Origin of the sequence: Streptomyces sp. NPDC020898 (genome assembly GCF_044333925.1) — a bacterium.
Lineage (GTDB): Bacteria > Actinomycetota > Actinomycetes > Streptomycetales > Streptomycetaceae > Streptomyces.
In genome coordinates this window covers 361804-475021 of sequence record NZ_JBIRRV010000004.1, presented here as the reverse complement: position 1 = coordinate 475021, position 113218 = coordinate 361804, and the positions used below count along the sequence as shown (strand labels likewise).

Here is a 113218-nt window from a genome sequence, read left to right as displayed (position 1 = left end):
GCGGGCCGTACGGCCGCCGCGGTGGAGGTAGTCCTTGGCACCGCCGGGCGGGTCCACGTTGACGACCAGGTCGAGGTCGTCGATGTGGATGCCACGGGCGGCGACGTCGGACGCGACCAGCACGGTGACCTCGCCGGTCTTGAACTGGGCGAGCGTACGCGTGCGTTGGGGCTGCGAACGGCCGCCGTGCAGGGCTCCCGCACGGACACCGCTCTTCAGCAGGTGCTTGGTGAGGCGGTCGACGCTGCGCCGGGTGTCCATGAACATGAGGACGCGTCCGTCACGGGCGGCGATCTCGGTGGCGACCGTCTTCTTGTCGACGTCGTCGACGTAGAGCACGTGGTGCTCCATCGTGGTGACGGCGCCGGCGTGCGGGTCGGTCTGGTGCACCACGGGCTCGTGCAGGTAGCGGCGGGCGAGCCGACCGACGTCCGCGTCGAGCGTGGCGGAGAACAGCATGCGCTGGCCCTTGCGGGGCACCAGGTCGAGCAGCCGCGTGACCTGCGGCAGGAAGCCCATGTCGACCATCTGGTCGGCCTCGTCGAGGACGGTGATGGCGACGCGGTCGAGGCGGCAGTCACCGCGGTCGACGAGGTCGCGGAGCCGGCCGGGCGTCGCGATGACGACCTCGGTGCCGGCGGCCAGCGCACGGGCCTGACGGGCGATGGGCAGCCCGCCGACGATCGTGGTCATCCGCAGTTCCAGCGCGCGGGCGTGCGGGGTGAGCGCGTCCACGACCTGCTGGGCGAGCTCACGGGTGGGTACGAGGACGAGTGCCAGCGGGCGTCCCGCCTCGGAGCGCTGTCCGGCGATCCGGGCCAGCAGTGCCAGGCCGAAGGCCAGGGTCTTGCCCGAGCCGGTCTGACCGCGGCCCATGACGTCAAGGCCTGCGAGGGAGTCCGGCAGCGTGGCCGACTGGATGGGGAAAGGGACGGTGATGCCCTCGACGGTGAGGGAGGCCAGCAGCGAGGGCGGCAGGCCCAGGTCGGCGAACGACCGGTTCATGCAGAACCTTCCTCAATGCGGCACGTCGACGGTTTCACGGCATCGCACAGCGCCCGCCGCGACAGCGGCAGTACGCAGGGCAAAAAAAGGGGGCCGTGGGGACGGGCCGAAAGGAAACGAGCGGTGAAGGGGGGTTACCCCAAGAACCAAGAACCAAAGATCCAGGGACGGGCTACCGGTGTCCGGTGCGGAATCGTCCCGAAAAAAACTGTGAGCCGGGGCCCACACCCCTAGGTGCGGGCCCCGGCCACAATCACGTGGTGTGCCGATCCACTAGTGGATCGCCAGGTTCACGCGGATCAGGCGGGGAGGATGTTCTCCGCCTGCGGGCCCTTCTGACCCTGCGTGACGTCGAACGTCACCTTCTGGCCCTCGTGGAGCTCACGGAAGCCCTGGGTGGCGATGTTCGAGTAGTGGGCGAAGACGTCAGCGCCGCCGCCGTCCTGCTCGATGAAGCCGAAGCCCTTTTCCGCGTTGAACCACTTCACGGTACCGGTGGCCATGTCAAATCTCCTTGGGGCATGCTCGGAGATCCGCACCGTGCGGATCTCGCGTCGCCGCAATGATTGCCCCGCCGGAACTAACACCGGAAATCTTTGGGAACCACAACTGCAACTGAAAACGACGGTAGCACAGAACGCGCCCCCGGGGAGCTGCGGCAATGTCACACGTCCGGCGGGAATAGCCGCTCCGGGCCGAAGATCGCGGGGAGCGCCCCGAGAGCGGCCGACGTCAGGCGTCAGACGTTCCGGTGCCGTACGTGCACATGGCCGTCGTGAGGGAAGGCGGGCGGTGCCGCCGGCAGAACGCGGTCGAGGTCGTACCGGCTCTTCTGGGCGACCCGGCACGAGGCCACGTTGTCCTCCTGGTGCAGGAGTTCGATGCGCTGGAGGCCGTCGGGACCGGGGGTGCCGAACGTGTCGAAGGCCCAGGTCGTGAGCGCTTCCAGGGTGCGCGGGGCCACTCCCCGGCCGCGGGCGTGCGCGGCGGTCCAGTAGCCCACCTCGGCCGACCGTCTGCCGGGGGCGACGCCCTTGAGGACCACGTGACCGACCAACATGCCTTCTTTCGCGCCGAGTTGATCCTCGACGGCCGCGAAGGCGAACCGGTCACCGGCCTCCCAGTGGCGCTGCTGGGCGCGGATCCAGCGCAGCCCGTCCTCGTCGTTCGCCACTGAGTGACCCGTCCAGCGGCTTAGTGCGGGATCCCGGCACGCCTCGACCAGCGCGGCGACGTCCTGGGGGCGCCAGGGGCGGAGGCGGAGGGCGGGAGCGGTGGGTGTCGCGGGCGCGTGCAGGACGACGGGGGCGCTCATCGGCCGGCGTCCCGGGCAGGCGGGCGCAGGGGCTCCGTCGTCACGAGCCGTCCGAGCCGCCCGAGTCGCCCTGCTGTCCCGACGACTGCTTCGAACGGGTCGACAAGCTGCGCAGCACCTCGCCCGCCGCCAGTACGACGTAGGCCACCCCGCGCGCCCAGCGCGGCCCGCCCCGGGACGCCCACACGACACAGACGCACCCTCCGACGACCAGCGCGAGGATGACGCTCAGTACGAGTATGTCCACGTTCTTCCCCCTCCTGCTTCTGCGGGCCCTTCGGCCCTGGTCCGCGACATCCTGGCAGCCCGTGGGGGCGGATCGCCTCAGCCGCAGGTCACAGTGCCCTTTCGTACGGACCTTCAGTACCGGCGGCACGGCAATGGCCACCGGCCCCATGACGCACCCTTTACGCAGGCCATACGGAGACCAGAGGTTCCGGCCGCCCCCGAAGCCGTACTCCCTCCCGACGGGCCGGAACCGGCCCTGCGACAGGAGGCACGGTGCGCTTCACCCGGAACCCGACCGGCACCCTCTTGGTGGGCGGCGCGTTGAGCCTGACCCTCGCCGCGCTCGTCTACCCCGCCATGCTCGGCATCCAGAACGTGTCCACCTCGCCCTCGCGGATCGTCGCGCAGACGTCGTCCGGGCCGCTCACGGAGGCGGACCGGGACTTCGTCGTCAAGGTGCGGGCGGCAGGGCTGTGGGAGTACCCGGTCGGGCAGATGGCGATACAGAAGGGGACCTCGAACGCGGTCGTCACCGCCGGGCAGCATCTCGTCGCCGGGCACGCGGCCCTCGACGCGACCGTACGGCGGATCGCTCCGCAGCTCGGGGTCACCATCCCCAACCTGCCCAGTCCGCAGCAGCAGGGGTTCGTCTCGACGTTGAGCGCGGACAGCGGGCAGCAGTTCGACAGCGACTTCGCGAACATCCTGCGCATCACGCACGGGCAGATCTTCACCACCGTCGCCAAGATCCGGTCCACGACCAGGAACACACTGGTGCGCGCCCTGGCCGACCAGGCCAACACCACCGTCCTGGACCACATCTCGGTCATGGAGAAGACGGGACTCGTCAATTTCGACCAGGTGCTCTTCCAGGAGACCGCGCCCCCGAAACTGCCCGCCACCGACGTGACCCCACCGGCCCCCGCGCCCAACGCCCCGCTCGTCGTCCTCACCCCACCGCCGTCCGCTCCGCAGGGTTGACGCGGTCGTCGGCTGCGGGTGCGTTGGGGCTGGTCGCGCAGTTCCCCGCGCCCCTGAGATGCGCGGCTTCGCCGCGCACTCAAGCGACGCAGGAAGCGCGCCCTGAAACGGCGCACGGAGTGCGCCGTCAAGGGGCGCGGGGAACTGCGCGACCAGCCACGACGCACCCGCGGGGTGAGTACGCCCTCTAACGTCCGAGCCAGACCGTCGTGTCCGGACCCAGGCGTCCGTCCGGCTCCAGGGGCGCGCTGCTCAACAGGACTTCCCTGGGCGGCAGTTGAACCGGCGCGTCCGACAGGTTCGTCACGCAGCGCCAGTCGTCCGTCCGGGCGAAGTCGAGGACGTCCGGGGCGGACGCCGCCGCCCACGTCAGGTCCTCGCCCTCGATCAGGCGGCGGCGCAGACCCAGGGCCGCGCGGTACAGCTCCAGGGTCGAGCCCTCCACCCCGTCCTGTGCCTCGACGGCGTACGCCTCGAAGCCCGCCGGCTGCGGCAGCCAGGCAGCGCCCGGGCCGAAGCCGTACGACGGTCCGGTCGTCGTCCACGGCAGCGGTACCCGGCAGCCGTCGCGGCCCTTGCTCGCGTGGGCCGTCTGTTCCCAGATCGGGTCCTGGAGGGCCTCGGCAGGCAGGTCAGCCACCTCGGGGAGGCCCAGTTCCTCGCCCTGGTAGACGTACGACGAACCCGGCAGCGCCAGCATCAGGAGGGTGGCCGCGCGGGCCCGGCGCAGGCCGGTCGCCTCGGTGACCAGCGGGTCCGTACCGTCCGACAGGAGCCAGGCGTTCAGGTCGGTGCCCGGGGGGAGGGCCAGGCGGGAGGCGTGGCGTACGACGTCGTGGTTGGAGAGGACCCAGGTCGCCGAGGCGCCCGCCGAACGGGCCGTGGCGAGGGAGTCCGTGATGACCTGCCTCAAGTCATCGGCGTCCCAATTCGCCTGCAAGTACTCGAAGTTGAAGGCCTGGCCGAGTTCGTCCGGGCGGGCGTACAGGGCGCGGCGGGCGCCCGGGACCCAGGCCTCGGCGACCGCCATACGGGGCGGGGTGTAGGCGTCGAGGATCTTGCGCCAGTCGCGGTAGATCTCGTGGACCTCGTCGCGGTCGAAGAAGGGGTGCGTGCCCGGCGGGAGCAGGGCGAGGGCCTGCTCGCCGCTGAGTTCCGGGGCGCCGAGGTCGCGCAGGGGCGGGGTCAGGTCCTTCGTGAGGGCGTGGGCGACGTCGATGCGGAAACCGTCGACGCCCCGGTCCGACCAGAAGCGGAGCGTGGTGCGGAAGTCGGCGCGGATCTCCTCGTTGTCCCAGTTGAGGTCGGGCTGTTCGGGCGTGAACAGGTGCAGGTACCACTGGCCCTCGGACGTCTGGCCCTCGTCCACCCGTTTCCACGCGCTGCCGCCGAACACCGACTGCCAGTCCGTGGGCGGGAGTTCACCGTACGTACCCCTGCCGTCACGGAAGACGTAGCGGTCGCGGGCCGGGGAGCCGGGGGCCGAGCGCAGGGCCTCCTCGAACCACACGTGCCGGCGTGAGGTGTGATTGGGGACGATGTCGACCATGACCTTGAGGGCGAGGCGGTGCGCCTCGGCGACCATGGCGTCGAAGTCGTCGAGGGTGCCGAGGCGGGGGTCGACGTCGCGGTAGTCGCCGACGTCGTAGCCGCCGTCGGCGAGTTCGGAAGGGTAGAAGGGGCTGAGCCAGAGGGCGTCCACGCCCAGCGCGGCCAGGTGCGTCAGGCGCTGGGTGATGCCCTTCAGGTCGCCCAGTCCGTCGCCGTCGGCGTCGGCGAAGCTGCGCGGATACACCTGGTAGAAGACGGCCTGACGCCACCAGTCGGGGTCTCGGGAGGAAAGGTCGAGCAGTTGCTTCTGCATCGGTTCGGACACTCGGTGGCTCCTTCACGTTCACATCGACGGGCGACAAGGCCAACTCTGTCCAATTCGCCGGGAACGTGAACGCACGCGCCCCCGGAACGCCTCGTTCCCTGTGTGGTGGAATCGTGATGATCCACTAACCTCCTTTGCGTTTCCCCAGGTTGACACTCCGGTCCGCAAGATCCACGATGTGCAAACGCTGTGGCGCATATGACCAATGGGCCCGGTGTTCCTGAAACCACACTCCACACCACTCCCCCGGTACGGCCCGGCCGCATCGCGCTGCCCTCCCGCCGTACCCGGGTTCTCGCTCACGCGAAGATGGGATCCGTATGTCCATAGGGAGACGTGTCACCGCGCTGCGCCTGCTGGGGACGGGCGCCGCCGCGCTCGCCCTCTGCGCGGCCTCCGCCTCGGGGGCCTGGGCCACCGGGACGCCCGGCGGTGACGGCTGGGGCGCCAAGACCGGCGGCTACAAGCCCGGCACCGGCGCGGGCACGAAGACCGAGACCGACCGCTGTCAGTTCTCCCTCGACGGGGCGAACTACTACGACTCGGTCCGCGTCGACGACCAGAACCTCAAGCCCGGCGAGGACGGCAAGGTCCACGTCAAGGTGCGCACCGCCGGTGACGCCACCACCTGCACCGCCTCCCTCGCGTCCTACCTCGCCCACGGCGCCACCTTCGCCACCTCGGGCGAGCAGGTCTTCGTCGACTTCGACACCGTCACGGTGAAGCAGGGCGAGACCGACTCCCTCGACATCGCGGTGCCCGACGCGGGCTGCTTCGCGCAGATCGACCTCTACCGCGGCAAGGTCAAGTTCGACGGCAAGCTCGACGCCAACGACGGCTTCGAGCACGGCGAGCTGCCCAAGGGCCCGGACCGTCCGGTCATCAAGGACAAGCTGATCGCGGCCTGGAACGGCGGTACGAAGGACTGCACCGTCACGCCGCCGCCCGTCTCCGAGACTCCGGGCACCCCGACCCCGACGCCGACACCGCCGGCCGAGGAGACCCCGGGCACCGGCACCCCGACTCCCTCCGAGCCCGTCTCCGAGACGACCCCGCCCGCCTCCGAGACGCCGTCGACGCCGACGCCGTCCGAGTCGGTCCCGGAGTCCACCCCGCCGGCCACGCCGACGACCCCGGAGGGCACCCAGCCGCCGCTGGCCGAGACCGGCGGCAGCAGCGCCACCGGCCCGATCGCGGGCGGCGCCGCCGCGCTGCTGATCGCCGGTGCGGCGATCGTGGTCGTGACGCAGCGACGCAAGTCCGCCCGCGCCGGTTCGTGAACACGGACACAGGCACGGTCAGCGCCATGGTCGTCGTCATGATCATGGTCATGAACAGGGCCTGACGCACGAACAGGGCCTGACGTACGTACGCCCCGGTTCCGCTCCTCGTGAGCGGTGCCGGGGCGTTCGCGTCGTTGACCTACCGGCGCTCGACCGTCCCCAGGTACAGCTTCACGTACCGCTCCACGTCGATGTCCAACGCCACGTCCGCCAGGGGCTGTTGGCGGAAACCGTGGTGGATCTCGGCCTCGCCGGGGCGCGGCCTGCGGTCGACGACCGTCTGGCCCCGGGCGGGGCCGGGGGCGAGGGAGACCTCGACGGGCAGCAGGCTGGTGGTCAGCCCCGCCGGGTCGGCCACCGAGCAGACGGCGCCCGCGTCGCCGAGACCGCCGGTGGGCGTGGGGTCCCCGGAGGCGGCCGGGTCACGGTGGGCGAGCAGGTCACCGGCGAGCCGGGCGCCGGGCTCGTCGCTCTCCCGCAGCCGCCGTACGTCGTCCGCCGGCACGACGACGCGCCGGAAGACGTCCAGGCCGTACATCGTGATCGGCACCCCGGCGGTGAGCAGGATCGCGGCGGCCTCCGGGTCGTGCCACACGTTGAACTCGGCGACGGGCGTGGCGTTCCCGACGTCCACCGCGCCGCCCATGAAGACGATCCGCTCGATGTTCCGGGTCACCTCGGGGTGCGTACGCAGCAGCAGCGCGATGTTGGTGAGCGGGGCCATCGGGATGAGCGTGACCGGGCGGGGCGAGGCGAGGATCTCGCGGCGCAGCAGGGTCACCGCGTCCACGTCGACGAGCGTCCGGGTGGTGGACGCGGGCAGGCCGAGGTCGCCCATACCGTCCCGCCCGTGCACGTGTTCGGCGGGCCGCGCGGGCTCGATCAACGGGCGCTCCGCCCCGCGCGCGACGGGCAGATCGGGGGCGCCGGCCCGGTCGAGGACGATCAGGGTGTTCCGTACGACCTGGTCGACGTCCGTGTTCCCGGCGACACAGGTGACCGCGCGGAGGTCGATGTCCGGGTGCCGTACGGCGAACAGGAGGGCCAGGGCGTCGTCGACACCGGTGTCGCAGTCGATGATGACGGGGACGGGGTGGGCGGTGGTAGCGGGCTCGGCTGAACTTCCGTACTGGGCAAGGGTGTTGAGGTGCTGGGCGGGGGTGTTGGGTTCGGCGGTCGTCACGGTGGGGGCTCCTTTCCCGGCTGCACAGGGTCCCAGTGTCCGGCGTCGCACGCGGAAGCTCCGGGGCACTGGGCGCTTCTGATGGATCTCCGTGGGAGAAGGAGCGGCGTTCGGTGCGTGCGCTCGGCGTGCCGTGTGAAGGGACAGGTGGCTCCGCCACCTGTCCCTTTGCGCCGTGCGGCGAGGGTGCGTGCCGGGCGTCGCGACGCCGCGGAGATCCATCAGAGGCGCCCTGGCCCCGGAGCTTCCGCCCGAAGTCGGCTGCGACGGTCAGCTCGCCGCCAGCTTCTTGAGCAGCTCGGCCGCCAGCGGGGCCGAGGACGCCGGGTTCTGGCCGGTGACGAGGTTGCGGTCGACGACCACGTGCGGGGCCCACGGCTCGCTCTCCTGGAAGTCGGCGCCCAGCTCCACGAGCCGGTCCTGGAGCAGCCACACCGCCTTGTCGGCGAGGCCGGCCTGGGTCTCCTCGGCGTTGGTGAAGCCGGTCAGCCGGTAGCCCGCGAAGGCGTTGGTGCCGTCCTCCTTCGTGGCGGCGAGCAGCGCGGCCGGGGCGTGGCAGACCACGCCGAGCGGCTTGCCGGACTCCAGGGCGCGGGTGAGGAGTCGGCCGGAGTCGGCGTCGACGGCGAGGTCCTCCATCGGGCCGTGGCCGCCCGGGTAGAAGACGGCCGCGTAGCCGGCGACGTCGATCTCCGCCAGCTTGAGCGGGTGCTGGAGCTCGTCGAAGGAGTCGAGGACGCCCGCGATCCGGTCGGCGTTCTCCTGGCCGCCGTTGACTTCGGGGGCGAGGCTGCCCCGGTCGAGGGGCGGCAGGGCCCCGCCGGGTGTGGCGACGACGATTTCGTACCCCGCCGCCTTGAACGCCTCGTACGGGGCGGCGGCCTCCTCGGCCCAGAAGCCGGTGGGGTGCAGGGTGCCGTCGGCGAGGGTCCAGTGGTCGGCGGCGGTCATCACGAAGAGGATCTTCGACATGGCGGGTGCTCCAAGGGGTCGGTCGGTCAGTCCGATGGCCGAAGACAGCGGCAGTGACAGCCAAAGAGGGGTTCCCACGGCCGCTGCGTCCGACAGCCAGTGAATCCAATGGCCAGTATCGGCATACCCCCGGGGTACCACCCGCCGGCCCGTTCCACTCACCCGTACGGCCCGGCCCGCTGGTGGGACGGCGCGGGCAATGGTGCCGTCGGAGGAGATATCTGACGTACCGGCACTTCTGGAGGACCCCTTGATGACCCGTCGGCCGTCTCCCCGTGCGGTACGTCTGCTCGCCTCGGCCGTGGGGATGGGCACCCTGCTGACGATGGCCGCGTGCCTGCACGAGGGGGACCGCACCGAGGGCGCTTCGGAACGCCGGCAGGCCAGACCCGCCGCATCGGCCCCCGCCGCGAAGGCCGCCGCCTCCCCCACCGCCCCGCCCGCCCTCACCGACGTCCAGGCCCACGACGCCCTGCTCACCGACGCCGACCTCGGGGCGCCGTGGGCCGGTACGGAGGGCGCCGCGCTCTGGCGGGACGCGCTGCTCAAGGTGACGACGGACAACGCCGACTGCGGACGCCTCCTCGACGCCGCCTACACGGAGGAGCTGCTGGGCGAACCGTCCGGCGCCCGCGCCGTGGCCGGTTTCGACGACTACGACGAGGGCGGCCAGCTCCGCTACCAGGTCACCGCCCACCACCGCGCCGACGTGGACGAGCGGCTCGCCTGGCTGAAGACGCTGCCGCAGAAGTGCGCCCGGTTCACGGCGACCGGCCCGGGCGGCGCCCGCCAGGAGGTACGGGTCACGGAGGTCGCGCTGCCGGACGCGGGGGACGCGAGGCAGGGCCTGCGCCTGGCGACGAGGGGCGAGCTGGACGGCGCCCCGGCGACGCTCACCCTGGATCTCGCCGCCGTACGGGTCGGCGACGACGCGATCGTCCTCACCAACGGCGGCCTGACCGAGCCCCGCACGGAGTACACAATCCGCGCCCTCCAGGTCGGCGCCGACCGCCTGAAGCAGGCCAGGAAGCAGCCCCCGGCCCAGCCGCAGACCCCGGTGCAGAGCCAGAGCCCGAGCCCGACGCAGGGCCCGGTCAGCTCCCCGGAGCGGGAAGAGGGCCAGGGAGAGGACTGGGAGCAGGCACAGGACCAGAACCAGGACCAGGAGCCCGCCCAGGACTCGGAGCAGGACTCGGACCAGGACGTCTCCTGACCCAGCCGCCCCGAGGCGGCCGTGGGCCTCCCCGGCCGCCTCGCCCTACTCCCCGTCGAACCGCTTCCGCTGCGCCAGTACCTCCCGTGCCGCCGTGAGTGCCGTGCGGCCCTGGGCGAAGGCGTACGCGCGCAGGCGGGCCAGGGCCTCGTCCGCGCCGACCCGCAGCTGGGCCATGATCATCCCGGTGGCCTGGTGGACCTCGTCGTAGTCCGCGAGGAGCCTGCCCAGCCAGGGTTTCGCGGTCAGTCCCGTCAGCGACAGGGTCACCATCCGCGCCACGCACTCGGCCGCCCGCAGCTCGCGTTCCGTCAGCTCGCCGGCGGTGTCGCGGTAGAGCTCCAGCGTGCCGACGCAGATCCGGTCACTGCCGAGGGGCAGCGCGTACACCGCCCGTACGCCCGCCGCCGTCGCCTCATGGGCGAAGAACGGCCAGCGACGCGCGTCCCGGACGGATGCCAGATCGGGCGCCAGCACGGGCGTGCCGGTGTTCCCGGCGCGGCGGCTGGGGCCGTCACCCAGGGTCGCCTGGATCTCGGCCAGCCGGGCGGCCCGCTCGTCGGTCGCGGTCAGCCGTACGGGCATTCCGCCGGCGCACAGCGACACGCTCGCGCCGGTCACCGGCAGCAGTTCGACGGCGACGGCACAGATCCGTGCGGGAATCTCGCCGGGCCGGGTGTCCCGTACCCCGTCGACGATCGCCTCGGCCACCCATCCGTCGCCCCGACCGTCCATGAACCGCACGGCCATCGCCTCCCTGAACCCTTCGCCCAGTCCCGGGTACCCCCAACGCCCCTTTTACGCCACGCACCCACCGTAGCGGGACAACTACTCCGCAGGCCGGGATCGTCGCGTCGGGGCGACGCTCCACCACCCCTGGGGTGTCACCGGCACCACCCCCGGATCGGCCACTCAGGCCCAGGGACGAAGAGGGCCGCGACCGGCACGATTCCCTGCATGGAGAAGACGAAGAACACCCAGAAGACCGGTAACTCGGACAACGCGACCGGAATGAAGGAGGCCTTCGTCCGCCGCCTCACCGGCGCCGCCGGCATCGCCGCCGCGGTCGCCCTGATCGTCGAGGTCCCCCTGTACTTCATCTACTCGGGCCCGCCCCCGGACGCGAACGTCCTGGCCCGCCTCCTGATCGGGATCTTCGCGCTCGCCTTCCTGATCGTCTTCGTCACCTTCTCGGCCGTGAACGGCCGAGTTCGTGCACTCGGTCGTTCACACCTTGTCGCGCTCCCGACTGCCCCCTACGACGGGACGGTCACGGGTCGCATCTCCCCACGGTCCGGCCTGTTCAGGCCGGTGCGGGGACGGGTGCGGTGACGAACACCCACGCCGAGCGCGCGCGGTTGCGCACGTTGACCCCGGCGACGTGGTCGGCGGGCCCAGCGAGGCCGCACCGACGACAACAGAAACGGTCCCGGGTGGGCCGGTTGGCCCGCTCGGTGTGCCCGCAGCGCGGGCAGCGCTGCGAGGTGTATGCCGGATCCACCTCCACAAACGGGACCCCGGCCCGGCGGGCCTTGTAGGCGAGGTGCTGCCCGAGCTGGTGGAACGGCCAGGAAGACAAGGTGCCCCGCTGGTCGCGGCGAAGCCGTACCCGGTCCCGGATCCCGTCGAGCTGCTCGACGGCGATCCCGCGACCGGTGCGTTGCGCGACGGACACGATCTCCTTCGAAATCCGGTGGTTCACCTGCGTGGCATGGCGCTGCTCCTTCTTCGCCCGGCGGGCCAGGCGGCGGGTGGCCGAACGGCTCTGCTTCGCCTGGAGTTCGGCGCGTTTGCGGGCCTGCCAGCGCCGGTAGCGGGTCAGGCGGCGGCCCTGGTAGTTGGTGCCGTCGCTGGTGGTGGCGAGGTTGACGATGCCGCGGTCCACACCGATCCAGTCCACCGGCTCGTACACCTGCGGATCGGGAAGGTCGCAGATGGCGATCAAAAACCATTTCCCGCCCCGCCGGACCAGGTCGGACTCGCCCCTGCGGTACTCGGCCAGCGTCTTGAGCTGATCCGGCGAGCCGGTGTAGCGGATGCCGCGCATCCGCCCCTCCACCGTCCAGATCGACACCGTGCGCGCGTCGGTCTGCCAGGACAGGCACCGGTCGTCGAACGGCTGCGCCGCCTCGGGCCGGAAGCCCACCGGCGAACCGACCGTCTTGCGGTACCGCTTGGACCCCGGACCGCCCAGCCGCCCTGCCTTCAGGCCGCCCGCGAGCGCGCTGTAGGCGTCCACGACCTTCTTCACCACCCGCACCGCGGGCTGCGCCGACAGCCCGAAGGTGGCCTTGATATCCGCATACACCAGCTTCTGCAGGCCGTTGCGGTCCTTCACGCCCGACTCGAAAGCGATCCGGGAGACGTGGTCGGCGGCCCGGTTGCAGGCGCGCAGGGTCGCCTCCAGCGCCGCCGCCTGCTCCGACGACGGCAACAGCTTCACCTGCACCACCAGCTTCATGACACCCGAACCTAGACAGTGCGTCGCACACCCGGGCGGATTTCGCACGCAGTCACCCACCCTCGCGACCGTCCAGCATGCGCGTGCGAATTCCCGCCCCGCCGGACAGTAATGCGGGCACTCCGTCCCCCGGCCGGGGGACGCGGTGACGCTTCGCGTCACAGGTTCGAGATGCGATTCCTCCCCGGCGTGAACGCCGGGGCATCCTCGCAAGAATCAGGTGAACCCGGCCTACGAGTGGGCGGCCTCGCTGGCCTACTCGACGGGCCTCGTCTACGCGACGATCACCCTGGTCTCCATGGGCCTGGAGGCCGGCGCGGTGATCGCCACCGACCACTCGATCGACCCGACGATCGAGGTGAACGGCACGTACATCCTCTACGGCTCGATCAGCCGCGTCCTGCTCGCCCTCTTCCTGACGGCCACGGGCTACACGATCGCCCGCACGAACCTCCTCCCCCGCTGGACGACCCGCTCCGCCTACGCCCTGGCAGCCATCAACCTGGCCTTCGTCCCGTCCCTGTTCTTCGGCAACACCCCGGCCGACTTCTACGCCGCGAACGGCTGGGGCACGACCGCCTCGCTGGGCGCGATCCTCAGCTACTGGCTCCTGGCCCTGGGCATCTCGACCTACCGCAGCGCCGCCGGCACGAGGCACTGAGCCCCCTCAACTCCCTTTCCCCGTACGACCATTGCGGCGCCCCCCATCCCGGCGGGCGCCGCAGGCGCGTGTCACCCCGGGTCACCCCGCAGGGACCGCCTCCCGCGTACGGGACGACGACGTACGGCGGTCCAGGTGGACGACGACGTGGGCGTGGAAGCGGTCGACGGATTCGTCGACGCTGCGGATGAAGCCGGATTCGGCGTTGCCCCGGGTGTTGCCCATGCCACGGAAGAGAGACAGCCGGAAACCGGTGATCGGCGTGCCGTCCTTGGGGAGCAGGTCGGCCGGTTCCGGGCGGAGGCGTTCCAGGGTGCCGCGCGGACCCGACACCTGGCCGGCGAGCAACGCCTCGACATGCAAGTCCGCCGGTGCGTCGGCGAGTTGGCGGACGAGGCGCTTGGTCCAGGTGAGCGGGTAGCCCTGTTCGGGCGCGGCGATCTCGATGGACGTACGCAGCTTGCCGGTGCGCAGGTCGGCGCAGAGGGCGAGGATGCCGGGCGTGCCCTCGATACGGAGTTCGGCCTCCAGTCGGCCGTCCGCGCACAGTTGGTCGGCCAGGGCGGCGCGGCGCGTGCGCGGGTCGCTGCCGCGTTTCGCGCGCTGCACAGGCAGTACCTTCTGCCCGAGTTCGCCGCCCAGCCGCAGGCACACCTGCCTGACCAGCCGCTCCCAGCTCTCGACCACGTCGACGGCGCGGGAGTCGCCCTGGCACAGCGTCTCGTCGTCGATGCCGTTGCGTACGGGCACCCAGGCGGGGCCCATGTTCTGGAAGCCGTGGCAGCCGGAGTTCTCGTGCTGGAGGTAGTGCAGCAGCTCCTGGAGCAGCCAGGCGTGCGCCGCGTTGCCGACACCCTCGTGGCGGATCAACATCTGGGCCTGGTGGGCGACTTCGGCCCAGGAGAGGTGCCAGAGGGCGACCTTGTGCTTGCGCCGGCCGTCCGTCTTGACCTCGACCAGCGGGCTGCCGTCGAGTTCGACGTCGTTGGACAGCGTGATGACGGCCTCGTAGCCGCGCCGGGTGGCGATGTCGGAGTACGCCTGCACCTGGTCCGACTTGAGGGAGTTGCCGTTCGTCTTCGTCTCGACGAGCGCCGTCCACAGCTTGCCGGCCCGCTCGACGCGGATCACTCCGTCGGGTCGGCGCGGGGAGTCGCCGTTGGGCAGCGTGACCTCCGTGAAGGTCTCCATCCGGCCAGACGGCGCTCCGAAGGCGGCCGTCAACCGCCGCCCGAACTCGGGGACTTGGGTCATCACCGACAGCAGTACGGAGGTCGCCCGGGTCTCGCGCTCGCGGTCGCTCTTGAGGGCGGAGGCGGGGAAGAGCCTCGCCACCCGCCAGGCGTCGTTCTCGGCGAGGGACTTCTTGGCCACCTTGGGCAGCGTGACCTTCTTCTTCGCGGTACGAGGCCGGGGCGCCGCCTTGGCCACCGGCGGTTCCGGCGATACGGGCGGGGCGGGCGGTACGGGTGCGACCGGCGATACCGGACGCTCACCCACCGGCTGTGCGGGGATGGCGGCCAACGGCTCGGCCTGCACGTCCGGCGCCGCAGCCTGCCCTTCCTGCCCTTGCTCCTCCGCCGCCTCGGTATCCGCCTCCGCCTCGTCGTCGATGTCGACGCCGAAGTCCGCTGCCAGGCCCGCGAGTCCGGACTCGTACCCCTGGCCGATCGCCCTGAACTTCCAGTCCCCGCCCCGCCGGTAGAACTCACCGAAGAGCAGCGCGCCGACTTCGCCGGGGCTCTCGATGGAGAAGCGCAGCAGGCTCTCGCCGGAGCCGTCGGCGAGGGTCAGGCACAGGTCGTGCAGATCGGAGAAGCGGGCACCCTCGTAGCGGCTCGCGGCGACAACGATCCGCTCGGCGTCGGCCGGGATCGCGGTCAGGTCGAAGGTGATGCGGTCCTCGTTGCCGTCGGCTGTCGGCGCCTTGCCCAGCAACTGCACGCTGCCGTCGGCCGCGACGGGGTTGTTGTAGAAGTAGAAGTCCCCGTCGCTGCGGACCTTGCCGTCGGCGGTCAGCAGCAGGACGGACACATCCGCGTCGCCCTCCCCCGTCGGACTGCTCCAACTCAGGCTCACGATGACGGAGTCGACGTCCTCGCTCAACGCGGCCAGACCGACGTTCGCACCCTTGACCATCTCGTGCACGAGGCCCCCCAAATGCACCGAAGTGATGTGTGACGCGCACCACACCCCGCGCGTACCAAAAGAACCCTAGCGCCGGACAGCGACCAATGGTCCCAAAAAGCGCACAGTGCGCCGACATCACGAGCAGCCACTCCGTCGGTCAACGAGCGGACGTGACGGCCGGGAGCCGCTCGTACACCGTGACCCTGCGGCCGTGGACCTGCTTGTCGGACACCGCGACAAAGTACTTCCTGAGCACGGAGGTCTTCATGCGGTCCCGGGCGGCTGTCGGGGGTCGCGCCAGTCGGGTGGCGTCCGTGACCAGCAGGATTCGTCGGTGGGTCAGCATCGCGGCGCGGATGCGGCTCGGGTGGGCCTCCACGCCCTTCAGGGTGCCGGACTTCTCCGGGGTCTCCTTCAGGGCGATGTCCCGCAGGCCGGTGAAGGCGTCGGGGGAGACGGACTTGGTGTCACGGCGCGCCGCCGGGACGAAGAGCACCGCGCTTCCGGGTGCCTTCATCCGTCGTACGTCCGACGCTGTCGCCAGGACGTCGTCCACGCGGCTCGCCGGGGATCGCTTGGCGAGGGAATGGGGGAGCAGGGCCGCCATCGCCACGGCGATCAACGTGCAGAGGATCCATCTCGATGCCCTGGGAAATCGGGGGCCGGCCGTCCGTACCGCCGAGCCGACCGTCGTGCCGATCAGGAGTGCCAGGCCCAGCTGGCTGAAGAGGACGTACCGCTCCAGGAACAGCGGCTGAATCAGGGTGAGGGCCATGAGGCCGAGCTGCGGCACCACGAGCAACGGCAACCCGACGGCGGCCACCGACAGTCGGCCCGCCCGGGGCCGGTCCAGCAGGACGCCGACGCCGCCGATCAGCAGCAGGACCGCCGGGCCGATCACCATGTGCCAGGTCAGCGGCGGTATCCAGGACAGCTGTACGGACTGGCCCCGGCTGAAGAGGGCCAGTGGCAGCACGCCCGCTGTGGCAGTCGTGGAGGCCGTTGTCCAGCGGATCCATACCCCGCGGCCCGCTCGCGTCCAGACCAGGGTCGCCAGGTGGGCCGGAAGGATCATCAGCGAGAGCCAGTTCAGCAGGCCGCCTATCAGGACGGTGCCGGCGTAGGCGGCCCACGCCACCGTGCGGGTGCGCCCCTGGAGCAGGGTGACGAACAGCAGCGTCGAGAGGGCCGCCCCGGCCGCGACCAGTGCGTACGGCCGGCCCTCTTGGAGATGGAACTGCACGGCCGGAAGCAGCCCGAACGCCAGCCCTCCCGCCAGGCCCGCCCACCATCCGGCCAGTCGGTGGCCGATGACCGCCACACAGGCCGCCGCCACCGCCATGGCCAGTACCGAGGGCAGCCGCAGGGTGGTGGTGCCGGGCCCGAACCATGCGAACAGGCCGTGCATCAGCAGGTAGTAGCACCCGTGTACGACGTCGACGTTGCCCAGCATGTGCCATATCTCGGCCGTGGAACGCTCGGCCACCTGCCAGGTCGCGGCCTCGTCCCGCCACACGGCGCCCTGCCGCGACAGCCCCCACAGCCCGAGGGCGAGCGTCCACAGCATCGGGATCAGCACGACGAGAACGCGGCGCGGCGACGGACATAACTCACGGTCGAGGAACATGAAGTCGGGCTCCCGGAACGGCCGTTGAACAGGGCGGGGGCCGGCGAGGACTCAAAGTCACTCGCCGACCCATGAAACGCATGCGCCCTGACAGACGGGTTCGAGGTGCCCACGGATCACCCACGACCGGACACTAAAAGGTCTCGAAAGCCTCCCGGAAAAGTTCCCTCGCCGTCTCCGTGGCCTCGGTCGTGCCGCCGCAGACCGGGACGGTTCCGCCCTCGGCGGTGACGAGATAGTGGCCGCCGACCTCGAAGACCGTGGCCTCCGCGTACCCCTCGTCGTTGGTGAGGCGGACCTCGTCGGGACGGTCGGCGGGGCCGGTGGCGGCGCGGTACCAGTGGTCGACCCGGAGATCCACGCGGTCGCCCTGCTTGGCCGTCACCGTGCCCTCGAAGGCGAGTTGGTGGCGGCGCAGGAGGTCGGGCGTGGGTTCCACGCACGCCGCCGCCACCGAGCCGCTGTCCGCGAGAGTCAGGGTCAGGGGCCGGGGCAGGGGAGTGGCCGGTGCTGAAGGCGCGCCCGCCTTGTCGGCCGTAGGCTCTCCGCCCTGCGCGGCGCCCCAGGTGATACCGCCGCCCACCAGGAGCAGTGCCGCGAACGCCAGTGCCGGTACGAGGCGGCGGCGCGGCGCCGTGCGCACGGTGGTCGGGGTCGGGGTCGGGGTCGGGGTTGGCGTCGGGGTCGGGGTCGGGGTCGGGGTCGTGTTCATCGTGGCCTCCACAAGACGGGTGACGTCGGGTCGGGGAGCCTTCGAGGTCAGTGCCGGATCCGTGGCCTTCAGGTGGGCCAGCAGTTCGTCGTCGTTCACCGACTGCTCCTTCCGTTTCCTTGTCCTTCGTCCGTCTCATGTCCGGGGCGTGCGGCGGTCTTTCGCTCCACCTGCGCCGCCAGCTTCTTCTTCGCCCGGTGCAGGCGGATGCTCACGGCGTTCGCGGTCAGGCCGGTCACCTCGGCGATCCGGCTCGGCGGCAGCTCCTCGTACGCCCACAGGAGGACGATCTCCCGGTCCAGCGCGCGGAGTTGGGCGAGCGCCGTGTGCAGGGCGCTGTGGTCGGGATCCGTCGCCTCCTCCACCCCCGGCCTGGTTGCCCACGTCAGGCGTTCCAGCAGCGAGCGTCTGCGTCGGTCCGCGCGGCGGGCGTTGGCCAGGCAGCCGCGGGCCACGCCGTAGCACCAGGGCATGACGTCGTCGTAGCACCAGGGTCGTACGGCGTCGGGGCCCAGGCCCGGTACGTCGTCGATCCGGCGCCACAGCACCAGCAGCGTGTCCGCGAGGACGTCGTCGACCGGGTCGGGGTCCGCGCGTCGCAGCAGATAGCGGTGCAGGGGCTCCGTCACGAGGTGCGCCAACGCCTCGAAGCGGGCCCGCCGATCCCCGGCGGCCCTCTCGTCCGTCACGTATTCCGTCATGGATTCCACGCCCTGCCCTGTCCGGCACCGGCGGAATCCTTTCACCACCGCTCAGTGACGAGCCGCGGTCACCGTTTCTCGTACGGATTCGACGGCTGCGCGATCTTCTTCACCGACCCGGCGTCCAGCACCGGCGGCCACGCCGCGTCCGAGCCCAGCTTGCCCTTGGGCACCCAGGTTCCGGTGACCGTGACCCAGGTGTCGGTGACCGGGGCGTCGGCGTCGCGGATCTCGACCTTGGCGGCCGCCGCGTCGGCCGCGCAGCAGGAGACGAGGAGGCGGGTGACGTACCAGGTGCCGTCGTCCCCGTGGGTGACGAAGCCGGTCAGACGGACGGTACGGCTGTTCAGGGACCGGCCGCTGTCGAAGATCGCGCGCGAGCTGAACTCGCCGATCGTCAGGTCGAGAGGGTTCCCGGCGGGCAGCGCCGGGAACGTACCGACACCCTGCGAGGCCTGCTGCGCCGCCTCACGGCCCGCGCTGTACGAGCCCAGGGCGGGCGGCGGGAAGAGCAGCAGCGCGAGAGCGGGCAGCGTGAGCAGCCAGGCGACCCGGGGCCCACGACTGTGGTCGTGCCCCTCGTCTCCCTGGTGATCGCCGTGCCCCTCGTGATCCTCGGCCTCGTCCTCGCCCCGCCGCCGCGCCACGGCGGCCACCGCCCCCAGCAGCACCAGCGCCACCCCGGACACGATCAGGTACGGCCGCAGCCCCTCCTTCACGTACCGCAGATACAGCTCGCTGAAGAGCGCGATGCGCAGAATCGCCCCGCCCGTCAGGAGCAGCAGAACAGCAGCCCCGTACCCGCCCCGCCTCACAGCAGCCACCACCCGACCAGCACACTGCTCGTCACCGCGACCACCCAGGTCACCGACGAGAACCGCATGGCGAAGGACCGCCCGAAGGTGCCCGACTGGAGGGCGATCAGCTTGAGGTCGACCATCGGGCCGACCACCATGAACGCCAGCCGGGCGGTCGGCGAGAAGCCGCTGAGGGACGCCGCCACGAAGGCGTCCGCCTCGCTGCACACGCACAGGACCACGGCCAGCAGGGCGAGCAGCAGCACGGACAGCCAGGCCGAACCGGTGAACACGTCCAGGACCGACCTCGGTACGACGATGTTGAAGGTCGCCGCCGCCCCCGCACCCACCACCAGGAAGCCGCCCGCGTGCAGGAAGTCGTGCTGGAGCCCGGGGAGGAACGCGCGCCAGCCGGAGTGGTCCGTCGACCCGCCGCGCGACGTCAGCTTCGGCAGCCACTTCTCCCGCCCGAACCGCGCCCACAGCCAGCCCATCACCACCGCCGTGGCCAGCGAGGCCACCAGCCGCCCGAGCACCATGTCCGGCTGGCCGGGGAAGGCGATCGAGGTGGCCACCAGCACCACGGGGTTGATCGCCGGGGCGGAGAGGAGGAAGGCGAGCGCCGCGGCCGGAGCCACGCCCCGCCGCATCAGGCTCCCCGCCACCGGCACGGACGCGCACTCGCACCCCGGGAGCACGATCCCCGCGGCGCCCGCGATGGGCACGGCGAACGCCTGATTGCGCGGGAGCAGCCGGCTGAACACCTTCGCCGGTACGAAGGCCCCGATCGCCGCCGACACCACCGTGCCCAGCAGCAGGAACGGCACGGCCTGCACCACCACCGCCGTGAACACCGTCCACCAGGCGGCCACGGCGGGCGTGTACAGGTCCAGCGCCACGGTCGGCCCGAGGACGGAGACGACGGTGACGATCGCCATCAGCGCGCCACCGCCGACGACGGCGTACACGAGGGCGCGTACGACGAGCCGCAGGCCGTCGGCCACACTCCGCCCGCCGCCGAATCCCCCCTCTGCGCCGTATCCGCCGTGCTCGCTGTCCACGTACCCCAGTCCCGCTCATACCGTCATACCGGTTCAATTGATCCGGCCGCAGATTAACCCGGAGGGCTGTGCGCCGCCCAATGTTCGTCAAAGAGGAGGCTGTGCGGGCGCCGGGCCGAGGGTGGTCGTCCCCGGGGCCGTACGGTGGCCCAGTCCCGTCCGGTAGGCGTCCAGGGCGGCTTCGACCCGTCCCGTCCTCCGCAGCAGATCGCCGAGCAGCCGGCACAGGTCGGCCAGGTCACCGGCCGCGCCGGCTCGCTCCAGCACACTGAGCGCCCGGACGTAGTGCTCCTCCGCCCGGTCCGTGTCCCGGGCGTCCTCGGCGATGATGCCGAGCAGCCGGTGGGCGGCGGCCGAGTGCACGGCGCCGCGTTCCGACGACAGGTCGCCGAGTACGTCGTGCAGGAGCCCCGCCGCCTCGTCGGACTTGCCGCGCCGGTGCAGTACGTCGGCCAGCTCGACGGTGACCTGGCTGCTGTAGAGGGCGGCGCGCTTGGCGGACAGCATGGCGTGCGCTTCCCTCAACTCGGCCTCGGCACGGGCGAGTTCCCCCTGCTGGGCGTACAGATACCCGCGCATCCAGTGGCAGTTGGCCAGCTCGGTACGTATCTGAAGCTGCCGGTACAGCTCCGCGGCCTTCGCCAGCGAGGCGTCGGCCGCCGTGTACCGCCCCTCGGCGAGCATCGTCCGGGCCACCTGCCGGTGCATCCGGGCGACCAGCGCCGGATCACGCACCTGCGGCGCGAGCGCGAGGGCGAGTTCGGCGGCCTGGGCGGCACGGGCGTGGGCGCCCATGTCCATGTAGGGCGCGATGGAACTGGCGTACAGCGGCAGCAGCGCATCCGGATCGTGCAGTCCGGTGCGGTTCAGCTCGTCGATGGTGGACTCAAGAAGGTATACGGAGTACCGCAGTTCACCGGCGAGATAGTGCGCGACGGCCCGCCCCCGCAACGCCGGCACCCGCCCGGTCAGCGGCCCGTCGGCCAGACACCGCTCGGCCAGCTCGAAGTACTCCTGCGCGGCCCCGAGATCCCCGGTCTCCACCGCGCACTCCCCGAGCCCGAGCAACGCGGCGGCCTCTTCTGCGAGGAGCCCGAGCCGCGCGGCCTCCTCCCTCAACTCCCCGTACCGCTTGGCCGCGGCCTCGGTCTCGCCGGTGGCGAGGGTGCGCTGGGCGTCGGTGAGCCGTAGCCGAACGTCCGTGGCCAGGTGGGCCGGACGCCCGGTCACCAACTCCTCGTACGCCACCCCGAGCCGCTCCGCGATATGCCGCAACGCCTCCTCGGAGGCACGCACCCGGCCCGCCTCCACGGTGGAGATGTAGGCGGGGGTGTAGGCGGACTCCGCCAACTGCCGCTGCGTCAGCCCCTGCTCACTGCGCAGCCGCTGCACCCTGCGCCCGATGACTTCCGGCTCGTCGCGCTCCGGCATCGCCCAACTCCCCTGCGCCTACTTGCCGTTGAGGTCCGTATAGCCCTACGTTAAGCGACGGGTCAAACGTGCTTACTACGCCGCTGTAGTTGCGAGGTTGCCGTGCTCTCACACGTCAGAGCGATCTGCGCGGCAATCGTCGCCGCCGCCACACTCATCCTCGCAGCAAACGCGGGCCCGGCCCGGGCGGCGGAGCCACCCGAGGCCGGGCAGGTGTGGAGTCAGGGCCATGGGCAGGGGCAGGGGCAGCCCGGGTAGAGCGCAGGGTCGGTGACCCAAACCCGGGTGCTCAGAACCCGGCGGTGTCCAGCTCGAAGCCGAGGCACTCAGGGAGCGGCACGGCGTCCCCCAGTTTGTGCCTGACATGACGACCGTACGCGTCACCCGACAACCCGGAGTGGACCACCAGCTCCCCCGCTTCCCGGTCGATCAGGAGATAGACGGGGATACCCGCGCGGGCGTACCCAAGGGGCTTCTTATCCCGGTCCCGCTCTGCAGTGCCGGTCGACGTGACCTCGGCGACGAGAAGGACGATGGAGGGGTCCTGCCAGACGTCCTCGCCGGCGAAACTGCTCTTGGGCGCGATGGTCAGGTCCGGGAGGACACGACCGCCGCCAGGGACGCCGGGGATCTTCAGGCCGATGCCTGTGTAGGTGCGCAGGGACGGGTCGCTCCGGCGATCGATGACCTGCCCGGCGAGCTCCGACACGATCTCCGCGTGTGCCCCGTTGTCGGGCGGCGACACGTAGACCTCCCCCTCGACAAGTTCCACGCGCCAGCCTTCGGGAGCAGCCTCGCTGAACAGCTCGAAGGCCTGCCCGACGCTCGATTCCGCCGTCGCCATGACAGGCCTCCCTCGCTCAGTGCGACCGTTCCAGAGTTCACCGCCGCCTTGATACGGAGCACGGGGCCGTTCACTCGGACGAGCGCGACCCCGTCAGCGGGCTCTTGCCCCCGCTCACCGCGAAGTAGATCGTCCCGGCGACCAGCACGCCGATGAACCAGGAGTACGGGCCCAGAGCTGCCCCGTATCCGGACGGTCCGTATGTCGGGAGGATGCTGGAGAAGATCGCGCCGATGCCGCCGGCCACGAAGGCCCGTATGTTCCAGCCGCCCTGGAAGCGGAATTCGCCGTCCTCCTTGTAGAGGTCGGGGACGTTGAGCTGGGCCTTGCGGAGGAGGTAGTAGTCGACGACGACCACGCCGAAGATCGGGCCCATCGTCGAGCCGATGGCGTTGACGAAGCTGGGGGCGTTGTCCCAGGGGTGGAGGGGGTAGAGGAGCAGGGCGATGAACGCCGCGATCAGGCCGCCGCGCTTGAAGGAGATGTACTTCGGGGCCACGTTGGCGAAGTCGAAGGCCGGGCTGACGAAGTTGGCGACGACGTTGATGCCCAGGGTCGCCACCGCGAAGGTCAGGGCGGCCAGGAGGACCAGGAACGCGCTGTCGAACTTCGCCGAGATCGCCGCCGGTTCGAGGATGACCTCGCCGTACACCTTGCTCGCGGAGGCCGTGGTCAGCGCCGCCACCAGCGAGAAGAGGATCAGGTTGACCGGCAGGCCCCAGACGTTGCCCTTCTTCAGGGTCTTCTCGTCCGGCGTGAAGCGGGCGAAGTCGCCGAAGTTCAGGAACAGCGCCGCGAAGTACGTCACCCAGGTCGCCGCGATGGCCGCTATCGCGGCGAACGAGCCCGGCGTCACGTCCAGGCCGGTCGCGTTCTTCGCCAGCGCGGCCAGGTCCTTGGCCGGCATGTCGATGGAGAGGGTGAGCGTGCCCGCCTTCACCGACAGGCCCACCGCCAGCACCAGCATCATCAGCCAGACCGCCGGGCCCGCGAAGTCCTGGAACCGGCGTACCGTCTCCATCCCCTTGCTGATGATGAGGAGTTGGGCCGCCCAGACCGCCAAGTAGCAGATCACTTCCAGGCCACTGTGGTCGAACAGACGGCTCGTCTCGTGCAGGTTCTTCGGGCCGTCGTAGCGGACCAGGAAGGCCACGATCGCGCCGGCCGCCGCGCTGGTCTGGGCGCCGTACCAGAACGTGGCGACGATCGCCCTGACCAGTGCGGGGACGTTGGCGCCGAAGGTGCCGAAGGAGGCTCGCGCCAGGACGGGGTACGGGACGCCCGTCCTCACGCCCGCCTTGCCGATCAGCGTCATCAGGTAGTAGATGACCAGCGATCCGACGCCGATGCCGATCAGGAACTTGAAGGTGTTACCGGCGACCAGGAACAGGCTGGCAGCGAGGAAGTAGCCGAACAGACTGTGTACGTCCGAGGTCCACACGTTGAAGATGCTGAACGCGCCCCACTTGCGCTCGGTGGCCGGGGCGAGGTCCTCGTTGTAGAGCCGGGGCGAGTAGCCCTCGGGGACTGTGGTCCCCAGGTCGCCGCCGGTGCCTCTGCTGTCTGTGCCTGTATCTCTGTCCGTGTCCGTCATCGCGTTCTCTTCCTGCGCGGGTCGCCACGATGGCGCCGGATGGCCTAAAGAGAACGTGCGGGTGTTTCTCCCAGATGCCGCACACGTAACTGACCCGTCAATGGAAGTTTTCTTCCATCGGTGAGGGTGTGGAGGGGGCGGTGGACCGCTACGTCGCGATGACTCGGGCGACCCAGCAACTCGTCGTCCTCGCCGGTCAGTTCGCGGGTGACTCAGTCCTGCGGTGCGGACGGGGGCGCCGCAGGACGCTCGTCGGCCCGCCAGTACGACGCGCGCCACCAGTACAGAAGTGTCGGGTCCTCCTGCCATTCGCCACCACTGCCCGGCTCGGAGAAGGAGTCTCGCGACGGGTCGATCGGGCGCCACCCGGGATCCAGCGGCTCGCTGCTCGCCGGAGGCCGTACGTCCTTGAGGAAGCGCTCTTCCATCGCCCCGAAACGCTGGTAGTTGACCTGCGCCTCCACCAGGCACACCGCGTTGGCGCCCCAGCTCCACGGCCACCGCAGTTGGGACAGATCGTCCTCCCAGAAGCAGACGTCGCAGATCTCATAGCTTCCCTGCTCACCGAACGTCTGATGCCCGCAGCAGGGGCACGGGAACCAGCCCCCGGGAGGCGGCGGTCCAGTAGGCGCGGGCATCACGAATGACTCCCCTCGCGCCTCGGCCGCCTCCAGCCTCTTCAGTTCAGCCATCTCGGCCCGAAAATGCCGCTGCCGCCAATACGAGAGGAGATACCCGACAAATCGCATGCGATCAGGCCAAGGTGGTACGCGCCGTCGCCCCCACGAACGCGGCGAAGGCCTCCGGCGTGAGCGTGAGGGTGCCCTGATCGGGGGCCTTGGAGTCGCGGACGGCGATGTGGGGGGTGAGGGGGGCGACTTCGACGCAGTCGCCGCCGTTGGAGCCGCTGTACGACGACTTGTGCCATGCGGCGGTGCCGAGGGGTGCGCATTCAACGCAGTCGCCGCCCGTGTCGCCGCTGTACGACGACTTACGCCACCGCGCTCCTGATAGGTCCTGGCTGGTGCCCATAACGCTCCTCCATCACACGAGCGATCAGCTCGGCCGAAGCCTCCACAGAGAGGGCGGCTGCCTGCAAATGATCGTATCGGAGGAAGCCTTCCCGGAGTGCGTCCGGATTGGCCGTCATGTGCCCCTGGACGAAGTCCTCGGTGTAGACGATGTTCGGGTCATCGTCGAAGCGCAGGAGGTTGAACGAGCCCATCAATCCCGGGTGTTGACCAACCTCGAAGGGCAGCACCTGAACCTGGGTCCAACCGTTCGCAGGCAGCTCCAACAGGCGAGCGAGTTGGTTTCGCATGATCTCGCGGCTGCCGATCTGCCGATGCAGCACCGCCTCGTCCAACACCACCCACGCCACCGGCGGTTGCTCCCGAGCCAGGATCCGCTGCCGCTCCATCCGAGCGGCGACCCGCGCATCCAGGTCCGCATGGTTCCGTACTCCGAGCACCGCCCGCGCGTACTCCGGGGTCTGCAGAAGCCCGTACACCAACTGCGCCTGGTACGTGGAGATGTACGTCGCCCGCGCCTCCATCTCCGCGTACGCCTGAAACCAATGCGGAAGTTGGCTTCGAAGCACCAGCCCCACAAGTCGCGAGAACGTCCCGTCCGTTCCCAGTGCCGCGTCCGCTCGCTCGGCGAACTCCCTTGTCGGGACCTTCCTCGCCGTCTCGATCTGGCCGATCAGTGACGCCGTACAGAAGATGCACGCACCCAACTGCCCCTGCTTGAGGCCCGCTTCCTCTCTTCTCCTCCGCAGCTCGAAGCCGAAGTAGTCCAGCGGTGAGGCGCTCGGGTCGAGTTCGCGGATGTTGACCATGGCGGGGCACCCCCAGAGCTGACGCTGCGCGTCGTTGGCTTCGATCTGTAGCCCAGCGTAACCACGCCCCTCCACTCTGGTGACGTGAATCACGCAACTGACGCAACTGACCTGGACGAAAGCCCACTTGGGCCGAGGTACGGCATGAACTTCACCCTCGGTGAGCATTCCGCCCGGCACCTCCGTTACATCCTGCGGACGTATCTCGACTCCTGGGGCATGTCCGAGCTCGCCGACTCCGCCACGCTCGCGCTGACCGAGCTGGTCGCCAACGTCGTACGGCATGTTCCGGACCGGCGGGCCGCCGTACTGCTGCTGTGGCAGCCCGGCGGGGTTCGGGTCGAGGTGAGCGACACGGAAGCGCAGGTCCCAGAGTTTTCCACAGCTGTGGATAACTTTCTGGATCCTGCGGACAGTGGGCGCGGACTCGTGATCGTCGAGGCCGTCACCGACCGGTGGGGCTGGTACCGCACGCCCACGCACCCCACGTACACCGGGAAGACCGTCTGGTTCGAGTGCGACGGCAAGTGCAGCAGTAAGGAGTCAGTGTGATGCAAACCATGACATACTCCTCTCCTTCCGCTCCCTCGGCCCGCATACCTTGGACGGATGTCCCCCTTGGCCAGAATCAACAGCTCCTACGCGCACCGCTTCGCGGAGTTCGCCTTCGAGCCCGCCTTCACGGCCGCCGTCGACCAGCATGTCGCGGAGATAAGGGAGCGGATCGCTGCCGGCGGGCCCGGGCTGATCCCCCGGCAGCCGCACCGGGAGCACCTCGCCGACTACGCCCTCGGGTTCCTCGACGCGCTCGACGAACTCGACTGGCGCGAACCCGTCGGGCACGACTACGCGGTGTGCCGTCTCACCGCCATCAGCTGGCTGGTCCAGCGGCACGGCCTCCTCGGTGAGAACCCTGCGGATTGATTTTTCTGACAGATCGGGGGTGTTCATCAACTCTCCGCTTGTCAGCCTCGGTGTTTGTCAGGCCGGGTCGATCCCGGGCAGACCGAGCACTGGAGAACCACGTATGTCCCAGTCACACACCGTGGCGGCCCCCGAGCGCGGGGCGCCCAGATCACGGACGCAGCACCGGCTGTCGAAGCCCTTCCTCCTCGTCCTGCAGTTGCTGCTGGCGACGCTCGTCGCCACCGGCGCGTTCGTGACGACCACCGGTTCCGCGAGTGCGCAGAACGAGACGGGCGCCTCACTGAACCAGGGCCAGCTGCCCGGGGTGGTGTACCGAGGCGACTCCCGGGGCCCGAACGACATCTTCGCGAACGGCTTCTGGTCCCGGGGAACGAACTACGACCTCCAGGCCCATGTCCACGGAGACCGGGCCCACAACAGCGGCTACATCTCCACGTCGGGTCTGCAGAGCGAGGCGGAGCGGTTCGCGCGGAGCCAGGGGGTGACCAACCTCGACGCCGCCGCCCGTCAGCCGCGCTGCCAGGGAGCGGGGTGGACGATCGGCCAGAGCATCCCGGTCGTCGGATGGCTCATCACGTCGCACTGCGCGCACGCGGTCGTCGAGGCCAGGACCTTCGTCTACACGATCAACCCGCAGTTCGCGAACGTCATCCTGCACGTTCCCGAACAGCTCCGCGGGAACCCGGACATGTACAGGGCCTACCGGAGCCAGGACGAGTGGGCCTTCTTCCGCAGGATTCCGCCTGAGGCGATCACCGGCGTGCACGTCTACCACATGACAGCGCGGGCGGCCGGCAGCCTGCTCCAGCTGCAGAGCCTCACCTTCCAGCACGAACGCTGGGTGCCGAACCCCAACTACAACCGCAACTTCCACTACAACCCGGTCAGCGACCCGGGCGCCAACCTCGACTGGAACACGGGCCTGAACATCCCGCCGATCCAGGCGAACGAGTACAACCGGGGCTGCTCGGCGGCCCAGCGGTGCCGGGGCGGCAACGGCTGAGCCGTTGACCAGGCGTCCAGGCGTCCGGGCGTCCGGGCGTCCAGGCACACGCAGACGCGCGGTACGAGGCGGCACCACCGGTCGACCCGGCGGTGCCGCCCGCCTCAATCGCCGCACACCCTCCGGAACCCGGTGTCCGGAATGTACGTATCCCACTGCGCCCGCGTCAGATCGCCGGCCGCCCGTGCGCACACCGCCCGCGCCGCCCCCGCCGGATCGATCGAGTACCGCTGGACCGGAACGTGAGCGCTCCCCGCGTACAGCGTCATGCTGTCGGCCGCGAAGGCCAGCGTCCTGATCGCGTCGCCGGGGGTGGTCAGCGGGCCGCCCAAGGGCTGGCGGGTGGGGATGTCCCACAGCTGGAGGGTGCCACGGTCACCGGCGACGGCCAGGGTGCGGCCGTCCGGGCTGACGGCGACGGCGCCGACTCCCTCCGGGCCCCCTTCGAGCGGGGTGGGGAAGACGCTGCGCAGGACGCCCGCGCCGCGGCGCAGGTCGCCGTCCCACAGGGCGACGCGGCCGGCCCAGTCGCCCGCCGCCAGCAAGGAGCCGTCGGCGGAGAAGGCCAGGGCGCCGATCTCGGCACCCTGGACGAGAGCGGGCGCGGTGAGCCGGCCGGCGGGGAGGCGGGCGGCGCGGTTGTCGCCGACGAGGAGGCGGCCGTCGGGGCGGACGGCCAGGGGCACGCCCTCCAGGCTCTTGAGCACGCCGGTTCGGCGGTGCCGGGTGACGTCCCACACCTCGGCGTCCGACCGGCCGGTGTCCGCAATGCGGCTGGCGTAGAGGCGGTGGCCGGCCGGGCCCAGGGCCAGTCCGACGACGGCGCCGACCGAGCCGGAGTTCGGCAGGTGCAGGGTGGTCCGGGCTCGGTGGTGTCCGACGTCCCAGACCGTGATGCGCTGCGGCGCCGTCGGGACGCCGGGCGCGGAGACTCCGTACACGAACGTCGTGCCGTCGGGGCTGAACGCGGTCACGGCCATCGTGCCCTGCGGGTCCACCGGCACGGAGGGGTCGTCGGAGACGGGCGGGGGCGGGGACGGCAGGGTGGCGAGGACGCGGCCGTCGCGGGTGTCGAGGAGCCGGAAACGGTAGTGGGCACCGGTGGTGCGCTCGGCGGTGGCGAGCGTGTGGCCGTCCGGGCTGAGGAGGACGTCGTCCGCCGGGTGTTCGCGCCAGACGGAGGTGGCTGCCGGGCCGAGGTCGAGGGTGTGGACCGTGCGTTCCTCCAGGTAGCGGAGGGACGGGTGGCGGCCGGGGACCCAGGTGAGGGCGGCCGAGAGGGTCTGGTTGTTCAGGGCGTGCCGGAACACGGGGGTCCCCGGGAGCCCCTGGCTGCCGTCGAGCCGCCAGACCCGGACCTCGCTGTCGTCGGCCGTCGCCAGCATCGCCCCGTCCGGGCTGAACACGGCGGAGTCCACGCCCAGCGAGCGGATGTCGGCGACCTGGCGCCCGGTGTCCGTGTCCCAGACGCGGACACCGGTGTTCCCGCTGGTACCGGTGGATCCGTTGCCCTCGGGGCGCCGTCCGGTCTCCGAGAGAACCGCGAACCGGCCGCTGCCACCCCCGCCGAACACCACCGCCGAGTCCTCGTCGCAGAGTTTCCGGGAACTCTCCCATGAGCCGTGCACGGGCTTCCGGGTGCTGAAGTCCCACAGTTGCGGAGCCTGTCCGGCGGGGCAGACGGCCACCAGTCGGCCGTCCGGTCCCGATGCCACGTCGGTCAGGTCGGCGGAGCCGCGCGTCGTGAAAAGGAGGCGGCCGTCCGCGATCGACCGCAGCTGTACCCGGTCGTCGGTGGTGCCGACGAGGAAGGTGGCGCCGTCGGCACCGAAGCGGACGTTCGCCCAGTTCGCCGGTACCTGGTCGGAGCCCCCGGTCCAGTGCCGGGTGGTCGTGTCCCACAGTCGGACGCCGTGGTCCCCGGCGAGGGCGAGCACCCGGCCGCCCGGGCCCGCGGTGAAGAGGTCTCCCTCCGGGAGCCGGCCCGAGGCGATGCGCCGCCCGGTCTCCAGGTCCCAGGTCCGCCAGCTGCCGCCGTCCGAACTCAGCAGCGTACGGCCGGAGTCGAGAAGGAGACGCACGGTGTCGTCGCCCGTCGCGGGGTCGGTGAACGTGCCCCGCTCGGGCTGGGTGAGGGAGCCGAGCAGGGCGCGGCGGGCCTCGGGCAGCGGGGAGATCCGCCAGGCGGCGACGCCCAGCAGCATCGCGGTGCGCGGGTCGGTCGTACGCAGCCCGTCGGCGACCTCGGCGACCCTGCGGGCCGCGTCGTCGGTGCGGCGTTTTTCGTTGTCCTCGTGCTGGGTCCAGGCGGCGAATCCGATCACCATCGCCACGGCCAGTACGGCGGACAGCGCACCGAGGAGTGTGCGGGAGCGCCGGGCGGTACGGGTCGCGGCCCGGCGTTCCGCCTCGCGGGCGTCGAGTGCGGCGGTGAGGAACTCCCGTTCCGGGGCGGTCAGTTCAGGGGTTCGCTGCGGGTGGGTGGGGGCTTGTCGCGCAGTTCCCCGCGCCCCTGGCGGGGCGCTGACGCGCGCCCGCCAGCCCCGACGCCGATCAGCGCCGCCCGTGCCACCACTCCCACCGCCAGTACAGCCGCCACTCCCGCCACCACTCCCGCCGCCGGTCCAGCCACTACTCCCGCCGCCGGTCCTGCCGCTAGTCCCGCGGCCGGTCCCGCCACCACTCCCACCGCCAGTCCAGCCACCACTCCCACCGCCAGTCCAGCCACCACTCCCACCGCCGGTCCAGCCGCCACTCCCACCGCCGGTCCAGCCACCACTCCCGCCGCCGGTCCTGCCGCTAGTCCCGCGGCCGGTCCCGCCACCACTCCCACCGCCAGTCCAGCCACCACTCCCGCCGCCGGTGCTGCCGTCCGTCCCGCCGCCACTCCCGCCCCCGGCCCCGGCCCCGGCGGCAGTCCCGTTCGCGCCGAACAGTTCCTCCGCGCGGACCAGGCGGGCGCCCCGGTACAGGGTTCCCGGGTCACGGTCGTGCTCCAGCCAGGCGCGGGCCGCCTCGGTCAGGCGGCGGTGGTGGCGGAGGCGTTCACGGTCCTCCTCGATCCAGCAGCGCAGCCGGGGCCAGCAGGTGATCAGCGCCTCGTGGGCGAGCTGGACGCCGTCCTCGTCGACGGTGACCAGGCGGGCGCGGGCCAGCCGGTCCACCACGACCGGTACCTCGTCGCCGTCCCACTCGTCCAACTCGGCCCGTACGAGCGGGCGGCGGGTGTCGGCGTTGCCCTGGCCGGGCTCGATCAGGCGCAGGAACAGCTGGCGGGCGGTGCGCGCCTGAGGCTCCGACAGTTGTCCGTACACGTCATCGGCGGTCGCCGCGATGGCGCCGCGTACGCCGCCGACCGCCTCGTAGGCGGTGAGGGTCAGCAGGCGGCTGCGGCGCCGGCGCCAGGTCTCCAGGAGGGCGTGCGAGAGCATCGGCAGCGCACCCGGCTGGTCCAGCACCTCGTCCACGATCCTGGCGGTCAGCTCCCGCTCCACCAGCAGCCCGGCCGCCTGCGCCGGTCCCACGACCGCCTCACGCAGCTCGTCCGCGTTCATCGGCCCGACCAGCAGGCCCGCGCCGCGCAACGCTTCGGCCAGCTCGCGGTGTTCGGCGCAGCGGGCGTAGAAATCGGCCCGGACGGCGACGACCACCCGGAGCCGGCTGTCCGGGTCGCGGGCGGCCAGCAGCAGATCGAGGAAACGGTCGCGCTCCGCCCGGTCCCGGCAGAGCGTGAAGACCTCCTCGAACTGGTCCACCAGCACCCAGCTCTCGGGTTCTCCCTCGGCGGGGGTCAGCAGATGCCCGTACGTCTGTGCGGGCCGCGCTCCGGGAGTGAGCACCCGGAGCACCGCGGGCCGTCCGCGCCGGCCGATCTCCGACCGCAGGTGAGGTATCAGCCCGGCCCGCAGCAACGACGACTTGCCGCTTCCCGACGCTCCGAACAGCACCGCGAACCGGTGCCCGAGCACCAGCTCCCGCAGCTCCTCCACCAGCCGGTCCCGGCCGAAGAACAGCGCGTGGTCGTCGGGCTCGAAGCGGGCGAGTCCCCGGTACGGGGGTGCCGCGTCCGGCGTCTCCTCGCGCAAGGCCCCGGCGGCGTCGGCGTCGGCGTCCTTCCACCGGGTCTCCCACTCGCCCGGGTCGCCGCCGCACGCCCGTACATACCCCTGGAGGACCGCGAGCGACGGCAGCTTCCGTCCGGCCGCCGCCGCGGACAACGTCGTCGCGGAGAAGCCGGCCACCTCGGACATCGTCCGGTACGACGGGCCGCCCGCGGACCTGCGCAGCTCCCGCAGCTCATGGGCGAGCCGCTGTACGAGACCGGCGTCCGGGTCCAGGGGTCTTTCGGGACGCCCCACGGGACCACCACCATCCGGGTGAAAACGACGTTCAGGGCGGTCAATTTACGTTTCGTGCACAGGTGTCGTAAACCGCCCTGGATGTGGCGTTGACGACAGCGGAGAAAGGGAACCGCTCTTGGTCTAGACCTTGACGTGTTCCGTTCACGAGAGCAGCCTGACAGAGATCTGAGAGCGCTCTCACGCATGCGACACGAGGAGGACGAACGTGTTTGCCACTCGGAAGGTGCTGGTGCCCCTGGTCGCCGCGGCGGCCGTCGCCACGGGGCTCACAGCCGCGGGTCCGGCGTCCCGCGCCGAAGCCGCCGTACCCACGACCATCCCGCTCGAGTTCAAGAACAACTCCGGGCGCGGCGACCAGATCTACGTCTACAACATCGGGACCGAGCTCTCGACGGGCCGGCAGGGCTGGGCCGACACGAACGGCACGTTCCACGCCTGGCCCGCCGGCGGCAACCCGCCGACCCCCGCGCCCGACGCGTCGATCGCCGGACCGGCCAACGGCCGGACGATGACGCTCCGGATGCCGAAGTTCTCCGGCCGGGTCTACTTCTCCTACGGCCAGAAGCTGGTCTTCAGGCTGACGACGGGCGGTCTGGTCCAGCCCGCCGTGCAGAACCCCTCCGACCCGAACGCGAACATCCTCTTCAACTGGACCGAGTACACGCTCAACGACTCCGGCCTGTGGCTCAACAGCACGCAGGTGGACATGTTTTCCGCCCCCTACGCGGTCGGCGTCAAGAACACGGCCGGCACCGTCAAGAACACCGGCCACCTCAAGTCCGGTGGCTACGCCGGGTTCTTCAACTCCCTGAGGGCCCAGCCCGGCGGCTGGGCAGGCCTCATCCGCACCCGGTCCGACGGCACGATCCTGCGCGCCCTCGCCCCCGGCCACGGCATCGAGGCCGGGGCCCTGCCGAGCACCGTCATGAACGACTACGTCAACCGGGTCTGGACCAAGTACGCCGGCTCCACGCTGACGGTGACACCGTTCGCGGACCAGCCGGGCACGAAGTACTACGGCAGGGTCTCCGGGAACGTCATGAACTTCACCAACAGCTCCGGCACCGTCGTCACCAGCTTCCAGAAGCCCGACGCCGACAGCATCTTCGGCTGCTACAAACTCCTGGACGCACCGAACGATCTGGTCCGCGGCCCGATCTCCCGCACCCTGTGCGCGGGTTACAACCGTTCGACGCTGCTGACCAACTCCAGCCAGCCCGACACGAGTTCGGCCGCCTTCTACCAGGACGCGGTCACCAACCACTACGCCCGCAAGATCCACGCCCAGATGGCCGACGGCAAGGCGTACGCCTTCGCCTTCGACGACGTCGGCAACCACGAGTCGCTGGTCAACGACAGCAACCCGCAGACGGCGTACATCACGCTCGACCCGTTCAGCTGAGCAACGGTGAGGGTGACGGGCAGGATCAGGGTCAGCAGGTCTCCCCGAACTTGACCGCGGTGATGGTCACCGGCAGACCGTCCAGGTCGGAGCCGGCCGCCGGATCCTGGGTGCACACCTGCCAGTTGGACTCGACGAGGACCATACGGTCGTCCGGGGACGCGTCGGTCACGGTGATGGCGGTGCCGCTGTCCAGGGCTTCGCGGGCGACCTTGACCGACTTGCCCTTGAAGTCGGGCATCGTCGCCCCGGCCTCGGGCACGGCGTCCGCGTCCTCGGCGGGACAGGTCTCCCGCAGCTTGACGGCGCCGAAGTCGACCTTGGTGTCCGTCGGTTGCCCGCCCGCCACCGGAGCCTGGGAGCAGACCTTCCAGTTCCGGTCGAGGGCCTGCACACGGCCACGGCCGAGGGCATCGTGCGAGGTCAGGTACCGGAACCCGGCGGCCTGCGCCTCGTCCTGCGCGGTTTGGAGAACCTTGCCTCTCAGGTCGGGCAGCACGGCGGTGTCGGCCTTCGCAGCCTCGTCGCTGTCGCTGTCGGTCCTGGCCTTGGAACTCTGCTTGGTGTCCGACGTGTTGGTGCCGCTGCTCGTGTCGGTGCCCTCGCAGGCCGTGAGCGCGAGGAACGTCGCCGCGGCGAGCGCCGCAGCGACGGCGCGGGTGCGGATGTGGGTGCGGGTGCGGGTGCGCATGGTGGTCTCCCCCAGGGACGGTGCGTGAGCCGGGGGAGCATCATGCGCCGTGCGCAGGGCGTACGGGGGTGGAGCGGCGTTGCTGTGACACGAACGGGTGTCGGCGGCGCCGCCCCTAACCGCACACCCTCCGGTACGCGACCTCCGGCACATACGTCCGCCACTGCCCCCGCGAGAGGTCCGCCCCCTCTCCGGCCCGCTCGCACACCCGGGTGGCCGCGCGGGCCGGGTCCACCGCGTACCGCTGGAGGGGGACATGGACGCTGCCCGCGTACAGGGTGTCGCTGTCGGTGCTGAAGGCGAGGGTGTCGATCGTCTCGCCGGGGGTGGTGAGCGGGCCGCCCAGGGGCTGTTGGGTGGCGATGTCCCAGAGCTGGAGGGTGCCGGCGGTGCCCCCGACGGCCAGTGTGCTGCCGTCGGGGCTCACCGCCAGCGCGCTGACCGCCTCCGGTTCCTCGCCGAGCGGTGCGGGGAAGACGTTGCGCAGGATGCCCGTACGGTGGCTCAACTCCCCGTTCCACAGGGCGACCCGGCCGGTCCGGTCGCCCGCCGCGAGGCGTGAGCCGTCGGCCGCGAAGGCGAGGGCGCCGATCTGTTCGCCCTGGACGAGCCCTTCGCCGGTGACCCTGCCGGTGGTCGTCCCGGTGGTCTGCCCGGCGGGCAGGCGGGCGGTGCGGTTGTCGCCGACGAGGAGCTCCCCGCCAGGGTGCACGGCCAGGTGGGTGCTGTTCAGGCCGGTGAGGTCGGTTGTTCTGCGGCCGGTGTCCGTGTCCCACGCCTCGTCGACCGGGCCGCCGAGGACCGGGGCGCGGGCCGCGTACAGGGTGCGGCCTTCCGGACCGAGGGCCAGGGCGGCCACCGGGGCGGCGGACTCCGGGGTCGTCAGTTCCAGGGTGGCGCGGACTCGGTCGTGGGTCAGGTCCCAGACCGTGAAGCGTTGCGGGGCCGCCGCCTTGCCGGAGGCCGGGACACCGTACGAGAGCGCCTTGCCGTCGGGGCTGAACGCGAGGAGGGCCGGCGTGTCCTCCGGGGATGCGGGGTCCGGGGGCGGGGCGGGGAGGGTGCGCAGGAGGGCGCCGTCGGAGGTGGCGCGGAGCTGGAAGCGGTAGCGGTTCCCGGTGCGTTCGGCGGTGGCGTACGTACGGGCGTCCGGGCTCACCTGTACGGCCGCCAGGGGGTGCGCGCGCCAGGCGGGCGTGACCGCCCTCCCCAGTTCCAGGCAGTGGACGGCGCCGCCTTCGAGGTAGCGCAGGGTGGTCCGGCGGGCGTGGTCCCAGGCGAGGTCGTTCAGGTGCTGGTTGTTGAGGGGGTGCCGGAAGACGGGTGCGGCCGGGTCCGACAGTCGCCACACCCGGATCTCCTCGCCGCCCGCGGTCGCCAGGAAGGTGCCGTCCGCGGTGAACGCGGCCCGTTCCGCGCCCGGTTCGTCGAGGTGCGCGATCTCGCGGCCCGAGACGGTGTCCCAGACGGTCGCGCCGGACTCCGAGAGGGCGGCGAGCCGGTCGCCGTCGGCGCCGCCGAACACCAGGGCCGTCCGTTCCGCCTCGTCGCACAGGCCGGACGTCCGCTGCCACGGGCCGGACAGGGTGCGGCGGCGGGCGGTGTCCCAGACCTGCGGGGCCCGGCCCTCCGGGCAGACGGCGACCAGGCGTCCGTCGGCGCTCACGGCCGGGGTCACCGGGCCCGGCGCCCGTTGCTCGAACAGCACGCCGCCGTCCGTGAGGGACCGCATCCGCACCCGGGCGTCGTCGACACCGCTCACGACGTAGGCGCCCGCGGCGATGCCGGTGTCGGCGGTGAGGGGGAGGGGGCGCGGGTCGCCGGTCCAGCGGCCGGTGGCCGTGTCCCACAGGCGGATGCCGTCGTCCCCGGCGATCGCGAGGACCCGGGCGTCGGGGCCGGCCGCGAGCACATCGCCGACCGGGAGCCACCCGAAGGCGGTACGGCGGCCCTTGGCCACGTCCCAGGTCCGCCAGGTACGGCCGTCGACGCTGAGCAGCGTACGACCGGAGTCGGCGAGGAAACGCGCCGGTCCGTCGCCCGACGCGGGGTCGGTGAAGATCGCGTGCTCCGCCTGGGCGAGGGAGCCGAGCAGGGCCCGGCGGGCCTCGGGCAGCGGGGAGATCCGCCAGGCGGCGACCCCCAGCAGCATCGCGGTGTGCGGATCGGTCGTCCGCATCGCGTCGGCGACCTCCGCGACCCGGCGCGCGGCGGTGTCGGTGCGCTGGCGTTTGTTGTCCCGGTGCTGCTGCCAGGCGGCGAGTCCGATGATCGTTGCCACGGCCAGTACGGCGGACAGCGCGACGACGAGGGTGCGCGAGCGGCGGGCGGTGGCCGTCGCCGCCCGGCGCTCCACCTCGCGGGCTTCGAGTGCGGCGGTGAGGAACTCCCGTTCCGGGGCGGTCAGTTGAGTGGTTCGCTGCGGGCCAGTGGGGGCTGGTCGCGCAGTTCCCCGCGCCCCTTTGGGGGCGCCGCCCCTGCCGTCGGCCGCGAACAGCTCCTCCGCGCGGATCAGCCGGGCGCCCCGGTAGAGGGCGCCGGGGTCGCGGTCGTGTTCCAGCCAGGCGCGGGCGGCCTCGGTCAGGCGGCGGTGGTGGCGGAGGCGCTCACGGTCCTCCTCGATCCAGGCGCACAGGCGCGGCCAGCAGGTGATCAGGGCCTCGTGGGCGAGCTGGACGCTGTCCTCGTCGACGGTGACGAGCCGGTTGCAGGCCAGCTGTTCCACCACGACCGGCACATCCCGGTCGGCCCACTCGTCCAGTTCGGCGCGGGTCAGCGGGCGCCGGGTGTCGGCGGTGCCCTGCCCCGGCTCGATCAGACCGAGGAGCAGGCGGCGGGCGGTACGGGCCTGGGCGGGGGACAGGTGCCCGTACGCCTCTTCGGCGGTTGCCGCGATGGCCCCGCTGACCCCGCCCGCCGCCTCGTACGCGCTCAGGGTCAGCAGTCGGCTGCGGCGCCGCTTCCAGGTCTCCAGCAGCGCGTGGGACAGCATCGGCAGCGCGCCGGGCTGGTCGAGGACCTCGTCCACGATCCTGGCGGTCAGCTCCCGTTCCACCAGCAGCCCGGCCGCCTGCGCCGGTCCCACGACCGCCTCGCGCAGCTCGTCCGCGCTCATCGGCCCGACCAGCAGACCGGTGCCGCGCAGGGCCTCGGCCAGTTCGCGGTGTTCGGCGCAGCGGGCGTAGAAGTCGGCGCGTACGGCGATGAACACCTTCAGCCGGCTCTTCGGGTCGCGGGCCGCGAGCAGCATGCCGATGAACCGGTCCCGCTCCGCCGGGTCCCGGCACAGGGTGAAGACCTCCTCGAACTGGTCCACGACCACCCAGCTCTCCGGTTCCCCCTCCTCGACGGCCAGCAGATGCCCGTACGTCTCGGCGGGCCTGGCCCCCGGGGTGAGCACCCGCAGCACGGCCGGGCAGCCGCGCTGCGCGATCTCCTCCCCCAGGCGGGGTATCAGCCCGGCGCGCAACAGCGACGACTTCCCGCTCCCCGACGCCCCGAAGACCACCGCGAACCGGTGCGAGCGCACCAGCTCGTTCAACTCCTCCACCAGCCGGTCCCGGCCGAAGAACAGCGCGCGGTCGTCCGGCTCGAAGCGGGCCAGTCCCCGGTACGGCGGTGCCGCGTCCGGCGTCTCCTCGCGCACGGTGCCCGCGGCCTCCGCGTCGGCGTCCTTCCACCGGGTCTCCCACTCACCCGGGTCGCCCCCGCACGCCCGTACGTACCCCTGGACCACGGCGAGCGACGGAAGCCGCTTCCCCGCCGCCGCGTCGGACAACGTCGTCGCGGAGAAGCCCGCCGCCTCGGCCATCGCGCGGTACGACGGCCCGCCCGCCGACCTGCGCAGTTCCCGCAGCTCGTGCGCGAGCCGCTGCACGGGACCGGCCTCGGGATCGACCGGTCTTTCGGGACGCCCCACAGGACCACCCACTTTCGTCCACTTCGTGCACGCCCACGCAGCGGATGGCTAACGATGTTCGGGGCGGTCAACCTACTTTTGGCGTGTATGCGTCGTAAACACTGTGTGCTTGAGATGTGGCGCGGATGACAGCCACGGAACGCTCGGTCGAACAATGCGGTGGTGCCCCCAGGATTCATGGGGGTGAGCGCCTCGGGGGATTGATTGACCTGATGAAACGGGGTGCCCTGTCAACTTTCCGCTTGCCAGTGTCGGTGCCGCACCGCCCCCCGCACCGAGCAAGTGGAGAGCCCTCGTATGTCTCAGGCAGTAAAGAACCGTAAGAAGTCCCGCTTCGCGAAGGCCGCGCTCGTCGCGCTCAGCGCCACCGGCCTGACCGTGGGCCTGACGGGCAGCGCCAACGCGGCCATCCTGAACCCGCTGCCGTGGAACGCGAGCACCTTCCAGAACAAGTACATGCCGCTCTTCGACTACGACTCGGACAGCTGCTTCCCCGCCGCGGCCGTCAACTCGTCCGGTCAGCTCAACGGCGGCCTCAACCCGTCCGGGTCCCTCACCGGCGGCTGCCGGACCAACCACCTCGGCAAGGCCAACACGTACTCGCAGGGCTGGTGCAAGAACGGCTGGTGCGCGTACGTCTACACGCTGTACTTCGAGAAGGACCAGTGCGACCCCACCAGCATCACTGACTGCGGGCACCGTCACGACTGGGAGTCCGTCGTGGTCTTCCAGAAGCAGGGCGAGGAGTCGCCCCGCTACCTGTCCGCCTCCCGACACGGCGGCTACAGCACCCACCCGATCAACGAGGTGCCGATGGGCCGGGTGAGCGGTGACTCGAGCTACAACAACCGCGTCGAGATCGTCTACCACAAGGACGGCGCGAGCACGCACGCCTTCCGCTTCGCCAAGTGGGGCGAGAGCCCGAAGGTCTGGGGCAACGGGACCTGGGACCGTCCGGCCCTGGTGACCATGGAGAACATGGACAAGACCCCGCGCGACCAGCTGTGGAACTCCACGTGGGGCCTGGCCAACTTCCCGCTGACCGGCAACCTCCAGAGCAACATCAACAAGGCCCGGAACGCCGACAGCCGGTCCAAGGCCGCCATCCCCGCGTTCTGACACGCGAATCGGCACACCTGCCGCCGGTGGGACGGAACTTCCCCTCCGTCCCACCGGCGGAACGCGTCATGAGCCGTGCGTCCGGTCTTTCGGGGCGGTGACAGCCGCCGGACGCCACGGCGAACTACGTGGCGGTACCACCACGAATCGCTTCCTTCAATTGATTGACCTGATGAAACGAGGTACCGGTCAACTCCCCGCCTGCCAGTCTCGGTCCCGCATCGCACCGCACCGCACCGGATTCCCGCCCCCTCGGGGCCGTACCGAGCAAGTGGAGAGCGTCTGTGTCTGAGGCAGTCAAGACAACCAAGGCCTTCAAGATCCGCAGGATGTCCCGCTTCGCCAAGGCCGCGTTCGTCGCGGCCAGTGCAACCGCCCTGACCGTGGGCGTGACGAGCAGTGCCAACGCGGCCATCCTGAACCCGCTGCCGTGGAACGCGAGCACCTTCCAGAACAAGTACATGCCGCTCTTCGACTACGACTCGGACAGCTGCTTCCCCGCTGCGGCGGTCGACGCGAGCGGAAAGCTCAACGGCGGTCTGGACAACACCGGGGCGATCACCGGCGGCTGCCGGAACAACCACCTCGGCAAGGCCAACACGTACTCGCAGAGCTGGTGCAAGAACGGCTGGTGCGCGTACGTCTACGCGCTCTACTTCGAGAAGGACCAGACGCTGGCCGGCGCCGACGCCTTCGGCCACCGTCACGACTGGGAGTCCGTCGTGGTCTTCCAGAAGCAGGGCGAGGAGTCGCCCCGCTACCTGTCCGCCTCCCGGCACGGCGGCTACAGCACCCACCCGATCAACGAGGTGCCGATGGGCAGAGTGGCGGGCGAGACGAACTACAACCGCGTCGAGATCGTCTACCACAAGGACGGCGCGAGCACGCACGCGTTCCGCTTCGCCGCGTGGGGCGAGGCCCCGGAGGCGTGGGGCGACGGAGGCTGGGACCGTCCGGCCCTGGTCACCATGGAGAACATGGACCAGACACCGCGCGACCAGCTGTGGAACTCCAAGTGGGGCAGCGCCAACTTCCCGCTGACCGGCAACCTCCAGAGCAACATCAACAAGGCCCGGGACGCCGACAGCCGGTCCAAGGCCGCGATTCCGGCGTTCTGACACCGGGTTCGTGACACCGGGGTTCGTGACGCTCGGCCCGGCATGAGCGACCCCGTATGAACGGCCGCCGGTGGGACAAAACTCCCCCTCCATCCCACCGGCGGCGCCCGTCATGACCCGTACGGGCTCACATGTCGGTCGTACGCGGCAGATCCGTCCGCTCCCGCACCGGCTGGTTGGCGAGCGCGTCCGCGCGTCCCGCCTGATACGCGCTGACGCTGCCCTTGGCGGTCACCGTCTCCCGCTCGACCGTCGACAGCATCCGCTCCCAGCGGTGCCGCATCGGCGCGATCATGCCGCCGCCGAGCCCGACGATCAGGATGCCGGCGACCGTGGCGAGCGCCGCGTACAGCACCGGCTGGGTGACGTCGCGGGCGATGCCGGCCTGCCCGAGGGCGGCGATGACGCCCAGCGCCACGATGCAGCCCCAGACGACGGCGGCGACGGTACGGCCGTACGACACGGACGACAGCGCCCCGGCGACGATCCCGCGCACGGCGTTGGCGATGGCCATGGCGACGACGATGAGCACCACGGCCACGATGGCGCGCGGCAGCCAGGCCACGATGCCGTTGATCATCGTGCTGACCGGGTTGGCGCCGAAGACGCCGAGCGCGAGCTGGAGGGTGATCAGCATCAGCGCGTAGTACACGATCTTGCAGATGATCCCCGTCATGTCGTACGCGGAATCCCTCAACAGCCGCGCGGTACCGGCCCGTTCGGACAGCCGCTCGGACCCGACGCGACGCAGGACCCGATCGAGAACACGGGCGATCAGCTTCGACACGAACCAGCCGATGACGAGGATGACGAGGAACCCGATGAGCTTCGGCACGAACTGGGCGACCTTCGACCAGGCGTCCTCGAGCCCTTGGGTGAAGTCGATGGCGAGCGTGGAGCTGGTACCGCTGATACTGCTGCTGGTGGCCATGTGACGGTCTTCCTTCGGTAGGTGGGTAGGTGCTACCGGCCCCCTCCCTCGTGGATATCAGCGGCGCCGGGCAACGGCCGTGGGTGCGCGGCCGAACGAGTGACCGGCTGTGCACATCGGAGGAATACGCTGCCTCCTGTGGCCTCTCCCTCGTCCTCGCTCGCCGCGCGCACCGCGCTCGACCTCACCGCCGACCTCCCGGTCCCGGCCCTGGAGGACCTCTACCGCGATCTGCACCGGCACCCGGAGCTGTCCCTGGCGGAACACCGCACGGCGGGCCTGCTGGCCCAGAGCCTGCGGAAGTCGGGGTACGGGACGACGGAGGGCGTGGGCGGCACGGGCGTCGTGGGCGTCCTGCGCAACGGCGACGGCCCGACGGTCCTGCTCCGCGCCGACATGGACGCGCTCCCGGTGACCGAGGAAACCGGCCTGCCGTACGCCTCCACCGTCCCCGGCGTGATGCACGCCTGCGGCCACGACCTGCATGTGACCTGGCTGGCGGGGGCGGCCGAGGCCCTGGCAGCGGGCCGGGACACCTGGCGAGGCACGCTCGTACTGGTCGGCCAGCCGGCGGAGGAGACGGGCGAGGGTGCCCGGGCGATGCTGGCGGACGGCCTGTACGACCGTTTCCCGCGCCCCGACGCCCTGCTGTCGCAGCACGCGGCGCCCGGCCCCGCCGGCCTCTACCCGCACATCCCCGGTCTGATCATGTCGGCGTCGACGGACGTGGATGTGATCGTGCACGGCAAGGGCGGCCACGGCTCCCGTCCCGAGACGACGGTCGACCCGGTGGTGACGGCGGCCTACATCGTCACGCGCCTCCAGACGGTCGTCTCGCGCGAGATCGCGGCCCGCGACTCCGCCGTCCTGACGGTCGGCGTGATCGAGGCGGGCACCCGGCACAACATCATCCCGGCGACGGCCCGTATCGCCCTGAACCTGCGCACCCAGTCGAACGACGTACGGGACCGCATGCTGGCCGCGATCAGGCGTATCGCGCAGGGCGAGTGCCTGGCGGCGGGCTGCCCGAGCGAGCCGGAGATCCGGGTCGGCGCGACGTTCCCGGTCACGGTCAACGACGCGACGCTCGACGAACAGGTGGCCGAGGTCCACCGCGAGGTCTTCGGCGCGGGAACCGTCTTCGACCCCGGCCCGGCGATGGGCAGCGAGGACTTCGCCCACCTGGCGGTGGACCAACTCCCGTACTCCTACTGGTTCGTGACGACCACACCGGCGGACGTGTGGAACGCGGCGGACGGAAGCGGCGACCTGATGACCCAGCTCGCGGCGGTGCCCAGCAACCACAGCCCGCTGTTCGCGCCGGACCTGTCGGTGGTGGGGGCGGGGGTGCGGACGTTGGTGTCGGGGGCGTTGGCTGTGCTGTCGGCGAGGGCTGATGGCGTGCGGGTCGCCCGGGGGTAATGGCCTGCATGTCGTCCGGGGCTGATGGCCTGCGTGGTGGCCCGAGCCGCTCCACCTCGCCGAGGTGTTCCGACTCGACGAGAAGACCGCGATGCGTGCCGCTGGGGCGGCGCGGTAGAGCAGGGTGTGTCGGAGCCTCTTTCTTGCGCAGCATGCTCATGAAGCGACGACCGGTCGAATCCACCGCACGCGCCCCACAGCATCCGTGGGGAATTTCTCCGCCGTACCCCTCCTGTTGGCCAGGTCTGGCTACCTTCGCCTCGCCCGGTCCGGTACAGGAGAGGCCCATCCATGAGCACCCCGATCCACCGCACCTCGACACGGCAGTCCGCAGCCTTCCTGACGTCGGCCCGGCACCGTGAGGGAGGGAGCCGGACCGGGAGTACGTCCTTACGCCCGCCGGAGCGCGCCCTCCTGGAGATGCAGTCCCGCGCCGGCAACCGGGCCACGACCGCAGCGGTGCAGCGCGCCCGGGACACCGAGAGAGGGAACGCGGCGGCGAACGGCGACGCGTCCCCCGGAGCGAAGAAGAAGAACTATCGCGACCGGATCGCCGCGCTGCTCGACAGGTTCAAGAAGAATCTCGAACCCATCGACACCTTCATCAAGGGCTTCCAGACCCCCACCAACGCGGCCTTCACCCAGCAGGCCGCCGTCGCGGCCAACGAGGGCCTCAAGCACTCCGCCGCCGCCTCGGGGACCTCCGCAGCGTCGGGCAACCTCCTCACGGAGGCCGCCGGCACCGTGGTCAGTGGCATGGACGCGTACAAGAACATGAAGGACGCCAAGAAGCACGAGACCGGGGCCGACCACCACACGGCGAAGAAGAAGGCCAAGACCAAGGGGACCGACACGGTCATCGGCGCCGCCAGTTCGGGAAGCTACAGCGCCGCCATCGCCAAGGAGGTGACCAAGATCCAGAAGGCGGCGGACGCCGCGGTGGCATCCGAGGCGAGCGGTATCGCCGGCGCTTCCGTCGGCGCGATCAAGGGCATGCGGTCCGCCTTCCGCATCGGGGGAGCAGCCAGCAAGTACAAGCAGGTCAAAGAGCTGGGAGATCCCCACCTCGTCCAGGCGGGGTCCCTGGCAAGACTGAACGAGTCGCACGAGCAGGCCGGCTGGGCCGCAGCGGAGGCTTACGTCGCGCTGGACGCCTACTGGAAGCATGAGGGCCCTGGACTGCTGGAGGTCGTTTCCGAGGCCATCGACGCCGCCTGGGAGGCGATGGGTGAAGCCCGTGACGCCGCCGAGAACCTCCAGCATGCCGAGAACGACGTGGAAAAGCTGAGCAAGGCGCAGCAGTACGCGAAGAAGAAGCAGCTCACCAAGATTGGCAAGGAGACGGCCGGCGGCGCGGGCGAGTCCGTCAAGGCCGCAGCCGGCGTCGTGACGGCGGTCGCGGCGGGAACTGCCGGGCTGGCGAGCAACCCGGTCGGATGGGGCCTCGCCGGGGCCGGGGCCGGTCTCGTCCTCGGCGTCACCATGTACAAGGCGCTCCGCGCCGCCACGAAGCGCTACGAAGAGGTCCACCACCCCGAGCGCTGGGCGCCGCAGGGCGAGACCCCGGCGGAGGCCGCCTCCCGCAAGGAGTCGCTGAAGCACGCGATGAAGTTCTGGAAGAAGGTGTCGAAGGGCGAACGCCAGGCCATGGCGCGCGAGATCTACGCCCTGGCGGCGGGCCCCGACATCTCCGGGAACACCACGGCCGAGATGCGGGAGTCCGCCAGGTCCCTGCTCATCGCCCTCAAATCCGGCCCCGCCAAGCACAACCTGGAGCCTGACGCGTGGGCCGAGACCCTCAACGACCCGGCGAAGACCTCCGGTTGGATCGCGGAGATAGCGGAGCAGCTGGCCTCGGGGTGACCTGGAGCGGGCCGGCTACCGGGCATCCGGGCATCGCGAGGCCCGGTGGCCGACCAGGCACGTTCGGCGCTGCTGGACCAACTGTTGACCACAACGATCACCGCACAGGTCAAACGTGCGGCCTGGTCAGCCAGGCACGTGCTGGGCGGTCCGTGGCGTCTCCGACTTCTCCAGCTTCTCCAGCTGCCGCTCGGCATGCCGTACCGCACCCTCGCGCCGCCCCGGCACCCGGCGTCTCAACTCGACGACCACCGGCCCGAGTTCACGCGCGTCGGCGCTCTCGCCGAGGCTGGTCCACTGGTGGTGGGCCCGGTCGACGGCCGACTCGACGGCAGGGGCGTCCGGTGCCTGTCCGGCACTGAGGCGCTTGCGGGCGACGCTCAGCCAGGCCCGGCAGCTCCGGGCCGGGTGCCCGGCGAACATCGCGAGATCGGCCCGGACCTCGGTCCAGTGCAGCACCTCTTCGGAGGCGGGCCCGTGGGTACGGAGGGCGCTCTGCTCCCACTGGGCGGCCAGCGCGTCGGCGTCGGCGTGACGGCCGGCCTGGACGGCGGAGGTGATGAGGGAGTGGGGGTCGCCGGCCGTTGCTTCCTCGGCTCCGCCGGGTGCCTCTTCGGCTCCGGTCGGCACTCCCAGCCCGTCCGGCGTCTGAGGACGCGCCCTTTCGGCGCGAACCGGCTCAGGTACGGACGGGACCGCGCTCACACCCGCCCCGGACACCGCGTCCCAGGCCAGCACCACATCCCCGTACGCCGCCCCCTCCGACGACAGCCGCCCCAACGCCTGCTGGTGCAGCCGCGCCGGCTCGGGACGGTGCCCGCTGCGCAGAATCGTCGCGATCGTCTTCATGTACGTCGGCACAGCCACCGCCCGCCGGGGAGGCGGCGGGGCCACCCGCCCGTACACGCTCACGCCGGGCCCCACGGTGAACGGCCGCGCCGTGACGTACTGCCAGGCGGCGGCATCGGCGTGGAGGTCGAGGAACAGGGTCGTCGTACCCGGCGTACGCAACCGCAGTTCCTCGGCGATCCAGTGCCAGGGGAACGCGGTGTAGCGGACCGTCGCGGGGGTCGTGCGGGCCAGGGCGAGATGCGGAAGGTGCTGTTTGCGGTCGAGTTGGAGCTGGCCGGTGAGGAAGACGGTGAGCGGACCGGGGGCCACCGCGGCGGCACGCAGCCGGGTGAGTACGGCCTGCGGCTCCAGCGGGTCGGCGAGTTCGACGACGTTCGCGGTGTCGGTGCCGGCCAGCACGGCGGGGGCGACGGCCGCGAGAACGGGCAGCACGGACGCCGCGTCGACGAGACAGCCCTTGCCCACGGGCGAGGCGGCAAGCAGCAACGCGGTTCCCGTTGTTGATCCCGCTGTCGATCCCGTTGTTCCAGCCATCGTCCCTCCCCTCACGCCAGTCGCATGCCTAGGCAGCACCGTAACCGGTGCGACTGCGAAGAGGGGATGCCGGGCGGCCGTACGCCCCCTATGGGGAGGTTCTACCGGGTCGTACCGCGAACACCGTGGTGTCGTCGGCGAGATGCCCGCCGCAGTGCCGCAGGGTGCCGTCCCGTACGTACGCCACCAGGCGATGCGGATCGGCGGTGCGCGGGTCGCGGGCGACGGCGTCGGCGACGCGTTCGCGCAGCGGGAAGAACACCCCGTCGGCGTCCCGGGCCTCGGTCACGCCGTCGGTGACGAGCAGCAGGGTCTCCCCGGCGGCGAGCGGTACGCGGACCACGGACGGCAGCCCGTATCCCGGCCGGCCGGAGGTCAACTCGCTGAGCCCCAGCGGGAGTCCGTCCCCCGGCGGCAAGCTCCGTACGCCGTCGGCAGACACGATCAGGGAGGGCTCGTGACCGAAGTTGACGACCTCCACGTAAGCCCCGTCCACGTGGGCCCCCTCCTCGGGGAAGCCGATGAGGACGGCCGTGGCGAACCGGTCGCCCTCGTCGCGGCCGACGGCGGCGCGGTAGCGGATGTGCCGCAGCATCCGTACCTCCAGGCGTTCCGCGACCGTCGCGAGCGCCGGTTCGTGGTACGCGGCCTCACGGAACGTGCCGAGGAGCGCCGCGGCGGCCTCGACCGCGCCGAGCCCCTTCCCCTGGACGTCACCGATGAGGACCCGGGTGCCGTGCGGGCCGGGCTGGATGTCGTAGAGGTCGCCGCCGACGCGGGCGACGGTGTCCGCGGCGAGGTAGACCGCCGCGTGGTCGAGGCCGCCCCAGCCCGGCGGCAGCGGACGCAGCACCGTACGGCGGGTGGTCTCGGCGACGTCCCGCATGTGCAGCATGCGCCCCTCGTCGCGCACCCGGACCACACAGGCGAGGGTGGCCAGCAGCCCGCCGAGCGCGACGAGGATGAAGTCGGGCAGCCCGGTCTGGTACTGGTGCGGCCAGGCACCGTCGACGACCACATAGGTGCCCAGGGACAGCACGGCGAAGGCGACGGTCCCGGCGACCCGGCAGAGCGCGGCGGCGATCCCGGGCACGAGCACGATCCAGGAGATGATCCGGAACTCGCCGGTGGTGTTCCAGTCGAGGACCGCGATCCCGATCAGCAGCACCAGCGGCGGCACCCAGGCCACGCTGCGCCCGCCCACCCGCAGCAACAGCAGCTCATCGCCGGAAGCGGACCCCTCGTCCGCGCCCACCGGCTTCATGGAACCCAGCGAAACACGGGCGCCCCTCTCTGTCGACTTGCCAGCGGCCCTCCCCAGGTGTGCTCTGGAGGGCGGGGGCGAGGAGAGAGAGGAGCACTCTCATGGCTCACGTGACGTCGTCCGGATATCCGGACATCTTCAGCGCCCGGACCCATCAGGCCGCGAAGTGGGCGGTGCCCGTCGTACTCGGGCTCGTCTACGGCTTCTGGGCCGCGGCGAACCGGCGCGACGGCGGTCCCATCACCGGCTGGAACATCCTCTTCGGCTTCGTGGCCGCGCTGGCGTTCATGGCGGTGTTCATCGGCGTACGGGCCGTGGCGCCCCGTCTGCAGCGCGAGCTGCACGCGGTGGCCTGGGGCGCGTTCGCCGGGGTCGCGTTCGGGTTCCTGTACAGCCAGACCGGGGCGAGTGTGCTGCGGTCGGCCGGCAACGCGACGCTGGTCGCCGGGGCCGTCTTCGCCGTGCTGTTCTACCGCTACTACACGCACGAGGACGCGGCCGGTCACCGGGTGAAATGAGCACCGGTATCAGCCGAGGTCTCAGCCGACGGTGACGTTCCAGGTGAAGCTCCACGTCCCGGAGACGCTCCACTCGCCGTGGTCGCGGTCGCGGTCATGGCCGTTGTCGTCCTTCCACTCGGGGCACGGGTCGGTGCAGTTGGGCACCGACCGGCCCCCGGTGTCGATGAAGGCCGCGCTCGCCCAGGCGTTGACACCGGCCAGCCAGTACCAGTGCGGGTCGCCGCGCACGGTCTGTCCGGCGACCGAGCACTCGACGCGGCCGTGACTGCCGGGTGACAGCTGCCCGACGGCGGGTGAGTGCGTGGTCGGCTGCTTCCGCAGGTTCAGGTCACCGGCGGCGACGACGGTGCCCCGGACCCCGGAGCCGTCGGTGCCACCTGGCACGGCCGCCGTCGCCGTACCGACCGGTACCGCCAGGATTCCGCCGGTGAACAGGGCCGCGGTCAGGTTCCGCAGGGCCGGAGTGGTGCGCATGGCCCGCCTCCAAACTCCTAGAAGCCCCCCGATATGACACCGATATGTCCCCAAGCATCCTCAAGAACCCCCAAAACCAGGAAACACCCGTTCGGGTGAACGCTCCACCGGAGGCCCACCGAAGAGGCTTGTCCCGCACGCCCATATGCAGTCAACCGGCTCGCGTTTCCCACCCCCGGGCCCTTGCCTGAAGGGGTGTCCAACCGTCTCCGGAGCGCCCTGTCGGCCGCCCTCACCGCCCTCGCGTGTCTCCTGCTGCCCTTCGGCGCGCTCTCGGCCTGGGCGGCATACGGGCTCGCCGACACCGGCCGGTACGTCACCACGATGGCGCCGCTCGCCGAGAACCCGTACGTCCGGGCGGCGATCGCGGACAGCGTCGGCGCGGGGATCGTGCACGCGGTCGACGTGGGCCCGCTCGAAGGCACCGTGACGCACTTCGTGCAGGACGCGGTGCACTCGTTCACCCGCACCGAGGCCTTCCGCGCCGCCTGGGACACGGCGAACCGCGCCACCCACGAGGCCGTCCTGCACGCCCTGCGCAGCGACCCCGACACCTCCAACAGACAGGGCTCCTACGGCAGTTACGGCGGCGAGGGCGCCGTCACCATCGACCTCGCCCCCGTCACCGCCCAGGTCAAACGCCAACTCACCCTCGACCGCGTGCCGTTGGCGAACCACATCCCGATCGCGCACACCGAGGTCGCGGTCCTGCCGGCCCAGGATCTCGTGCCGCTCCGGAAGGGATTTCGCGTGCTCGAAGTCGCCGGTTTCTGGCTTCCGGTGACGGCCGGCGCCCTCGCCGTCGCCGGGATCGCCCTCGCCGTCCGGCGCCGCCGGGCGATCACGGCGACCGCGCTCGGTACGGCGCTCGGCGGGGCGCTGCTCGGCGTCGCGCTCGTGATCGCCCGCCACTTCACCCTCGCCGACCTGCCGCCGGGCGTCTCCGCACCCGCCGCAGGCGCCGTCTACGACGCCCTGACGGCCACCCTCCGCACGGTCTCCTGGCTGCTCCTCGCCCTCGGTCTCGCCGTCGCCCTCGGCATGTGGCTCACGGACCGGTACGGCCGCGCCGGGCGACTGCGGCGAGCGTCCGCAGTGCCCGGGCCAGCTCCGGTTCGGCAGCCGACGCGAGCCCGAGTCTGACGGCGTCCGGCGCCCGCTGCGGACCCACGGCGAAGGCGTCCCCGGGGGTGACGGCGATGCCATGCGCCGCCGCGGCTGCCGTGAACGTGTCCGCCCGCCAGGGCGCGGGCAACTCCCACCAGGCGTAGTAGGCGTACGGATCGGACCGCACGGCGTCCCCGAACTCCGCCAACTCCCGTGCCACGAGCCGCTGTCGACGCGCCGCGTCCACCCGCTTGGCCGCCACGAGCCGCGCCACGGTCCCGTCCTCGACCCACCGCACCCCGGCCTCCAGCGCGAACCGCCCGGCACTCCACCCACCCGACCGGACAGCAGCCGCCACGGCTTCTACCCGGCCCGGCGGTACGACGAGAATGCCGACGGTGAGTCCGGGCGCCACGCGCTTGGACAACCCGTCGACGAGGTAGGTCAGTTCGGGGACGTGGGCGGCGAGGGGCTCCCCGCGCTCCCCAGCAGCAGCCCTTTCCCTACCGGCACCGGCACCAGCACCAGCACTGGCATCGGCGAGGAAGGACCAGATCCGGTCCTCGACCACCGGCACCCCCAACTCCCGGACCACACCCGCGAGTTCACGCCTCCTCCCCTCGCTCATCGTCACCGACGTCGGGTTGTGCAGCGTCGGCTGGACGTACAGCGCGGACAGCGGGGCCGTGCGGTGGGCGGCGGCGAGGGCGTCGGGGCGCAGGCCGTCCGCGTCCATGGCCAGCGGGACGAGGGTGACACCGAGGCGGCCCGCGATCTCCTTGACCAGCGGGTATGTCAGCGCCTCGACACCGACCCGGCCGCCCGGCCGGACCAGGGACGCGAGGGCGGCGGCGATCGCCTGACGCGCGTTGCCCGCGAAGAGGACGCCGTCGGGGTCGGGCCGCCAGCCCGAGGTGGTGAGGAGCCCGGCGACCGCCGACCGGGCCTCGGCTGTACCGGCGGCGGCCGCGGGACGCAGCGCCTCGGTGAGCACGTCGGGCCGCAGGAGGGGCGCGAGCGCCGGTGCGAGAAGCTCCGACTGGCCGGGAGCGGAAGGGTAGTTGAGCTCCAAGTTGACCGCCGGCACCGGTGTCCAGGCCGCCGGTTCGGCGAGCGCCCGCCCGGTCGGCGCGGGCGGTGCGGCCCGGACGAACGTGCCGCGTCCGACCTCGCCGACGACCAGTCCGCGCCGCACGAGTTCGCCGTACACGCGCCCCGCGGTCGACCCGGCGACCCCGCGCCGCCGGGCGAACGCCCGTTGCGGGGGCAGCCGTTCACCGGGGCGGAGCCGTCCGGTGGCAATGTCGTCGGCTATGCGGTCGGCGAGGCGCCGGTAGTCGTCCATGAAGAATCCCCGTACTCGTTCTTGCACTCGCTCTTGTTCTTGCACTCGTTCTCGTTCCCGGTGAATCGTTCTTTCACATTGCACCGAGAGCAAAGATCTTATTGCACCGAGCAGTTGGGGCGATCTAGGGTCGTCCGCATGCCCCCTCTTGTCCCTTTTCAGGTCCCTCTTGTTCTCATCCACGGCCACCCCTTCGACCACACGATGTGGAACCCGCAGATCGAGGCGTTCGCCGCCACCCGCCAGGTGATCGCCCCCGACCTGCGCGGCTACGGCACCGCGCCGGTCGTACCGGGCGTGACCCCGCTCTCCCGGTTCGCGCAGGACATCGAGGAGCTGCTCGACGAGGCGAAGGTGGCGGAGTGCGTCCTCGCCGGGCTGTCGATGGGCGGCCAAATCGTCATGGAGTACTGCGCCCGGTTCCCGGAGCGCGTCCGGGGCGTGGTCCTCGCCGACACCTTCCCGGAGCCCGAGACCCCGGAGGGGCGCCTGTCCCGCAACGCGATGGCGGACCGGCTGCTCGCCGAGGGCATGCGCGGGTACGCCGACGAGGTGCTGGGGAAGATGGTGGCCCCGTACGCCGACGCGCAGGTCAAGGCCCACGTCCACCGCATGATGACGGCCACGGACCCGCGCGGCGCGGCGGCGGCGCTCCGGGGCCGTGCACAGCGCCCCGACTACCGCCCCCTGCTGGCCCGTCTCGCCGTCCCGGCGCTGGTCGTCGTGGGCGCCGACGACGAGTTCACCCCGGTCGCGGACGCCGAGGCCATGCACGCGATCCTCCCCGACTCCACCCTCCACCTCATCGAGGGCTCGGCCCACATGCCCAACCTGGAACGCCCGGCGGAGTTCAACGAGGCGCTGGCCACCTTCCTGGCGACACGGATCGACCCGTCGGCGCCGTCGGCGCAATAAGGTCGGGTCCGTGGGATTACGGGGCCGATGGACGCGGGTCCACACCTCGACCCCCACCAGCGGAAATGAGCCCGCCGGGGCAGACAGGACGCGCCCGTACCCGGCCATAATGGGCCCATGTCCCGAGAGTTCCCCATCGGCCTCACGCCTCCCGACTGGCTGGTGCGGAACCTCCGGCCCCAGGCGGCCCCGCCCGTCAACCGCCCCGCCGTGGCCCGCGCGGCCATCGCGATGTCGCTCCCCCTGGCCGTCGGCCTCGCCACCGGCCACCCCGCCTACGGCGCCCTCGCCTCCATGGGCGCTCTCTCGGGCGTCATCGGCGACACCGCCGCCGCGTACCGGATGCGCATCCTCAACATCGCGATCCCCCAGTTCTTCGGCGCCCTCGGCGTCACCCTGGGATCACTGGTGTTCGGCCACGGCTGGGTCGCCGTCGCCGCCGTCACCGGCGTGGCCCTCGTCTCCGGGATGATCTCGACGATCGGGGCCGTGGCCTCCGTATCCGGACTGCTGCTGCTCCTCAACTCGGTGATCGGGGCGGGGCTGCCGCTGCCGGGGGCCTGGTGGCTCGCACCGGTCCTGATGTCGGGCGGCGGCCTGCTGGTACTTGCCCTGGCCCTGCTCGCCTGGCCGCTCCGCTCGGGGGTGCCGGAGCGGGCGTCGGTCGCACAGACCTACCGTACGGTCGCCGAACTGCTCGCCGCCTGCGCCACCGACGGCTACGAGGACGCCCGGCACGCCGTCACCCAGTCCCTCAACCAGTCGTACGACCTCGTTCTCGCCCGACGCGCCCGCCACCACGGCCGCAGCCCCGAACTCGTGCGCCTGCTCGCCCAGTTGAACGCCATCACGCCGGTCGTCGAGGCCGCCCCCGCCGCCCACCAGACCGGCCGCCCGCTGCCGCCCGAGGTCCCGGAGGCGGTCCGCCACCTCGCCGACGCCATCGAGACCGGCTACGGCGGCCCGATAGGACTGACTCTCCCCACCCCGACCGGCCAGACCTCCCGCGCCGTCGAACGGGCGCTGCGCCACGCCGCCGAGGTGATCGGCACCCGCTCCCCCGACCTGCGCGTCTCCGGGGTCGAGGACCGGCTCGGCCGCCCGGGCGCCCTACGCGTACGCGCCGCCGGCGCCGCCCGGGACGTCGTCCTGTCCGCCACCTCCTGGCGCTACGGACTGCGCCTCGCCCTCTGCATCGGCCTGGCCCAGGTGCTGGTGTCCACCGTCCCGGTGCCGCGCTCGTACTGGGTCGCGCTGACCATCACCTTCGTCCTGAAGCCCGACTTCGGCTCCGTCTTCTCCCGGGCACTGCTGCGCGCGCTGGGCACGGTCGCGGGGCTGGTCGTCGCGGCGGCGGTGCTCGTCCAGGTCCCGCGCGGCTGGTGGGACGTACCGGTAATTCTCCTTCTGGCCCCGCTGATCCCGGCGTTCACCCCACGCGGGTACGGCTACCAGACGGCCGCCATCACGCCGGTGATCCTCCTTCTCTCCGACGTCCTCAACCACCAGGGCGCGGCCCTGCTGCTGCCCCGGCTCCTCGACTCCCTCATGGGCTGCGGAATCGCCCTGGTCGCGGGCTATCTCCTCTGGCCGGAGAGCTGGCACACCCGCGTCGGCGACCGCCTCGCCGACGCGGTCGCGGACACGGCACGGTATGTGGAATCCGCGTTCCGCCCGGACACCGAGGGCGCTGCCCGCGCCCGTATGCGCCGCCGTCTCTACCGCGACCTCTCCGTCGTCCGTACGGAGTTCCAGCGGGCCCTGACCGAACCGCCGCCCACCGGACGACGGGCGGCAGCCTGGTGGCCCCTCGTCGTCGCGGTGGAACGCATCGTCGACGCGACGACCGCCGCCCGCGTCCACATCAAGCAGGGCGCCGAGCCGCCGTCCGCCGCCGAGATCTCCCAAGTCGCCGTCCAGCTGAAGGAGTTGTCGGACGGACTCCGCCGCATCGAGACGCTCTACGCGGTGCGTACGGACCTCAGCGGACCGGCGGACAGCGTGCTGGAGCCCCTGCGCCAGGAGGTGGCGGCGGCTCGGGCGATCACCTCTCCCAAATGACCGGACGGGTGGGAAAGCCGGGTCGGAAAAGGGGGGCGCGGGCCGTCTCCGTGCAGGGGGACGGCCCGCGCCAGTGGGGGGTGGGGCTGTGATGACCGGCGGGTCGGCCGGTCGTATCGTCAGTGTCAGCGACCGCACGACGACTGTGATGATGGCAAGTCGTGATAGCCCGGCCCTATCACCACCCCCTCGCCACCCCCCTCGCCACCACTGCTCTTCTCCGGCTCTCCGGTCTGATCCGCCGGACAGGCATAAGCTGCGATGGCATGGACATGAACTCGGGCATGTGCATGCGCATGGAGCTGGTCCCATGGAACTAGAGGTGAGGCACCTCCGGGCGCTGTGCGCCATCGCCGACACCGGCAGCCTGCACCGGGCCGCCCGTGAACTGGGCGTGGCACAGCCCTCGTTGAGCACCCAGCTGCGCCGGATCGAGCAGGAGCTGGGCGGCGAGCTGTTCACCCGCACCCGGGCCGGCTGCCGTCCGACCCCGCTCGGCCGGGTCGTCCTGAGCCGCGCCCGTCCCCTGGTGGCCGAGATGCGCGCACTGGTCACGGAGGCACGGACCGCCGCCGCGGGAGGACCGCAGCTGCGCATCGGCTCGACCGGCAGCCGGGCCCTGTCGGGCTGGCTCCGCCGACTGCGCCAGAGCCGGCCGGAACCCACGCTCCGCATGGACGTCTCGGCGAACGCACTGCTGCGCATGGTCGCCGACGGCAGACTGGACGTGGCGTTCGTGCACGAGGTGGAGGGCTGTCCGCTCCGCGTCCCCGACAGTCTGCGCCTGCGCGTCCTGGTCGACCGGGAACCCCAGTTCGTGTCCCTGCCCGCCGACCATCCGGCCACCGCGAGACCCGTGGTCGACCTCTCCGAGCTGGCCGGCGACCGCTGGATGGTGGACGAGACGGTCGACGGCGAGTTCGACGCCGTACTGCGCATGCTGCACACCGCCGGCCTCAACCCCCGTGTCCTGCACGGCGATTACCACACCACGGCGTCACTGATCGCGAGCGGCGAGGTCGTCACCGTCTGCCAGCCGACCTGCCTGCCACGCCCCGGACTTGCGGTACGCCGGCTGCACGGCGACCCACTCGGCGTACGGCTGCTGCTGGCGGCCCGTACGGAGACGGATCTGGACGCGGTGCATCCGGCGCTGGCGGAGGCGTACGGGGAGGCGGCGCGACAGGCACCGGCGTACCGGGAGTGGCTGGAACTGGAGCAGAAGCAGAGTGGTTCGAAAACCCCGGCCCCAGCCCCGGTCCCAGCCCTCCCCTAGAAGGTAGACAGGTAGGCAGACTCAGGCGCCGATGTCGCAGCCGTCCTTGCGCCACACCGCGACGACCGCCGGGCGGACGTACGTGCCCGGTCCGTCGGGCCAGGTGCTGGCCGGTGCCTCGACGGTCGCGCCGGTGATCTCGCCCGGGTGCTGCACGGCGACGAGCACCTGGCGCTCCCCGATGACCGGACCGCAGGTCTCGGCGCCCTTCGGCACGGTCAGGAACTGCTTCAGCTCCCCGCGCCGGGGGCCCTGGGTCGCCACACCGAACAGGCCGTCGTGGGAGCCGAGTTGGGCACCGTCCGTGGAGATCCACAGGTTGCCGTGCCGGTCGAAGGCCACGTTGTCCGGGCAGGAGATCTGGCTGACCTTGTCCTTCGGGAAGCCCGCGAAGTAGGTCGCCGGGTCGTTCGGGTCGCCGGCGACGAGGAAGAGCAGCCAGGCGAACGACGTACTGTCGGCCCGGTTCCAGCGCTCGGTGAGCTCCAGGACGTGGCCGTGCTTGTTGGCGTTGCGCGGGTTTGCCTCGTCGGGCTTGGCGTTCGTACCGACACCGCGGTTGGTGTTGTTGGTGAGCGCGACGTACACCTTGCCGGTCTTCGGGTTGGGCTCGACGTCCTCGGGCCGGTCCATCTTGGTGGCGCCGACCTTGTCCCCGGCGAGCCGCGTGAAGACGAAGACCTCCTCGGCGGTCATGCCGTCGACGTGCGAGACGGCGCCCTTGGCGGTGGCGGTGGCCAGCGGGATCCACGTACCGCTGCCGTCGAACTCGCCGTCGGCGGGCAGCTTGCCGGTGCCGTCGATCTCGATGGCGGGGGAGTCACCGGTGAGCTTGGCGACGTACAGCGTGCCCTCGTCGAGGAGGGAGAGGTTGTGCTCACGGTCGGAGCGCGAGGACCCGTGCCGCATCCGCTTGCTGCTGACGAACTTGTAGAAGTAGTCGAAGCGCTCGTCGTCGCCGGTGTAGGCGACGGGACGCCCGTCGGAGGTCAGCCGGATGGTGGCACCCTCGTGCTTGAAGCGTCCGAGGGCGGTGTGCTTGCGGGGCGTGGAGGAGGGGTCGTACGGATCGAACTCCACCACATACCCGAACCGGTGGACCTCGTTGGGCTCCTGGGCGACGTCGAACCGCTTGTCGAACCGCTCCCACTTGCGCTCGCTGGCGCCGGTGCCGATGCCGTACCGCTTGTCGGTGGCACGGGAGGCGTTGGCGAAGTACTGGTTGAAGTTCTCCTCGCCGTGGAGGGTGGTCCCCCAGGGCGTGGTGCCGCCGGCGCAGTTGTTGAGGGTGCCGAAGGCCTTGCGGCCGGTCGGGTCCGTGGAGGTCTTGAGGAGATCCGACCCGGCAGCCGGTCCCGTGATCCGGAACTCGGTGGTGGCGGTGACCCGCCGGTTGAGCGGGTGACGCGGTACGGGCGTGAGCTTCCCGGTCCTGCGGTCCCCCTCCACCACGACAGCGGAGAGCCCGTGCGCGGCCCAGGCGATCTCGACCTGCTCGCGGGTGGGGTTGGCGGCGTCGTAGCCGCGGAACATCAGGATCTCGTCGGTGTACTCGTGGTTGGCGACCAGGAGCTTCTGGTTCCCGTGCAGGGGGAGAAGGGCGAGGAAGTCGTTGTTGTACCCGAACTGGCCGGCCTGCGCGGCGGCGGTCTGCTTCTCCGGGTCGAAGGCGGGGGCGCCACGGAGTATGGGCTCGCCCCAGCGGATGACGACGTTCTGCTCATACCCGCCGGGGACGGTCACGGCGTCGGCGGTGTTCGGCTCGACGGCGGTGAAACGCAGCCCGCGCGGTACGGCGGAGAAGGGTGAGCCGGAAGGGAGGGAGGCGGAAGTGGCTGCTTCCGCACCCTGCGCACCGGCGACGTTCGCTGCGACACCGGTCGCAGTGGCCACGGTGACGACGGCGGCGGCCTGCATCACGGAACGGCGGCTGAGGGCGGTGGCGATCACATCGCCGACGTATTCGTTGGCACTGGTGTTGGGAACCTCGTGGAAGCAGGCGTCACCACACCGGAAACGGCAGGTCATCGCGGACCGTCCGCCAGGATGCGATCCGGACGACGTTCCGATCATCGGCAGCAGCTTGCGCACTTTACTCTCCCCTTGTTGTCCCCATACGTGCCCTTGGTGTCAGCGTGACGCTAGGTGGACGCGGGTGCGGGGGTGGAGCCGCAGGGTGAACGAAGGGTGAACCTGTGGGAGCGGTAAGGCTATTGGGGGTGCCGGCGGTGTCGAGCTGGGCTGGTCAGGGCCCGGTTCCGAGGTTGGCGGAGTGGCGCTCTTGACGTCCGACGCGTTCCGTGAAAGACCCACCCCAAGATCGCCGGAACGGCCCGCTAACCTTACGTGTCCGTCCTGGCCAGGGATTGACGGCTACAACTCACGTGAAGGGTTGCGCACATGGGCATTCTCACTCTCCTGCGGAACGCGTTCGGCCGGTCACGCAAGGGGCGTGACGCCGAGGCGGCGCCCGCGCAGGAGGCGGAGTCGGCTCCTCAGCAGGAAGCCACCGAGCCAAAGATTCCGGCACAGTCCCCGGAACCGACACTGACCCGGACCCCGGAGCCCACCCCCGAACCGACGCCACCCTCCGCGGTGGACGACCTGGTATCGGCAGCCTTCGACAATGTGACGGTCCCGAAGCCGGCAAGGCCGGTGGACGAGATCGAGGCCAAGACGGAGCCGAAGCCGGCGGCTGAGGCTGCGGCTGAGCCGAAGGCTGAGGCTGCGGCTGAGCCGAAGGCCGAGGCTGCGGCTGAGCCGAAGGCCGAGGCTGCGGCCGAGCCGGAGGCCGAGGCGGTCGTCGCCCCGGAGCCCGAGGCACCGGTCGCCGAGGTGACCCCGGAGCCGGAGCCCGAGCCGGTGGCCGAGGAGCCCACCCCGGAACCCGAGCCGGAGCCGGAGCCGGTGGCCGAGGTGACCCCCGAGCCCGAGCCGGAGCCGGTCGTAGAGGAGCCCACCCCGGAGCCCGAAGCGGAGCCGGTCGCCGAGGTGACCCCCGAGCCGGAGCCCGAGGCCGTTGTCGAGCCCGAACCCGAGCCCGAAGCGGTCACCGAGGAGCCCGCGCCGGAACCGACGGCCGAAGTGACCCCGGAACCCGAGCCCGAGCCGATCGTCGAGCCGGAGGCAACGGCAGAACCGGAGCTGGAGCTGGAATCGAAGCCGGAACCGGAACCGGAACCGGAACTGATCGCTGAGCCGGAGATCCTGGAACCGGCAGCCGCCGACGTGGAGGAAGCCCCACAGGGGCCACCCGCACCCGAAGACGAAACCGTCACGGGTGGTGCGGGTGGGAACACAGACACGGCCGACGGCGAAGCCGAGGCCGCAGTACCCGCATCCCTCCTCACCGCATACAACGCCGGCACCACCACCCTCACCACCCTCAACCTCACCCACACCCAAGCCAAGATCTACCTCGTCCTGGACCGCAGCGCGTCCATGCGCCCGTACTACAAGGACGGCTCCGCACAGGCCCTCGGCGAGCAGACCCTCGCCCTCGCCGCCCACCTCGACCCGGACGCGACCGTCCACGTCGTCTTCTTCTCCACCGAACTCGACGGCACCGGCGAGCTGACCCTCACCGAGCACGAGAACAAGATCGACGACCTCCACGCCGGCCTCGGCCGCATGGGACGTACGAGCTACCACGCAGCCGTGGAAGAAGTCCTCACGCACTACCAGAAGTCCGGCACCACCGATCCCGCTCTGGTCGTCTTCCAGACGGACGGCGCCCCGGACGCCAAGACCCCCGCGACCCAGTCCCTCACGGAGGCGGCGAAGAGCCACCCCTCCGTCTTCTTCTCCTTCGTCGCCTTCGGCGAGCAGGAGAACAAGGCCTTCGACTACCTCCGCAAGCTGAAGACGGACAACACGTCCTTCTTCCACGCGGGCCCGACCCCCCGCGAACTGACGGACACGGAGCTGTACGAGGGCGTACTGGCGAACTGGCGCCCGTAGCCAACCCGGTAACCAACCCCCGTACCCGACCCACCGCCCGCCTCCCACCAAGAAAAACGGGAGGCGGGCGTCCCATGTCCGTCGGCTACGATTTCAAGGTTCGTAGGCGGTCCAAACACACCGAAACCGTCACTCCATGTAGCGACTTGGGAGCAGCCCGCAATGGCTCGACACCTCATCACCAGCGCCCTTCCGTACATCAACGGGATCAAGCACCTGGGCAACATGGTGGGGTCCATGCTCCCGGCGGACGTCTACTCCCGTTACCTCCGCCAGCGCGGCCACGACGTCCTCTACATCTGCGCGACGGACGAACACGGCACCCCGGCCGAGCTGGCGGCGAAGGAACAGGGCATCCCCGTAGCGGACTTCTGCGCACAGGCGCACGACGCGCAGAAGGCGGTGTACGACGGCTTCGCGCTGGCCTTCGACTACTTCGGCCGGAGTTCCTCGCCCCAGAACCACGAGATCACGCAGGAGATCGCCCGCGAGCTCAAGGCGAACGGGTTCATCGAGGAGCGGGCGATCCGCCAGGTGTACTCGGTCGCGGACGGCCGTTTCCTCCCCGACCGCTACATCATCGGCACCTGCCCGCACTGCGGTTACGACAAGGCCCGCGGCGACCAGTGCGAGAACTGCACCCGCGTCCTGGACCCGACGGACCTGATCGAGCCGCGCTCGGCGATCAGCGGCAGCAGTGACCTGGAGATCCGCGAGACCAAGCACCTCTTCCTCCTCCAGTCGGCACTGGCCGACGAGGTCGAGGCCTGGGTCGACGAGCGCGCCGACAACTGGCCGGTGCTCGCCTCCTCCATCGCCCGCAAGTGGCTGACCGAGGGCCTGCACGACCGCGCGATCACCCGCGACCTCGACTGGGGTGTCCCGGTCCCGGCGGACACCTGGCCAGAGCTGGCGGCGGAGGGCAAGGTCTTCTACGTCTGGTTCGACGCCCCCATCGAGTACATCGGCGCGACGAAGGAGTGGGCAGACGCCGCGCGAGACACAGGCCCGGAGAACCGCGACTGGCGCTCCTGGTGGTGGAAGTCGGAAACGGACGTCCACTACACGCAGTTCATGGGCAAGGACAACGTCCCCTTCCACAGCGTGATGTTCCCGGCGACCCTGCTGGGCACCCGCGCGCCGTGGAAGAAGGTCGACGTCATCAAGGCCTTCAACTGGCTGAACTACTACGGCGGAAAGTTCTCCACCTCGCAGCAGCGCGGCGTCTTCACGCACGACGCCCTGGAGATCCTGCCCGCCGACTACTGGCGCTACTTCATGATCGCCAACGCCCCCGAGTCCGACGACTCTTCCTTCACCTGGGAGCACTTCACGGCCACAGTGAACAAGGACCTGGCGGACACCCTCGGCAACTTCGTCAACCGTGTCCTCTCCTTCTCGAAGAAGCGCTTCGGCGACGAGGTCCCGGCGGGTGCGGCGGCCGGCGAGGCGGAGGCGCGGCTGGGTGAGCAGATCGCCGAGCTGCTCGCGGAGTACGAGAGCCAGATGGAGGCGCTCCAGTTCCGCAAGGCGGCGGCGGCCCTGCGCGCCCTCTGGTCGGCGGGCAACTCCTACCTGGAGGAGAAGGCTCCCTGGCTGGAGATCAAGACCGACCAGGACGGCGCGGCCCTGACCCTCCGTACGGCGATGAACCTCATCCACCTCTACTCGGTGGTCTCGGAACCCTTCATCCCGGCGACGGCGGCGACGATGCGCGCGGCGTTCGCGCTCCAGAACGACACGCGGACGTGGATCACGGCCGACGAGGCGAAGTCGCTGTCCGCCGTCCCCGCGGGCACCGCCTTCACGGTCCCGCCGGTCCTGTTCGCGAAGCTGACGGACGACGACCTGGAGACGTACAAGGAGCGCTTCGGCGGCGCGTCCGAGTAGCCGTACAGCTCAGGCAGTGACCCTGAACCGCCCGTCAGCTCCCCGGAGTTGGCGGGCGGTTCTGTCGGCAGCGCCGCCGGTCACCTCGTCGGCCGCGCCCGGCGGGGCGGATTCGAGACCGAGGGCGCTCCGGGCGGCCCGTACATACTGAAGCCCCTCCACAGCGGTCTGCCTCGCGAGGGCGTACTCGGCGGGAGTGCGGGCGGAGGCCAGTTGGCCCCGGGCGGCATGATGCCGTCCGGCCGCCTCGGCCAGCGCCTGCGCGGCGGCTTCGTCGGCCCCCGGCCGAAGACCGGCCAGACTCCCCCCGAGCCGCACCACCCACCGGTTGGCCTCGACCTCCGCGTCCAGCCCGGACGGAACCGCGCCCACCCCCGCCTGCCTGCGCAGCAGGACAACGGAGGCCACCGCTCCCACGATCAGCAGCAGCGTGAGCGGAACAACGATTCCCATGACTTCCTCCAGCGAGCGTCGGTGCGACGGTCCCCATAAGACGCCCGGCCGCTGTGCGCTCCCGACGAGAAGCCTGTGCGCCTCCTGCGAACCTCCCGTGCACGCCCGCGATCCACGCCGATCTCCCGCATGTACGGAATCTCCCGCTCCTCTAGGCAGGCCCCTCTTTCGGGCGATATACAGGGCGAAGATCATGTGAAGCCACCGACTTACCGTGGCTTACAACGACTTACCAATACATGAGTGGATACGTACGTCCACTTACTGGGGGATTCGTCCATGGCACTCTTCGGCAACGCGCACACCGTCGACCCGTCCGCCGCACAGCAGGACTACGCCCGGCTGCTCGGCCAGAACGAGCAGGTCCACGCCGCGTACCAGCTGATCCGCGACACCATCCTGTTCACCGACCGCCGGCTCCTCCTGGTCGACAAGCAGGGCATCACCGGCAAGAAGGTCGAGTACCACTCGGTCCCGTACCGCAGCATCACCCACTTCGCGGTGGAGACGGCCGGCACCTTCGACCTCGATGCCGAGCTCAAGATCTGGATCTCCGGTTCCCCGACCCCGGTCCAGAAGACGTTCACCAAGGGCGTCGACATCTACGAGGTGCAGGCGATCCTGACGCAGTTCGTGGCCAAGTAGGCGCCAAGTAGGCCCGAGGCAGGCGCAAGCAGGCTTACGGGGAGGCAAGATCACGGCAGGGCCGACCTCGTCACCCGCGACACCGCCGGCAACCTGTACCGCCGCCCGGGGTGGGTTCACCCCGGGCGCCTCGGCGTTGCTCGGGACGAGACCCGGCACGAGACTCAGGACGCGACCGTCGCCGTCCGCGACACCGCACCCGGCGTCCCGCTCCCCCGCGTGTTCCTGATGTACAGCACCCCCACCACCGCGAGCAGCGACGCGGCGGAGAGCATGTACAGGCCTCCGTTCGTGCTGCCGGTCGTGTCCTTGAGGTAGCCGAAGAGGAAGGGGGAGACGAAACCGCCCAGGTTTCCTATGGAGTTGACCACCGCGAGTCCCGGCGCCGCGACCTTGAGGTCCAGCCCGGACTGGGCCATCGGCCAGTACAGGGTGGCCGCGCACTTCCCGCCGACCGCGGCGAGCGTGAGCGCGGCGAGCCCGAACCAGGGGGAGCCCAGGGTGGCGAGGAAGGTGCCCACGGCCGACAGGACCAGGGCGACCGCGAGGTAGGGGCGGCGGTCGGGCGCCTTGTCGGTGAAGTGGCTCACCGTGTACATCGCGATCACGGCGCAGATCCACGGTACGGCCGTGAGCAGCCCGACCTGGAAGGACGACAGCCCGCCGATGTCGTCGACCAGGCTCGGCAGCCAGAAGGTGATCGCGTACCCGGTGAGCGCCATCGCGAAGAAGACACCGGTCAGCAGGGCGACCTGCGGGTGCAGGATGAGCTTGAGGCGGGACACCTTGGGGGCCCGGGCGCGGGCCTCCTCGTCCCGGGCGACCGCCGTACTCAGCGCGTCCTTCTCCTCCTGTGTGAGCCAGCGCGCGTCCTCGATGCGCGAGACGAGGAAGAACCCGGCGACGACCCCGACGAGGATCGAGAAGAGGCCCTCCAGCGCGAACATCCAGCGCCAGCCGGCGAATCCGCCCGTCCCGTGGAGTTCGAGGAGCGCGCCCGTGATGGGGCCCGTCACGATGTACGCCGTGGCCGAGCCGCCGAGGAAGATCGCGCTCGCCCGGCCCCGGCTGGAGTCGGGCAGCCACTGGGTGAAGTAGAGGAGCACCCCGGGGAAGAAGCCCGCCTCGGCGACACCGAGGAGGAAGCGGAGGACGTAGAACGTCGTGACGTTGTGGATGAAGCACATCGTCACGATCACCAGACCCCAGGTGATCATGATGCGGGTCAGCCAGACCCGGGCGCCGAAGCGCTCCAGGAGCATGTTGCTCGGCACCTCGAACAGCGCGTACCCGATGAAGAACAGCCCGGCGCCGAGACCGTACGCGGTGGCACTCACCCCGACGTCGGCCCGGAGCTCGTCCTGGACGAAGCCGACGTTCGTCCGGTCCATCTGGTTGACCAGCAGCATCAGGACGAGGATCGGCAGCATGCGGCGCAGGAACTTGGCGACCGCCCGGCTCTCGGCGTCGGGTGTTCCGCCGCCAGGTATCACGACTTCTGACATCGTTGTCTCCCATCGGTACACATACGTGAACAGCAATCACGTACGCGGGCACCGCTGGACACTACGGAGGCTGAACTTCCGGGTCAATGGGCTGGGTCGATGTACACATATGTGAAGCATTCGCGAATGGCGAAGGCCCGGAACCTGGGGGAGGGTTCCGGACCTTCCTGCGCGAGCCGTACGTCCGTCAGCTCGCCGAAGCGGAGGGCGAGGCCGTGTCCGGCTGCGCCGAGTCGCCCGTGCCGGTGTTCGTCGCCTCCGGGTCGACGCCCATCGTGAGGGAGCCGATCACGCCCTTCGCGATGTTCTTCTTGTCGTACTTCAGCTTGAGCAAACCGCCCGCGGTGCCGCTCTGGTCGTAGATCGTGTCCTCGGTGAGCGTCGTCCGCTCGGTCGTCGACGTCGAGTACGGCTCGACCTCGGCGGAGGCGAGCACCGACTCCTCGTCGAAGAAGAACTGGCCGGTGTGGCAGGTGGTGCCGCCCTCGTAGCCGGCGTCCGTCCAGGTGCCGCTCACGTGCACCTTCGTGTGGATGTGGACGCAGCGGCCGCGGTACCAGCCCGGGAAGACCGTCTTGAAGGTGACCCGGCCCTGCCGGTCCGTCCTCCAGGTGCCGCGCAGATAGCGCTTGTCGTCGGTGGGCTCCTCGTGGCCGCCGCCACCGCCACCGCCCGTGCCGCCGGAGGGCGCGTCGGTCGGCGGCTCACCCGTCGGGGTGCCGGAGGGGGCGTCGGTCGGGGCGCCACCGCCACCGCCGCTGGAGAGGCTCTCATAGCCGGAGTAGAGACCCAGCGCGTCGCAGTGCCAGACGTCGACGGCCGCGTTGGCGATCGGCTTGCACGTCTCGTTGTCGATCACCCGGAGGCTCAGGGTCAGCGGGATGCCTTCCTTGTCCTCGGTGATGTCCTGGCGGAGCTTGTCCGCGTCGATGTAGTACGGACCCTCCGTGGTCTCCGAGGTGAGCGTGTAGCAGACCTCGGAGCTGGTGCCGGCCGCCTTGGGGGTGGGGGTCTTCTTCCCCGTCTCACCCGCGAACGCGCCCGCCGCGACTCCGCCCGCGACGCCCACCGCGACGACCGCTCCGGCGCCGGTGACGACGACCTTCCTACGCGTCAGATCCCGCTTGTGCTTCGGCCCTTGATTCTCTGTCATGGCCCGGAATTTAGGTAAGACGCCTGTCAGGACCATGGGAAAGGACTGTGTTTTCCTTTGCCGTTCCGCGAATCCACGAAAGGGGCGGGAAATAGACGTCCATTTCCCGCCCACCCGGCGTGTAATTTAGGTAAGGCTTACCTAAATCAATTCACGTCATTCGTCTCGTCCGGCTGCACACCCATCGTCAGCTCGGCGAGAACACCGCGCCCGATGTCCGCCTTCTTGTAGCGCAGCCGCAGCAGCCCGCCCTCGGCGCCGTTGTCCGGGTAGATCCCGTCCTGGTCGAGGGTCGTACGAGGGGCCGTGTTCGTCGAGTACGGCTCCACCACCGACGAGAGCAGCACCGACTCCTCGTCGAAGAACAGCTGGCCCGTGTGGCAGGTGTGCCCGCCCTCGTAGCCCGCGTCGGTCCAGGTGCCGTCCACGTGCACCTTGACGTGGATGTGCACGCAGCGGCCCCGGTACCAGCCCGGGAACACGGACCGGAAGGTCACGTAGCCGTGCCGGTCCGTCCTCCACGTACCGCGCAGATAGCGCTCGTCGTCGGTCGGCTCCTGGTGGCCACCGGGTCCGCCGGGCCCGCCCGTCGGGGGTGGACCTGTGGGGACGCCGGTCGGCGCGCCGGACGGCGGGGTGTCGCCGCCGCCGTCACCGTTGCCCATGTCCTCGTAGCCGGAGTAGATGCCGAGCGCCGAGCACTGCCAGATGTCGACGGCGGCGTTCCGCACCGGCTTGCAGGTCTCGGCGTCGATCACCTTGAGCCGGAGGGTGAGGGGGATGCCCTCCTCGTCCTCGGTGACGTCCTGACGGAGCTTGTCGGCGTCGATGTAGTACGGGCCCTCGGTGGTCTCCGTGGTCAGTACGTAACAGACCTCGGGTGTGCCGGAGGGGGTACCGGTGGAGGTGCCGGTGGAGGTGCCGGTGGGGAGGCCCTCCGCCTCCGGCGCTCCCTGCGCGGTCGCCAGGCCGGCGCCCAGAGCGACCGCCGTGGCCGTCACCGCCGTCGCGCCACCGGCGACGACGACTCTGCGGCGCGTCAATTCCCGTAACTCTTGTTGGGGGGTATCAGTCATGGCCCCGGAGATTAGGAACACAACCTGTCAATGAGCTGTGATTTCCCGTGTTTCCTGAGGGCCACATGAGAATGGCTCGGAACCGTCGCCGATTCCGAGCCAGTCTCGTGCAGTGAATTACAGGACCACTGGGCGCCTATTCACGACTACCGGGGGTCTATTCAGGACTACTTCGGCTGCGGCTTCCGCACCGAAATGTGCAGCTCCCTCAGCCGCGTTTCCTCCAGCTCCGTCGGCGCGCCCATCATCAGGTCCTGGGCGTTGCCGTTGAGCGGGAAAGCGATCGTCTCGCGGATGTTCGGCTCGTCCGCGAGGAGCATGACGATACGGTCGACGCCGGGCGCGATCCCACCGTGCGGAGGGGCGCCGAAGCGGAGCGCGCGGAGCATGCCGGCGAACTCGCGCTCGACGGTCTCCTCGTCGTAGCCCGCGATGCCGAACGCCTTCAGCATGATGTCGGGCTCGTGGTTACGGATCGCGCCGGAGGACAGCTCCGTACCGTTGCAGACGATGTCGTACTGCCAGGCCAGGATGTCCAGCGGGTCCTGGGTCTCCAGGGCCTCCATGCCGCCCTGGGGCATCGAGAACGGGTTGTGCGAGAAGTCGATCTTCCCGGTGTCCTCGTCCTTCTCGAACATCGGGAAGTCGACGATCCAGCAGAACCGGAAGACGTTCTCCTCGAAGTGCCCGGCGCGCTTGGCGGCCTCGACCCGCACCGCGCCCATGATCTTCGAGACCTCGTCGAACTCGCCCGCGCCGAAGAACACGGCGTGACCGGCCGACAGCGACAGCCGCTTGGTCAGCTCGGCGACGTTCTCCTCGGTGAGGAACTTGGCGATGGGCCCGGTCAGCGAACCGTCCTCGGCCACCCGCACCCAGGCCAGGCCCTTCGCGCCCAGCGTGACGGCGAAGTCGCCGAGCTGGTCGAAGAACTTCCTGCTCTGACCGGCGACGTCCGGCACCGGCAGGGCGCGTACGTGCTTGCCGGCGAAGGCCTTGAACTCCGAGCCCTCGAAGACGTCGGTGATGTCGACCAGTTCCAGCTGGGCGCGCAGGTCCGGCTTGTCGGAGCCGTACTTCAGCATCGCCTCGCGGAACGGGATGCGCGGGAAGGGCGAGGTGACCTCACGGCCCTTGCCGAACTCGGTGAACAGCTCGGTCATCAGCCGCTCGATCGGCTGGAAGACGTCCTCCTGCTCGACGAAGCTCATCTCGACGTCGAGCTGGTAGAACTCACCCGGCGAACGGTCCGCACGCGCGTCCTCGTCACGGAAACAGGGCGCGATCTGGAAGTAGCGGTCGAACCCGGAGATCATCAGCAGCTGCTTGAACTGCTGCGGAGCCTGCGGGAGCGCGTAGAACCGGCCCGGGTTGAGACGGGACGGCACGACGAAGTCGCGAGCGCCCTCCGGGGAGGTCGCCGTCAGGATCGGCGTCGCCATCTCGTTGAAGCCGAGCGCGGTCATCTTGTGACGGATGGCCGAGATGACCGCCGTACGCAGCATGATGTTGCGGTGCATGCGCTCGCGCCGCAGGTCCAGGAAGCGGTACTCCAGGCGCCGTTCCTCGTTGACCCCGTCCTCGGCGTTGATCGTGAAGGGCAGCGGCTGGGAGGCGCCCAGCAGCTCGACCTCGCCGACCTCGACCTCGACCTCGCCGGTGGGCAGCTCGGGGTTGATGTTGTCGGCGCCGCGCGAGACGACCTTGCCGTCGACGCGGACCGTCGACTCCTTGGAGACCTTGTCGAGGGCCTCGTAGGCGGGCGTTCCGGGGCGGGCGACGAGCTGCGTGATGCCGTAGTGGTCGCGCAGATCGATGAAGAGGATGCCGCCCAGGTCGCGCCGATTGTGCAGCCAGCCGCTCAGCCGGACGTCGCTGCCGACGTCAGAGGCGCGGAGCTCGCCGCAGGTGTGGGACCTGTACCGATGCATCGTCGTTCATCCAGCCTTCGCGGATCGGGGATCGGGGTGTGTGTTTCGCGCTCTCACATGTTTCACGTGAAACACAGACCCAGGGTACCGGCCACCCCGAGACCGCTTCCCCGCAATTGTTCGACCGCGTAACCTGTACAGCTTGCTGCGTACGGCTCCCGGCACAGCTGCCGGTACAGCTCCCGCACAGGTTGCCCCGTACAGCTTGGGTGGCACGCTTCGATCACCTCTCCATAAAGTAGGTCAATGCGCACTGGTGAGCCCCTGCCCGCCGTGGGGGACGTCCTGGTCGCCCTCGCGACCGGCCTGTGGCATTGGGACACGGCCACCAACCTGGTCACGCTGGACGCCGAGGCGGCCCGCCTGCTCGGCCTGCCCGCCGAGCCGACCACCCTCACGGAGGCCGCGACCCGGGCCCGCCTCCACCCGGTCGACTGGAACGAGATCGCCGGAGTCATCCAGCTCTCCGTGGCCGAGGACAGCATCGCCGAGGTGCGGGTCCGGGTCATGGACGAGCAGGGCCGGGTGATCCGCACGGCACGCAGCCGCGCGAAGCCGACCTTCAAGCACGACCTGAAGGCGTACGACGTGATCGGCACCCTCCAGGAGGTCAGCGAACCCCCGCCGGGTGCCGCCGCGCGCACCCCGGTCACCGGGGACTGGCGCCGCTCGCGCGAGGCGTTCCTGCTGGACGCGGGCCGGGCGCTGGCCGAGGCCCGGTCCACGGAGGAGGTGCTGCGGGTCGCGGCCGGCCTGTCGATGCCGGGCTTCTCACCGGACGGCCTCGCAGTCTTCGGCGTCCAGGGCGACCGCCTCACCGTCATCGGCCACCACGGCCAGCGCCCCGGCGACGAGCGCCCCTTCTCCCACATGCCCCTGGAGACCGACTACCCGGCCGCCGAGGTGGTCCGCACCGGCCGGGCCGTCTACCTCTCCTCCCCCGAGGCCTACCGGTCCCGCTACCCCGCCGCCTGGCCACTCGCCCAGGTGTTCGACCGCCAGTCCTGGGCGTTCCTCCCGCTGACCGTCGCGGGCCGCACGATGGGCGCCTGGATGGCCGGCTTCGCCTACCCGGTCAGCTTCACCCCCGACGAACGCTCGGTCCTGACGACGGTCGCCCGCATGCTCGCCCAGGCCCTCTCCCGGGCAGGAGTGGCGGAGTCGGAACGGGAGCTCACGGACGGCCTCCAACGCTCCATGCTGCCGACCCTCGGCCCCGAGATACCCGGCATGGACGTCGCCGCCCGCTACATACCGACCGGCGGCGGCCTCCAGGTCGGCGGCGACTGGTACGACATGATCCCGCTGCCTGGCGGCGGGCGCTTCGCCCTGGTCATCGGCGACGTCCAGGGCCACGACGTCCGCGCCGCGGGTCTGATGGGCCAGCTCCGCATAGCGCTGCGTGCCTACGCCTCCGAGGGCCACCGCCCCGACGCGGTCCTCTCCCGCGCCTCCCGCTTCCTGCACGGCATCACCCACTCCGCCGACAGCACGGGCAGCGGCGACCTGCGCTTCGCGACCTGCCTGTACGTCGAGGTCGACCCCGCGACCGGCGTCCTCGACATCGCCCGCGCCGGCCACCCGGACCCGGCGATCCGGATGGCGGACGGCACGGTACTGGCCCGCCCGACCGCCGGCGGCCTGCCCCTGGGCATCGACCCGGACGCCGACTACCCCACCACCCTTCTCTCCCTCGAACCCGGCGAGACGATGCTGCTGTGCACCGACGGCCTCATCGAGACCGGCGGCCACGACCTGGAAACGGGCTGGCAGCGCATCCGTACGACCCTGGAGGAACACAAGGGTGACCTCACGGACGACGGCCTGGAGGAACTGGCCGACGCCCTGGTCCAGGCCGTGCACGGCCCGTCCTCGCACCACACCACCGGCCCTCTGGCCGACCGCCGCGAGGACGACATAGCGCTGCTGCTCCTGAGCCGCCCGACCGCATGCGAAACCGACGGCACCCTGCCACCGGCGGTGCACCCCACGGTCCGCCGCACCATGCTGACGATCGCCCAGGCGGAACCCGAGCGCATCGCCGTGGCCCGCCAGCAACTCCGCGAACAGCTCCACGACTGGCCCTGCCCCGACCAGGTCGACTCGGCGGTCCTCCTGATCTCCGAGACGACCACCAACGTCCTCGTCCACACGGACGCCGACGCCCTGGTCGTCGCCGAGGTCACCGGCGACCCCGGCGAGCGCCGCATACGCGTCGAGGTCACCGACGTCAGCGACGACCTCCCGCACACACGCCGCCCGGGCGAACTGGCCTCCTCGGGCCGGGGGTTGACGCTGATCGAGATGCTCGCGGACGCATGGGGAGTGGACCCCCGGGGCGAAGGCAAGAGCATCTGGTTCGAGCTGTACGAGAAGGAGGGAGAGAAGACGGGGGAGAAGGCGGAGCAGAAGACAGGGGAGGAGCTGGAGGAGTAGGGGAAGCGGGAAAGGAGACCCCCCGGGCACTCCGAAAAGCGGATGATAAGACCATGGCTGTCACGCGCACCGTACGCACGACCGCAGGCACGACCACTCCCGTCCCCGGCCCCACCGGCCACCCCCTGCTGGGCTCGGCGCTCGACCTCCGCAGGGACCCGCTCGGCACCTTCCTGCGCGCCCAGCGCGAGCACGGCGACGTGGTCCGCCTCACCGCCGGCCCACCCGGCCTCCGTACGGTCATGTACTGCGTGTTCTCCCCCGAGGGCGCCCAGCAGGTGCTGGCCACGCAGGCCGCCGGCTTCCGCAAGGAGAACGTCTTCTACGAGGAGATACGCCAGACCGCGGGCAACGGCCTCCTCACCAGCCAGGACGACGACTACCTGCGCCAACGCCGCCTGATCCAGCCCCTGTTCACCAAGAAACGGGTCGACGGCTACGCCACCGCGATCGTCCACGAGGCCGAGGCGACAGCGGCACACTGGCGGAACACGCCCGAGGTGGACGTCGTACGGGAGATGGACCGCCTGGCCCTGCGCACCGTCGCACGCGTCCTGTTCGGCGCCGACGTCGAGGCCGCGGTGGACGTCATCCACACCAACTTCCCGGTCATCAGCGCGTACATCACCGGCCGGGCCTACTCCCCGCTCCGGGTCCCCCGCACCTGGCCCACCCCGTCCAACCGACGCGCGGAGAGGGCGACCCGGGCGGTGTACGAGGTCTGCGACCGGATCATCGCGTCCCGCAGAGAAGGGATAGGGAACGGGAACGGGAACGGGGTCGTGGGTACTGGCGGCGACGACCTGCTCTCCCTCCTCTCCCTGGCGTCGAACGAGGAGGACGGCAGCCTCGACGCCACCGAACTCCGCGACCAGGTCCTGGTGTTCCTCCTCGCGGGCCACGAGACGACGGCGACGTCACTGGCCTTCGCCCTCCACCTCCTGGCCCGCCACCCCGAGCCACGGGCCCGCGCAAGGGAGGAGGTCGACCGTCTTCCACCCGGGGAGCCCTTCACGGCCGCGACGATGGACCAACTCCCGTACCTGACAAGGGTCCTGAAGGAGACGATGCGCCTCTACCCGGCCGCTCCGCTGACGGGCCGGCGGGCGGTGGCGGACACGGAGATCGACGGCCACGTCATCCCCGCGGGCGCGGACGTCCTGATCGCACCCTGGGTCACCCACCGCCACCCGGCCCACTGGACGGACCCCGACCGCTTCGACCCGGACCGCTTCACCCCGGACCAGGAATCCACCCGCCACCGCTACGCCTGGTTCCCCTTCGGCGGCGGCCCCCGCGCGTGCATCGGCCGCCACTTCTCGATGCTGGAGTCGGTCCTCGCCCTGGCGGTACTGCTGCGCGAGTACGACCTCGACGCGGTGGACACCGAGGTCCCGGTGACGGCGGCGGTGACCTTGCAGGCGGCGGGGAGGGCTCGGGTGGGGGTCCGGGCGCGCAGGCCGGGGCCCGGCGTCAAAGCCGATGCGCCAGCCTCCCCCTAATGAATGAACAAGTTTGCTATGGACGCACGTTGCTTCTCCACCCCACTTACTTTCCGAGGTGGAGGTGATGCTCGATGTACGAGCAGAACAACAACAGGCCGTCGGACGAATCGACGGCACAGCGGCAGGACGCGGTCGACATCAACGACTTCGTGTACGCGGCCACAGGGGCGCGGGTGCGGAGGCTGACGATGCCGGACGGGACGCACTGGTTTCCCGCAGTGGACGTCTGCAAAGAGCTGGGGTACACAACCCCCCGAAAGGCACTGCTCGACCATGTCCCCGAAGAGCACCGAGAGTTTCTTGAGACAGTGACTGGAAGTCACTGTCTCAGCGTTCCCGCAGGTCGGGGGTGGCGACGAGACATGAACCTCATCGATCTCCAGGGCCTGATCCGCTTGGTCAACGGCTGCACCAAGCCCGGGTCCCAACCCTTCAAATCCTGGGTCTCGGAAGTCATCGCCACCATCCAGCGCGACGGCTCCTACTCCCTCGAACCTGCCGCCCTGCAACCCACCCCGACCACCGTCACCGCCTACGCCGTCCCCCAACAACTGGCCGACGCCCTCGTCCGTCTCGAAGAACGCGTCGACCGGCAGGACGAAACGCTGCGCCAGATCGACAACAAGCAGAACGTGATCGTCGACCTGCTCGGCGACATCACCCGGACCCTCCGCCGCACAGGAGACCGCACCCGCCAGGTCGAGGCGCCGGAGCTGACACCCCAACAGCTCCTGTCCAACTGGAAGTCCAGGAACCTCGTCGTCACCGAGGACGTCCACACGGTCGCCGCCCACCTGGCCCCGGCCCTGCTGCACGGCGGCGCCAACTACAGCGTGGAGGAGATCTCCGTCCACACCGGGCTCTCCCCGGACCGCGTCCGCCACAGCCTGGAGCTGCTGTCCGAGCAGGACTGCGTACGCCAGGTGGGCCGCGCTCCGGACGACACACCGTTCTACGTGCTGCCGTAGTCCAGTAGCCCCCAGAAAGACAGGCCCGAAGCCGCAAAACGAAGTTGCGGCTTCGGGCCTGGTCGTACCGTACTCAACTTTCGAGGGGCCTACAGGCCACCCTCCGACATTCCGTGCACCGCCGGGACAGTTCCCAGCCGGCCCTTCTGGAAATCCTCGAACGCCTGCTCAAGCTCCGCCCTCGTGTTCATCACGAAGGGGCCGTAGTGGGCCATCGGCTCACGGATCGGCTGCCCACCGAGGAGGACGACCTCCAGGTCCGGGCTGTTCGCGTCCTGCAGTTCGTCCGCGCGGACCGTCAGGGAGGAACCCGCGCCGAAGACCGCCGTCTGGCCCTTGTGGACCGGGCGCCGGTCCGTGCCGACGCTGCCGCGGCCCGCGAGGACGTAGGCCAGGCCGTTGAAGTCCTCCCGCCAGGGGATGGTGATCTCCGCACCCGGGGCCAGCGTGGCGTGGACCAGGCTGATCGGGGTGTGGGTGATGCCGGGGCCCTGGTGGCCGTCCAGCTCGCCGGCGATGACGCGCAGGAGCGCGCCGCCGTCGTGGGACGTGAGGAGCTGTACCTGACCGCCCCGGATGTCCTGGTAGCGCGGGGCCATCATCTTGTCCTTGGCCGGGAGGTTCACCCACAGCTGGATGCCGTGGAAGAGACCGCCGGACATGACGAGCGACTCCGGGGGCGCCTCGATGTGGAGGAGGCCCGAACCGGCCGTCATCCACTGGGTGTCCCCGTTGGTGATGGTGCCGCCGCCGCCCTGGCTGTCCTGGTGGTCGAAGATCCCGTCGATGATGTACGTGACGGTCTCGAAACCACGGTGGGGGTGCCAAGGGGTGCCCTTCGGCTCCCCAGCTCCGTAATCCACCTCACCCATCTGGTCCATCATGATGAACGGGTCGAGGTGCTTGTAGGCAATCCCGGCGAACGCCCGGCGCACCGGGAAGCCCTCGCCCTCGAAACCGCTCGGCGCGGTCGTGACGGTGAGCACGGGGCGGGCCACGGCGTCGGCCGGTGCGGCCACACGGGGCAGGGTCAGCGGGTTCTCGACGGTCACTGCAGGCATGTCGGGACCTCCTTGTGCGGCCAGTTTAGTTGATTATTGAACTTCCTGCTACCCCTAACAGGGAGAGCCCGGAGGGCATTCCCTCCGGGCTCTCCTCGTGAACGGGCAGGCCCGTCAGTTGGTGAAGTTCAGGTACTTCCAGGCTCCGAACGTCGTCGCGTTCACGTTGTCGCCGGAACCGCCGTCGACGTAGACCGACCGGACCCGGGCCCGGATGCCCGACTCACCGGGCGCGAGGAGCTGCACGGACGACTTGCCGTCCCTGCCGATCGCGAAGTACTCGGAGGCGCCGGAGTACCACTTGCCCTCGTAGTAGACCTCCAGGTCGAAGCGCTGCTGGCGGCCCGGGTAGTAGGGCATCGAGGTCGTCAGCACCGGGTCCGTGTTCTTGCGGAACCAGAAGTACGAGGTCGAGCCGATCTTGCCCGTCTTGTAGTGCCGGGAGACGGCCGTGGAAATCCTCGTCCGGGCGTTCGACGTGACCTTGGTCGTCTTCGGAGCGAACCGGGCGTCACCCTTGAAGACCGCGGTGACGGTCGTGTCGCGGGTCATGTCGACGGTCACCGCGAGGTTCCCGGCCGAGTTGACCTTGCCGACCTTGATCAGCTTCTTCGGCCTGTCGGTGCCGTGCGGGTCGACCCAGATCTCGACGGTGCGGTTCTTGTACGTCCCGCCCAGGTGCGCGGTGAACTTGACGTCGGTGCCGTAGTTGAAGGTCTTCTTGTTGTTGTTCAGGGTCAGCGTCGTCGCCGCACGGGAGACCGCGACCTTGTCCGAGGCGACGGCCGGGGTGTGCGTGGCGTCGCCCGCGTACGCCACCTTGTAGGTGACCGTGCCGCCGACCGTCGGGGTGTCCGTGAACGAGTACGTCCCGTTCGGCTTCACCGTGACCGAGGGCAGCCGCCTGCCGTTCGGGGCCTCCATGTCGGTACGGGTGACCGTCAGCTTGACGCCGGCCGGCAGCGCGACCGTCGCCGACAGACCCCCGGAGACCGTGAGCTTCTTGGCGCGGGTGGCCTTCGACGGAGCGTTCACCGTCAGGGTCGGGACGCTCTTCGTCGGCTCGGTGAGCGCCTTGAGGGTGTAACCGGTGGACGTCCCGACCAGGGCGAAGACCCGGGAGGCATCCGGCGCCCAGGCCACCTCGGCGTTGCCGTAGACGCCGGTCGTGTACGTACGGAGCGGCCTCGTGGCGTTCGGCCGGAAGACGGCCACCTTGGTGCCGTTGACCTGGGCCACCAGGCCGTTCGGGGCGATGTCGGCGCTCCGGCCGACGGGATAGGCGCCCGCCTTCTTGAACGTGCCGTCCGCGTAGGCGTCCCGGTCCGTGCCGTTGACCAGTACCTGCGGGGCTCCGGGGACGAGGTCGATGTCACCGATGCCGTCGTTGAGCGTGTAGTCGCCGTTGTGCCAGGCGGTCAGCTGGGGCGTCGCTCCGGAGACGTCCACGACGGCCATCGAGGACGTGGTCAGGCCGGTCTCACCGACGGCCAGCAGATCGGGCGCTGACGGGTCCGCGTCGAGCAGCCCCTGGCCCCAGATGCCGGGGTGTCCCTGCGGGAACAGTTCCATCGACACCGGGCCGGCCGCTGCCGCGAGAGCCCCGGTGGGCGTCTCGGGGGAGGCCTCGGTGGGGTCGACGGTGGGTTCGGCGGACGGGTCCACGGAGGGTTCCGCGGAAGTGTCGGCAGAGGTCTCGGGCGACGGCTCCGGGGAGGAGGGCTCGGCGGAGGGTTCCCCGGTGGGCTCGGCGCTCGGCTCCGCTGTGGGCGTCACCGGCGGCTCGGACGGCGGCGTCGGTTCCGGCGTCGGCTCGGGTACCGTCGGGGACGGCGACGGGTCCGGGTCCGGGTTGTCGCTCACCGTCGGGTCGACCGAGCCGACGTTGCCGTCCCACTGGTCGCCATAGCTGAACCAGAGCTTGCCGCCGGTGAACGCGAGGTGGCGCGGGCCGGTGTCGGTGGGGATGTCGTAGCGGGCGGTGATGTTCAGGGTGACCGTGTCCAGGGCCACGATCTGGTGCCGCGCCGGGAGGGACGCGTACAGGGTGCGGCCGTCGGCGGACAGCGCCAGGTCGGCGACCGAGCCGAGGCCGGTGACGGTGTCGACGACGTTGCCCGAGTAGTCCGCCGCCAGTACGCGGCCGTTGTCGCCGACGAAGACCCGCTTCAGGGTCCCGTCCACGACGATGCCGCCGGGCGCGGTCACCGTGGCGACGGCGGCCGCGGCGGGGCCGGTGGCGGCGACGCTCAGCGCCACCGAGCTGAAGAGGACGGCGAGCGCCGTCGCGGTCGAAGTGCTGCGCATGCGCACAGTAATGAACCCCCACAAGGAACCCGGAGTTGCCGGGAGATGAGAGCGCCGCGCGACACCCGGAACGACCGCCGAAAGCGGTGGCACACGGGGCGCGGCTGCCAGAAGGAACCCTATGGCATGCCTGTGACAATCGGGGAGGGGATTTCCGGCAAGGGGCTTATGGGACACGGGAGATGCGGGAACGGGAGGGCGGGAAACGGAAGGCGAGCCATGGACGGCGAGATGGACGATGAGATGGACGGCGGCAGCCCGCCGTACCCCTCGCGTACCCCTCGCGCCCGACCGGCGTCCTCAGCCGTACATCCGGCGCATCGCGAAGTCCACCATCTGCTCGACCGCCTTCGCGTCGAACACCATGCGGTGCTCGCCCTCCATGTCCACGACGAAGCCGTAGCCGGTGGGCAGCAGGTCGATGACCTCGGCGCCGGTGATCACGAAGTACTTGGACTCCTTGCCGGCGTACCGGCGCAGCTCCTTCAGTGAGGTGAACATCGGGATGACCGGCTGCTGGGTGTTGTGCAGCGCGAGGAACCCGGGGTTGTCGCCGCGCGGGCAGTACACCTTCGACGTGGCGAAGACCTGCTGGAAGTCCTCGGCCGACATCGAGCCCGTGGTGAAGGCGCGCACCGCGTCCGCGAGGGACGGCGGGGACGGCTCGGGGTACAGCGGCTGCTGCTGGCCATACCCGCCCGGCATCTGCTGCCCCGGCATCTGCTGCTGCGGCTGGGCGTACTGCTGCTGCGCAGCACCCCCGTCCCCCTGCTGGCCATATCCATACATGGGCGCAAGAGTACCGAGAGCCCGGCGGCACCGGGGCGGGCCCGTCCCCCCGCTTCCGCCGCCCGCCCCGGACCCGCCCCACCGGAAGTTCACAGGTTCGGCCCTGATTTCCCACAGCTGACGCCCATACCGTCGCCCTCGACAAAGAAATCACCAGGCAACGGCAAAGCCCGGATAATCGCCGGCAGGCACCACACAGGAGGAGACGGCCATGAGCGGACACGGGACCGGCCAGGGACACGGGCACCACGACCACGAGGACCACGAGCACGACAGAGGCCTCTCCTACGACTTTCCCGTCCTCGCCCGCCGCCGGATGATCCGGCTGCTGGCCGGTGCGAGCCTGGTTCCGCTGGTGGGCTGCACCACCGACGACGACTCCGCGGCCTCCGCCACCACCTCGGACCCCTCCTCCAGCAGCACCGGCTCCTCGTCGTCCGCCGAGTGCGCGACCATCCCGGACGAGACCGCCGGCCCCTACCCGGGCGACGGTTCGAACGGGGTGAACGTGCTCAAGGAGAGCGGGGTCGTCCGCAGCGACATCAGGTCCAGCTTCGGGAACTCGGCGGGCGGTACGGCCGAGGGTGTGCCGCTGACCGTCACGCTCACCGTCGTCGACGCGGCCTCCGGCTGCGGCACGCCCAAGGTGGGCGCCGCCGTCTACCTGTGGCACTGCGACCGCGAGGGCAACTACTCCCTCTACACGGAGGGAGTCACCGACGAGAACTACCTGCGGGGCGTCCAGGAGACGGACGACAAGGGCCAGGTCACCTTCACGAGCATCTTCCCGGGCTGCTACACGGGCCGCTGGCCGCACATCCACTTCGAGGTCTACGGCAGCCTGGAGGACGCGACCGCGGCCTCGTCGATAACGAACACCTCGCAGCTGGCGTTCCCGAAGGACGTCTGCGACACGGTGTACGCGACGGACGGGTACAGCAAGAGCGTGGAGAACCTGGGGGAGCTCTCCCTGGAGAGCGACATGATCTTCAGCGACGGTTACGACCAGCAGATGGCGGCCATGGAAGGCAGCGTGGACAAGGGCTACACGGCCACCCTCACCGTCCCGGTCTAGACCATCCAGGCCCTCAGTGGGCCGCCGACAGGCCCTCCCGGACGCGTGACGCGTCACAGATTCCGGGATGGGGTTGCGCCTTATTACCGACGGGTAGCATCATCGTGGGAAGAAGCTACTAGTTGGTATGTGAATTAGGCGCGAGGAGTCAGTGCCTCGCCGATCTCTCTACGGAGCAGTCGCCATGGGGCACTACAAATCGAATCTCCGCGACATCGAGTTCAACCTGTTCGAGGTACTCGGCCGGGACAAGCTGTACGGCACCGGCCCGTTCGCGGAGATGGACACCGACACCGCCAAGAGCATCCTCGAGGAGCTGACGCGCCTCGCGGAGAACGAGCTGGCCGAGTCCTTCACGGACGCCGACCGCAATCCGCCGGTCTTCGACCCCGAGACGAACACCGCGCCCGTCCCGGCGTCCTTCAAGAAGAGCTACAAGGCCTTCATGGACTCCGAGTACTGGCGCCTCGGCCTGCCCGAGGAGATCGGCGGCACCACCGCCCCGCGCTCCCTGATCTGGGCGTACGCGGAGATGCTGCTCGGCGCGAACCCGGCCGTGTGGATGTACGCCTCCGGCCCGGCGTTCGCCGGCATCCTCTTCGACGAGGGCAACGACGTACAGAAGAAGATCGCCCAGATCGCGGTCGACAGGACCTGGGGCTCCACCATGGTCCTCACCGAGCCGGACGCCGGCTCGGACGTGGGCGCCGGCCGCACCAAGGCGATCCAGCAGGAGGACGGTTCCTGGCACATCGAGGGCGTGAAGCGGTTCATCACGTCCGGTGAGCACGACATGGAGGAGAACATCCTCCACTACGTCCTCGCGCGGCCGGAGGGCCACGGCCCCGGCACCAAGGGCCTGTCCCTCTTCCTCGTACCGAAGTACCTCTTCGACTTCGAGACCGGCGAGCTGGGCGAGCGCAACGGCGCGTACGCGACGAACGTCGAGCACAAGATGGGCCTCAAGGCCTCCAACACCTGCGAGATGACCTTCGGCGACCGGCACCCGGCCAAGGGCTGGCTGATCGGCGACAAGCACGACGGCATCCGCCAGATGTTCCGGATCATCGAGTTCGCCCGCATGATGGTCGGCACGAAGGCCATCTCGACGCTGTCGACCGGCTACCTCAACGCCCTCGAGTACGCCAAGGAGCGCGTCCAGGGTCCCGACCTCGCGCAGTTCATGGACAAGGCCGCGCCCAAGGTCACCATCACGCACCACCCGGACGTGCGGCGCGCGCTGATCACGCAGAAGGCGTACGCGGAGGGCATGCGCGCCCTCGTCCTGCACACCGCGTCGATCCAGGACGAGATCCAGGTCAAGGAGGCGGCCGGCGAGGACGCCGCCGCCCTGGAGGCCATGAACGACCTCCTGCTCCCGATCGTGAAGGGCTACGGCTCCGAGAAGGGCTACGAGCAGCTCGCCCAGTCGCTCCAGACCTTCGGCGGCTCCGGGTTCCTCCAGGAGTACCCGATCGAGCAGTACATCCGCGACGCCAAGATCGACACCCTGTACGAGGGCACGACCGCGATCCAGGGGCAGGACTTCTTCTTCCGGAAGATCGTCCGCAACCAGGGCGCGGCCCTCAACTCCCTCGCCGAGGACATCAAGAAGTTCCTCGCGCCGGGCACGGGCGGCGAGGAGCTGTCGGTGGCACGCGAGCAGCTCGCCAAGGCGGCCGTCGAGCTGGAGGCGATCGTCGGCCTGATGCTGACGGACCTCGCGGCGACCGAGCAGGACGTCAAGAACATCTACAAGGTGGGCCTCAACACCACCCGCCTGCTGATGGCCTCGGGCGACGTCGTCGTCGGCTACCTGCTGCTCAAGGGTGCCGCCGTGGCCGCCGAGAAGCTTCCGACGGCGTCGGCGAAGGACGTCCCGTTCTACACCGGCAAGATCGCGGCGGCGAAGTTCTTCGCGGCCAACGTCCTCCCGGGCGTCACCGGCGCCCGCAAGCTCGCGGCCGGCGTCGACCTCGACCTGATGGAACTGGACGAGGCGGCCTTCTAGGACGCACGCAGGACGGACGTACGTCCGTAGGGACAGGCAACTTCGGCGGCCCGCACCGGGATTCACGTTCCGGGCGGGCCGCCGTATTGACGCCGTCCTACTGAACAGGGACACACCCTGGACACACCCCCACGGTCCGGCCAGTGTCCAAAAACCGACTGTCCGGCCTTCACATCCCCGTTACGAGAGCCCGCTCACCATCCCAGGGAGCGGGCGCTTGTACGTCGTTAAGGTGAACCCATGAGCGCACCCCACCGCTTCGACCGCGGCCACACCGACGACCTCATGTCCTTCCTGGCGGCGAGTCCGTCGCCGTACCACGCCGTGGCGAACACCGCCCAGCGGCTGGAGAAGGCCGGCTTCCGCCAGGTCGCCGAGACGGACGCCTGGGACGGGACGAGCGGCGGCAAGTACGTGCTGCGCGGCGGCGCGATCGTGGCCTGGTACGTCCCCGAGGGCGCCGCGCCGCACACCCCCTTCCGGATCGTCGGCGCCCACACCGACTCCCCCAACCTGCGCGTCAAGCCGGTGCCCGACCTGGGGGGACACGGCTGGCGCCAGGTCGCCGTGGAGATCTACGGCGGACCGCTGCTCAACTCCTGGCTCGACCGCGACCTGGGCCTGGCCGGCCGGCTGGTCCTGCGGGACGGCTCGACGCGCCTCGTCGACATCGACCGGCCCCTGCTGCGAGTCCCCCAGCTCGCCATCCACCTCGACCGTGCCGTGAACACCGACGGGCTGAAGCTCGACAAGCAGCGCCACCTGCAACCGATCTGGGGCATGTCGGACGACGTCCGCGAGGGCGACCTGATCGCCTTCCTCGAACAGGAGTCAGGACTCGCGCCGGGCGAGGTCACCGGCTGGGACCTGATGACCCACTCCGTCGAACCGCCCGCGTACCTGGGCCGCGACCGGGAACTGGTCGCCGGCCCACGCATGGACAACCTCCTGTCCGTGCACGCCGGTTCGGCGGCACTGGCGGCGGTCGCCACCGCCCCCGCCGGCGAGTCGCTGCCGTACATCCCGGTCCTCGCGGCCTTCGACCACGAGGAGAACGGCTCGCAGAGCGACACGGGCGCGGACGGACCGCTGCTCGGCAGCGTGCTGGAGCGTTCGGTGTTCGCGCGGGGCGGCTCGTACGAGGACCGCGCCAGGGCGTTCGCGGGCACCGTCTGTCTCTCCTCCGACACGGGCCACGCCGTCCACCCCAACTACGCGGAGCGGCACGACCCGACGCACCACCCGCGCGTCAACGGCGGCCCCATCCTCAAGGTGAACGTCAACAACCGCTACGCCACGGACGGTTCGGGCCGCGCGGTCTGGGTCGCGGCCTGCGACCGGGCCGGCGTCCCGTTCCAGAACTTCGTCTCCAACAACTCCATGCCCTGCGGCACGACGATCGGCCCGATCACCGCGGCGAGGCACGGCATCAAGACGGTCGACATCGGGGTGGCGATCCTGTCGATGCACAGCGCCCGGGAGTTGTGCGGCGCCGACGACCCGCACCTGCTCGCCAACGCGCTGGTGGCCTTCCTGGAGGGCTAGTTCACGGAGAGGTGCCTCCTGGCGGGCGGTCCCCGCATGTCTGTCCCCGGTCCGGGTACCCGATCCCGACCGGAACGACCGGACCGGACAGGGAGGCAACACTCATGGGCCTCGGCGGGTGCATCATCCTCATCGCTGTAGGAGCCATTCTCACGTTCGCGACCGACTGGGACATGGACGGGGTCAACCTCGACCTGGTCGGCGTCATCCTGATGATCGTCGGCCTGATCGGCACCCTGACATTCCGCAGCGTCGCGCGGCGCAGGCGGGTGCTGATACCGCCCTCGACGACCGTGATCGACGAGGACCGCCACCACAACTGAGCGGCCACGACGAGACAGTCCTTGACGGGACAGCCCTTACGCCAAGGCGTGTCCCGTCGTGGCGTCCACATGCACCGGTATGTCGTCGTGGTGGTCGCCCACGCTCAGGGTGCCGGTGGGTTCGAGGAGGAGGATCTCGGTGCGGACGGGTGCGTACGGCTTGTGTTCGGTGCCGCGGGGGACCGTGAAGGCCGAGCCCTTGGGGAGTACGACGGTCCGCTCACCGTCCGGCTCCCGCAGGGCTATGTGCAACTCGCCCTCCAGGACCAGGAAGAACTCGTCGGTGCGGTCGTGCACGTGCCAGACGTGCTCACCCTCGACCTTCGCGACGCGTACGTCGTAGTCGTTGACGGTGGTGACGATGCGGGGGCTCCACAGGGCGGTGAAGGAGGCCAGGGCGGCGGGGAGGGAAACCGGTTCGCCGCTCTTCGTCACGGATGAAGCCGAGTTGGATGTCATGGACTCATCCTGTGACATGGCCCGTCCGGCGTACGAGTGCTAGAAATCGCACATGCCGCAAGGATTCTCGCAGCTCCGGCCTCCGCCGGACGGACGGCAGCCGCATCGGGTCGCCGTGATCGTCGACGAGGGAACCAATCCGTTCGAGGTCGGTGTCGCGACCGAACTGTTCGGGCTGCCCCGGCCCGAACTCGGGCTGCCGGGGCCGCTGTACGAGGTGACGATGTGCGCGCCGACCCCCGAAGTCCGTCTGAACCACGGCTTCTTCACTCTCACCGGGGTGGCCGGACTGGAGACCGTGGACGCGGCCGACACCCTGGTCGTGCCGGGGCGCCCGGACAACGTGGTGCCGCGCGGCGATGCCGTACTCGACGCCGTACGACGCACCCACGCGCGCGGGGCACGCATGATGAGCCTGTGCACGGGAAGTTTCGCGCTCGCGGAAGCCGGGGTGCTGGACGGCCGCCGGGCCACCACCCACTGGCTCTGGGCCGAGACCTTCAAGCAACTGCACCCTCAGGTCCTGCTGGAACCGGACGTGCTGTTCACCGACGAGGGTGACATCCTGACCGCCGCCGGCAGCGCCGCCGCCCTCGACCTCGGCCTGCACATCTGGCGTACGGACCATGGTGCCGAGGTCGCCAACGCGGTCTCCCGGCGCCTGGTGTTCGCGGCCCACCGGGACGGCGGGCAACGCCAGTTCGTCGAACGTCCGGTGCCCGCGGTACCCGACGAGTCGCTGGGCCCGCTGCTGGCATGGGCTCAGGAACGACTGGGCGACCCGCTGACGGTGCCCGCTCTCGCGTCCCGGGCGGCGGTCTCGCCCGCCACCCTCCACCGCCGCTTCCGCGCCCAGCTCGGCACGACACCGCTGGCCTGGCTGACGGGCGAACGGGTGACCCTGGCCCGCCGGCTCATCGAACGCGGCGAGGAACGCCTCGACGTCGTAGCGGCACGCAGCGGCCTCGGAACGGCGGCGAACCTACGCGCCCGGCTCCGCCACGAGACCGGGCTCAGCCCATCGGCGTACCGGCGGCGTTTCGGACGCGGTGGCGGGGAACCGGTGTGTACATGAGATTCCTCGTACGCGACCGGCTGCTCGGCATCGGCGACGACTACTGGATCGAGGACCAGCACAGCAACAAGGTGTACCTGGTCGACGGCAAGGCGATGCGGCTGCGGGACACCTTCGAGCTGAAGGACACCCAGGGGCGGGTGCTGATCGACATCCGCCAGAAGATGTTCGCCCTGCGGGACACGATGGTGATCGAACGGGACGGCGCCCCCTTGGCGACGATCCGACGCAAACGCCTCTCGCTCCTGCGCAATCACTACCGTGTCTCGATGTCGGACGGCACGGAACTGGACGTCAGCGGCAAGATCCTGGACCGCGAGTTCGCCGTCGACTACGACGGTGAGCTGCTCGCCCAGATCTCGCGCCGCTGGCTGCACATCCGCGAGACCTACGGAGTCGACGTCGTACGGGACGACGCGGACCCGGCGCTGCTGATCGCAGTCGCGGTGTGCGTGATCCACCTGGCGGAGAAGGAGCGGGGGGAGGACTGAGAGGCGCCGCCGCTGCCGCCCAGGCCGCGTTTCCCACCCACCCACCCACCCGTTTGCCGTACCTGTCCAGCACAGCCCCAGGCCTCTCCCCCCACCCGGCACCCGAGAACAAGGCCCACCCAGCCCCACCTTCTCTCCCACCCACCCGCCCCCACCGCTCCTCCAGCCCAGGCGGCACCTCTCCAGCCCGGGCGGCACCTCTCAAGCCCGGGCGGCACCTCTCAAGCCCGGGCGGTACCTCTTGGAGCGCGGGCCGGCACCTCTCAAACCCAAGCGGTATCTCTCAGCCCAGGCGGTACCGCCCGAGCGCGGGCAGTACCTCTCATGCCCGGGCGGTACCTCTTGGAACGCGGGCCCGCATCTCCAGCCCGTCCGGCGTTTGAGGACAAGGCCCGTTCAGGGCCGTAGGGGGGTCTGGGGGCGCAGCCCCCAGGAACGGGATGGGACGGGTAGGGGCGGCGGGGGCGAGAAACCCTCAGTGCCGGCCCGGCACCGCCAGCCCCAGCATCCGATCCTTCAGCGCCGGAAACTGCTCCCGCGTCAACGCAACCTTCGCCGGGTCGAACTCGACGCTCAGGACCTCCTCGTCCGCCCCCGCCTCCCCCAGCACCTCACCCCACGGATCGACCACGATCGAGTGACCGGCCTGCGGAACTCCCGCATGCGTACCGGCCGTTCCACAAGCAAGGACGTATGCCTGGTTCTCGACCGCCCGTGCCTGCGCCAGCAGCGTCCAGTGGGCCCGCCGCCGCTCCGGCCAGCCCGCCGAGACGACAAGGGTCTCGGCACCCGCGTCGACAAGGCCACGGAAGAGTTCGGGGAAACGGAGGTCGTAACACGTGGCGACGCCGACGGTCGTCCCGGGGAGACGGACGGTCACCAACTCCTCGCCCGCCCCCATCAGCACGGCCTCGCCCTTGTCGAAGCCGAACCGGTGGATCTTGCGATAGGAGGCGGCCAGCTCACCGGCAGGGGAGAAGACGAGGGAGGTGTTGTACAGCGGCCCCTCAGGGTCACGCTCAGGAATCGAGCCCGCGTGCAGCCACACGCCCGCGTCGCTCGCCGCCTTCGCCATCGCCTCGTACGTCGGACCGTCCAGCGGCTCGGCCTCCGTCGCGAACTGCTCGTACGCGAAGGCCCCCGTCGTCCACAGCTCGGGCAGGACGACGAGGTCGGCACCGGCCTGGTCCCGTACCAGCGAGGCCACACGATGCCTGCGCGAATCGACCGATTCGTCCTCTTCTACACCGATCTGGATGAGCGAGGCGCGCACACTACCACCGTCCTGACATTCGAGCCGTTCACACGGGCCTACGATCGTCACACGAAAGCACTGCCGGGGTGCCGCACAGCAGCGTAACTTAACGTTCCAAGACACCCGCTGACAGCTATCCCGCCCGCGCCTACCCCACCCACCGCGAGAGCCGACACCACACCACCGCCGTCATCGCACCGCCACCGCCGCCACCGCCGCTACCGCCGCTACCGCCACCGCCGACAACGCCGTCGACACTCGCCGTCACCCGCCGTCGCCACTGCCCGCGTACCGACCGCCCGAGGGGTCCCGTTCCGTGAGTCTGCATCCCACTCTCCAGCCCTACGCCGACGCCTGGACCCAGTCCATCGAAGCGATATCCGAGCTGGTGACGCCGCTCGTGGAGGGCGAGTGGAACCGCCGGACCCCGTGTCCAGGCTGGTCGGTCCGTGACGTGGTCTCCCATGTCATCGGCATGGAGTGCGAGATGCTCGGCGACCCGCGCCCCATCCACACGCTCCCGCGCGACCTCTACCACGTCACCAACGAGCACCAGCGCTACATGGAGATGCAGGTCGACGTACGCCGGCACCACACGGCCCCGGAGATGACGTCCGAGCTGGAGTACACGGTCATCCGCCGCAACCGCCAGATGCGCAACGAGTCGCGGGAACCGGACGCGAAGATCCGCGGCCTCCACGGCCAGGAGACCGCCCTTGAGGACGCCATGATCACCCGGGCGTTCGACGTGTGGGTGCACGAGCAGGACCTGCGTACCGCCCTCGGCCGGCCCGGCAACCTCGACTCGCCCGGCGCGCACATCGCGCGGGACGTGCTGCTCGGCAGGCTGCCGAAGGCCATCGCCAAGGACGCGCAGGCGCCGCGCAGTTCGGCGATCGTCCTCGACGTGCACGGTCCCATCGAGTTCCTGCGCACGATCCGCGTCGACATCAACGGCCGCGGCACCCTCGAAACGTCCCCGGCCCTCGGCCCCGCCGCCAGTTTCGCCCTCGACTGGGAGACCTTCGTGCGCCTCGCCTGCGGCCGGGTGACCCCGGAAGCGGCAGCGGACCGCATCAAGGCGGAGGGCGACCCGGGACTGACGGCGGCGATCCTGCGCCATTTCTCCGTGACGCCGTAAGCCGTAACGCCAACCCATCCAGCCCGTCCGGCGATTGAGGACAAGGCCCGTTCAGGGCCGAAGCGGGGGCCTGGGGGCGGCAGCCCCCAGCGACGCCCACACCAGCACACCCGCACGGCAAACCGGCGCTCACACGGGAACGTGCACTGTAGAAACCCTGCTGGCAACCAACCGCTCCGACTCCCGCAGAGCGGCCCGCTTCCGCAACCGCAGGATCTGGCTGACGCCGACCCCCTGCAGCAGGAACACGAACGAGAACGCGACGGCGTAGTTGTCCCCGGTCGCGTCCAGCAGCACGCCGATCGCGAACAGCGTCGTCATGGAGGCGACGAAACCGCCCATGTTGGTGATCCCGGAGGCGGTCCCCTGACGCTCCGCCGGATTGGCGGGCCGGGCGAAGTCGAAACCGAGCATGGAAGCGGGCCCGCAGGCGCCGAGCACCGCGCACAGCGCCACGAGCAGCCACATCGGGGCGTGGTCGGCGCCGGCCAGCGCCGGGTAGGCGAGCGTCACCGCCCACATCAACGCGGTGGCGCCCACCGTGCCCAGCGCCAGCGGCAGCCGCGCCGTGTGGTGCCGGGCGACGATCTGCCCGTACACCAGGCCGATGACCATGTTGGAGAGCACGACCAGCGTCAGCAGCTCCCCCGCGGTCGCCCGCGTCAGGCCCTGTGCCTCGACGAGGAACGGCAGGCCCCACAGCAGCAGGAACACCATCGCCGGGAACTGGGTGGTGAAGTGCACCCACAGTCCGAGCCGCGTCCCGGGCTCGCGCCACGAGGCGGCGATCTGCCGGCGTACGTAAGCGGCCCCCATGTGCGGGAACGGCTCCGGTTCATGCCCCTCGGGGTGATCCTTGAGGAACACCAGCATCAGCACGAGGACGACGACACCGGCCACCGCGCTCCCCGCGAAGGCCGCCGTCCACCCCACACCGTGCAGCAGCCGGGCCAGCACGAGCGTCGAGACGAGGTTGCCTGCCATCCCGGCCAGCCCCGCGAGCTGCGCGATCATCGGCCCGCGCCGCGCCGGGAACCACCGGGACCCCAGCCGCAGCACGCTGATGAACGTCATGGCGTCACCGCACCCGAGCAGCGCACGGGACGCGAGAGCCATGCCGTACGAGGGGGAGAAGGCGAACCCCAGCTGACCGGCCGTGAACAGAACCGCCCCGATGGCCAGCACCTTCTTGGTGCCGAGCCGGTCGACGAGCAGCCCGACCGGTATCTGCATGCCCGCGTAGACGAGGAGCTGGAGGATCGAGAAGGTGGACAGGGCGGACGCGCCCACGTGGAAGCGGTCGGCGGCGTCGAGCCCGGCCACTCCCAGCGACGTACGGAAGATGACGGCGACGAAGTAGACCGAGACGCCGACGGACCAGACGAGGACGGCGCGGCGCCCGCCGGGCGGATCGCCGGGCAGCGAACCGTGGCCGGAACCGCCCTTCACAGCGCCCTTGCGGCTCATCGGACCTCGCCCCGGGCCAGGTTGGAGAACCAGCTGACGTGCCGGTGCACGAGGGCGACCGCCGCCTCAGGGTCGCCCGAGCGCAGCGCGTCGAGGATCTCCTGGTGTTCGACGAGCGTCTTGGTGATGCGGTCGGGGTGGGCGTACATGACGGCGACGCCCATCCTCAACTGCCGGTCGCGCAGCTGGTCGTAGAGGCGGGAGAGGATCTCGTTGCCTCCGCTGCGGACGATCTCGGCGTGGAAGCAGCGGTCGGTGACCGCGGCCCCGGCCAGGTCGCCGGCCGCGGCCTGTTCGTGCTGCCGTGCGAGCAGTTCCGTCAGCCGGGCGATGAGCTGCGGCGACGCGGGCACCGCCTTGCGGATCGCGTGCTCCTCGACCAGCTGCCGGGTCTCGACGACGTCCGCGATCTCCTGTGCGGAGACGGGCAGGACGAGCGCGCCCTTCTTCGGGTAGAGCTTGATCAGCCCCTCGGCCTCCAGACGCAGCAGCGCCTCGCGCACCGGTGTCCGGGAGACCCCGACGGCCTCGGCCAGCTCGCCCTCGGTGAGCAGCGTCCCGCCTTCGTAACGGCGGTCCAGGACACCCTCTTTGACGTGGGTGTAGACACGGTCGGCGGCGGGCGGTTGCTTCACGTGCTGCACGGCCAGGCTGCTCATGCCCACAGCATAGATACAACACGCATTCATGATGGCGGCCGTCCACCATACGGACCGTTACGCGACCCGTTCCGGCGCTCGGGCGTGACGTCGCCGCCCGGACAGCAGTTCAGTCTCCAGAAGGGTCGCGGGAACCACGGAGAGCCATACGGCGTCCCTCGAAAAGGGAAAATCGGGGAACCCGCCTCAGCACGCGCACAACCATCTGTGCTAGTTACGAGTCACACGAGAGCGGCGTTCCGCCGACACGGCCCAACTCGGCCGCTCTCCAGGGGCATTCGGACGATTCAGACGTAATCGGGGTATTGAAGTTGATAACCGGCATCAAGGGCATCCGTTTCCGCAGAGCCGCAGCCGTCGTGGTCACCACCGGCGCCGTGCTCGCGACGGGAGCGCTCACCGCGGCCCCCGCGCAGGCCGCTGTCGCCACGCCCACCATCACCGCCCCAGGCGGATTCATGATGAACAGCACCAACGGCGCGACCCTGTTCAGCAAGGCTCCCGACACGAGGCGGCTCACCGCTTCCACCACCAAGGTCATGACCGCGGCGGTCGTGCTCTCGCAGGCGAACGTGAACCTGGACACCAAGGTCACGATCAAGCAGGACATCAGCAACTACATGGTCAAGAAGGGCTACCCCTCGTCCGCCAAGCTGATCGTCGGTGACAAGGTCACCGTCCGTCAGCTGCTGTACGGGATGATGCTGCCGTCCGGCTGCGACGCCGCGATGGCCCTCGCCGACAAGTTCGGTACCGGCACGACAGTGGCCGCGCGCACGAAGTCGTTCATCGCGAAGATGAACGCGAAGGCCACGAGTCTCGGCATGAGGAACACGCACTTCGACTCGTTCGACGGTCTGAGCAACGGCAACAACTACTCGACGCCGAAGGACCTCACGCTGCTCGCCCGCAGCGCGATGAAGAGCGGCGCCTTCAAGGTCGTCGTGAAGACCAAGTCGTACACGGCGAAGACGATCACGAAGACCGGCGGCACCCGCAACACGACCTGGACGAACACCAACACCCTGCTCGGCTGGAACGGCACGCTCGGCATCAAGACCGGCTCGGGCACCGAGGCCAAGTACTGCCTCATCTTCGCCGCCACGAAGAACGGCGAGTCGGTGATGGGCGCCGTTCTGACCGCCTCCAACGCGACCAACCGCACAGCGGACGTCCAGAAGCTCATCAACTTCGGCTACGCGAAGATCACCTGACACACACGATCGACAAGCAAGAGGGGGCGGCCACTCGACAGTGGCCGCCCCCTCCGTCGTGCGTCCACCACGTTCTGGGCGCCTGCGCAGGGATATGCGTGATCTGCGCTCGGAGTGATGAACATCCCGGATCCTGTTGGCATATGCGTTGTGTGCCGATCTACGTTCCGCTGCGGAGGTGGTTTGTATGAGCGAACACGACACGACGTCGAGCACGGCACCGCAGACCGACGCGATCGACATCAACGACTTCGTGTACGGGGCTACAGGGGCCCGGGTGCGGAGGCTGACGATGCCGGACGGGAGCCATTGGTTTCCGGCGGCGGACGTTCTCGGTGAGCTTGGGTACACCAACCCGAGGAAGACCCTGAAAGACCACGTGCCGGACGAGTTCCGAACCCAACTCGAAAGCGTAACCACACGTTACGGTTCGGATGTTCCGGCTGGTCACGGCTTCAAGAAGTCGATGAACATGGTGAACCTGAACGGGCTCATCATGCTCATCGCGGCTACGACGAAACCGGAGACACGGCCCTTCAAACGATGGGTCGCGGAAGTCATCATCACGGTCCAGCGGGACGGTTCATACGCCCTTCCCAAGGCGGAGGTGCAGCCCCGCGACCCGAGCGCTCCTGTGTCCTACGCGATGCCCGCACAGGTCGCCGACGCGATCGTGCGGCTCGAGGAGCACAACGCGCGACTGGACGAGGAGTTCGCCGAGGCGCAGCGCATGTCGCAGGAAACTCGGCATGAAGCCCAGCGAACACGCTTGGAGGCCCAGCAGACCCGACTGGAGATGCTCGACCTCCAACGAACCTCGGCGCAGACGCAATCCCGTATGGCGGATGCCATGGACCGGATCGCGGACGCGCTGGAGACGTTCCGTCCTGTCCGGGCGGTCCCCTCGGCAGCCCCGGCGGACACGTACCGGACGAGTGCCGAAGCCCTTCTCGCGGACTGGAGGTCACGGATGTCGGTGACCGAGGACGTGTGGGCCGTGGCCGTCACGATCGCACCCGTGCTCGCCGAGCACGGCGAGATCCGAATGTCGCTGGAGTCGCTCGCGGCCCGGACGGGGCTGAACACCCACCGGGTCAACGAGTGCCTGCGGTTCATGCGGAGGCATGCGTGCATCCGGTCACTGGGCGGCACGGAGGAGGGAGCACTCGTCTACGTGCCGGCTCGGCCGTAGTCGCAGCCGGGTGACGGTAGTTGAGCGGCCGGTCGCAAACCGAAATTGCGACCGGCCGCTCGGCGTCTGAGCCTACGCGACCGGGGTCGGTGTGTGCCGGTTTCCGTACGTTCCGCCGTCAGGCGTCGGCGTCGCGTGCGACGATGAGCCCGCCGAACGCCGCCCAGGTGGAGGGGGCGAGGCTGAGTATCGGACCGTCCAGGTCCTTGGAATCGCGGATGGCCACTGTGCCGAGTACGTTGCGAGCGACTTCCACGCATTCCTGGCCTGCGTTGCCGCCGCTGTAGCTGGACTTCACGAACTCGAATGCGAGCACGGTGACTACGTCTCCTTGAGGATCCCCTCGATCAGACTGATCGAGTTGCGCTGCGCCAGGCTCAGCCGCGTGACGCGGTCGAAGAGCACGTTGTGCCGGTCGGCATCAGTATTGCTCTCCAGCCAGAGGGTCGACGAGGTGGTGTCCACATGGACGACGTCCAGTGCTCCGGGCTCGGCGAAGGACACGATGGTGAAGGCGCTGTTCATCCCGGGGTGAGCACCCGCGAGGTAAGGAAGCACCTGCAACTTCACGTTCGGCTGTCGCCCTACGTCCAGCAGGTGCCCGAGTTGTCCCCGCATAACCTGGCGTCCGCCCACGAGCTGACGCAGGGCCGCCTCGTGCATCACCGCCCACAACTCCAGCGGGTTGTCACCCCTGAGACGCGCCTGTCGCGTCATCCGGGACTCCACAAACGGCTCGATCTCGTCCGGGTCCTCCCAGTGGCCGTTGCCGACAGCCAGTGCGCGAGCGTAGTCAGGCGTCTGCAACAGCCCCGGTACAACCGCGAGTTGCCAGGTCCGGACGTTGGTTGCGATGTCCTCCAGTGCCACATACTCGGCCATAGCGGCAAGCTGGGGGTACTGATTCCACCAGCCGTGCGCCTTGCGACGCTCACGGTCGGCCTTCGCGAGGGCCAGCAGCCTGTCGATCACCAACTCGTCTGTCTGACCGTACAGATGACATAGCGCCCTGACATCGGGATCACGCAGCGGTACCTGGCCACGCTCAATCTTCGCGACCTTCGCAGGAGATGCCGTCAGTGCCTCCGCGGCATGCGTCTGCCGTAGGCCGCACTCCTCCCGCATGCGCAGCAGTTCCCCGCCGAGCCTGCGTCCGAGGACGGTTGAGATGGTGCGCCCCCGGTCCGGGTTGTTCCCCATGCAGTGATCCCTCCCGATGAGTCGCCTCAGTCTGTAGTGCAGTGCAGCCAACCCACAACTTGGGCATTGATATTTCTGCCTACGTTAGATTGATGCCGCGCCTATATTCAACTACCGTCAGTCCCAAGTCGCCCACTCAGCGAAACCAGTTGGCGGAAGCGCACCGTGCTGCCCACACGCATGCCGCACGGCGGAGCCACCCCGACTGACCGGCCCCGTCATACACACGGAGGTGCACACTCATGACCGACTGCTGTCCGCCCAACCCACCGAAGCCGCACGGCCATTACGACGCCGTCAGCTACACCCCGTACCCCCGCAGCGTTGCCCTCGCCCGCAGGCACGTAGCCCAGCTCGCCGTCGACTGGGGCCACCCCGCCACCGCAGGCGACGCGGCGCTCCTGGCAAGCGAGTTGTGCACGAACGCCCTGCTGCACGGGTGTCTGCGGGACCGTCTCTTCCGCGTGGAAACGTCCCTGACCGGCGACGCGCTGCGCGTCGCCGTCACCGACCCGAAGGGCGAGCGGCTACCCGAGCCGCGTGCCATCACCGTCAGCGACCAGTTCGGCCGCGGCCTGCTCATCGTGCGCGCAGTCGCCGACCGCTGGGCCGTGGAGCAGCTCACGGTGGGCAAGAGGGTGTGGGCGGAGCTGGACATCGCAGGGGGCTTGGATGCGTAACCCGCTCCACCGGCTCCGAAGGTGCCGCAGCGATACCTTGGCCGCACGGCGAAAGGAGACGCAGATGGCAGTCAAGTGGCAGAACGCAGTAGCCGAGGCTCGGGACGTCACCGGATTCACGAGTGAGGTCGTGCCACGCACCGTCGACGGCATCGGGACTGCCCTGCGACTCGACCACCGGGCCGACTTCTACACCGAGTTGGGCCGCCTGTCCGACTCCGGCGGCTTCGAGGCGTTCCTCAGTCACTGGTGGATCCAGGCCCTCGCCGACTCGGCACCGGACGAGCACGCACGCGAGCAGGCGATCGACTTCGCCGATGTGGCCGTGTCCCTGTACGCACGGTCCGCAGACGGACCCACATCCACGCAGGCCGAGGTCGAAGCCCTCATCGCCGGAGCGGACGCGTCTTGAGGCACACCATCATCTGGGAGAGAAACGCCTCGGAGGGCCTCAAGCGCCTCCGCGCCCGCGACGGCGACGCGGTGAAGCCGCTCCTCAAAGCAATCAACGCACTCGCCGACAACCCGGAACCCGCCACGAGCAGCAAGCTCGGCGGCACAAACCTAAGACGGTTACGCGTCGGCTCCTACCGGGCTACCTACGAGATCGACGGCAGGACCGTCTCCATCAAGATCCTCATGGTCGGCAGTACGCCGCTCTGACCGCCTCAGCCACGGCGGCCCCCGCGTCAAGCAAGGGCCGCCCAGAACTCACCCCCAGGCGATGAGCTTCTTCGGCTGCTCCAGGACCGCCGCCACGTCCGCCAGTACCTTGGACCCCAACTCCCCGTCCACCAGCCGGTGATCGAAGGAGAGGGCCAGGGTCGTCACCTGACGGGGCTTGACCTTGCCCTTGTGGACCCACGGCTGGAGCCTGATCGCGCCGACCGCGAGGATCGCGGACTCGCCGGGGTTGAGGATCGGCGTGCCCGTGTCGACGCCGAAGACGCCGACGTTCGTGATCGTCACCGTGCCGCCCTGCATCGCCCCGGGCGAGGTCTTGCCGTCCCGTGCCGTGGACACCAACTCGCCGAGCGCCTCCGCCAGTTGCGGAAGCGTCTTCTCGTGGGCGTCCTTGATGTTCGGGACGATCAGGCCGCGCGGGGTGGCCGCCGCGATACCCAGGTTGACGTAGTGCTTGAGCACGATCTCCTGGTTCGCCTCGTCCCAGGACGCGTTGACGTCCGGGTGGCGCTTGATCGCGACCAGCAGTGCCTTGGCGATCAGGAGCAGCGGGTTCACCCGGAGGCCCCGCATCCCGTAGGAATCGGGGTTCCGCTTCAGCTCCTCCACCAGCTTCAGCGTGCGTGTCACGTCCACCGTCACGAACTCCGTGACATGCGGCGCCGTGAACGCCGAGCCGACCATCGCCGCCGCGGTCGCCTTCCGTACGCCCTTGACCGGGACGCGTGTCTCCCGCGTGCCGTCGTACGTGGTCACCGGCGCCGGCGCCGCCGGGGCCGTGACCGGCGTCGTGCGCACCGGCTCGAGTGCCGCCGGGGCAGCCGGAGCCACCGCCGCGTGCACGTCCTCGCGCGTGATGATGCCGTCGGGGCCCGACGGGGTCACCGTGGCCAGGTCGACGCCGAGATCCTTGGCGAGCTTGCGCACCGGCGGCTTCGCCAGCGGACGGGCAGCGCCGCCGGCAAGGGCGAGGCCGGCCAGGCCGGGGACGGCACCGGGGCCGCCTCGCCCGTTGGTCTCCGGGGGCCCGCCGTGGCCGTTCAGCTCGGCCTGGACCGCGGCGGCGACCTCCTGGGGCGGGACCTCGGCGCCCTTGCGGGGGCGGCGTTTGGTCGAGGAGACGGCCACGCCGTAGCCGACGAGGACCGGCTGGCGGGCGGGCGGCTTCGCCTCCTCGGGCGCCTCGGCAGCAACGGCGGCCTGAACCGGAGGATCAGCCTCCGCCGGAGCTGCGGCCCCGGCCCCGCCCGTCAGATCCACCGCGATGATCGACGTACCCACGTCGACCGTCGTGCCCTCCGCGAAGTGGAGTGCGCGGACGACTCCGTCGTACGGGATGGGCAGTTCGACGGCCGCCTTGGCGGTCTCGACCTCGCACACCACCTGGCCGTCGGTCACCGTGTCGCCCGGCTGGACGTACCACTTGAGGATCTCGGCCTCGGTGAGTCCCTCGCCCACGTCGGGCATCTTGAACTCGCGAACGGACGCGTCTGTCATCGTCGTCACGTCCCTCTCCTCAGTACGCCAGCGAGCGGTCGACGGCGTCGAGCACCCGGTCCAGGCTCGGTAGGTACTCCTCTTCCAGACGCGCCGGCGGATACGGCGCGTGATAGCCGCCGACCCTGAGCACCGGAGCCTCCAGATGGTAGAAGCAGCGCTCCGTGATCCGGGCGGCGATCTCCGCGCCCGAGCCGAAGAACACCGGTGCCTCGTGCACCACGACCAGGTGCCGGGTCTTCTCGACCGATGCCTGCACGGCGTCGAAGTCGAGCGGGGAGACCGAGCGCAGGTCGAGGACCTCCAGGGACCGGCCCTCCTCGGCCGCCGCGTTCGCGACCTCCAGGCAGAGCTTCACCATCGGGCCGTAGGCGGCGAGGGTGAGGTCGGTGCCCGCACGGACCACCCGGGCCTTGTGCAGCGGCCCCGGAATGGCCTCGACATTGACCTCGGCCTTGTCCCAGTAGCGCCGCTTCGGCTCGAAGAAGATCACCGGGTCGTCGCTCTGGATGGCCTGCTGCATCATCCAGTACGCGTCCGAGGAGTTGGACGGAGAGACCACCTTGAGGCCGGCCACGTGCGCGAAGAGCGCCTCCGGGGACTCCGAGTGGTGCTCGACCGCGCCGATGCCGCCGCCGTACGGAATGCGGATGACGACCGGGAGCTTGATCTTGCCCAGCGCACGCGCGTGCATCTTCGCGAGCTGGGTGACGATCTGGTCGTACGCCGGGAAGACGAAGCCGTCGAACTGGATCTCCACCACCGGGCGGTAGCCGCGCAGGGCGAGGCCGATGGCCGTGCCGACGATGCCCGACTCGGCGAGCGGGGTGTCGATGACGCGGTCCTCGCCGAAGTCCTTCTGCAGGCCGTCGGTGACCCGGAAGACACCGCCGAGCTTGCCGACGTCCTCACCCATGATCAGGACCTTGGGGTCCGACTCCAGGGCCTTGCGCAGCGATTCGTTGATCGCCTTGGCCAGGGCCATGCTCTTGGACGTCGTGCTTGTCGAAGTCACTGTCTCTGCCGCCATGGTCACGCCCCCTCCCCATCTGCGAACGACGCCTGGTAGGCGGCGAACTGGGCCCGCTCCTCGTCCACGAGCGCATGCCCGTCGGCGTAGGTGTGCTCGAAGATCGCGAAGGGATCCGGGTCCGGCATGGCACGGACCGCTTCGCGCACTCGCCTGCCCAACGCCTCGCTCTCCACCTCTAGTTCCGCGAAAAATCCCTCGTCCGCGTGGTTTGAGGACTCCAGATACGTGCGAAGACGCGCGATCGGGTCCTTCGCCTCCCAGGCGGCCCGCTCGTCGTCGTGGCGGTAGCGGGTCGGGTCGTCGGAGGTGGTGTGGGCGCCCATGCGGTACGTGTACGCCTCGACCAGCGTCGGGCCCTCGCCGCTGCGGGCCCGCTCCAGGGCCCACTTCGTCACCGCGAGGACGGCCAGGACGTCGTTGCCGTCCACTCGTACGCCCGGGAAGCCGTAGCCCTGCGCGCGCTGGTAGAGCGGGACGCGGGTCTGGCGCTCGGTCGGCTCGGAGATCGCCCACTGGTTGTTCTGGCAGAAGAACACCACGGGGGCGTTGTAGACCGAGGCGAAGGTGAAGGACTCGGCGACGTCGCCCTGGCTGGAAGCGCCGTCCCCGAAGTAGGCGATGACCGCCGAGTCGGCGCCGTCCTTGGCCACGCCCATCGCGTAGCCGGTGGCGTGCAGGGTCTGCGAGCCGATGACGATCGTGTAGAGGTGGAAGTTGTTGCTGTTGGGGTCCCAACCGCCGTTGTTGACCCCGCGGAACATGCCGAGCAGGTTGGTCGGGTCGATGTCCCGGCACCAGGCGACGCCGTGCTCGCGGTAGGTCGGGAAGACGTAGTCGTCGGGGCGGGTGGCCCGCCCGGAGCCGATCTGGGCGGCCTCCTGGCCGAGCAGCGAGGCCCACAGGCCCAGCTCGCCCTGGCGCTGCAGTGAGGTGGCCTCGGCGTCGAAGCGGCGGGTCAGCACCATGTCCCGGTACAGACCGCGCAGGTCGTCGGGGGTGAGAGCGGCGACGTAGTGGTCGTAGTCGGCGTTCTTGACGCGCTTGCCCTCGGGGGTCAGCAGCTGGACGAGGTCCGGATCGGCGCCCGTACCGGTCGTCCTGACGGTCGTACCGGCTGTCCGGGCTGTCCCCGCGGGCTTCGCGGCCGGCTTCTTGGTGGCGGCGCGTTTGGTGGTGGCACGCTTCGCGGCCGGGGCCTTGGTCGTTGCCGCGGTGTCGGGCCGGGCGGCCGTGGCCTGCGCGTCGGCGGCGGGTGCGTCGGTGGTTTTCGCGGTGGTGCGGCTGGTACCGGTCTTGCTTCCGGCGCTGCGTCGCGGTTTGCGCGCGGCAGTGCTCTCCACGGTCACGTGTACTCCTCCGTCGGTCCGGCCCCGGGGTTGCCGGGTAACCAGTGCGGCTCACCTGTTCCCGATACCCGTGCACGGGGTGGGTGCCACTCGGCCGGAACAGGCGTGAAAGGTGCCCCGGCGAGCGTCCCGCAAGCATCACGTTACCCAGTGCGCCATATTTCTATGAACCACCCCTGACCTGCGATTTTGCTTGGAAATCCAAGTAAATTGAACAAGTCGGGAAGGGACCCTGGTCACAGCCTTGCAGGGGGCCGGAACAACGGCACGTTATCCCGCGCACCCAGGTCACGGGAAGGCCCGTGTGTGAGACTGACTTCGTGCCCGAAGATGGAAAAATCACTGTATTTCTCCTCGATGACCATGAAGTCGTCCGCCGGGGAGTCCACGAACTGCTCTCGGTCGAGGACGACATCGTGGTGGTCGGCGAGGCCGGCACGGCGGCGGACGCACTGGCGCGGATTCCGGCCACCCGCCCGGACGTGGCCGTCCTGGACGTACGGCTCCCGGACGGCAGCGGCGTCGAGGTGTGCCGCGAGATCCGCTCCCAGGACCCGGGCGTGAAGTGCCTGATGCTGACCTCGTTCGCCGACGACGAGGCCCTCTTCGACGCGATCATGGCGGGCGCCTCCGGATACGTCCTGAAGGCCATCCGCGGACATGAACTACTGGCGGCCGTACGGGACGTGGCCGCCGGAAAGTCCCTGCTCGACCCGGTGGCGACCGCCAGCGTCCTGGAACGGCTGCGGGACGGCGGCGGCCCGCCGAAGGGCGACGAACGGCTCGCGAACCTCAGCGAGCGGGAGCGCAGGATCCTCGACCTGATCGGCGAGGGGCTCACCAATCGCGAGATCGGTGAGCAGCTGCACCTCGCCGAGAAGACGATCAAGAACTACGTGTCCGGGCTGCTGTCCAAGCTCGGCATGCAGAGGCGCGCGCAGGCGGCGGCGTACGTGGCGCGGTTGCAGGCGGAGGGGCAGGGGCAGCGGCAGGGGTTCCAGTAGAAGTACTTCGGGGTCGGGACACCCGAATCGGGACCTAAGACCCTTCTTCTCGGGGCGAGCGCCCCTGGTGTGGCCGTTCCCCGGTCGCGCACAGTGAGTGCATGCCGACCGACGAACAGCGCGCCGCCGCCGAGCTCCTAGGCCGTGTCGAGCACGGCCGGGTCGCGACCAGCATGCGCGCGCTGCCCTTCCTGGCGTCCGCCCGGCACATCGTCGTGGACGGCCGGGTCCTGCTGCGCCTGCACAGGGGGCACGGGTACCACCGGGCGTGCGTGGGCGGGGTCGTCGCGTACGGCGCGGAGGTTCCGTCCGCGGCTCCGTCCGCGCGGAGTCGGCAGTCGTGGTCCGTGCAGGTCGTCGGTGAGTGCGCCGCCGTGGAACCGACCACCGCCGAGCTCGACCGGTTCGGGCCCGCGCCGCGCTCCGTGGACGGCGTTCCCTTCGATCCCGTCTACCTGCGCGTCGAACCTCAGTTCGCGACCGTGCACTCCGTGATCGAAACCGACAGCCTCTGACCGCCCTCGGTCACCTGTGACTGCCTGGGACAAGCGCCCCGCTCGCGCGCCCGGCTCGTGCCCTAACATCTGGCGCGTGCCGCGCTCATCTGTACCACCCCTTGTGCCCCATGCGCCCCCGCTGGGCGCCCTCCTCCGCCAGTACGCCGCCGGGTCCGCGCTGACCTGCGACCCCGTCGACCAAGGGCTGCTGAACCGCGGCTACCGGCTCGCCACCACCCGCGGCGACTACTTCCTGAAGCACCACTTCGACCCCGAGACCGCCGACCCCGCCGCGATCGCCCGCCAGCACCGGGCGACCCAGCGCCTCGCGGATCTCGGGGTCCCGGTGGCCCCGCCGCTGCCCGGCCGCGACGGACGTACGGTCGCCGTCGTCGGCGGCCACGCCTACGCCCTGCACCCCTGGATCGACGGCCGCCACCGCCACGGCGGCCAGCTCAGCACCGTCCAGTGCGGCCGGCTGGGCGCCCTGCTGGGCGTGGTCCACGCGAGCCTGGAACGGGTCATGCCGACGCGGGGCCGGGCATCCGCCGGCCGGGCCGGGGACGGGCGCGGCCGCGAGGGCGAGGATGTCGGCGAGGGCCGGGCCGACGCACAGACAGTGACCGCCGGCCGGCAAGTGAACGCCACCCGAGGCCTGGCCGCCGGACAGGACGGAGCCGCCGGGCGAGGGGATGACGGCCGCCCGGGAGACCCGAGCCGGCGTGGCGAAGCCGGTCGGCGGGGAGACGCACCCCGGCAGGACGGCCCCACCGACCGAACCCGAGCCGCCTCCACCGAAGCCACTGGCTCCGCCCTACCCACCACCTCCGCGGAAACGCACACCCCAGCCGCTCCCGACGGCCCTACGGAGCCCCCGCGCTCAGCCGCCTCCCACCCCACCGGCCACACCGGCCACCCCAACCAGCCCAGCCACCCCCACACCCCCACCGATGCCCACGCCCCCGCGAACCTCCCGCCCCCCGCCGCCAGCGCCGACCCCGCCGACACCTTCGCGCTCATCGACGATCTCCTGGGCCATGTACGCCGGCACCGCCCCACCGACGCCTTCGACGAACTGGCCAGGCACCGGCTTCTGGAGCGGCGGGCGCTGCTGGAGCAGCACGCGGACCGGCGGCCCCCGCCGGGCGGCTCGGTGGGGTGGGTGCACGGCGACTTCCACCCGTTCAACCTGCTCTACAAGGGGGACGCCCCGGCCGCGATCGTCGACTGGGACCGGCTCGGCGTGCAGCCCCGCGCGGAGGAGGCCGTACGCGCCGCCGCGATCTTCTTCGTACGTCCCGCCGGGACCCTCGACCTGCCCAAGACACGGGCGTACGCGCGCGCGTACCGGCGTACGGCGGGTGCCACGCCCTCGGAGCTGGCGGCCGCCGTGCACCGCGTGTGGTGGGAGCGGCTCAACGACTTCTGGATGCTGCGCTGGCACTACGAGCGCGGGGACACCCGCGCCGACTCCCAGTTCCCGGCCGCCTCGGCGCTCGCGGTGTGGTGGACGCGCGAGTACGACGCGGTGTGCGAGGCGTTCGCGGACTGACACCCGCCGAGACCGACCGCTGACGAATCCGGCAACGGCACGCGCGCGTGAAGCCCTCGTCGGGCCGCACGCGCGCGTGGAGGCTGCTTTCCGTCAACCGGCCGACGGGTTTGTTCACCCGGAGGGCCAAAGGGGCGGTCGGCCGGTCAGGGGGTGCCGCCGCCACCCTCCGTGCCGCCGTCCTCCTCGCCGCCACCGCCGTCGTCACCCGTCGGATCCACCGACGGCGTCACCTCGCCCCCCGTCTCACTCACCGTCGCCGACGGCTCCGCGCTCGTCTCGACGTCCGACGGTGTGGGCGACGGCTCGGTGGAGGGGGTCACGGAGGGTGTGTACGACGGTGTGTACGACGGCGTCCACTCGGACCCCGGGTCCGAGCCTGTGCCGTCGTCGGTGGCACTGCTCGTCGGCTCGTCGGTCACCTCGTCGCTCGGGCTCGGCGTGGTGTCGTCCTGCGTCGCGGTCTGCGAGGTGGTCGGCGACTCCGATACGCCGGTGTTGCCCGCGTCGCCGTTGCCGTTCTGGAGGGCGATGGCGACGCCCGCGGCGATGGCGATCACCGCGAAGAAGGCCAGTATCCACAGCTTGCCCCGGCCGCCGCCGCCCCGGTTGCCGTGCCCCTCGAAGCCGCCGTCGTCCCGGCCGCCGTATCCGGAGGGCAGGATCTGCTGGGGGATCTGGGTGGTGCCGGAGTGGTCGCCCGGGTGGGGAATCACGGTGGTGCTCGCGAAGCCCGCCGAGGGGGTGTGCCGGCCGCCGTGCATGTCGACGGGCCCGGTGTTCCAGGTGCCGGTGTGGCTGCCCTGGTCGTACAGCATCTGCAGGCCGTACTGGATCAGCCCGCGCATCTCCTCGGCCGTCTGGAACCGGTCGTCCGGCTCCTTGGCCAGGGAACGCATGACAAGCCCGTCGAGTTCCGGCGGCGCCGCGTCCGAGACCTCGGACGGGGGCACCGGAATGTCCTGGACGTGCTGGTAGACCACGGACAGCGGCGTCTCACCGATGAACGGGGGCCGCAGCGCGAGGAGTTCGTAGAGGAGGCAGCCCGTCGCGTACAGGTCGGAGCGGTGGTCGACGGCCTTGCCGAGGGCCTGCTCCGGGGAGAGGTACTGCGGCGTGCCCATGACCATGCCGGTCTGCGTCATCGTCGACTGCGCACCGTGCAGGGCGCGCGCGATACCGAAGTCCATGACCTTGACCGCGCCGCCGTGCGTGATGATCACGTTGGCGGGCTTGATGTCGCGGTGCACGATGCCGTGCTGGTGCGAATAGGCAAGCGCTTCCAGCACCCCGGAGACGATGATCAGGGCCTGCTCGGGTCCCGGCGCCTCGGCGTTGATGAGGAGGTCGCGGATGGTGCGCCCCTCGACGATCTCCATCACGATGTACGGGACGGACTGGCTGCCGCCCGCGCCGTAGCCGCCGTTGGGCAGCGTGTCCTCGCCGGAGTCGTACACGGCGACGATCGAGTGGTGGTTGAGCCCGGCCACCGACTGGGCCTCGCGCGTGAAGCGGGCCTTGGAGGTCGGGTCCTCGGCGAGGTCGGCGCGGAGCAGTTTGATGGCGACGGTCCGCCCGAGGCGCACGTCCTCGGCGGCGAACACCTCTGCCATGCCGCCCCGGCCGAGTCTGTGGGTGAGCCGATACCGGCCGTCCCCGACCAATCCGCCGTTACCCCACAACTCAGGCGCGTCTGACATACCGCCGCCTGCCGCCTCGGGGTCGGACGGGCCCTGAGCGCGCTGCTGTGCCATCAGTCCTCGCCGTCGTTTCTGCCCGCGGTGCGCGCGGTCTTGTTACGGTCTCCGTCGGCCACGCTACAGCCTCCGCGCAAGCCTCCGGTCCGGGAGGAGATCCTGGACGAGCTCCGCGAGGAGCCCGGATACGGGTCCCGGGCGGACCGGCCATCAAACCCGTTGCGGGTATCGTCGTGCAAATTGCGTGCTGTGTCCGTGCAACCCCCGTAACGCTTCCGCGACGCTTCCTTCGCGTACGGTCACGGAACGGGCACCGCGCTTGACGTGTCAGTGCCCTCCGGCAGACTTGGCCGGGAACCAGCCAATCGATCACGTGCGGCTGTGGAGAAGTTCGGGGGACGCGGAGACATGAGCCAGGACGGCGCACACGGCAGGTACGCGGGGCACGCGCTCGCCGGCGGGCGCTACCAGCTGCGCGATCTGCTCGGCGAGGGCGGTATGGCCTCGGTGCACCTCGCGTACGACTCGGTCCTCGACCGGCAGGTCGCGGTCAAGACGCTGCACACCGAGCTGGGCCGGGAACCGGCCTTCCGCGAGCGCTTCCGCCGCGAGGCCCAGGCCGTGGCCAAACTCACCCACACGAACATCGTCTCGGTCTTCGACACCGGTGAGGACGATGTCGCGGGCACCACGACGCCGTACATCGTCATGGAGTACGTCGAGGGGCAGCCGCTCGGCTCCGTTCTCGACGCGGACGTACGTCAGTTCGGGGCGATGCCCGCCGACAAGGCCCTGAAGGTCACCGCGGACGTGCTGGCGGCGCTGGAGATCAGCCACGAGATGGGGCTGGTCCACCGGGACATCAAGCCGGGCAACGTGATGATGACCAAGCGCGGTGTCGTCAAGGTCATGGACTTCGGCATCGCCCGCGCCATGCAGTCGGGCGTCACGTCGATGACGCAGACCGGCATGGTCGTCGGCACCCCGCAGTACCTCTCCCCGGAGCAGGCGCTGGGCCGCGGTGTGGACGCTCGTTCCGATCTCTACTCGGTCGGCATCATGCTGTTCCAGCTGGTCACCGGACGGCTGCCGTTCTACGCGGATTCGGCGCTTGCGATCGCGTACGCGCACGTCCAGGAGCAGCCGGTCGCCCCGTCCTCGGTCAACCGGGCGCTGCCCCCGGCGCTGGACGCGCTCGTCGCCCGCGCGCTGAAGAAGAACCCGAACGAGCGTTTCCCGAGCGCCGTCGCCATGCGCGACGAGTGCCTGCGCGTGGCCGCCTCCCTCCAGCAGGCCGCGCCGAACATCGTCCCGGGCGCCCCGTCGCAGAGCGGCGCGGGCGTCGCCTCGGCCGTCTTCCCGCCGGTCGACCAGGCGACCCCGGCCCCGCCCGGCTCCGTACAGACCCCGTACCAGCCGACCCCGCACCCGCACGCGAACCCGTACGGCGCCACTCCGCCCCCGTCATACGCACAGCCGCACACGCCCCCGCAGACACCCGCTCCGGCGTACGGCTATCCGCAGCAGGCCGCATACCAGGCGCCGGGTGCGTACGCGCCGCAGCACACGCCTCCGGTCGCCTACTCGCCCTCGCCCCCGTCCTCCTCCGGAGGAGGACGGAAGAGCAACACCCCGGTGATCGTGGGCTCGATCGTCGTCTCGCTCGTCGCCATCGGCGGCCTGCTCCTGGCCCTGAACCTGGGCGGCAACGACAGCACCGACAACGGTGGCGGCACAAGCACCGGCACCGGCGCCGGCAGCAGCGCGAGTGCTCCGGCCTCGCAGGCCTCGGGATACAAGGGACCGGACCTGAGCAAGAAGATCGACGAGGAGGAGTGCTCGGAGGCGCGGGAGTCGTACAACGACCCGGACAAGATCCGGGTGCCGAACTTCGCCTTCAAAAACCTGACCTCGGTCAAGACCTGCTTCCAGGCGGCCGGCTGGCAGATGAAGGTCAAGCGGGTCGCCGAGAACACGTACGGCAAGGACACGGTCATGGACCAGTTCCCGTCCGCTGACACGGACGTCGATCCGGAGAACATGCCGGTGATCGAGCTGAGCGTGTCGACGGGCAACCCGGCCTGAGCGCACGGTTGTTCATGCCGTTGTTCATGGAGCGGGGCCCGGCAGCCGGTCAGTCGGCTGCCGGGCCCCGCTCCATGAGATCTGGGTAGCAGGACCTAGAGGTAGGGCCCGCCTGTACGCCCGCCCGCTCGCAGGTCGTCGTCGCCCTCGTGGCCGCCGACTCCCGGCGGCAGCGCGCGGCGCATCTGCTCCAACTGGGCGCGCGCCGCCATCTGCTGGGCGAACAGGGTGGTCTGGATCCCGTGGAAGAGGCCCTCCAGCCAGCCCACCAGCTGGGCCTGCGCGATCCGCAGTTCGGCGTCGCTGGGAATCCCCTCGTCCGTGAACGGCAGGGACAGGCGCTCCAGTTCGTCGACCAGCTCGGGTGCCAGACCGTCCTCCAGCTCCTTGACCGAGCTGGCGTGGATCTCCTTGAGCCGAACGCGGCTCGCCTCGTCCAGAGGAGCCGCACGTACCTCCTCCAGCAGCTGCTTGATCATGCTGCCGATCCTCATGACCTTGGCGGGCTGCTCCACCATCTCCGTCACCGGGATCTCTCGGGAGTCCTCGTCACCACCGCCGCCGAGAGCCATCCCGTCCTGGCCAACGACCAGGATCTGAGGGTTCTCCGGCGACCTTTCGTTCCTCGGCATCTCCATGTCGCCATTCTCTCGCACCCACACACTCCATCAGCGTGGTGCCCCCCTTATGGAGTGATCCACCGTGTACGGACCGGAGGTTTCCGTCGGTCGGCAGGTCCGCGGCGGGTCCGACGGCAGGTCCGGCCCGGTGGTTTCCCGCCCGGGATGCCGGACCGTCGGGTGCGTGTGAGGCTGATCCCGTCGAACCTGGTGACTGGCGACTCCGCTGCGGGAGGAGGCCACCGACATGACTCCATGGCTCCGCGCACTGCGCACAGGGACGACTCTGCTGGCTCTGGCGGCACCCGCGCTCGCCGCTTCCCTGCCGGGCACGACACCGTCGTACGACACCGCCGGCGCCCCCGTCCCGTACGTGGCCCGGCCCGCCCCCGACGCGTCCCGGGCCGGCAGCCGGGCGGGCGAGGGGCGGGAGCGCCCCGGACGACGTGACTCCGCGCCGCCCGACGAGGCGGGGGACCCGGCGGCGTACGAGGAAACCGCCCCCATCCCCACCTCCGACCCGGACGATCCGCAGGACGCCGGCGCGCTGCCCGGCGCGGTCTCCGGACCGGTGCTGCGGATACTGCCGCTGGGCAGCGGACTGGTCCTCGTCGGCCTCGGCCTGGGCCTCGCCCTCTTCGCCCTGCGGCTGCGCGTACGCAGGGCGTGACCGGCCTACGGGCGTCCGGCTACGGGTTCACCAGCAGCACCTTTCCGATGTGCCCGCTCTCCTCCACCAGCCGGTGTGCCGCCGCCACCTTGCTCATCGGGAACTCGCGGTCGACGACCGGCCGTACGTGACCGGCTGCGAGCAGCGGCCAGACGTGTTCGCGTACGGCGGCCACGATCGCCGCCTTCTCCACGAGCGGGCGGGCGCGCAGCGAGGTCGCGCTGATCGCGGCCCGCTTGGCAAGGAGCGCGCCGATGTTCAGTTCGGCCTTGACGCCGCCCTGCATACCGATGATCGCGAGCCGTCCGTTGACGGCGAGGGCGCGGACGTTGCGGTCCAGGTACTTGGCGCCCATGTTGTCGAGGATGACGTCGGCGCCGGCGCCGCCGGTGGCCTGCTTCAGTTCCTCGACGAAGTCCTGCTCGCGGTAGTTGACGAGGATGTCGGCGCCGAGTTCGGCGCACTGGTCGAGCTTCTCCTTCGTCCCGGCCGTCACGGCGACCTTCGCGCCGACCGCCTTGGCGAGCTGGATGGCCATCGTGCCGATGCCGCTGGAGCCGCCGTGCACGAGGAGGGTCTCGCCGGGGCGGAGGTGGGAGATCATGAAGACGTTCGACCAGACCGTGCAGGTCACCTCGGGCAGCGCCGCCGCCCGCTTCAGGTCGACGCCCTCGGGCACGGGCAGCAACTGCCCGGCCGGGACGGCCACCTTCGTCGCGTAACCGCCGCCCGCGAGCAGCGCGCACACCTCGTCGCCGACGCTCCAGCCGGACACCCCGGGGCCGACCTCGGCGATCCGGCCGGAGCATTCCAGGCCGGGGTACGGGGAGGCGCCGGGCGGCGGGTTGTAGAAGCCCTGGCGTTGCAGGATGTCGGCACGGTTGACGGCGCCGGCCACCACCTCGACCAGCACCTCGCCCTCGCCGGGCACGGGATCGGGGACCTCGGCCCACACCAGCGCCTCGGGCCCTCCGGGTTCGGGAATCGTGATCGCATGCATGAGGGGACGCTACTCCCCGCCCCGGCGAAATTGAGGTGCGGTCCGGGTCCGACGGAGAGACCGTGGAGAAACGTGCCGCGCGACCGATGAGTTTCCGGGCGGCCCGCGGTCTCCCCTCGCGTAACCCCGTACGCGCAAGGACTCCGGAAGGACCCTGAGACATGAGCCCACAGGCAGCCACAGCAGGCAGGGCGGCCGAGGCGCCGGACATCGCGATCGAGACCGCCGGTCTGGTGAAGACGTTCGGCGACACCCGGGCCGTCGACGGCGTCGACCTCACCGTGCCCACCGGCACGGTCTACGGGGTCCTCGGGCCGAACGGCGCCGGCAAGACGACCACCGTGAAGATGCTGGCCACCCTGTTGCGACCCGACGGCGGCGAAGCGCATGTCTTCGGCCACGACGTCGTCCGCGAGGCCGACACGGTACGCGGCAGGGTGAGCCTCACCGGCCAGTACGCGTCCGTCGACGAGGACCTCACCGGCACCGAGAACCTGATGCTGCTCGGCCGGCTCCTCGGCCACCACAAGCGGACCGCCCGCGAGCGTGCCGCCCAGCTCCTGGAGGCCTTCGGGCTCTCGGACGCGGCGGCGAAGCAGGTCAAGCACTACTCGGGCGGTATGCGGCGCCGTATCGACATCGCCGCGTCCATCCTCAACACCCCCGACCTGCTCTTCCTCGACGAGCCGACGACGGGCCTCGACCCGCGCAGCCGCAACCAGGTGTGGGACATCGTGCGCGCGGTCGTCGCCCAGGGCACGACGGTGCTGCTGACCACGCAGTATCTGGACGAGGCCGACCAGTTGGCGTCCCGGATCGCCGTCATCGACAAGGGCAAGGTGATCGCCGAGGGCACCAAGGGCGAGCTGAAGGCGTCCGTCGGCGCCGGATCCGTCCATCTGCGGCTGCGCGACCCTGCACAGCGGCCACAGGCGGAGGAGGTGCTGCGGCGGGCCCTCGACGCACCGGTGCAGCGCGACCCCGATCCGGTGGCGCTGACGGCCCGCATGGGTACGTCGGGCAGCGACACCGCGGCCGAGCAGGCGGCGCGCGCGCTCTCCGAACTGGCCCGTTCCGGCATCACCGTCGACAACTTCTCCCTGGGACAGCCCAGCCTGGACGAGGTCTTCCTCGCCCTCACCGGACACGACACGCAGGCCGGCTCCCCGACTGACTCCCCGGCCGACTCCATGGAAGGCGAGGCTGCGGCATGAGTACCGCGACCACCACCACCGAGAACAGGGAACTCGCCCCGGTCAGCACCGATTCGCTCGCCGCGCTGCTCATCGCCAAGGACCGGCCGCCGCGCCCCAGCGCGCTCTCGGCGTCCCTCACCTTCGGCTGGCGCGCGATGCTCAAGATCAAGCACGTCCCGGAGCAGCTCTTCGACGTCACCGCGTTCCCGATCATGATGGTGCTGATGTACACGTACCTGTTCGGGGGCGCACTGGCCGGCTCCCCGGGCGAGTACATCCAGTTCCTGCTGCCGGGCATCCTGGTGATGTCGGTCGTGATGATCACGATGTACACGGGCGTCTCGGTCAACACGGACATCGAGAAGGGCGTCTTCGACCGCTTCCGTACGCTGCCGATCTGGCGGCCGTCGGTGATGGTCGGCTATCTCCTCGGCGACGCCCTGCGCTACACCATGGCGTCCGTGGTGATGCTGACGGTCGGCATCATCCTGGGCTACCGCCCCGACGGCGGAGTGGTGGGCGTGGCCGCCGGCATCGCCCTGCTCCTGGTCTTCTCGTTCGCGTTCTCGTGGATCTGGACGATGTTCGGGCTGATGCTACGCACGGAGAAGTCGGTGATGGGCGTCAGCATGATGGTGATCTTCCCGCTGACCTTCCTGTCGAACGTCTTCGTCGACCCGAGCACCATGCCCGGCTGGCTCCAGGCCTTCGTCAACAACAGCCCGATCACCCATCTGTCGTCGGCGGTGCGGGAGTTGATGGCCGGCGAGTGGCCGGCCGCCGAGATCGCCTGGACGCTGGGGTGGGCGGGGCTGCTCGTGCTGGTCTTCGGGCCGGTGACGATGCGGCTCTACAACCGCAAGTAGCTCAGTCCTGCGGGAGTTTGCGGACGTCGGGCGCGACATGGGCGCCCGGCGTCGCCCGCACGATGGTGATGAGCCGGTCGGCCACCTGGAGCTGACCGATGGACGGATCGTCGTATCCCAGCACGCGATGCCCGCGTACGACGCTCACGACGAGGTCGTCCGTCTCGCGCGGCCCCTTGCCCACCTCGGCTTTTATGACCGGCCGTTCGACGATGTCGAGCCCGCTGCCCTGCTGGATGAGGTCCTCCATGACCATGCCGGCGGCGGGGCTGAGCACGGACAGCCCGAGCAGCCGCCCGGCCGCGCTCGCGCTCGTGATGACGGCATCGGCGCCGGACTGCTTGAGCAGCGGCGCGTTCTCCTCCTCGCGCACGGCGACCACGATCTTGGCCTGGCGGTTGAGCTGCCGGGCGGTCAGCGTGACGAGCACGGCCGTGTCGTCGCGCTGGGTGGCGATGATGATCTGCCGTGCCTTCTGGAGCTCGGCCCGCAGCAGTACGTCACTGCGTGTGGCGTCCCCGACCACTCCGGCGTACCCCTCGGCGGTGGCCGCGTCCACGGCTTTCGCGCTCGGGTCGACGACCACGACCTGTTCCTTCTTCAGCCCGGTGGTGCAGACGGTCTGTACGGCCGACCGCCCCTTGGTCCCGAACCCGATGACAACGGTGTGATCTCGCAAGGCCGCCCTCCAGCGGTTCTGCCGCCACTCCTCGCGCGTGCGTTCCGTGAGGACTTCGAGAGTCGTGCCGACCAGGATGATCAGGAAGAGCACGCGCAGCGGTGTGATGACGAAGATGTTGGTGAGCCGGGCGGCGTCACTGACGGGCGCGATGTCGCCGTATCCGGTGGTGGAGAGGGTGACGGTGGCGTAGTAGAAGGCGTCGAGAAGGTCGACGGAACCGTCGGTGTTGTCGCCGTAGCCGTCGCGGTCGGCGTAGACGATGAACGCGGTTCCGACCAGCACCAGCAGCGCCATCGCGACACGTTTGGCGACCTGACGGATCGGCCGTTCCACCACTGTCCGGGGAAGTTTCACCCGGTGGGTCACCAGATGCTCGTCCGCCTGACGGGCGATCGTGTCGTGGCCCGGCAGTTTCACGTGAAACATCCTCCCCTGTGGTGAACGCCGTTCCGACCTGAATGTTTCACGTGAAACACACCCCGGCTTCGGCGGCTGCCGACCAGGGAAGGTCGAGGAGTTCCAGTTCCTGGCCGGGGCGTGCGCCACCGGGCGGTACGACCGCGAGGGCCTCGGCCGCCGCGATGCCGCGCAGCATGGCCGGACCGTTGTAATGCAGCGGCACGGCCCGGTCGCCGCGCAGGACGACAGGGATGAGCCGGGTGTCGTGCGGGTGCCCGTGCACCTCGCCCTTGAGCGGCAGCGTGTACGGCTCCGGCGCCGTCCGTCCCGCGAGGGTCCGCAGCAGGGGCTCGGCGAGGGTGAGCAGCCCGGAGACGGCGGCCAGCGGGTTGCCGGGCAGCCCTACGAGGTGCTGGTTCTCCTTGATCCGGGCCAGCAGCATGGGGTGGCCGGGGCGCACCTGGACACCGTTCACCAGCAGCTCGGCGCCGAGGCGGCGCAGGGTGGGGTGGACATGGTCGACAGGTCCGGCGGCGGTGCCACCGGTGGTGACGACGATCTCGGCGGGGGAGTTCTTCAGTGCCTCGTACAGCGCCTCGGCGTCGTCCCCGAGCTTGCGTACGGCGATGACGTCGGCGCCGAGCAAGCGCAGCCAGGGCGGCAGCATCGGGCCGAGCGCGTCCCGGATCAGACCGTCGTGCGGCAGCCCCTCGGTGAGCAACTCGTCGCCCAGGACGAGGACTTCGGCACGGGGGCGGGGGATCGCGGCGAGCGTGTCGTACCCGGCGGCGGCGGCGAGCCCGAGCACGGCCGGGGTCACGAAGGTGCCGGTGGGCAGCAGTTGGTCACCCGAGCGGCACTCCTGGCCCCGCGGCCGGATGTCCTGGCCGTGGCTCACGTCCCGGGTGGCGTGCAGTCGGCCCTTGTCGTCGGTGCGGCCGTGCTCGCTGCGCAGTACGGCGGTCGTGTCGCGCGGGATACGGGCGCCCGTCGCGATCCGTGCCGCCTCGCCGTCGGTGAGCGGCTCGGGCTGTGCGTGCCCGGCGAGCACACCGACCTCGCGCACGTCCCAGGGGCCGGGGCCGGCCACCGCCCAGCCGTCCATCGCGGAGGTGTCGAACGAGGGGAGGTCGGTGAGGGCCGCGAGGGGAGCGGCGAGGACCAGGCCCAGGGCCGAGCCGAGGGGGACGGAGACGGGGGCCGCGGCGGTACGGGGGACCTGGCGGGCGGCGCGCTCGGCGATGACGCGGGCCTGGGGCCAGGGCGTGGCCCGGGGTCGCTCGGGGCCGGCGGAAGCGGCGGTGGGGGTGGAGGCGGCGTCCGGGCCGGTGCCGGGGCCCGAGCGGTCGGCCTCCACGTCGTAGACGCCGTCGCCGGCACCGGCAGCGGGGCGGCCGCCCGGGGCTCCGGGAGCGTCGCCCTGGTGTTCGCCCTCCCCCACGGGGGTCGGTACCGCGGCGCCCTCGGGGTTCGGGCCGTTGCCCTGCCTGCCGTTGCTGTTGCCTTCCTTCACGAGAGCGAGCGCCTCCTCGGCGCCGAGGTCGTCCAGGCCGTCGGAGGCGAGGCCGCCGGGGGTCATCCGGCGTCCGGGCGGCTGTCGGGTGCCTGGCCCGCATCGGGCCCGGCATCGGCGGCAGCGGCCTCGTCGGCCCAGCGCAACGCGAGGGCGACGGCCTTGCGGGTGGCCTCGGCGACAGCTTCCGGGCCTCCCCCGGCCCGGCCCGCCGCGTAGCCGACGAGGAACGTCGTCAGCGGGGCGGCCGGCCTGGCCACTCCGTGCGCGGCGTCACGGGCGAGGTCGAGGAGGAGGGTGGTGTCGACGTCGAGGTCGATGCCCAGTTCGTCCTTGGCTGCGGAAATCCATTCGTCCAACACGTGCCCATGCTCCCTGATGCGTGCTCTGGCGGCGGCGATGTCGTCCCAGGTGTCGCAGTCGAAGGACGCGACGGGGTCGGACACACGGGTGAGTTCGAGCGCGCCGGTCAGCCGGCGCAGCGGCAGCCCGGTGAGTCCGCCGTGTTCAAGGGCGAGCGCGCTCAGCTCCCGGCGCAGCGCGGACGCCCGGTACGCGGCCACGAGCGGCTGGTCCCGGCCGCCGGTGTCGGTGAGCAGCGCCCCCTCGGCGCCGCTCGTCCGCAGGGCGCCGAGGAGCCCTCGTACCGTCGCCGGTTCGAGGAACGGGAGATCGGCGGAGAGTACGACGACGTGCGCGGCCTTCGTGTGTCGCAGGCCCGCGTCGAGCGCGGCCACGGGTCCGCCGCCCGGCGGGTCCTCGTGGGCCCAGGTCACGGGTCGTGCGGTGGGCCGGGGGCCGGCCACGACCACGGTGGTGCCGGCGTCGGCGCAGGCGGCGAGCACCCGGTCGAGCAGCGCGCGCCCGCCCACCCGCACGCCGGGCTTGTCGGCGCCGCCGAGCCGCCGGGCGGCCCCGCCCGCGAGCACGACGGCGTCGTAGCCGTCGATGCCGGGGGTCCCGGAGGGCTGGGGCTCGTAGGCGGTCACCCTCCGAGTATGCGGGCCGCCGCCGATCACAGGGAACGTCTGCGCGCCACCCTGATCACAGTGTGCGCAGCAGCACCGCCGGTTGTTCGACGCAGTCCGCCACATAGCGCAGGAAACCGCCCGCCGTACCGCCGTCGCACACGCGGTGGTCGAAGGTGAGCGACAGCTGGACGACCTGGCGCACCGCCAGCTCGCCCTCGTGCACCCACGGCTTGGGGACGATCCGGCCGACGCCGAGCATGGCCGCCTCGGGGTGGTTGACGATCGGTGTGGAGCCGTCGACACCGAACACGCCGTAGTTGTTCAACGTGAAGGTCCCGCCGGTGAGTTCGGCGGGCGTGAGGGTGCCGGTGCGGGCCGCCTCGGTCAGCCGCGCCACCTCCGCGCTCAGCGACTCGGTGTTCCTCGTGTGCGCGTCCCGTACGACGGGGACGACGAGTCCGCGCTCGGTCTGCGCGGCGAAGCCGAGGTGGACGCGGTCGAGCCGGACGATCTCCCTGGCCTCCAGGTCGACCGTCGAGTTCAGCTCGGGGTACCGGGCGAGCGCGGCGGTGCAGACACGGGCGAGCAGGGCGAGGAGGGAGATCTTCGGGCCCGAGGCTCCGTTCATGTGCACGCGCGCGTGCATCAGTTCCGTCGCGTCGGCGTCCACCCAGCAGGTCGCGTCCGGGATCTCACGCCGGCTGCGGGAGAGCTTGTCGGCGACGGCACCGCGGATGCCCTTGAGGGGGACGCGGGTGCCCTCTGTGGGGGCGGAGACAGGGGGCGCGGCAGGAACTGGAGCCGGGGACCCGGGCCGCGCGGTGTCGGTGCCGGTGCGCAGGGCGTGCTCCACGTCGGCGCGCAGGATCAGTCCGTTGGGCCCGGTGCCCGCCAACTCCCGCAGATCCAGGCCGTTCTCGCGGGCGAGCCGGCGGACGAGCGGCGAGATGACCGGTACGGGGCCCTCCTTGAGGGCCACCGGAGCAGCAGGCGCAGCGGCGGGCGCCGCCTGTTCCCGCCGTACCCTCCGCCGTCGCGCCGGCGCCTCGGACGTGCCGTACCCCACCAGCACGTTGCCGGAGCCCCGGTCCGCGTCACCGGCGGGGTCGGGGTGGGCCGGGGTGCCTACCGCGACCGTCACCAGGGGCGCCCCGACGGGGAGTTCGGTGCCCTCCTCGCCGAAGCGGGCGGTGACGACGCCTCCGTACGGACACGGGACGTCGACCATCGCCTTGGCCGTCTCGACCTCGACGACCGGCTGGTCCACGGCGACGACCTCGCCGACCTCGACCAGCCAGCGCACGATCAGTGCCTCGGTGAGCCCCTCGCCGAGATCGGGGAGCCTGAACTCCAGTACCTGTGCCATCAGCGTTCCGCCTCCCATTGCAGCCGCCCGACAGCGTCCAGGACTCGGTCGACG

At 70.5% G+C, this 113218-nt stretch carries 98 protein-coding genes and 1 pseudogene (2 of these 99 running past the window's edge); 43 read left to right on the top strand and 56 right to left on the bottom strand.

What is annotated here, in order from left to right:
• From ACH4TV_RS16540 to ACH4TV_RS16525, 4 genes are all read right to left on the bottom strand, one after another.
• On the bottom strand, positions 1 to 1005 hold the 5' portion of the coding sequence (locus ACH4TV_RS16540) for a DEAD/DEAH box helicase (RefSeq protein WP_398398523.1). It extends 570 nt beyond the left edge of the window; only the first 1005 of its 1575 coding nucleotides appear in the window; it begins with the start codon at positions 1003 to 1005; the stop codon falls past the left edge of the window.
• 299 nt (positions 1006 to 1304) lie between these two features.
• Positions 1305 to 1508, bottom strand: coding sequence for a cold-shock protein (locus ACH4TV_RS16535; protein ID WP_006373337.1), 204 nt, complete (start codon positions 1506 to 1508; stop codon positions 1305 to 1307).
• 236 nt (positions 1509 to 1744) lie between these two features.
• Positions 1745 to 2320 carry a GNAT family N-acetyltransferase gene (locus ACH4TV_RS16530; protein WP_398398521.1) on the bottom strand — a complete coding sequence of 192 codons (576 nt, stop codon included), beginning with the start codon at positions 2318 to 2320 and terminating at the stop codon, positions 1745 to 1747.
• A 40-nt stretch (positions 2321 to 2360) separates the two neighbouring features.
• Positions 2361 to 2567 carry a hypothetical protein gene (locus ACH4TV_RS16525; RefSeq protein WP_398398519.1) on the bottom strand — a complete coding sequence of 69 codons (207 nt, stop codon included), beginning with the start codon at positions 2565 to 2567 and terminating at the stop codon, positions 2361 to 2363.
• 290 nt (positions 2568 to 2857) lie between these two features.
• On the opposite strand from ACH4TV_RS16525, the gene ACH4TV_RS16520 reads away from it, so the two are divergent.
• The gene (locus ACH4TV_RS16520) at positions 2858 to 3529 is read left to right on the top strand and encodes a DUF4142 domain-containing protein (protein ID WP_398398846.1); all 672 of its coding nucleotides are present in this window, start codon (positions 2858 to 2860) and stop codon (positions 3527 to 3529) included.
• Positions 3530 to 3716: 187 nt separating this feature from the next.
• Here the strand turns inward: ACH4TV_RS16520 and ACH4TV_RS16515 are convergent, their stop codons facing one another.
• Complete coding sequence (locus tag ACH4TV_RS16515) at positions 3717 to 5393, bottom strand: glycoside hydrolase family 13 protein (protein ID WP_398398845.1); 1677 nt, start codon at positions 5391 to 5393, stop codon at positions 3717 to 3719.
• A 332-nt stretch (positions 5394 to 5725) separates the two neighbouring features.
• On the opposite strand from ACH4TV_RS16515, the gene ACH4TV_RS16510 reads away from it, so the two are divergent.
• Complete coding sequence (locus ACH4TV_RS16510) at positions 5726 to 6685, top strand: LAETG motif-containing sortase-dependent surface protein (RefSeq protein WP_398398517.1); 960 nt, start codon at positions 5726 to 5728, stop codon at positions 6683 to 6685.
• A 142-nt stretch (positions 6686 to 6827) separates the two neighbouring features.
• Here ACH4TV_RS16510 and ACH4TV_RS16505 read toward each other — a convergent pair whose 3' ends face one another.
• Together ACH4TV_RS16505 and ACH4TV_RS16500 are read right to left on the bottom strand one after the other, a co-directional pair.
• Positions 6828 to 7769 carry a nucleoside hydrolase gene (locus ACH4TV_RS16505; RefSeq protein ID WP_398398843.1) on the bottom strand — a complete coding sequence of 314 codons (942 nt, stop codon included), beginning with the start codon at positions 7767 to 7769 and terminating at the stop codon, positions 6828 to 6830.
• Positions 7770 to 8141: 372 nt separating this feature from the next.
• Positions 8142 to 8843 carry a type 1 glutamine amidotransferase domain-containing protein gene (locus ACH4TV_RS16500; protein WP_398398515.1) on the bottom strand — a complete coding sequence of 234 codons (702 nt, stop codon included), beginning with the start codon at positions 8841 to 8843 and terminating at the stop codon, positions 8142 to 8144.
• A 253-nt stretch (positions 8844 to 9096) separates the two neighbouring features.
• Here ACH4TV_RS16500 and ACH4TV_RS16495 point away from each other — a divergent pair, with 253 nt between their 5' ends.
• Entirely contained in the window at positions 9097 to 10056 is a 960-nt protein-coding gene (locus ACH4TV_RS16495) for a hypothetical protein (protein WP_398398513.1), read from the top strand.
• A 45-nt stretch (positions 10057 to 10101) separates the two neighbouring features.
• Here the strand turns inward: ACH4TV_RS16495 and ACH4TV_RS16490 are convergent, their stop codons facing one another.
• Positions 10102 to 10806 (bottom strand): GAF and ANTAR domain-containing protein, encoded by a 705-nt coding sequence (locus tag ACH4TV_RS16490; RefSeq protein ID WP_398398511.1) that lies wholly within the window; start codon positions 10804 to 10806, stop codon positions 10102 to 10104.
• Between the two features lie 207 nt (positions 10807 to 11013).
• On the opposite strand from ACH4TV_RS16490, the gene ACH4TV_RS16485 reads away from it, so the two are divergent.
• Positions 11014 to 11388 (top strand): hypothetical protein, encoded by a 375-nt coding sequence (locus tag ACH4TV_RS16485; RefSeq protein ID WP_398398857.1) that lies wholly within the window; start codon positions 11014 to 11016, stop codon positions 11386 to 11388.
• Here ACH4TV_RS16485 and ACH4TV_RS16480 read toward each other — a convergent pair.
• Complete coding sequence (locus ACH4TV_RS16480; protein WP_398398509.1) at positions 11360 to 12517, bottom strand: RNA-guided endonuclease InsQ/TnpB family protein; 1158 nt, start codon at positions 12515 to 12517, stop codon at positions 11360 to 11362. The two genes, ACH4TV_RS16485 and ACH4TV_RS16480, sit on opposite strands and share 29 nt — an antisense overlap.
• 217 nt (positions 12518 to 12734) lie before the next feature.
• Between ACH4TV_RS16480 and ACH4TV_RS16475 the strand changes: the two are divergent.
• Positions 12735 to 13178: pseudogene (locus ACH4TV_RS16475) on the top strand (hypothetical protein); the annotation flags it as partial.
• 81 nt (positions 13179 to 13259) lie between these two features.
• Here ACH4TV_RS16475 and ACH4TV_RS16470 read toward each other — a convergent pair.
• The 12 genes from ACH4TV_RS16470 to ACH4TV_RS16415 all read right to left on the bottom strand — a co-directional run bounded on the left by ACH4TV_RS16470 (position 13260) and on the right by ACH4TV_RS16415 (position 25915).
• Positions 13260 to 15317, bottom strand: coding sequence for a TerD family protein (locus ACH4TV_RS16470; RefSeq protein ID WP_398398841.1), 2058 nt, complete (start codon positions 15315 to 15317; stop codon positions 13260 to 13262).
• A 148-nt stretch (positions 15318 to 15465) separates the two neighbouring features.
• A complete protein-coding gene (locus ACH4TV_RS16465) occupies positions 15466 to 16935 on the bottom strand; it encodes a hypothetical protein (RefSeq protein WP_398398507.1) in 1470 nt (489 codons plus the stop codon).
• Positions 16936 to 17068: 133 nt separating this feature from the next.
• Complete coding sequence (locus tag ACH4TV_RS16460; RefSeq protein WP_398398505.1) at positions 17069 to 17746, bottom strand: hypothetical protein; 678 nt, start codon at positions 17744 to 17746, stop codon at positions 17069 to 17071.
• A complete protein-coding gene (locus tag ACH4TV_RS16455; protein WP_398398503.1) occupies positions 17743 to 18348 on the bottom strand; it encodes an RNA polymerase sigma factor in 606 nt (201 codons plus the stop codon). The genes ACH4TV_RS16460 and ACH4TV_RS16455 overlap by 4 nt, the downstream gene beginning before the upstream one ends.
• A gap of 68 nt (positions 18349 to 18416) precedes the next feature.
• Complete coding sequence (locus ACH4TV_RS16450) at positions 18417 to 19163, bottom strand: TIGR03943 family putative permease subunit (RefSeq protein WP_398398839.1); 747 nt, start codon at positions 19161 to 19163, stop codon at positions 18417 to 18419.
• Entirely contained in the window at positions 19160 to 20206 is a 1047-nt protein-coding gene (locus tag ACH4TV_RS16445) for a permease (RefSeq protein ID WP_398398501.1), read from the bottom strand. The genes ACH4TV_RS16450 and ACH4TV_RS16445 overlap by 4 nt, the downstream gene beginning before the upstream one ends.
• A gap of 87 nt (positions 20207 to 20293) precedes the next feature.
• A complete protein-coding gene (locus tag ACH4TV_RS16440; protein WP_398398499.1) occupies positions 20294 to 21637 on the bottom strand; it encodes a helix-turn-helix domain-containing protein in 1344 nt (447 codons plus the stop codon).
• A gap of 289 nt (positions 21638 to 21926) precedes the next feature.
• On the bottom strand, positions 21927 to 22481 hold the full coding sequence (locus ACH4TV_RS16435; RefSeq protein ID WP_398398497.1) for a Uma2 family endonuclease: 555 nt from the start codon (positions 22479 to 22481) through the stop codon (positions 21927 to 21929).
• A 70-nt stretch (positions 22482 to 22551) separates the two neighbouring features.
• Entirely contained in the window at positions 22552 to 24075 is a 1524-nt protein-coding gene (locus tag ACH4TV_RS16430) for an NCS1 family nucleobase:cation symporter-1 (protein ID WP_398398495.1), read from the bottom strand.
• 212 nt (positions 24076 to 24287) lie between these two features.
• Positions 24288 to 24767: a CPCC family cysteine-rich protein gene (locus ACH4TV_RS16425; RefSeq protein WP_398398493.1), complete on the bottom strand. Its 480-nt coding sequence runs from the start codon at positions 24765 to 24767 to the stop codon at positions 24288 to 24290.
• A 61-nt stretch (positions 24768 to 24828) separates the two neighbouring features.
• Positions 24829 to 25107, bottom strand: coding sequence for a DUF397 domain-containing protein (locus ACH4TV_RS16420; protein ID WP_398398491.1), 279 nt, complete (start codon positions 25105 to 25107; stop codon positions 24829 to 24831).
• A complete protein-coding gene (locus ACH4TV_RS16415) occupies positions 25067 to 25915 on the bottom strand; it encodes a helix-turn-helix domain-containing protein (protein WP_398398490.1) in 849 nt (282 codons plus the stop codon). The genes ACH4TV_RS16420 and ACH4TV_RS16415 overlap by 41 nt, the downstream gene beginning before the upstream one ends.
• A gap of 144 nt (positions 25916 to 26059) precedes the next feature.
• Between ACH4TV_RS16415 and ACH4TV_RS16410 the strand changes: the two genes are divergently transcribed.
• The 3 genes from ACH4TV_RS16410 to ACH4TV_RS16400 all read left to right on the top strand — a co-directional run bounded on the left by ACH4TV_RS16410 (position 26060) and on the right by ACH4TV_RS16400 (position 27845).
• Positions 26060 to 26467: an ATP-binding protein gene (locus ACH4TV_RS16410; protein ID WP_398398488.1), complete on the top strand. Its 408-nt coding sequence runs from the start codon at positions 26060 to 26062 to the stop codon at positions 26465 to 26467.
• Between the two features lie 57 nt (positions 26468 to 26524).
• The gene (locus tag ACH4TV_RS16405; protein ID WP_398398486.1) at positions 26525 to 26839 is read left to right on the top strand and encodes a DUF6401 family natural product biosynthesis protein; all 315 of its coding nucleotides are present in this window, start codon (positions 26525 to 26527) and stop codon (positions 26837 to 26839) included.
• A gap of 103 nt (positions 26840 to 26942) precedes the next feature.
• A complete protein-coding gene (locus ACH4TV_RS16400; RefSeq protein ID WP_398398484.1) occupies positions 26943 to 27845 on the top strand; it encodes a hypothetical protein in 903 nt (300 codons plus the stop codon).
• A 104-nt stretch (positions 27846 to 27949) separates the two neighbouring features.
• On the opposite strand, the gene ACH4TV_RS16395 is transcribed toward ACH4TV_RS16400, so the two are convergent.
• Complete coding sequence (locus ACH4TV_RS16395; protein WP_398398482.1) at positions 27950 to 32203, bottom strand: hypothetical protein; 4254 nt, start codon at positions 32201 to 32203, stop codon at positions 27950 to 27952.
• Positions 32204 to 32411: 208 nt separating this feature from the next.
• Here ACH4TV_RS16395 and ACH4TV_RS16390 point away from each other — a divergent pair, with 208 nt between their 5' ends.
• Positions 32412 to 33608, top strand: a complete 1197-nt coding sequence (locus tag ACH4TV_RS16390) for a glycoside hydrolase family 64 protein (RefSeq protein ID WP_398398480.1) — start codon at positions 32412 to 32414, stop codon at positions 33606 to 33608.
• 31 nt (positions 33609 to 33639) lie between these two features.
• Here ACH4TV_RS16390 and ACH4TV_RS16385 read toward each other — a convergent pair whose 3' ends face one another.
• Positions 33640 to 34299, bottom strand: coding sequence for a hypothetical protein (locus ACH4TV_RS16385; protein WP_398398478.1), 660 nt, complete (start codon positions 34297 to 34299; stop codon positions 33640 to 33642).
• Positions 34300 to 34414: 115 nt separating this feature from the next.
• Positions 34415 to 38218 (bottom strand): hypothetical protein, encoded by a 3804-nt coding sequence (locus tag ACH4TV_RS16380; protein ID WP_398398476.1) that lies wholly within the window; start codon positions 38216 to 38218, stop codon positions 34415 to 34417.
• Positions 38219 to 38515: 297 nt separating this feature from the next.
• On the opposite strand from ACH4TV_RS16380, the gene ACH4TV_RS16375 reads away from it, so the two are divergent.
• Positions 38516 to 39337: an NPP1 family protein gene (locus tag ACH4TV_RS16375; RefSeq protein ID WP_398398474.1), complete on the top strand. Its 822-nt coding sequence runs from the start codon at positions 38516 to 38518 to the stop codon at positions 39335 to 39337.
• Between the two features lie 284 nt (positions 39338 to 39621).
• Positions 39622 to 40455, top strand: a complete 834-nt coding sequence (locus ACH4TV_RS16370) for an NPP1 family protein (protein ID WP_398398472.1) — start codon at positions 39622 to 39624, stop codon at positions 40453 to 40455.
• 127 nt (positions 40456 to 40582) lie between these two features.
• Here the strand turns inward: ACH4TV_RS16370 and ACH4TV_RS16365 are convergent, their stop codons facing one another.
• Positions 40583 to 41386, bottom strand: coding sequence for a hypothetical protein (locus tag ACH4TV_RS16365; protein WP_398398471.1), 804 nt, complete (start codon positions 41384 to 41386; stop codon positions 40583 to 40585).
• A 138-nt stretch (positions 41387 to 41524) separates the two neighbouring features.
• On the opposite strand from ACH4TV_RS16365, the gene ACH4TV_RS16360 reads away from it, so the two are divergent.
• Both ACH4TV_RS16360 and ACH4TV_RS16355 read left to right on the top strand, forming a co-directional pair.
• On the top strand, positions 41525 to 42808 hold the full coding sequence (locus ACH4TV_RS16360; protein ID WP_398398469.1) for an amidohydrolase: 1284 nt from the start codon (positions 41525 to 41527) through the stop codon (positions 42806 to 42808).
• 291 nt (positions 42809 to 43099) lie between these two features.
• A complete protein-coding gene (locus ACH4TV_RS16355) occupies positions 43100 to 44671 on the top strand; it encodes a hypothetical protein (protein ID WP_398398466.1) in 1572 nt (523 codons plus the stop codon).
• Positions 44672 to 44797: 126 nt separating this feature from the next.
• Here the strand turns inward: ACH4TV_RS16355 and ACH4TV_RS16350 are convergent, their stop codons facing one another.
• Positions 44798 to 46057, bottom strand: a complete 1260-nt coding sequence (locus ACH4TV_RS16350; RefSeq protein ID WP_398398463.1) for a hypothetical protein — start codon at positions 46055 to 46057, stop codon at positions 44798 to 44800.
• An 88-nt stretch (positions 46058 to 46145) separates the two neighbouring features.
• Positions 46146 to 47321, bottom strand: a complete 1176-nt coding sequence (locus ACH4TV_RS16345; RefSeq protein WP_398398461.1) for a PP2C family protein-serine/threonine phosphatase — start codon at positions 47319 to 47321, stop codon at positions 46146 to 46148.
• Between the two features lie 101 nt (positions 47322 to 47422).
• Between ACH4TV_RS16345 and ACH4TV_RS16340 the strand changes: the two genes are divergently transcribed.
• Positions 47423 to 47839 (top strand): hypothetical protein, encoded by a 417-nt coding sequence (locus ACH4TV_RS16340; protein WP_398398459.1) that lies wholly within the window; start codon positions 47423 to 47425, stop codon positions 47837 to 47839.
• Positions 47840 to 47860: 21 nt separating this feature from the next.
• On the opposite strand, the gene ACH4TV_RS16335 is transcribed toward ACH4TV_RS16340, so the two are convergent.
• Positions 47861 to 48316 (bottom strand): SH3 domain-containing protein, encoded by a 456-nt coding sequence (locus ACH4TV_RS16335; RefSeq protein ID WP_398398457.1) that lies wholly within the window; start codon positions 48314 to 48316, stop codon positions 47861 to 47863.
• Positions 48317 to 48511: 195 nt separating this feature from the next.
• On the opposite strand from ACH4TV_RS16335, the gene ACH4TV_RS16330 reads away from it, so the two are divergent.
• Positions 48512 to 49459 carry a hypothetical protein gene (locus ACH4TV_RS16330; protein ID WP_398398455.1) on the top strand — a complete coding sequence of 316 codons (948 nt, stop codon included), beginning with the start codon at positions 48512 to 48514 and terminating at the stop codon, positions 49457 to 49459.
• Here ACH4TV_RS16330 and ACH4TV_RS16325 read toward each other — a convergent pair.
• Positions 49365 to 50768, bottom strand: a complete 1404-nt coding sequence (locus ACH4TV_RS16325) for a PLP-dependent aminotransferase family protein (protein WP_398398453.1) — start codon at positions 50766 to 50768, stop codon at positions 49365 to 49367. The genes ACH4TV_RS16330 and ACH4TV_RS16325 overlap by 95 nt on opposite strands.
• A 138-nt stretch (positions 50769 to 50906) precedes the next feature.
• Between ACH4TV_RS16325 and ACH4TV_RS16320 the strand changes: the two genes are divergently transcribed.
• The 3 genes from ACH4TV_RS16320 (at position 50907) to ACH4TV_RS16310 (ending at position 55020) form a co-directional block, all read left to right on the top strand.
• Positions 50907 to 51683, top strand: a complete 777-nt coding sequence (locus ACH4TV_RS16320; protein WP_398398451.1) for an alpha/beta fold hydrolase — start codon at positions 50907 to 50909, stop codon at positions 51681 to 51683.
• A 117-nt stretch (positions 51684 to 51800) separates the two neighbouring features.
• Positions 51801 to 53744, top strand: coding sequence for an FUSC family protein (locus ACH4TV_RS16315; protein ID WP_398398449.1), 1944 nt, complete (start codon positions 51801 to 51803; stop codon positions 53742 to 53744).
• 310 nt (positions 53745 to 54054) lie between these two features.
• Positions 54055 to 55020 carry a LysR family transcriptional regulator gene (locus tag ACH4TV_RS16310; RefSeq protein WP_398398447.1) on the top strand — a complete coding sequence of 322 codons (966 nt, stop codon included), beginning with the start codon at positions 54055 to 54057 and terminating at the stop codon, positions 55018 to 55020.
• Positions 55021 to 55041: 21 nt separating this feature from the next.
• Here the strand turns inward: ACH4TV_RS16310 and ACH4TV_RS16305 are convergent, their stop codons facing one another.
• The gene (locus ACH4TV_RS16305; RefSeq protein ID WP_398398445.1) at positions 55042 to 57111 is read right to left on the bottom strand and encodes a PhoX family protein; all 2070 of its coding nucleotides are present in this window, start codon (positions 57109 to 57111) and stop codon (positions 55042 to 55044) included.
• Positions 57112 to 57420: 309 nt separating this feature from the next.
• On the opposite strand from ACH4TV_RS16305, the gene ACH4TV_RS16300 reads away from it, so the two are divergent.
• On the top strand, positions 57421 to 58980 hold the full coding sequence (locus ACH4TV_RS16300; protein ID WP_398398443.1) for a VWA domain-containing protein: 1560 nt from the start codon (positions 57421 to 57423) through the stop codon (positions 58978 to 58980).
• Between the two features lie 162 nt (positions 58981 to 59142).
• Positions 59143 to 60870 (top strand): methionine--tRNA ligase, encoded by a 1728-nt coding sequence (gene metG, locus ACH4TV_RS16295; protein ID WP_398398441.1) that lies wholly within the window; start codon positions 59143 to 59145, stop codon positions 60868 to 60870.
• 9 nt (positions 60871 to 60879) lie between these two features.
• Here metG and ACH4TV_RS16290 read toward each other — a convergent pair whose 3' ends face one another.
• Entirely contained in the window at positions 60880 to 61323 is a 444-nt protein-coding gene (locus ACH4TV_RS16290; RefSeq protein ID WP_398398439.1) for a hypothetical protein, read from the bottom strand.
• 279 nt (positions 61324 to 61602) lie between these two features.
• On the opposite strand from ACH4TV_RS16290, the gene ACH4TV_RS16285 reads away from it, so the two are divergent.
• Entirely contained in the window at positions 61603 to 61968 is a 366-nt protein-coding gene (locus ACH4TV_RS16285) for a PH domain-containing protein (protein ID WP_398398437.1), read from the top strand.
• A 164-nt stretch (positions 61969 to 62132) separates the two neighbouring features.
• Here ACH4TV_RS16285 and ACH4TV_RS16280 read toward each other — a convergent pair whose 3' ends face one another.
• The 4 genes from ACH4TV_RS16280 to aspS form a co-directional block, all read right to left on the bottom strand.
• On the bottom strand, positions 62133 to 63473 hold the full coding sequence (locus ACH4TV_RS16280; protein ID WP_398398435.1) for an MFS transporter: 1341 nt from the start codon (positions 63471 to 63473) through the stop codon (positions 62133 to 62135).
• Positions 63474 to 63660: 187 nt separating this feature from the next.
• Positions 63661 to 64626, bottom strand: a complete 966-nt coding sequence (locus ACH4TV_RS16275) for an intradiol ring-cleavage dioxygenase (RefSeq protein WP_398398433.1) — start codon at positions 64624 to 64626, stop codon at positions 63661 to 63663.
• 146 nt (positions 64627 to 64772) lie between these two features.
• Positions 64773 to 65702, bottom strand: coding sequence for an intradiol ring-cleavage dioxygenase (locus ACH4TV_RS16270; protein WP_398398431.1), 930 nt, complete (start codon positions 65700 to 65702; stop codon positions 64773 to 64775).
• A gap of 167 nt (positions 65703 to 65869) precedes the next feature.
• Entirely contained in the window at positions 65870 to 67633 is a 1764-nt protein-coding gene (gene aspS / locus ACH4TV_RS16265) for an aspartate--tRNA ligase (protein WP_398398429.1), read from the bottom strand.
• A gap of 246 nt (positions 67634 to 67879) precedes the next feature.
• Between aspS and ACH4TV_RS16260 the strand changes: the two genes are divergently transcribed.
• Entirely contained in the window at positions 67880 to 70069 is a 2190-nt protein-coding gene (locus tag ACH4TV_RS16260) for a SpoIIE family protein phosphatase (RefSeq protein ID WP_398398427.1), read from the top strand.
• A 53-nt stretch (positions 70070 to 70122) separates the two neighbouring features.
• Positions 70123 to 71571 (top strand): cytochrome P450, encoded by a 1449-nt coding sequence (locus ACH4TV_RS16255; protein ID WP_398398425.1) that lies wholly within the window; start codon positions 70123 to 70125, stop codon positions 71569 to 71571.
• A gap of 46 nt (positions 71572 to 71617) precedes the next feature.
• On the opposite strand, the gene ACH4TV_RS16250 is transcribed toward ACH4TV_RS16255, so the two are convergent.
• A complete protein-coding gene (locus ACH4TV_RS16250) occupies positions 71618 to 71806 on the bottom strand; it encodes a hypothetical protein (protein WP_398398423.1) in 189 nt (62 codons plus the stop codon).
• On the opposite strand from ACH4TV_RS16250, the gene ACH4TV_RS16245 reads away from it, so the two are divergent.
• Entirely contained in the window at positions 71763 to 72542 is a 780-nt protein-coding gene (locus ACH4TV_RS16245) for a Bro-N domain-containing protein (RefSeq protein ID WP_398398421.1), read from the top strand. The genes ACH4TV_RS16250 and ACH4TV_RS16245 overlap by 44 nt on opposite strands.
• Before the next feature lie 89 nt (positions 72543 to 72631).
• Here ACH4TV_RS16245 and ACH4TV_RS16240 read toward each other — a convergent pair whose 3' ends face one another.
• The 3 genes from ACH4TV_RS16240 to ACH4TV_RS16230 all read right to left on the bottom strand — a co-directional run bounded on the left by ACH4TV_RS16240 (position 72632) and on the right by ACH4TV_RS16230 (position 76699).
• The gene (locus tag ACH4TV_RS16240) at positions 72632 to 73603 is read right to left on the bottom strand and encodes a pirin family protein (RefSeq protein ID WP_398398420.1); all 972 of its coding nucleotides are present in this window, start codon (positions 73601 to 73603) and stop codon (positions 72632 to 72634) included.
• Positions 73604 to 73717: 114 nt separating this feature from the next.
• Positions 73718 to 75910 carry a YncE family protein gene (locus ACH4TV_RS16235; protein WP_398398417.1) on the bottom strand — a complete coding sequence of 731 codons (2193 nt, stop codon included), beginning with the start codon at positions 75908 to 75910 and terminating at the stop codon, positions 73718 to 73720.
• 300 nt (positions 75911 to 76210) lie between these two features.
• On the bottom strand, positions 76211 to 76699 hold the full coding sequence (locus tag ACH4TV_RS16230; protein WP_398398415.1) for an SseB family protein: 489 nt from the start codon (positions 76697 to 76699) through the stop codon (positions 76211 to 76213).
• 211 nt (positions 76700 to 76910) lie between these two features.
• Between ACH4TV_RS16230 and ACH4TV_RS16225 the strand changes: the two genes are divergently transcribed.
• The 4 genes from ACH4TV_RS16225 to ACH4TV_RS16210 all read left to right on the top strand — a co-directional run bounded on the left by ACH4TV_RS16225 (position 76911) and on the right by ACH4TV_RS16210 (position 81653).
• The gene (locus ACH4TV_RS16225) at positions 76911 to 77774 is read left to right on the top strand and encodes an intradiol ring-cleavage dioxygenase (RefSeq protein WP_398398413.1); all 864 of its coding nucleotides are present in this window, start codon (positions 76911 to 76913) and stop codon (positions 77772 to 77774) included.
• A 184-nt stretch (positions 77775 to 77958) separates the two neighbouring features.
• Entirely contained in the window at positions 77959 to 79785 is a 1827-nt protein-coding gene (locus ACH4TV_RS16220; protein WP_398398411.1) for an acyl-CoA dehydrogenase, read from the top strand.
• 240 nt (positions 79786 to 80025) lie between these two features.
• Positions 80026 to 81330: a M18 family aminopeptidase gene (locus tag ACH4TV_RS16215; protein ID WP_398398409.1), complete on the top strand. Its 1305-nt coding sequence runs from the start codon at positions 80026 to 80028 to the stop codon at positions 81328 to 81330.
• A gap of 104 nt (positions 81331 to 81434) precedes the next feature.
• Positions 81435 to 81653 (top strand): DUF6458 family protein, encoded by a 219-nt coding sequence (locus tag ACH4TV_RS16210; protein WP_398398407.1) that lies wholly within the window; start codon positions 81435 to 81437, stop codon positions 81651 to 81653.
• A 36-nt stretch (positions 81654 to 81689) separates the two neighbouring features.
• On the opposite strand, the gene ACH4TV_RS16205 is transcribed toward ACH4TV_RS16210, so the two are convergent.
• Positions 81690 to 82112 carry a cupin domain-containing protein gene (locus tag ACH4TV_RS16205; RefSeq protein WP_398398405.1) on the bottom strand — a complete coding sequence of 141 codons (423 nt, stop codon included), beginning with the start codon at positions 82110 to 82112 and terminating at the stop codon, positions 81690 to 81692.
• Between the two features lie 52 nt (positions 82113 to 82164).
• Between ACH4TV_RS16205 and ACH4TV_RS16200 the strand changes: the two genes are divergently transcribed.
• Together ACH4TV_RS16200 and ACH4TV_RS16195 are read left to right on the top strand one after the other, a co-directional pair.
• Positions 82165 to 83187: a helix-turn-helix domain-containing protein gene (locus ACH4TV_RS16200; protein ID WP_398398403.1), complete on the top strand. Its 1023-nt coding sequence runs from the start codon at positions 82165 to 82167 to the stop codon at positions 83185 to 83187.
• Complete coding sequence (locus ACH4TV_RS16195; protein WP_398398401.1) at positions 83184 to 83678, top strand: LURP-one-related/scramblase family protein; 495 nt, start codon at positions 83184 to 83186, stop codon at positions 83676 to 83678. Before ACH4TV_RS16200 ends, ACH4TV_RS16195 begins: the two co-directional genes overlap by 4 nt.
• A gap of 475 nt (positions 83679 to 84153) precedes the next feature.
• On the opposite strand, the gene ACH4TV_RS16190 is transcribed toward ACH4TV_RS16195, so the two are convergent.
• A complete protein-coding gene (locus ACH4TV_RS16190; protein ID WP_398398399.1) occupies positions 84154 to 84951 on the bottom strand; it encodes a carbon-nitrogen family hydrolase in 798 nt (265 codons plus the stop codon).
• Between the two features lie 298 nt (positions 84952 to 85249).
• Here ACH4TV_RS16190 and ACH4TV_RS16185 point away from each other — a divergent pair, with 298 nt between their 5' ends.
• Positions 85250 to 86074 carry a maleylpyruvate isomerase family mycothiol-dependent enzyme gene (locus ACH4TV_RS16185; protein ID WP_398398397.1) on the top strand — a complete coding sequence of 275 codons (825 nt, stop codon included), beginning with the start codon at positions 85250 to 85252 and terminating at the stop codon, positions 86072 to 86074.
• A gap of 129 nt (positions 86075 to 86203) precedes the next feature.
• Here the strand turns inward: ACH4TV_RS16185 and ACH4TV_RS16180 are convergent, their stop codons facing one another.
• On the bottom strand, positions 86204 to 87541 hold the full coding sequence (locus tag ACH4TV_RS16180) for a nitrate/nitrite transporter (RefSeq protein WP_398398395.1): 1338 nt from the start codon (positions 87539 to 87541) through the stop codon (positions 86204 to 86206).
• Positions 87538 to 88200: a GntR family transcriptional regulator gene (locus tag ACH4TV_RS16175; RefSeq protein ID WP_398398394.1), complete on the bottom strand. Its 663-nt coding sequence runs from the start codon at positions 88198 to 88200 to the stop codon at positions 87538 to 87540. Before ACH4TV_RS16175 ends, ACH4TV_RS16180 begins: the two co-directional genes overlap by 4 nt.
• A 311-nt stretch (positions 88201 to 88511) precedes the next feature.
• Here ACH4TV_RS16175 and ACH4TV_RS16170 point away from each other — a divergent pair, with 311 nt between their 5' ends.
• Both ACH4TV_RS16170 and ACH4TV_RS16165 read left to right on the top strand, forming a co-directional pair.
• Positions 88512 to 89414 carry a D-alanyl-D-alanine carboxypeptidase family protein gene (locus ACH4TV_RS16170; RefSeq protein WP_398398837.1) on the top strand — a complete coding sequence of 301 codons (903 nt, stop codon included), beginning with the start codon at positions 88512 to 88514 and terminating at the stop codon, positions 89412 to 89414.
• 187 nt (positions 89415 to 89601) lie between these two features.
• Positions 89602 to 90606, top strand: coding sequence for a BRO family protein (locus ACH4TV_RS16165; RefSeq protein ID WP_398398835.1), 1005 nt, complete (start codon positions 89602 to 89604; stop codon positions 90604 to 90606).
• A gap of 118 nt (positions 90607 to 90724) precedes the next feature.
• Here ACH4TV_RS16165 and ACH4TV_RS16160 read toward each other — a convergent pair whose 3' ends face one another.
• Both ACH4TV_RS16160 and ACH4TV_RS16155 read right to left on the bottom strand, forming a co-directional pair.
• Positions 90725 to 90922 carry a DUF397 domain-containing protein gene (locus ACH4TV_RS16160; protein WP_398398392.1) on the bottom strand — a complete coding sequence of 66 codons (198 nt, stop codon included), beginning with the start codon at positions 90920 to 90922 and terminating at the stop codon, positions 90725 to 90727.
• Positions 90923 to 90927: 5 nt separating this feature from the next.
• Positions 90928 to 91806: a helix-turn-helix domain-containing protein gene (locus ACH4TV_RS16155; RefSeq protein ID WP_398398390.1), complete on the bottom strand. Its 879-nt coding sequence runs from the start codon at positions 91804 to 91806 to the stop codon at positions 90928 to 90930.
• Positions 91807 to 92048: 242 nt separating this feature from the next.
• On the opposite strand from ACH4TV_RS16155, the gene ACH4TV_RS16150 reads away from it, so the two are divergent.
• The 3 genes from ACH4TV_RS16150 to ACH4TV_RS16140 all read left to right on the top strand — a co-directional run bounded on the left by ACH4TV_RS16150 (position 92049) and on the right by ACH4TV_RS16140 (position 93149).
• Complete coding sequence (locus ACH4TV_RS16150) at positions 92049 to 92486, top strand: ATP-binding protein (RefSeq protein ID WP_398398388.1); 438 nt, start codon at positions 92049 to 92051, stop codon at positions 92484 to 92486.
• A gap of 64 nt (positions 92487 to 92550) precedes the next feature.
• Complete coding sequence (locus ACH4TV_RS16145) at positions 92551 to 92898, top strand: hypothetical protein (protein WP_398398386.1); 348 nt, start codon at positions 92551 to 92553, stop codon at positions 92896 to 92898.
• Positions 92895 to 93149 carry a type II toxin-antitoxin system RelE/ParE family toxin gene (locus ACH4TV_RS16140; protein ID WP_398398384.1) on the top strand — a complete coding sequence of 85 codons (255 nt, stop codon included), beginning with the start codon at positions 92895 to 92897 and terminating at the stop codon, positions 93147 to 93149. Before ACH4TV_RS16145 ends, ACH4TV_RS16140 begins: the two co-directional genes overlap by 4 nt.
• A 48-nt stretch (positions 93150 to 93197) precedes the next feature.
• Here ACH4TV_RS16140 and ACH4TV_RS16135 read toward each other — a convergent pair whose 3' ends face one another.
• Genes ACH4TV_RS16135 through pdhA form a run of 3 tightly spaced genes read right to left on the bottom strand, consistent with a single transcriptional unit; the run spans position 93198 to position 97046 of the window.
• Positions 93198 to 94676: a dihydrolipoamide acetyltransferase family protein gene (locus ACH4TV_RS16135; RefSeq protein ID WP_398398382.1), complete on the bottom strand. Its 1479-nt coding sequence runs from the start codon at positions 94674 to 94676 to the stop codon at positions 93198 to 93200.
• Positions 94677 to 94686: 10 nt separating this feature from the next.
• Complete coding sequence (locus ACH4TV_RS16130; protein ID WP_398398380.1) at positions 94687 to 95697, bottom strand: alpha-ketoacid dehydrogenase subunit beta; 1011 nt, start codon at positions 95695 to 95697, stop codon at positions 94687 to 94689.
• Between the two features lie 2 nt (positions 95698 to 95699).
• On the bottom strand, positions 95700 to 97046 hold the full coding sequence (gene pdhA, locus ACH4TV_RS16125) for a pyruvate dehydrogenase (acetyl-transferring) E1 component subunit alpha (RefSeq protein WP_398398379.1): 1347 nt from the start codon (positions 97044 to 97046) through the stop codon (positions 95700 to 95702).
• Between the two features lie 320 nt (positions 97047 to 97366).
• On the opposite strand from pdhA, the gene ACH4TV_RS16120 reads away from it, so the two are divergent.
• The 3 genes from ACH4TV_RS16120 (at position 97367) to ACH4TV_RS16110 (ending at position 100099) form a co-directional block, all read left to right on the top strand.
• Positions 97367 to 98050, top strand: coding sequence for a response regulator (locus ACH4TV_RS16120; RefSeq protein WP_398398378.1), 684 nt, complete (start codon positions 97367 to 97369; stop codon positions 98048 to 98050).
• Positions 98051 to 98151: 101 nt separating this feature from the next.
• Entirely contained in the window at positions 98152 to 98565 is a 414-nt protein-coding gene (locus tag ACH4TV_RS16115; RefSeq protein ID WP_398398376.1) for a pyridoxamine 5'-phosphate oxidase family protein, read from the top strand.
• 76 nt (positions 98566 to 98641) lie between these two features.
• The gene (locus ACH4TV_RS16110; protein WP_398398374.1) at positions 98642 to 100099 is read left to right on the top strand and encodes a phosphotransferase; all 1458 of its coding nucleotides are present in this window, start codon (positions 98642 to 98644) and stop codon (positions 100097 to 100099) included.
• 146 nt (positions 100100 to 100245) lie between these two features.
• On the opposite strand, the gene ACH4TV_RS16105 is transcribed toward ACH4TV_RS16110, so the two are convergent.
• Complete coding sequence (locus ACH4TV_RS16105) at positions 100246 to 101856, bottom strand: protein kinase (RefSeq protein ID WP_398398834.1); 1611 nt, start codon at positions 101854 to 101856, stop codon at positions 100246 to 100248.
• Positions 101857 to 102204: 348 nt separating this feature from the next.
• Here ACH4TV_RS16105 and ACH4TV_RS16100 point away from each other — a divergent pair, with 348 nt between their 5' ends.
• A complete protein-coding gene (locus ACH4TV_RS16100) occupies positions 102205 to 103881 on the top strand; it encodes a protein kinase (RefSeq protein ID WP_398398372.1) in 1677 nt (558 codons plus the stop codon).
• A 95-nt stretch (positions 103882 to 103976) separates the two neighbouring features.
• On the opposite strand, the gene ACH4TV_RS16095 is transcribed toward ACH4TV_RS16100, so the two are convergent.
• Entirely contained in the window at positions 103977 to 104519 is a 543-nt protein-coding gene (locus ACH4TV_RS16095; RefSeq protein WP_398398370.1) for a bacterial proteasome activator family protein, read from the bottom strand.
• A 229-nt stretch (positions 104520 to 104748) separates the two neighbouring features.
• On the opposite strand from ACH4TV_RS16095, the gene ACH4TV_RS16090 reads away from it, so the two are divergent.
• Complete coding sequence (locus tag ACH4TV_RS16090) at positions 104749 to 105171, top strand: hypothetical protein (RefSeq protein WP_398398368.1); 423 nt, start codon at positions 104749 to 104751, stop codon at positions 105169 to 105171.
• A 19-nt stretch (positions 105172 to 105190) separates the two neighbouring features.
• Here the strand turns inward: ACH4TV_RS16090 and ACH4TV_RS16085 are convergent, their stop codons facing one another.
• Positions 105191 to 106171, bottom strand: coding sequence for an NAD(P)H-quinone oxidoreductase (locus tag ACH4TV_RS16085; RefSeq protein ID WP_398398367.1), 981 nt, complete (start codon positions 106169 to 106171; stop codon positions 105191 to 105193).
• 161 nt (positions 106172 to 106332) lie between these two features.
• Here ACH4TV_RS16085 and ACH4TV_RS16080 point away from each other — a divergent pair, with 161 nt between their 5' ends.
• A complete protein-coding gene (locus ACH4TV_RS16080; RefSeq protein WP_398398365.1) occupies positions 106333 to 107385 on the top strand; it encodes an ATP-binding cassette domain-containing protein in 1053 nt (350 codons plus the stop codon).
• On the top strand, positions 107382 to 108233 hold the full coding sequence (locus ACH4TV_RS16075; protein WP_398398363.1) for an ABC transporter permease: 852 nt from the start codon (positions 107382 to 107384) through the stop codon (positions 108231 to 108233). The genes ACH4TV_RS16080 and ACH4TV_RS16075 overlap by 4 nt, the downstream gene beginning before the upstream one ends.
• A gap of 1 nt (position 108234) precedes the next feature.
• Here the strand turns inward: ACH4TV_RS16075 and ACH4TV_RS16070 are convergent, their stop codons facing one another.
• The 5 genes in view from ACH4TV_RS16070 to ACH4TV_RS16050 are tightly spaced (at most 55 nt apart) and all read right to left on the bottom strand, a layout consistent with a single transcriptional unit that may run on beyond the window.
• Positions 108235 to 109341, bottom strand: a complete 1107-nt coding sequence (locus ACH4TV_RS16070) for a potassium channel family protein (RefSeq protein ID WP_398398361.1) — start codon at positions 109339 to 109341, stop codon at positions 108235 to 108237.
• A 37-nt stretch (positions 109342 to 109378) separates the two neighbouring features.
• A complete protein-coding gene (locus ACH4TV_RS16065) occupies positions 109379 to 110893 on the bottom strand; it encodes a molybdopterin molybdotransferase MoeA (protein WP_398398359.1) in 1515 nt (504 codons plus the stop codon).
• On the bottom strand, positions 110890 to 111816 hold the full coding sequence (locus ACH4TV_RS16060) for an NTP transferase domain-containing protein (protein ID WP_398398357.1): 927 nt from the start codon (positions 111814 to 111816) through the stop codon (positions 110890 to 110892). Before ACH4TV_RS16060 ends, ACH4TV_RS16065 begins: the two co-directional genes overlap by 4 nt.
• Before the next feature lie 55 nt (positions 111817 to 111871).
• On the bottom strand, positions 111872 to 113164 hold the full coding sequence (locus ACH4TV_RS16055; protein ID WP_398398355.1) for a dihydrolipoamide acetyltransferase family protein: 1293 nt from the start codon (positions 113162 to 113164) through the stop codon (positions 111872 to 111874).
• A protein-coding gene (locus ACH4TV_RS16050; RefSeq protein ID WP_398398353.1) for an alpha-ketoacid dehydrogenase subunit beta crosses the window boundary here: on the bottom strand, positions 113164 to 113218 show its 3' end. It continues 950 nt past the right edge of the window; the window shows 55 of its 1005 coding nt (coding positions 951-1005); the start codon falls outside the window, past its right edge; its stop codon occupies positions 113164 to 113166. The genes ACH4TV_RS16055 and ACH4TV_RS16050 overlap by 1 nt, the downstream gene beginning before the upstream one ends.

Excerpts from the sequence above, each read along its gene's own strand:
- ACH4TV_RS16465 (WP_398398507.1), bottom strand. The coding sequence starts at position 16,935 with ATGTTCCTCGACCGTGAGTTATGTCCGTCGCCGCGCCGCGTTCTCGTC.
- ACH4TV_RS16195 (WP_398398401.1), top strand. The coding sequence starts at position 83,184 with ATGAGATTCCTCGTACGCGACCGGCTGCTCGGCATCGGCGACGACTAC.
- ACH4TV_RS16455 (WP_398398503.1), bottom strand. The coding sequence starts at position 18,348 with ATGACGGAATACGTGACGGACGAGAGGGCCGCCGGGGATCGGCGGGCC.
- ACH4TV_RS16320 (WP_398398451.1), top strand. The coding sequence starts at position 50,907 with ATGCCCCCTCTTGTCCCTTTTCAGGTCCCTCTTGTTCTCATCCACGGC.
- ACH4TV_RS16490 (WP_398398511.1), bottom strand. The coding sequence starts at position 10,806 with ATGGCCGTGCGGTTCATGGACGGTCGGGGCGACGGATGGGTGGCCGAG.
- ACH4TV_RS16335 (WP_398398457.1), bottom strand. The coding sequence starts at position 48,316 with ATGCGCACCACTCCGGCCCTGCGGAACCTGACCGCGGCCCTGTTCACC.
- ACH4TV_RS16215 (WP_398398409.1), top strand. The coding sequence starts at position 80,026 with ATGAGCGCACCCCACCGCTTCGACCGCGGCCACACCGACGACCTCATG.
- ACH4TV_RS16090 (WP_398398368.1), top strand. The coding sequence starts at position 104,749 with ATGACTCCATGGCTCCGCGCACTGCGCACAGGGACGACTCTGCTGGCT.
- ACH4TV_RS16515 (WP_398398845.1), bottom strand. The coding sequence starts at position 5,393 with ATGCAGAAGCAACTGCTCGACCTTTCCTCCCGAGACCCCGACTGGTGG.
- ACH4TV_RS16290 (WP_398398439.1), bottom strand. The coding sequence starts at position 61,323 with ATGGGAATCGTTGTTCCGCTCACGCTGCTGCTGATCGTGGGAGCGGTG.
- ACH4TV_RS16300 (WP_398398443.1), top strand. The coding sequence starts at position 57,421 with ATGGGCATTCTCACTCTCCTGCGGAACGCGTTCGGCCGGTCACGCAAG.
- ACH4TV_RS16355 (WP_398398466.1), top strand. The coding sequence starts at position 43,100 with ATGAGCACCCCGATCCACCGCACCTCGACACGGCAGTCCGCAGCCTTC.
- ACH4TV_RS16130 (WP_398398380.1), bottom strand. The coding sequence starts at position 95,697 with ATGGCGGCAGAGACAGTGACTTCGACAAGCACGACGTCCAAGAGCATG.
- ACH4TV_RS16365 (WP_398398471.1), bottom strand. The coding sequence starts at position 41,386 with ATGGCCACCAGCAGCAGTATCAGCGGTACCAGCTCCACGCTCGCCATC.
- ACH4TV_RS16065 (WP_398398359.1), bottom strand. The coding sequence starts at position 110,893 with ATGACCCCCGGCGGCCTCGCCTCCGACGGCCTGGACGACCTCGGCGCC.
- ACH4TV_RS16180 (WP_398398395.1), bottom strand. The coding sequence starts at position 87,541 with ATGAGCCGCAAGGGCGCTGTGAAGGGCGGTTCCGGCCACGGTTCGCTG.
- ACH4TV_RS16385 (WP_398398478.1), bottom strand. The coding sequence starts at position 34,299 with ATGCGCACCCGCACCCGCACCCACATCCGCACCCGCGCCGTCGCTGCG.
- ACH4TV_RS16435 (WP_398398497.1), bottom strand. The coding sequence starts at position 22,481 with ATGGCGACGGCGGAATCGAGCGTCGGGCAGGCCTTCGAGCTGTTCAGC.
- ACH4TV_RS16275 (WP_398398433.1), bottom strand. The coding sequence starts at position 64,626 with ATGACAGAGAATCAAGGGCCGAAGCACAAGCGGGATCTGACGCGTAGG.
- ACH4TV_RS16175 (WP_398398394.1), bottom strand. The coding sequence starts at position 88,200 with ATGAGCAGCCTGGCCGTGCAGCACGTGAAGCAACCGCCCGCCGCCGAC.
- ACH4TV_RS16225 (WP_398398413.1), top strand. The coding sequence starts at position 76,911 with ATGAGCGGACACGGGACCGGCCAGGGACACGGGCACCACGACCACGAG.
- ACH4TV_RS16315 (WP_398398449.1), top strand. The coding sequence starts at position 51,801 with ATGTCCCGAGAGTTCCCCATCGGCCTCACGCCTCCCGACTGGCTGGTG.
- metG (WP_398398441.1), top strand. The coding sequence starts at position 59,143 with ATGGCTCGACACCTCATCACCAGCGCCCTTCCGTACATCAACGGGATC.
- ACH4TV_RS16510 (WP_398398517.1), top strand. The coding sequence starts at position 5,726 with ATGTCCATAGGGAGACGTGTCACCGCGCTGCGCCTGCTGGGGACGGGC.
- ACH4TV_RS16410 (WP_398398488.1), top strand. The coding sequence starts at position 26,060 with ATGAACTTCACCCTCGGTGAGCATTCCGCCCGGCACCTCCGTTACATC.
- ACH4TV_RS16210 (WP_398398407.1), top strand. The coding sequence starts at position 81,435 with ATGGGCCTCGGCGGGTGCATCATCCTCATCGCTGTAGGAGCCATTCTC.
- ACH4TV_RS16095 (WP_398398370.1), bottom strand. The coding sequence starts at position 104,519 with ATGGAGATGCCGAGGAACGAAAGGTCGCCGGAGAACCCTCAGATCCTG.
- ACH4TV_RS16260 (WP_398398427.1), top strand. The coding sequence starts at position 67,880 with ATGCGCACTGGTGAGCCCCTGCCCGCCGTGGGGGACGTCCTGGTCGCC.
- ACH4TV_RS16345 (WP_398398461.1), bottom strand. The coding sequence starts at position 47,321 with ATGAAGCCGGTGGGCGCGGACGAGGGGTCCGCTTCCGGCGATGAGCTG.
- ACH4TV_RS16155 (WP_398398390.1), bottom strand. The coding sequence starts at position 91,806 with ATGGGGAACAACCCGGACCGGGGGCGCACCATCTCAACCGTCCTCGGA.
- ACH4TV_RS16280 (WP_398398435.1), bottom strand. The coding sequence starts at position 63,473 with ATGTCAGAAGTCGTGATACCTGGCGGCGGAACACCCGACGCCGAGAGC.
- ACH4TV_RS16165 (WP_398398835.1), top strand. The coding sequence starts at position 89,602 with ATGAGCGAACACGACACGACGTCGAGCACGGCACCGCAGACCGACGCG.
- ACH4TV_RS16075 (WP_398398363.1), top strand. The coding sequence starts at position 107,382 with ATGAGTACCGCGACCACCACCACCGAGAACAGGGAACTCGCCCCGGTC.
- ACH4TV_RS16415 (WP_398398490.1), bottom strand. The coding sequence starts at position 25,915 with ATGGTCAACATCCGCGAACTCGACCCGAGCGCCTCACCGCTGGACTAC.
- ACH4TV_RS16430 (WP_398398495.1), bottom strand. The coding sequence starts at position 24,075 with ATGACGGACACGGACAGAGATACAGGCACAGACAGCAGAGGCACCGGC.
- ACH4TV_RS16405 (WP_398398486.1), top strand. The coding sequence starts at position 26,525 with ATGTCCCCCTTGGCCAGAATCAACAGCTCCTACGCGCACCGCTTCGCG.
- ACH4TV_RS16245 (WP_398398421.1), top strand. The coding sequence starts at position 71,763 with ATGCCGGACGGGACGCACTGGTTTCCCGCAGTGGACGTCTGCAAAGAG.
- ACH4TV_RS16230 (WP_398398415.1), bottom strand. The coding sequence starts at position 76,699 with ATGTATGGATATGGCCAGCAGGGGGACGGGGGTGCTGCGCAGCAGCAG.
- ACH4TV_RS16470 (WP_398398841.1), bottom strand. The coding sequence starts at position 15,317 with ATGGTCAAGGGTGCGAACGTCGGTCTGGCCGCGTTGAGCGAGGACGTC.
- ACH4TV_RS16310 (WP_398398447.1), top strand. The coding sequence starts at position 54,055 with ATGGAACTAGAGGTGAGGCACCTCCGGGCGCTGTGCGCCATCGCCGAC.
- ACH4TV_RS16080 (WP_398398365.1), top strand. The coding sequence starts at position 106,333 with ATGAGCCCACAGGCAGCCACAGCAGGCAGGGCGGCCGAGGCGCCGGAC.
- ACH4TV_RS16100 (WP_398398372.1), top strand. The coding sequence starts at position 102,205 with ATGAGCCAGGACGGCGCACACGGCAGGTACGCGGGGCACGCGCTCGCC.
- ACH4TV_RS16535 (WP_006373337.1), bottom strand. The coding sequence starts at position 1,508 with ATGGCCACCGGTACCGTGAAGTGGTTCAACGCGGAAAAGGGCTTCGGC.
- ACH4TV_RS16350 (WP_398398463.1), bottom strand. The coding sequence starts at position 46,057 with ATGGCTGGAACAACGGGATCGACAGCGGGATCAACAACGGGAACCGCG.
- ACH4TV_RS16495 (WP_398398513.1), top strand. The coding sequence starts at position 9,097 with ATGACCCGTCGGCCGTCTCCCCGTGCGGTACGTCTGCTCGCCTCGGCC.
- ACH4TV_RS16145 (WP_398398386.1), top strand. The coding sequence starts at position 92,551 with ATGGCAGTCAAGTGGCAGAACGCAGTAGCCGAGGCTCGGGACGTCACC.
- ACH4TV_RS16485 (WP_398398857.1), top strand. The coding sequence starts at position 11,014 with ATGGAGAAGACGAAGAACACCCAGAAGACCGGTAACTCGGACAACGCG.
- ACH4TV_RS16200 (WP_398398403.1), top strand. The coding sequence starts at position 82,165 with ATGCCGCAAGGATTCTCGCAGCTCCGGCCTCCGCCGGACGGACGGCAG.
- ACH4TV_RS16340 (WP_398398459.1), top strand. The coding sequence starts at position 47,423 with ATGGCTCACGTGACGTCGTCCGGATATCCGGACATCTTCAGCGCCCGG.
- ACH4TV_RS16220 (WP_398398411.1), top strand. The coding sequence starts at position 77,959 with ATGGGGCACTACAAATCGAATCTCCGCGACATCGAGTTCAACCTGTTC.
- ACH4TV_RS16085 (WP_398398367.1), bottom strand. The coding sequence starts at position 106,171 with ATGCATGCGATCACGATTCCCGAACCCGGAGGGCCCGAGGCGCTGGTG.
- ACH4TV_RS16055 (WP_398398355.1), bottom strand. The coding sequence starts at position 113,164 with ATGGCACAGGTACTGGAGTTCAGGCTCCCCGATCTCGGCGAGGGGCTC.
- ACH4TV_RS16150 (WP_398398388.1), top strand. The coding sequence starts at position 92,049 with ATGACCGACTGCTGTCCGCCCAACCCACCGAAGCCGCACGGCCATTAC.
- ACH4TV_RS16375 (WP_398398474.1), top strand. The coding sequence starts at position 38,516 with ATGTCTCAGGCAGTAAAGAACCGTAAGAAGTCCCGCTTCGCGAAGGCC.
- aspS (WP_398398429.1), bottom strand. The coding sequence starts at position 67,633 with ATGCATCGGTACAGGTCCCACACCTGCGGCGAGCTCCGCGCCTCTGAC.
- ACH4TV_RS16235 (WP_398398417.1), bottom strand. The coding sequence starts at position 75,910 with ATGCGCAGCACTTCGACCGCGACGGCGCTCGCCGTCCTCTTCAGCTCG.
- ACH4TV_RS16400 (WP_398398484.1), top strand. The coding sequence starts at position 26,943 with ATGTCCCAGTCACACACCGTGGCGGCCCCCGAGCGCGGGGCGCCCAGA.
- ACH4TV_RS16500 (WP_398398515.1), bottom strand. The coding sequence starts at position 8,843 with ATGTCGAAGATCCTCTTCGTGATGACCGCCGCCGACCACTGGACCCTC.
- ACH4TV_RS16115 (WP_398398376.1), top strand. The coding sequence starts at position 98,152 with ATGCCGACCGACGAACAGCGCGCCGCCGCCGAGCTCCTAGGCCGTGTC.
- ACH4TV_RS16270 (WP_398398431.1), bottom strand. The coding sequence starts at position 65,702 with ATGACTGATACCCCCCAACAAGAGTTACGGGAATTGACGCGCCGCAGA.
- ACH4TV_RS16205 (WP_398398405.1), bottom strand. The coding sequence starts at position 82,112 with ATGACATCCAACTCGGCTTCATCCGTGACGAAGAGCGGCGAACCGGTT.
- ACH4TV_RS16070 (WP_398398361.1), bottom strand. The coding sequence starts at position 109,341 with ATGTTTCACGTGAAACTGCCGGGCCACGACACGATCGCCCGTCAGGCG.
- ACH4TV_RS16440 (WP_398398499.1), bottom strand. The coding sequence starts at position 21,637 with ATGCCGGAGCGCGACGAGCCGGAAGTCATCGGGCGCAGGGTGCAGCGG.
- ACH4TV_RS16255 (WP_398398425.1), top strand. The coding sequence starts at position 70,123 with ATGGCTGTCACGCGCACCGTACGCACGACCGCAGGCACGACCACTCCC.
- ACH4TV_RS16285 (WP_398398437.1), top strand. The coding sequence starts at position 61,603 with ATGGCACTCTTCGGCAACGCGCACACCGTCGACCCGTCCGCCGCACAG.
- ACH4TV_RS16240 (WP_398398420.1), bottom strand. The coding sequence starts at position 73,603 with ATGCCTGCAGTGACCGTCGAGAACCCGCTGACCCTGCCCCGTGTGGCC.
- ACH4TV_RS16480 (WP_398398509.1), bottom strand. The coding sequence starts at position 12,517 with ATGAAGCTGGTGGTGCAGGTGAAGCTGTTGCCGTCGTCGGAGCAGGCG.
- ACH4TV_RS16530 (WP_398398521.1), bottom strand. The coding sequence starts at position 2,320 with ATGAGCGCCCCCGTCGTCCTGCACGCGCCCGCGACACCCACCGCTCCC.
- ACH4TV_RS16420 (WP_398398491.1), bottom strand. The coding sequence starts at position 25,107 with ATGGGCACCAGCCAGGACCTATCAGGAGCGCGGTGGCGTAAGTCGTCG.
- ACH4TV_RS16425 (WP_398398493.1), bottom strand. The coding sequence starts at position 24,767 with ATGGCTGAACTGAAGAGGCTGGAGGCGGCCGAGGCGCGAGGGGAGTCA.
- ACH4TV_RS16325 (WP_398398453.1), bottom strand. The coding sequence starts at position 50,768 with ATGGACGACTACCGGCGCCTCGCCGACCGCATAGCCGACGACATTGCC.